Annotated in this window: 116 protein-coding genes (1 of these 116 running past the window's edge); 60 read left to right on the forward strand and 56 right to left on the reverse strand. The window is 68.8% G+C overall.

Annotation, left to right across the window (positions count from 1 at the left end; all coding sequences use genetic code 11):
* Nucleotides 1-519, reverse strand: a 519-nt coding sequence (locus tag VRZ77_RS07515) for a hypothetical protein (RefSeq protein WP_414592045.1), incomplete at its 3' end; no start/stop codon positions are given.
* A 77-nt stretch (nt 520-596) separates the two neighbouring features.
* On the opposite strand from VRZ77_RS07515, the gene VRZ77_RS07520 reads away from it, so the two are divergent.
* The 5 genes from VRZ77_RS07520 to edd all read left to right on the forward strand — a co-directional run bounded on the left by VRZ77_RS07520 (nt 597) and on the right by edd (nt 5922).
* Nucleotides 597-869, forward strand: coding sequence for a hypothetical protein (locus tag VRZ77_RS07520; RefSeq protein WP_414592046.1), 273 nt, complete (start codon nt 597-599; stop codon nt 867-869).
* 143 nt (nt 870-1012) lie between these two features.
* Nucleotides 1013-1585, forward strand: coding sequence for a hypothetical protein (locus tag VRZ77_RS07525; protein ID WP_414592047.1), 573 nt, complete (start codon nt 1013-1015; stop codon nt 1583-1585).
* A 279-nt stretch (nt 1586-1864) separates the two neighbouring features.
* A complete protein-coding gene (zwf, locus tag VRZ77_RS07530) occupies nt 1865-3340 on the forward strand; it encodes a glucose-6-phosphate dehydrogenase (RefSeq protein ID WP_414592048.1) in 1476 nt (491 codons plus the stop codon).
* The gene (gene pgl / locus VRZ77_RS07535; RefSeq protein WP_414592049.1) at nt 3337-4035 is read left to right on the forward strand and encodes a 6-phosphogluconolactonase; all 699 of its coding nucleotides are present in this window, start codon (nt 3337-3339) and stop codon (nt 4033-4035) included. The genes zwf and pgl overlap by 4 nt, the downstream gene beginning before the upstream one ends.
* Nucleotides 4036-4077: 42 nt before the next feature.
* Nucleotides 4078-5922, forward strand: coding sequence for a phosphogluconate dehydratase (gene edd / locus VRZ77_RS07540; protein WP_414592050.1), 1845 nt, complete (start codon nt 4078-4080; stop codon nt 5920-5922).
* Nucleotides 5923-5938: 16 nt separating this feature from the next.
* On the opposite strand, the gene VRZ77_RS07545 is transcribed toward edd, so the two are convergent.
* Nucleotides 5939-7057 (reverse strand): DUF2125 domain-containing protein, encoded by a 1119-nt coding sequence (locus VRZ77_RS07545; protein WP_414592051.1) that lies wholly within the window; start codon nt 7055-7057, stop codon nt 5939-5941.
* Nucleotides 7058-7313: 256 nt separating this feature from the next.
* Here VRZ77_RS07545 and VRZ77_RS07550 point away from each other — a divergent pair, with 256 nt between their 5' ends.
* The gene (locus VRZ77_RS07550; protein ID WP_414592052.1) at nt 7314-7859 is read left to right on the forward strand and encodes a gamma-glutamylcyclotransferase; all 546 of its coding nucleotides are present in this window, start codon (nt 7314-7316) and stop codon (nt 7857-7859) included.
* A 3-nt stretch (nt 7860-7862) separates the two neighbouring features.
* Here the strand turns inward: VRZ77_RS07550 and VRZ77_RS07555 are convergent, their stop codons facing one another.
* The gene (locus VRZ77_RS07555) at nt 7863-8567 is read right to left on the reverse strand and encodes a glutathione S-transferase N-terminal domain-containing protein (RefSeq protein WP_414592053.1); all 705 of its coding nucleotides are present in this window, start codon (nt 8565-8567) and stop codon (nt 7863-7865) included.
* A 50-nt stretch (nt 8568-8617) separates the two neighbouring features.
* Nucleotides 8618-8857, reverse strand: coding sequence for a Trm112 family protein (locus tag VRZ77_RS07560; RefSeq protein WP_414592054.1), 240 nt, complete (start codon nt 8855-8857; stop codon nt 8618-8620).
* Nucleotides 8858-9039: 182 nt separating this feature from the next.
* On the opposite strand from VRZ77_RS07560, the gene VRZ77_RS07565 reads away from it, so the two are divergent.
* Nucleotides 9040-9714, forward strand: a complete 675-nt coding sequence (locus tag VRZ77_RS07565; protein WP_414592055.1) for a GntR family transcriptional regulator — start codon at nt 9040-9042, stop codon at nt 9712-9714.
* A gap of 19 nt (nt 9715-9733) precedes the next feature.
* Here VRZ77_RS07565 and VRZ77_RS07570 read toward each other — a convergent pair whose 3' ends face one another.
* Nucleotides 9734-10537: a gamma-glutamyl-gamma-aminobutyrate hydrolase family protein gene (locus tag VRZ77_RS07570; RefSeq protein WP_414592056.1), complete on the reverse strand. Its 804-nt coding sequence runs from the start codon at nt 10535-10537 to the stop codon at nt 9734-9736.
* 150 nt (nt 10538-10687) lie between these two features.
* Between VRZ77_RS07570 and VRZ77_RS07575 the strand changes: the two genes are divergently transcribed.
* The 3 genes from VRZ77_RS07575 to VRZ77_RS07585 all read left to right on the forward strand — a co-directional run bounded on the left by VRZ77_RS07575 (nt 10688) and on the right by VRZ77_RS07585 (nt 12953).
* Entirely contained in the window at nt 10688-11227 is a 540-nt protein-coding gene (locus VRZ77_RS07575; protein WP_414592057.1) for a prolyl-tRNA synthetase associated domain-containing protein, read from the forward strand.
* Nucleotides 11228-11314: 87 nt separating this feature from the next.
* On the forward strand, nt 11315-12232 hold the full coding sequence (gene trxA / locus VRZ77_RS07580) for a thioredoxin (protein WP_414592058.1): 918 nt from the start codon (nt 11315-11317) through the stop codon (nt 12230-12232).
* A gap of 46 nt (nt 12233-12278) precedes the next feature.
* Nucleotides 12279-12953 (forward strand): LON peptidase substrate-binding domain-containing protein, encoded by a 675-nt coding sequence (locus VRZ77_RS07585; RefSeq protein ID WP_414592059.1) that lies wholly within the window; start codon nt 12279-12281, stop codon nt 12951-12953.
* Between the two features lie 184 nt (nt 12954-13137).
* On the opposite strand, the gene VRZ77_RS07590 is transcribed toward VRZ77_RS07585, so the two are convergent.
* From VRZ77_RS07590 to VRZ77_RS07645, 12 genes are all read right to left on the reverse strand, one after another.
* Nucleotides 13138-16323, reverse strand: coding sequence for an efflux RND transporter permease subunit (locus VRZ77_RS07590; RefSeq protein ID WP_414592060.1), 3186 nt, complete (start codon nt 16321-16323; stop codon nt 13138-13140).
* Nucleotides 16323-17597: an efflux RND transporter periplasmic adaptor subunit gene (locus VRZ77_RS07595; protein WP_414592061.1), complete on the reverse strand. Its 1275-nt coding sequence runs from the start codon at nt 17595-17597 to the stop codon at nt 16323-16325. Before VRZ77_RS07595 ends, VRZ77_RS07590 begins: the two co-directional genes overlap by 1 nt.
* The gene (locus VRZ77_RS07600; RefSeq protein WP_414592062.1) at nt 17594-18217 is read right to left on the reverse strand and encodes a TetR/AcrR family transcriptional regulator; all 624 of its coding nucleotides are present in this window, start codon (nt 18215-18217) and stop codon (nt 17594-17596) included. Before VRZ77_RS07600 ends, VRZ77_RS07595 begins: the two co-directional genes overlap by 4 nt.
* A 138-nt stretch (nt 18218-18355) precedes the next feature.
* Nucleotides 18356-18868, reverse strand: coding sequence for an RNA pyrophosphohydrolase (locus tag VRZ77_RS07605; protein WP_414592063.1), 513 nt, complete (start codon nt 18866-18868; stop codon nt 18356-18358).
* 75 nt (nt 18869-18943) lie between these two features.
* The gene (locus VRZ77_RS07610; RefSeq protein WP_414592064.1) at nt 18944-19339 is read right to left on the reverse strand and encodes a hypothetical protein; all 396 of its coding nucleotides are present in this window, start codon (nt 19337-19339) and stop codon (nt 18944-18946) included.
* A gap of 160 nt (nt 19340-19499) precedes the next feature.
* Nucleotides 19500-20849: a S41 family peptidase gene (locus VRZ77_RS07615; protein WP_414592065.1), complete on the reverse strand. Its 1350-nt coding sequence runs from the start codon at nt 20847-20849 to the stop codon at nt 19500-19502.
* Nucleotides 20846-22198, reverse strand: a complete 1353-nt coding sequence (locus VRZ77_RS07620) for a murein hydrolase activator EnvC family protein (RefSeq protein WP_414592066.1) — start codon at nt 22196-22198, stop codon at nt 20846-20848. The genes VRZ77_RS07615 and VRZ77_RS07620 overlap by 4 nt, the downstream gene beginning before the upstream one ends.
* Nucleotides 22199-22312: 114 nt before the next feature.
* Nucleotides 22313-23011 carry a L,D-transpeptidase gene (locus tag VRZ77_RS07625; protein ID WP_414592067.1) on the reverse strand — a complete coding sequence of 233 codons (699 nt, stop codon included), beginning with the start codon at nt 23009-23011 and terminating at the stop codon, nt 22313-22315.
* Nucleotides 23012-23122: 111 nt separating this feature from the next.
* On the reverse strand, nt 23123-23605 hold the full coding sequence (rlmH, locus tag VRZ77_RS07630) for a 23S rRNA (pseudouridine(1915)-N(3))-methyltransferase RlmH (RefSeq protein WP_414592068.1): 483 nt from the start codon (nt 23603-23605) through the stop codon (nt 23123-23125).
* Nucleotides 23606-23614: 9 nt separating this feature from the next.
* Nucleotides 23615-24028 (reverse strand): ribosome silencing factor, encoded by a 414-nt coding sequence (gene rsfS / locus VRZ77_RS07635; protein WP_414592069.1) that lies wholly within the window; start codon nt 24026-24028, stop codon nt 23615-23617.
* A gap of 73 nt (nt 24029-24101) precedes the next feature.
* Nucleotides 24102-24812, reverse strand: a complete 711-nt coding sequence (locus VRZ77_RS07640) for a nicotinate-nucleotide adenylyltransferase (protein WP_414592070.1) — start codon at nt 24810-24812, stop codon at nt 24102-24104.
* Nucleotides 24809-26107, reverse strand: a complete 1299-nt coding sequence (locus VRZ77_RS07645; RefSeq protein ID WP_414592071.1) for a glutamate-5-semialdehyde dehydrogenase — start codon at nt 26105-26107, stop codon at nt 24809-24811. The genes VRZ77_RS07640 and VRZ77_RS07645 overlap by 4 nt, the downstream gene beginning before the upstream one ends.
* A 254-nt stretch (nt 26108-26361) precedes the next feature.
* Between VRZ77_RS07645 and VRZ77_RS07650 the strand changes: the two genes are divergently transcribed.
* The 10 genes from VRZ77_RS07650 to VRZ77_RS07695 all read left to right on the forward strand — a co-directional run bounded on the left by VRZ77_RS07650 (nt 26362) and on the right by VRZ77_RS07695 (nt 33881).
* Nucleotides 26362-27195: a YihY/virulence factor BrkB family protein gene (locus tag VRZ77_RS07650; protein WP_414592072.1), complete on the forward strand. Its 834-nt coding sequence runs from the start codon at nt 26362-26364 to the stop codon at nt 27193-27195.
* 143 nt (nt 27196-27338) lie between these two features.
* Nucleotides 27339-27797, forward strand: coding sequence for a host attachment protein (locus tag VRZ77_RS07655; RefSeq protein ID WP_414592073.1), 459 nt, complete (start codon nt 27339-27341; stop codon nt 27795-27797).
* Nucleotides 27798-27926: 129 nt separating this feature from the next.
* On the forward strand, nt 27927-28895 hold the full coding sequence (locus VRZ77_RS07660) for a hypothetical protein (protein WP_414592074.1): 969 nt from the start codon (nt 27927-27929) through the stop codon (nt 28893-28895).
* A 55-nt stretch (nt 28896-28950) separates the two neighbouring features.
* Nucleotides 28951-29427, forward strand: a complete 477-nt coding sequence (locus VRZ77_RS07665; protein ID WP_414592075.1) for a TspO/MBR family protein — start codon at nt 28951-28953, stop codon at nt 29425-29427.
* Nucleotides 29428-29488: 61 nt separating this feature from the next.
* Nucleotides 29489-29692: a twin transmembrane helix small protein gene (locus VRZ77_RS07670; RefSeq protein WP_414592076.1), complete on the forward strand. Its 204-nt coding sequence runs from the start codon at nt 29489-29491 to the stop codon at nt 29690-29692.
* A gap of 27 nt (nt 29693-29719) precedes the next feature.
* Nucleotides 29720-30304 carry a cob(I)yrinic acid a,c-diamide adenosyltransferase gene (locus VRZ77_RS07675; protein WP_414592077.1) on the forward strand — a complete coding sequence of 195 codons (585 nt, stop codon included), beginning with the start codon at nt 29720-29722 and terminating at the stop codon, nt 30302-30304.
* A gap of 15 nt (nt 30305-30319) precedes the next feature.
* Nucleotides 30320-31039: a rhomboid family intramembrane serine protease gene (locus VRZ77_RS07680; protein WP_414592078.1), complete on the forward strand. Its 720-nt coding sequence runs from the start codon at nt 30320-30322 to the stop codon at nt 31037-31039.
* Between the two features lie 216 nt (nt 31040-31255).
* Nucleotides 31256-32005 (forward strand): electron transfer flavoprotein subunit beta/FixA family protein, encoded by a 750-nt coding sequence (locus tag VRZ77_RS07685; protein WP_414592079.1) that lies wholly within the window; start codon nt 31256-31258, stop codon nt 32003-32005.
* Nucleotides 32006-32007: 2 nt separating this feature from the next.
* Nucleotides 32008-32952, forward strand: a complete 945-nt coding sequence (locus VRZ77_RS07690; protein ID WP_414592080.1) for an electron transfer flavoprotein subunit alpha/FixB family protein — start codon at nt 32008-32010, stop codon at nt 32950-32952.
* A gap of 47 nt (nt 32953-32999) precedes the next feature.
* The gene (locus VRZ77_RS07695; protein ID WP_414592081.1) at nt 33000-33881 is read left to right on the forward strand and encodes a 3-hydroxybutyryl-CoA dehydrogenase; all 882 of its coding nucleotides are present in this window, start codon (nt 33000-33002) and stop codon (nt 33879-33881) included.
* A 70-nt stretch (nt 33882-33951) separates the two neighbouring features.
* On the opposite strand, the gene VRZ77_RS07700 is transcribed toward VRZ77_RS07695, so the two are convergent.
* Complete coding sequence (locus tag VRZ77_RS07700) at nt 33952-34902, reverse strand: DMT family transporter (protein ID WP_414592082.1); 951 nt, start codon at nt 34900-34902, stop codon at nt 33952-33954.
* Nucleotides 34903-35042: 140 nt separating this feature from the next.
* Nucleotides 35043-35825 carry a thiol:disulfide interchange protein TlpA gene (gene tlpA, locus VRZ77_RS07705; RefSeq protein ID WP_414592083.1) on the reverse strand — a complete coding sequence of 261 codons (783 nt, stop codon included), beginning with the start codon at nt 35823-35825 and terminating at the stop codon, nt 35043-35045.
* A 27-nt stretch (nt 35826-35852) separates the two neighbouring features.
* On the opposite strand from tlpA, the gene argH reads away from it, so the two are divergent.
* On the forward strand, nt 35853-37238 hold the full coding sequence (gene argH / locus VRZ77_RS07710) for an argininosuccinate lyase (protein WP_414592084.1): 1386 nt from the start codon (nt 35853-35855) through the stop codon (nt 37236-37238).
* A 120-nt stretch (nt 37239-37358) separates the two neighbouring features.
* Here the strand turns inward: argH and VRZ77_RS07715 are convergent, their stop codons facing one another.
* The 3 genes from VRZ77_RS07715 to VRZ77_RS07725 all read right to left on the reverse strand — a co-directional run bounded on the left by VRZ77_RS07715 (nt 37359) and on the right by VRZ77_RS07725 (nt 41682).
* The gene (locus VRZ77_RS07715) at nt 37359-37856 is read right to left on the reverse strand and encodes a peptide deformylase (protein WP_414592085.1); all 498 of its coding nucleotides are present in this window, start codon (nt 37854-37856) and stop codon (nt 37359-37361) included.
* Entirely contained in the window at nt 37853-39328 is a 1476-nt protein-coding gene (locus VRZ77_RS07720) for an AMP nucleosidase (RefSeq protein WP_414592086.1), read from the reverse strand. The genes VRZ77_RS07715 and VRZ77_RS07720 overlap by 4 nt, the downstream gene beginning before the upstream one ends.
* Before the next feature lie 65 nt (nt 39329-39393).
* Nucleotides 39394-41682, reverse strand: coding sequence for a heavy metal translocating P-type ATPase (locus tag VRZ77_RS07725; protein ID WP_414592087.1), 2289 nt, complete (start codon nt 41680-41682; stop codon nt 39394-39396).
* Nucleotides 41683-41768: 86 nt separating this feature from the next.
* Between VRZ77_RS07725 and VRZ77_RS07730 the strand changes: the two genes are divergently transcribed.
* Nucleotides 41769-42200 (forward strand): MerR family transcriptional regulator, encoded by a 432-nt coding sequence (locus tag VRZ77_RS07730; protein WP_414592088.1) that lies wholly within the window; start codon nt 41769-41771, stop codon nt 42198-42200.
* A 19-nt stretch (nt 42201-42219) separates the two neighbouring features.
* On the opposite strand, the gene VRZ77_RS07735 is transcribed toward VRZ77_RS07730, so the two are convergent.
* From VRZ77_RS07735 to VRZ77_RS07750, 4 genes are all read right to left on the reverse strand, one after another.
* Complete coding sequence (locus VRZ77_RS07735; protein ID WP_414592089.1) at nt 42220-43257, reverse strand: trans-3-hydroxy-L-proline dehydratase; 1038 nt, start codon at nt 43255-43257, stop codon at nt 42220-42222.
* Nucleotides 43258-43338: 81 nt separating this feature from the next.
* Complete coding sequence (locus VRZ77_RS07740; protein ID WP_414592090.1) at nt 43339-44340, reverse strand: 4-hydroxyproline epimerase; 1002 nt, start codon at nt 44338-44340, stop codon at nt 43339-43341.
* 19 nt (nt 44341-44359) lie between these two features.
* Nucleotides 44360-45598, reverse strand: a complete 1239-nt coding sequence (locus VRZ77_RS07745) for an NAD(P)/FAD-dependent oxidoreductase (RefSeq protein WP_414592091.1) — start codon at nt 45596-45598, stop codon at nt 44360-44362.
* Nucleotides 45599-45688: 90 nt separating this feature from the next.
* Nucleotides 45689-46585, reverse strand: coding sequence for a dihydrodipicolinate synthase family protein (locus tag VRZ77_RS07750; RefSeq protein WP_414592092.1), 897 nt, complete (start codon nt 46583-46585; stop codon nt 45689-45691).
* Nucleotides 46586-46786: 201 nt separating this feature from the next.
* Here VRZ77_RS07750 and VRZ77_RS07755 point away from each other — a divergent pair, with 201 nt between their 5' ends.
* Nucleotides 46787-47476 carry a GntR family transcriptional regulator gene (locus tag VRZ77_RS07755; protein ID WP_414592093.1) on the forward strand — a complete coding sequence of 230 codons (690 nt, stop codon included), beginning with the start codon at nt 46787-46789 and terminating at the stop codon, nt 47474-47476.
* The gene (locus VRZ77_RS07760; protein WP_414592094.1) at nt 47473-48519 is read left to right on the forward strand and encodes an aldose epimerase family protein; all 1047 of its coding nucleotides are present in this window, start codon (nt 47473-47475) and stop codon (nt 48517-48519) included. Before VRZ77_RS07755 ends, VRZ77_RS07760 begins: the two co-directional genes overlap by 4 nt.
* Nucleotides 48520-48528: 9 nt before the next feature.
* Here VRZ77_RS07760 and VRZ77_RS07765 read toward each other — a convergent pair whose 3' ends face one another.
* Nucleotides 48529-49431, reverse strand: a complete 903-nt coding sequence (locus VRZ77_RS07765) for a LysR family transcriptional regulator (RefSeq protein WP_414592095.1) — start codon at nt 49429-49431, stop codon at nt 48529-48531.
* Between the two features lie 125 nt (nt 49432-49556).
* On the opposite strand from VRZ77_RS07765, the gene VRZ77_RS07770 reads away from it, so the two are divergent.
* Complete coding sequence (locus tag VRZ77_RS07770; RefSeq protein WP_414592096.1) at nt 49557-51047, forward strand: CoA-acylating methylmalonate-semialdehyde dehydrogenase; 1491 nt, start codon at nt 49557-49559, stop codon at nt 51045-51047.
* Nucleotides 51048-51294: 247 nt separating this feature from the next.
* On the opposite strand, the gene VRZ77_RS07775 is transcribed toward VRZ77_RS07770, so the two are convergent.
* On the reverse strand, nt 51295-51570 hold the full coding sequence (locus VRZ77_RS07775) for a hypothetical protein (protein WP_414592097.1): 276 nt from the start codon (nt 51568-51570) through the stop codon (nt 51295-51297).
* Nucleotides 51571-51663: 93 nt separating this feature from the next.
* Between VRZ77_RS07775 and VRZ77_RS07780 the strand changes: the two genes are divergently transcribed.
* Together VRZ77_RS07780 and VRZ77_RS07785 are read left to right on the forward strand one after the other, a co-directional pair.
* A complete protein-coding gene (locus VRZ77_RS07780; protein ID WP_414592098.1) occupies nt 51664-52365 on the forward strand; it encodes a helix-turn-helix transcriptional regulator in 702 nt (233 codons plus the stop codon).
* A gap of 70 nt (nt 52366-52435) precedes the next feature.
* Nucleotides 52436-52807: a VOC family protein gene (locus VRZ77_RS07785; RefSeq protein WP_414592099.1), complete on the forward strand. Its 372-nt coding sequence runs from the start codon at nt 52436-52438 to the stop codon at nt 52805-52807.
* A gap of 54 nt (nt 52808-52861) precedes the next feature.
* Here VRZ77_RS07785 and VRZ77_RS07790 read toward each other — a convergent pair whose 3' ends face one another.
* Genes VRZ77_RS07790 through VRZ77_RS07800 form a run of 3 tightly spaced genes read right to left on the reverse strand, consistent with a single transcriptional unit; the run spans nt 52862 to nt 55833 of the window.
* On the reverse strand, nt 52862-53797 hold the full coding sequence (locus VRZ77_RS07790; protein WP_414592100.1) for a prephenate/arogenate dehydrogenase family protein: 936 nt from the start codon (nt 53795-53797) through the stop codon (nt 52862-52864).
* Nucleotides 53787-54908: a histidinol-phosphate transaminase gene (gene hisC, locus VRZ77_RS07795; protein ID WP_414592164.1), complete on the reverse strand. Its 1122-nt coding sequence runs from the start codon at nt 54906-54908 to the stop codon at nt 53787-53789. The genes VRZ77_RS07790 and hisC overlap by 11 nt, the downstream gene beginning before the upstream one ends.
* Before the next feature lie 52 nt (nt 54909-54960).
* Nucleotides 54961-55833: a chorismate mutase gene (locus tag VRZ77_RS07800; protein ID WP_414592101.1), complete on the reverse strand. Its 873-nt coding sequence runs from the start codon at nt 55831-55833 to the stop codon at nt 54961-54963.
* A gap of 175 nt (nt 55834-56008) precedes the next feature.
* Here VRZ77_RS07800 and metX point away from each other — a divergent pair, with 175 nt between their 5' ends.
* Together metX and metW are read left to right on the forward strand one after the other, a co-directional pair.
* Nucleotides 56009-57196 (forward strand): homoserine O-acetyltransferase MetX, encoded by a 1188-nt coding sequence (metX, locus tag VRZ77_RS07805; protein ID WP_414592102.1) that lies wholly within the window; start codon nt 56009-56011, stop codon nt 57194-57196.
* A gap of 35 nt (nt 57197-57231) precedes the next feature.
* Nucleotides 57232-57864, forward strand: coding sequence for a methionine biosynthesis protein MetW (metW, locus tag VRZ77_RS07810; RefSeq protein ID WP_414592165.1), 633 nt, complete (start codon nt 57232-57234; stop codon nt 57862-57864).
* Nucleotides 57865-57873: 9 nt separating this feature from the next.
* Here metW and arfB read toward each other — a convergent pair whose 3' ends face one another.
* The 3 genes from arfB to VRZ77_RS07825 are packed head-to-tail and all read right to left on the reverse strand — an operon-like array spanning nt 57874 to nt 59541.
* The gene (gene arfB, locus VRZ77_RS07815) at nt 57874-58302 is read right to left on the reverse strand and encodes an alternative ribosome rescue aminoacyl-tRNA hydrolase ArfB (RefSeq protein ID WP_414592103.1); all 429 of its coding nucleotides are present in this window, start codon (nt 58300-58302) and stop codon (nt 57874-57876) included.
* Between the two features lie 7 nt (nt 58303-58309).
* A complete protein-coding gene (locus VRZ77_RS07820; RefSeq protein ID WP_414592104.1) occupies nt 58310-58804 on the reverse strand; it encodes a cyclic nucleotide-binding domain-containing protein in 495 nt (164 codons plus the stop codon).
* A 50-nt stretch (nt 58805-58854) separates the two neighbouring features.
* The gene (locus VRZ77_RS07825) at nt 58855-59541 is read right to left on the reverse strand and encodes a response regulator transcription factor (protein WP_414592105.1); all 687 of its coding nucleotides are present in this window, start codon (nt 59539-59541) and stop codon (nt 58855-58857) included.
* A 303-nt stretch (nt 59542-59844) separates the two neighbouring features.
* Between VRZ77_RS07825 and VRZ77_RS07830 the strand changes: the two genes are divergently transcribed.
* Entirely contained in the window at nt 59845-60291 is a 447-nt protein-coding gene (locus tag VRZ77_RS07830; protein ID WP_414592106.1) for a L,D-transpeptidase family protein, read from the forward strand.
* Between the two features lie 61 nt (nt 60292-60352).
* On the opposite strand, the gene VRZ77_RS07835 is transcribed toward VRZ77_RS07830, so the two are convergent.
* Nucleotides 60353-61018 (reverse strand): YggS family pyridoxal phosphate-dependent enzyme, encoded by a 666-nt coding sequence (locus tag VRZ77_RS07835; protein WP_414592107.1) that lies wholly within the window; start codon nt 61016-61018, stop codon nt 60353-60355.
* Nucleotides 61019-61281: 263 nt separating this feature from the next.
* Here VRZ77_RS07835 and VRZ77_RS07840 point away from each other — a divergent pair, with 263 nt between their 5' ends.
* From VRZ77_RS07840 to holA, 4 genes are all read left to right on the forward strand, one after another.
* Entirely contained in the window at nt 61282-62874 is a 1593-nt protein-coding gene (locus VRZ77_RS07840) for a diguanylate cyclase (protein ID WP_414592108.1), read from the forward strand.
* A 170-nt stretch (nt 62875-63044) separates the two neighbouring features.
* Nucleotides 63045-65657: a leucine--tRNA ligase gene (gene leuS, locus VRZ77_RS07845; protein ID WP_414592109.1), complete on the forward strand. Its 2613-nt coding sequence runs from the start codon at nt 63045-63047 to the stop codon at nt 65655-65657.
* Complete coding sequence (locus VRZ77_RS07850) at nt 65644-66231, forward strand: hypothetical protein (protein WP_414592110.1); 588 nt, start codon at nt 65644-65646, stop codon at nt 66229-66231. Before leuS ends, VRZ77_RS07850 begins: the two co-directional genes overlap by 14 nt.
* Nucleotides 66232-66237: 6 nt before the next feature.
* Complete coding sequence (gene holA / locus VRZ77_RS07855) at nt 66238-67263, forward strand: DNA polymerase III subunit delta (protein WP_414592111.1); 1026 nt, start codon at nt 66238-66240, stop codon at nt 67261-67263.
* A 20-nt stretch (nt 67264-67283) separates the two neighbouring features.
* On the opposite strand, the gene VRZ77_RS07860 is transcribed toward holA, so the two are convergent.
* The 5 genes from VRZ77_RS07860 to mnmE form a co-directional block, all read right to left on the reverse strand.
* Complete coding sequence (locus tag VRZ77_RS07860; protein WP_414592112.1) at nt 67284-68195, reverse strand: ParB/RepB/Spo0J family partition protein; 912 nt, start codon at nt 68193-68195, stop codon at nt 67284-67286.
* Between the two features lie 11 nt (nt 68196-68206).
* Entirely contained in the window at nt 68207-69073 is an 867-nt protein-coding gene (locus VRZ77_RS07865; protein ID WP_414592113.1) for a ParA family protein, read from the reverse strand.
* A gap of 48 nt (nt 69074-69121) precedes the next feature.
* Nucleotides 69122-69775 carry a 16S rRNA (guanine(527)-N(7))-methyltransferase RsmG gene (gene rsmG, locus VRZ77_RS07870; RefSeq protein ID WP_414592114.1) on the reverse strand — a complete coding sequence of 218 codons (654 nt, stop codon included), beginning with the start codon at nt 69773-69775 and terminating at the stop codon, nt 69122-69124.
* 33 nt (nt 69776-69808) lie between these two features.
* Complete coding sequence (mnmG, locus tag VRZ77_RS07875) at nt 69809-71659, reverse strand: tRNA uridine-5-carboxymethylaminomethyl(34) synthesis enzyme MnmG (protein WP_414592115.1); 1851 nt, start codon at nt 71657-71659, stop codon at nt 69809-69811.
* A gap of 145 nt (nt 71660-71804) precedes the next feature.
* Nucleotides 71805-73169, reverse strand: coding sequence for a tRNA uridine-5-carboxymethylaminomethyl(34) synthesis GTPase MnmE (gene mnmE, locus VRZ77_RS07880; protein ID WP_414592116.1), 1365 nt, complete (start codon nt 73167-73169; stop codon nt 71805-71807).
* 48 nt (nt 73170-73217) lie between these two features.
* Here mnmE and VRZ77_RS07885 point away from each other — a divergent pair, with 48 nt between their 5' ends.
* Complete coding sequence (locus tag VRZ77_RS07885; protein ID WP_414592117.1) at nt 73218-75239, forward strand: thioredoxin domain-containing protein; 2022 nt, start codon at nt 73218-73220, stop codon at nt 75237-75239.
* A gap of 251 nt (nt 75240-75490) precedes the next feature.
* On the opposite strand, the gene VRZ77_RS07890 is transcribed toward VRZ77_RS07885, so the two are convergent.
* From VRZ77_RS07890 to hemE, 4 genes are all read right to left on the reverse strand, one after another.
* Nucleotides 75491-75853 (reverse strand): hypothetical protein, encoded by a 363-nt coding sequence (locus tag VRZ77_RS07890; RefSeq protein WP_414592118.1) that lies wholly within the window; start codon nt 75851-75853, stop codon nt 75491-75493.
* Nucleotides 75854-75881: 28 nt separating this feature from the next.
* Nucleotides 75882-77147: a transcription termination factor Rho gene (rho, locus tag VRZ77_RS07895; protein WP_414592119.1), complete on the reverse strand. Its 1266-nt coding sequence runs from the start codon at nt 77145-77147 to the stop codon at nt 75882-75884.
* Nucleotides 77148-77382: 235 nt separating this feature from the next.
* Nucleotides 77383-77808, reverse strand: coding sequence for a protoporphyrinogen oxidase HemJ (hemJ, locus tag VRZ77_RS07900; RefSeq protein ID WP_414592166.1), 426 nt, complete (start codon nt 77806-77808; stop codon nt 77383-77385).
* Nucleotides 77809-77825: 17 nt separating this feature from the next.
* Nucleotides 77826-78893 (reverse strand): uroporphyrinogen decarboxylase, encoded by a 1068-nt coding sequence (gene hemE, locus VRZ77_RS07905; RefSeq protein WP_414592120.1) that lies wholly within the window; start codon nt 78891-78893, stop codon nt 77826-77828.
* 302 nt (nt 78894-79195) lie between these two features.
* Between hemE and VRZ77_RS07910 the strand changes: the two genes are divergently transcribed.
* The 5 genes from VRZ77_RS07910 to dnaQ are packed head-to-tail and all read left to right on the forward strand — an operon-like array spanning nt 79196 to nt 82842.
* Nucleotides 79196-80059: a pyruvate, water dikinase regulatory protein gene (locus tag VRZ77_RS07910; RefSeq protein WP_414592121.1), complete on the forward strand. Its 864-nt coding sequence runs from the start codon at nt 79196-79198 to the stop codon at nt 80057-80059.
* Between the two features lie 12 nt (nt 80060-80071).
* Complete coding sequence (locus tag VRZ77_RS07915; RefSeq protein WP_414592122.1) at nt 80072-80689, forward strand: Maf family protein; 618 nt, start codon at nt 80072-80074, stop codon at nt 80687-80689.
* Nucleotides 80686-81540 (forward strand): shikimate dehydrogenase, encoded by an 855-nt coding sequence (locus VRZ77_RS07920; protein ID WP_414592123.1) that lies wholly within the window; start codon nt 80686-80688, stop codon nt 81538-81540. The genes VRZ77_RS07915 and VRZ77_RS07920 overlap by 4 nt, the downstream gene beginning before the upstream one ends.
* Nucleotides 81537-82148, forward strand: a complete 612-nt coding sequence (coaE, locus tag VRZ77_RS07925) for a dephospho-CoA kinase (RefSeq protein WP_414592124.1) — start codon at nt 81537-81539, stop codon at nt 82146-82148. The genes VRZ77_RS07920 and coaE overlap by 4 nt, the downstream gene beginning before the upstream one ends.
* Complete coding sequence (gene dnaQ, locus VRZ77_RS07930; RefSeq protein ID WP_414592125.1) at nt 82141-82842, forward strand: DNA polymerase III subunit epsilon; 702 nt, start codon at nt 82141-82143, stop codon at nt 82840-82842. Before coaE ends, dnaQ begins: the two co-directional genes overlap by 8 nt.
* A gap of 31 nt (nt 82843-82873) precedes the next feature.
* Here dnaQ and secB read toward each other — a convergent pair whose 3' ends face one another.
* Nucleotides 82874-83338 carry a protein-export chaperone SecB gene (secB, locus tag VRZ77_RS07935; RefSeq protein WP_414592126.1) on the reverse strand — a complete coding sequence of 155 codons (465 nt, stop codon included), beginning with the start codon at nt 83336-83338 and terminating at the stop codon, nt 82874-82876.
* Between the two features lie 431 nt (nt 83339-83769).
* Between secB and VRZ77_RS07940 the strand changes: the two genes are divergently transcribed.
* Genes VRZ77_RS07940 through VRZ77_RS07955 form a run of 4 tightly spaced genes read left to right on the forward strand, consistent with a single transcriptional unit; the run spans nt 83770 to nt 86752 of the window.
* Nucleotides 83770-84495: a Tim44/TimA family putative adaptor protein gene (locus VRZ77_RS07940; RefSeq protein WP_414592127.1), complete on the forward strand. Its 726-nt coding sequence runs from the start codon at nt 83770-83772 to the stop codon at nt 84493-84495.
* Between the two features lie 12 nt (nt 84496-84507).
* On the forward strand, nt 84508-85773 hold the full coding sequence (locus tag VRZ77_RS07945) for a murein transglycosylase A (RefSeq protein WP_414592128.1): 1266 nt from the start codon (nt 84508-84510) through the stop codon (nt 85771-85773).
* Complete coding sequence (locus VRZ77_RS07950; protein WP_414592129.1) at nt 85773-86390, forward strand: Smr/MutS family protein; 618 nt, start codon at nt 85773-85775, stop codon at nt 86388-86390. Before VRZ77_RS07945 ends, VRZ77_RS07950 begins: the two co-directional genes overlap by 1 nt.
* On the forward strand, nt 86387-86752 hold the full coding sequence (locus VRZ77_RS07955; protein ID WP_414592130.1) for a helix-turn-helix domain-containing protein: 366 nt from the start codon (nt 86387-86389) through the stop codon (nt 86750-86752). The genes VRZ77_RS07950 and VRZ77_RS07955 overlap by 4 nt, the downstream gene beginning before the upstream one ends.
* A 47-nt stretch (nt 86753-86799) precedes the next feature.
* On the opposite strand, the gene hslU is transcribed toward VRZ77_RS07955, so the two are convergent.
* From hslU to VRZ77_RS07970, 3 genes are read right to left on the reverse strand one after another with little or no spacing between them, the layout of a single operon-like run.
* Complete coding sequence (gene hslU, locus VRZ77_RS07960; RefSeq protein ID WP_414592131.1) at nt 86800-88110, reverse strand: ATP-dependent protease ATPase subunit HslU; 1311 nt, start codon at nt 88108-88110, stop codon at nt 86800-86802.
* Between the two features lie 36 nt (nt 88111-88146).
* Entirely contained in the window at nt 88147-88692 is a 546-nt protein-coding gene (gene hslV / locus VRZ77_RS07965; protein WP_414592132.1) for an ATP-dependent protease subunit HslV, read from the reverse strand.
* Between the two features lie 53 nt (nt 88693-88745).
* Nucleotides 88746-89945 carry an MFS transporter gene (locus VRZ77_RS07970; RefSeq protein WP_414592133.1) on the reverse strand — a complete coding sequence of 400 codons (1200 nt, stop codon included), beginning with the start codon at nt 89943-89945 and terminating at the stop codon, nt 88746-88748.
* A gap of 141 nt (nt 89946-90086) precedes the next feature.
* Between VRZ77_RS07970 and hisB the strand changes: the two genes are divergently transcribed.
* The 9 genes from hisB (at nt 90087) to VRZ77_RS08015 (ending at nt 96456) form a co-directional block, all read left to right on the forward strand.
* On the forward strand, nt 90087-90680 hold the full coding sequence (hisB, locus tag VRZ77_RS07975; RefSeq protein WP_414592134.1) for an imidazoleglycerol-phosphate dehydratase HisB: 594 nt from the start codon (nt 90087-90089) through the stop codon (nt 90678-90680).
* 20 nt (nt 90681-90700) lie between these two features.
* Entirely contained in the window at nt 90701-91168 is a 468-nt protein-coding gene (locus VRZ77_RS07980; RefSeq protein ID WP_414592135.1) for a DUF2628 domain-containing protein, read from the forward strand.
* Entirely contained in the window at nt 91165-91842 is a 678-nt protein-coding gene (gene hisH, locus VRZ77_RS07985) for an imidazole glycerol phosphate synthase subunit HisH (protein WP_414592136.1), read from the forward strand. Before VRZ77_RS07980 ends, hisH begins: the two co-directional genes overlap by 4 nt.
* Nucleotides 91839-92588, forward strand: coding sequence for a 1-(5-phosphoribosyl)-5-[(5-phosphoribosylamino)methylideneamino]imidazole-4-carboxamide isomerase (hisA, locus tag VRZ77_RS07990; protein ID WP_414592137.1), 750 nt, complete (start codon nt 91839-91841; stop codon nt 92586-92588). Before hisH ends, hisA begins: the two co-directional genes overlap by 4 nt.
* Nucleotides 92585-93382: an imidazole glycerol phosphate synthase subunit HisF gene (hisF, locus tag VRZ77_RS07995; protein WP_414592138.1), complete on the forward strand. Its 798-nt coding sequence runs from the start codon at nt 92585-92587 to the stop codon at nt 93380-93382. The genes hisA and hisF overlap by 4 nt, the downstream gene beginning before the upstream one ends.
* 3 nt (nt 93383-93385) lie before the next feature.
* Nucleotides 93386-93721 carry a phosphoribosyl-ATP diphosphatase gene (locus tag VRZ77_RS08000; RefSeq protein ID WP_414592139.1) on the forward strand — a complete coding sequence of 112 codons (336 nt, stop codon included), beginning with the start codon at nt 93386-93388 and terminating at the stop codon, nt 93719-93721.
* Nucleotides 93722-93826: 105 nt separating this feature from the next.
* Complete coding sequence (gene coaA / locus VRZ77_RS08005) at nt 93827-94786, forward strand: type I pantothenate kinase (protein WP_414592140.1); 960 nt, start codon at nt 93827-93829, stop codon at nt 94784-94786.
* Between the two features lie 34 nt (nt 94787-94820).
* Nucleotides 94821-95465 (forward strand): alpha-ketoglutarate-dependent dioxygenase AlkB family protein, encoded by a 645-nt coding sequence (locus VRZ77_RS08010; protein WP_414592141.1) that lies wholly within the window; start codon nt 94821-94823, stop codon nt 95463-95465.
* A 46-nt stretch (nt 95466-95511) separates the two neighbouring features.
* Nucleotides 95512-96456 (forward strand): hypothetical protein, encoded by a 945-nt coding sequence (locus tag VRZ77_RS08015; RefSeq protein WP_414592142.1) that lies wholly within the window; start codon nt 95512-95514, stop codon nt 96454-96456.
* 51 nt (nt 96457-96507) lie between these two features.
* On the opposite strand, the gene grpE is transcribed toward VRZ77_RS08015, so the two are convergent.
* Nucleotides 96508-97158: a nucleotide exchange factor GrpE gene (gene grpE, locus VRZ77_RS08020; RefSeq protein ID WP_414592143.1), complete on the reverse strand. Its 651-nt coding sequence runs from the start codon at nt 97156-97158 to the stop codon at nt 96508-96510.
* Nucleotides 97159-97242: 84 nt separating this feature from the next.
* Complete coding sequence (gene hrcA / locus VRZ77_RS08025) at nt 97243-98343, reverse strand: heat-inducible transcriptional repressor HrcA (protein ID WP_414592144.1); 1101 nt, start codon at nt 98341-98343, stop codon at nt 97243-97245.
* Between the two features lie 128 nt (nt 98344-98471).
* Here hrcA and rph point away from each other — a divergent pair, with 128 nt between their 5' ends.
* From rph to hemW, 3 genes are read left to right on the forward strand one after another with little or no spacing between them, the layout of a single operon-like run.
* Nucleotides 98472-99185: a ribonuclease PH gene (gene rph / locus VRZ77_RS08030; protein WP_414592145.1), complete on the forward strand. Its 714-nt coding sequence runs from the start codon at nt 98472-98474 to the stop codon at nt 99183-99185.
* Nucleotides 99186-99199: 14 nt separating this feature from the next.
* On the forward strand, nt 99200-99862 hold the full coding sequence (gene rdgB / locus VRZ77_RS08035) for an RdgB/HAM1 family non-canonical purine NTP pyrophosphatase (RefSeq protein WP_414592146.1): 663 nt from the start codon (nt 99200-99202) through the stop codon (nt 99860-99862).
* Nucleotides 99843-101015 (forward strand): radical SAM family heme chaperone HemW, encoded by a 1173-nt coding sequence (gene hemW / locus VRZ77_RS08040; RefSeq protein WP_414592147.1) that lies wholly within the window; start codon nt 99843-99845, stop codon nt 101013-101015. The genes rdgB and hemW overlap by 20 nt, the downstream gene beginning before the upstream one ends.
* 27 nt (nt 101016-101042) lie before the next feature.
* Here hemW and VRZ77_RS08045 read toward each other — a convergent pair whose 3' ends face one another.
* The gene (locus VRZ77_RS08045) at nt 101043-102299 is read right to left on the reverse strand and encodes a penicillin-binding protein activator (RefSeq protein ID WP_414592148.1); all 1257 of its coding nucleotides are present in this window, start codon (nt 102297-102299) and stop codon (nt 101043-101045) included.
* A gap of 180 nt (nt 102300-102479) precedes the next feature.
* Here VRZ77_RS08045 and rsmI point away from each other — a divergent pair, with 180 nt between their 5' ends.
* The 3 genes from rsmI to gshB all read left to right on the forward strand — a co-directional run bounded on the left by rsmI (nt 102480) and on the right by gshB (nt 104784).
* Nucleotides 102480-103397, forward strand: a complete 918-nt coding sequence (gene rsmI / locus VRZ77_RS08050) for a 16S rRNA (cytidine(1402)-2'-O)-methyltransferase (protein WP_414592149.1) — start codon at nt 102480-102482, stop codon at nt 103395-103397.
* The gene (locus tag VRZ77_RS08055; protein WP_414592150.1) at nt 103375-103761 is read left to right on the forward strand and encodes a YraN family protein; all 387 of its coding nucleotides are present in this window, start codon (nt 103375-103377) and stop codon (nt 103759-103761) included. The genes rsmI and VRZ77_RS08055 overlap by 23 nt, the downstream gene beginning before the upstream one ends.
* Nucleotides 103762-103845: 84 nt before the next feature.
* On the forward strand, nt 103846-104784 hold the full coding sequence (gene gshB, locus VRZ77_RS08060; RefSeq protein ID WP_414592151.1) for a glutathione synthase: 939 nt from the start codon (nt 103846-103848) through the stop codon (nt 104782-104784).
* A gap of 82 nt (nt 104785-104866) precedes the next feature.
* Here the strand turns inward: gshB and VRZ77_RS08065 are convergent, their stop codons facing one another.
* The 5 genes from VRZ77_RS08065 to VRZ77_RS08085 all read right to left on the reverse strand — a co-directional run bounded on the left by VRZ77_RS08065 (nt 104867) and on the right by VRZ77_RS08085 (nt 108856).
* The gene (locus tag VRZ77_RS08065) at nt 104867-105157 is read right to left on the reverse strand and encodes a DUF1150 family protein (RefSeq protein ID WP_414592152.1); all 291 of its coding nucleotides are present in this window, start codon (nt 105155-105157) and stop codon (nt 104867-104869) included.
* A 46-nt stretch (nt 105158-105203) separates the two neighbouring features.
* Nucleotides 105204-105626, reverse strand: a complete 423-nt coding sequence (locus VRZ77_RS08070; RefSeq protein WP_414592153.1) for an Hsp20 family protein — start codon at nt 105624-105626, stop codon at nt 105204-105206.
* Between the two features lie 143 nt (nt 105627-105769).
* Nucleotides 105770-106705: a GNAT family N-acetyltransferase gene (locus tag VRZ77_RS08075; protein ID WP_414592167.1), complete on the reverse strand. Its 936-nt coding sequence runs from the start codon at nt 106703-106705 to the stop codon at nt 105770-105772.
* A 283-nt stretch (nt 106706-106988) separates the two neighbouring features.
* A complete protein-coding gene (locus tag VRZ77_RS08080; RefSeq protein ID WP_414592168.1) occupies nt 106989-107249 on the reverse strand; it encodes a hypothetical protein in 261 nt (86 codons plus the stop codon).
* Nucleotides 107250-107326: 77 nt separating this feature from the next.
* A complete protein-coding gene (locus tag VRZ77_RS08085; RefSeq protein ID WP_414592154.1) occupies nt 107327-108856 on the reverse strand; it encodes a YifB family Mg chelatase-like AAA ATPase in 1530 nt (509 codons plus the stop codon).
* 236 nt (nt 108857-109092) lie between these two features.
* On the opposite strand from VRZ77_RS08085, the gene VRZ77_RS08090 reads away from it, so the two are divergent.
* Nucleotides 109093-109127, forward strand: the beginning of a protein-coding gene (locus tag VRZ77_RS08090) for a formate dehydrogenase subunit gamma (RefSeq protein ID WP_414592155.1). Its footprint extends 439 nt past the window's final position; 35 of the gene's 474 nt are visible here — the first part of the coding sequence; its start codon is at nt 109093-109095; its stop codon lies off the right edge, out of view.

Below are 109127 nucleotides of genomic sequence, written 5' to 3' on the forward strand. Positions count from 1 at the left end.
CGCCCCCAGATCGCCCGCCGCCACCTCGCCTGCCGGCGCGCGGCGCTCGGAGGGGTCGCGCAGCATCAGGAAGGTTTCGCCATTGTCCTCGGTCAGAAAGATGAAGCCGGTCTCCGACGAGGTGATGCTGATGGTTTCGGTGAGCAGGCGGCGGGTGAGCCGGTCGGGGTCGCGCTCGGCGGAGAGGGCGCGGCCGATCTCGATGAAGCGCCGGATCGTGAGGCGCGCATTCTGGATCGCGCGCGACAGCGTATCGATCTCGGTCACCGAGGAGCGGGTATTGCCCGGCAGTTCCTGGAAATTGAAGGTCTGGATGGCGGCCGCTTCTTCGGCGATCGCCATCAGCGGACGGCTCACCGCCGTCGCGGTGTAGCGGATAGCCAGGATCACCACGACGATCAGGCCGAGGCTGATCCAGCCGAGCGTGGTGACGATGCCGGACGCCGGCCATGATCTCGTCCTGCGGCATGGCGACTGCCATGGCGAAGGTCCACTGGCCGGAGCGCAGCGGGGCGACATGCATGGTCCAGGCGCGGCCATGGTCGCTGATGACCGTGGTTCGGTCGCTCCCGTCATGACTGCGCACCGCCGTGAGCATGGTCGGCACCACCGTCGAGGCGACGTTGGCGACCGGCCCGCGCGAGGGTGAATTCTGGTACGCGGTCGGCAGCTCGGCGGCCGGGTTGCTGGCGGCGATCACCGCGCCGTCCGGGTCGGTGATGATGAGCTCCGAGGACGGCGTGCTCTTCATCCGCCGCAAGGCCGCCGACAGGTCGGCGAGGCTGAGGTCGATCCCCATCACGCCCCGGTTGCTGGCGATGCGGCGTGCGATGGTCACGCCGCTCTCGGCGGTGGCGAAGAAGCGGTAGGGATCGGTCAGCACCGCGCCGTCACTGGCGAAGGCGTCATAGTACCAGCGCCGGTTGCGCGGATCGTAGAAGAAGTCCGGCCGGTCCAGCTCGCCCACGGCGTTGAGCGCGGCGTCGAGGAAGACCAACCGCGTTTCGCGACCTTGCGCGGTGTTGCGGATGGTCTGCAACAGGTAGCGGGCAGTGTCCGGTGCGGCGAGGTTGCGCCGCGCCACCGGCGAGGTGAGCTGGCGCAGCAGGATGAACTCGCCATCGTCATAGCCGACATACATCGCGGAGGTGAACGGCTTGGCCTGCATGATCAGGCTGAACTGCCGCACCAGTGCCCGCTCGTTCTCCGGCGAGCGATTCAGCACCTGCGGGTCGGCCGCGAACATCGCGGTCATCAGGTTCAGGTTGGTGAAGCTGTCGTCGATGCTGGCGCGGCTCTGATGCGTCATCTGTGCGAACATCGTCGAGGTCGCGCCCTCAAGAACGGCGGCCGCGCGGTTGTTCACGAAGGAGATGATGCCGACCAGCGCCAGTGTGACGGTGACACCGAACACCAGGGCCAGATGGGTGTCGAGACGTCTTTTCATCATTCGGACGCGGCCTCCGCAGGCGTTAGCTGCGTCATCGTCGCGATGGCATGGTTCGAGATTAGCGGCGAAACCCACGATTTTTCAAGATTTTCCTTCCGCATCGTCAGCTGGCACCCCGTCACGGCGTTCCTCTGATACCAGAATGGCGGTCGGTGGCGGGGAGACCGGTCATCGCACAGCCACGGTGACGGGATTGAATGTCGGCGGCGCGGGGGAGAGAATGCCTGATGCCGTGGCGGCGATTCCCGCCGCTTCCCCGGGCGTCCGCCCACCATCACCCTCACGGTTCAGCCCCCGCGGAATCGTTCTTGCTAGAAATTCCAGACTGGGGATGATGATGTACGTACCTCAGGCGACAGGACCGGAATGCCCGCGCCCGGTTTCCCGGCGCGATTGTCAAGGAGACGCCAGACGATGACCAGCCGCGTAATTCCGGTCGCCCCTTTCGTGCTCACCGTGTTCGGCGCCACCGGCGACCTGTCGCGGCGCAAGCTGATTCCCGCAATGTTCCATCGCGACCTCGACGGGCAGATCCCCCCCGAAGCCACCATCGTCGGCACCTCGCGCCGGGCCATGAGCGACGAGGAGTTCCGCGCCTTCGCCCATAAGGCACTGACCGACCACATCCCCGCCGCCGAACTCGGCGGGCCGGAGGTGGAGCGCTTTCTCGCCCGGCTCTCCTATATCGCGGCCGATGCCGCCGACGAGGCCGGGTGGAACGATCTTGCGGCATGCATGGCCGGGCAGGGCGAGCGCATCCGCGTCTATTATCTCGCCACCGCGCCGGAGCTTTTCGGCCCGATCTGCGAGAAGCTCGGCAAATACGGCATGGCCGAGGGCGCGCGCGTCGTCATCGAGAAGCCGATCGGCAAGAGCCTCGCCTCGGCGCTGGCGCTCAATGACGAGATCGGCCGCATCTTCCCCGAAGACCGCGTCTATCGCATCGATCATTATCTGGGCAAGGAAACCGTCCAGAACCTGATGGCGCTGCGCTTCGCCAACGCGCTGTTCGAGCCGTTGTGGAACAACGCCCATATCGACCATGTGCAGATCACCGTCGCCGAAGCGCTCGGCGTCGAGGAGCGCGCGGGCTATTACGACACCGCCGGCGCCATGCGCGACATGGTGCAGAACCACATGCTCCAGCTGCTCTGTCTGGTGGCGATGGAGCCGCCCTCCTCGCTCGACGCCGACGCGGTGCGCGACGAGAAGCTGAAAGTGCTGCGGGCGCTGAAGCCGATCGACGAGCACAATGTCGGCGCGGTGACGGTGCGCGGGCAGTATCGCGCCGGCGCCTCGGCGGGCGGCGCGGTGCCGGGCTATCTGGAGGAGCTCGGCTCCTCGCGCAGCCAGACCGAGACCTTCGTGGCGCTGAAGGCGGAAGTGGCGAACTGGCGCTGGGCCGGCGTGCCGTTCTACCTGCGCACCGGCAAGCGCCTCGCCTCCCGCGTCTCCGAGATCGTGGTCAATTTCCGCCCGGTGCCGCATTCGGTGTTCGACGAGAATGTCGGGCCGATCGAATCCAACCGGCTCGTCATCCGCCTGCAGCCGGACGAGGGCGTGAAGCTGTGGCTGATGATCAAGGACCCCGGTCCGGGCGGCATCCGCCTCACCCATGTGCCGCTGGACATGAGCTTCGCCAAGGCGTTCAAGGTGCGCAATCCCGACGCCTATGAGCGGCTGATCCTCGACGTGGTGCGCGGCAACCAGACGCTGTTCATGCGCCGCGACGAGGTGCAGGCGGCATGGGAATGGGTCGACCCGATCCTTGAGGCGTGGCGCAATTCCAAGGAGCCGCCGCGCCCCTACACCGCCGGAACCTGGGGCCCCTCCGCCGCCATCGCCCTCATCGAGCGCGACGGCCGCACGTGGCTGGAGGACGGCGCATGAGCGCGCCGCGTCTCCATGAGTTCCCGGACGGCGCGGCGCTGGCCGCGGCGCTGGCCGATTATGTCGGCGAGGCGCTAGTGGCGCGCGTGGCGAAGGATGGCGGGGCGAGCCTTGCCGTCTCCGGCGGGCGCACCCCGGTGCGCTTCTTCGAGGCGCTGGCGGCGAAGGACCTGCCCTGGTCGAAGATCGGCATCACGCTGGTGGACGAGCGCTGGGTGCGCGAGACCTCGGACCGTTCCAACGCCCGGCTGGTGCGCGAGCATCTGTTGAAGGGCCCGGCGGCCGCGGCACGCTTCGTGCCTCTGGCCAATGACGCCGCGACGCCGGAGGACGGGCTGTTCGCCCTCGACGAGGCGCTGGAGATTCTCTACTGGCCGCTCGCCTGCGCGGTGCTGGGCATGGGCGAGGACGGGCACACCGCCTCGTTCTTTCCCGGCGGCGACAATCTGGAGCGCGCGCTCGATCCCGACGGCACGCTCGGCCTCCTGCCGATGCGCGCGGAAGGCGCCGGCGAGCCGCGCGTCACCATGACCTTGCCGCTGCTGCTGGCGGCGGACCGCCTCGCGCTCCATATCGAGGGTGAGGGCAAGCGGCCCGTGCTCGCCGCCGCGCTCAAGGACGGGCCGGAAACCGACATGCCGGTGCGCGCCGTGCTGCGCGCCCCGCGACCGCCCGACATTTTCTGGTGCCCGTGAGCTGACGGGCACCGCCGAACCGAACACATGAAGGAGATCCGCATGGCAGCCTCCGCAACGCCATCCAGCGTGAACGCCCGCCTCGGCGAGGTGACGGAGCGCATCGTCAGGCGCTCCTACGACAACCGCTCGCGCTATCTGGACCGGATCGCGGCCGCCGCCGAGAAGGGGCCGAGCCGCGCCAAGCTCGGCTGCGCCAACCAGGCGCACGGCTTCGCCGCCTGCGGGCCGGGCGACAAGGCGATGCTGCGCGAGGGCGCGGGTGCCAACCTCGCCATCGTCACCGCCTATAACGACATGCTCTCCGCCCACCAGCCCTATGAGCACTATCCCGACCTGATCCGCGCCGCCGCCCGCGCGGCCGGCGGCGTGGCGCAGGTGGCCGGCGGCGTGCCGGCCATGTGCGATGGCGTCACCCAGGGCGAGGCCGGCATGGAGCTGTCGCTGTTCTCGCGCGACGTGATCGCGCTCGCGACCGCGGTCGCGCTCTCGCACCAGACCTTCGACGCCGCCGTGTTCCTCGGCATCTGCGACAAGATCGTGCCGGGGCTCGTCATCGGCGCGCTGTCCTTCGGCCATCTGCCGGCGGTGTTCATTCCCGCCGGGCCGATGACCTCGGGCCTGCCGAACGACGAGAAGGCCAAGATCCGCCAGCTGTTCGCGGAAGGAAAGGTCGGGCGCGACGCGCTGCTGGAGGCTGAATCGCTCTCCTATCACGGGCCGGGCACCTGCACTTTCTACGGCACGGCGAACACCAACCAGATGATGATGGAGATCATGGGCCTGCATCTGCCCGGCGCCTCCTTCGTCAACCCCAACACCCCGCTGCGCGACGCGCTGACCACGGCGGCGGCGGAGCGGGCGATGGCGATCACCGCGCTGGGCAATGGCTATGCCCCGGTCGGGCGCATGCTGGACGAGAAGGCCTTCGTCAACGGCGTGGTCGGGCTGCACGCCACCGGCGGCTCCACCAATCACACGCTGCACGTCGTCGCCATGGCGGCGGCGGCCGGCATCAAGCTGACCTGGGACGATTTCTCCGACCTCGCCGACATCACCCCGCTGCTGTGCCGCGTCTACCCCAACGGCAAGGCCGATGTGAACCATTTCCACGCCGCCGGCGGCATGGGCTTCGTGATCCGCGAACTGCTCGGCGACGGGCTGCTGCATCGCGACGTCGAGACGGTGTGGGGTTCCGGCCTCGACGCCTATACGCAGGAGCCGACGCTGGCGCCGGACGGCAGCCTCGCCTGGCGCGACGGGACGCCGACCAGCGGCGACGAGGCGGTGCTGCGCGGCGCCAAGGCGCCGTTCCAGGCGACGGGCGGGCTCAAGCTGCTCTCGGGTGATCTCGGGCGCGCGGTGATCAAGACCTCCGCCATCGCGCCCGAACGCCACATCATCGAGGCGCCGGCCAAGGTGTTCCATTCGCAGGAGGAATTGCAGAAGGCGTTCAAGGCCGGCGAGCTCAAGGGCGATTTCGTCGCCGTGGTGCGCTACCAGGGCCCCAAGGCCAACGGCATGCCGGAACTGCACAAGCTGATGCCGCCGCTGGGCGTGCTGCAGGATCGCGGCAACAAGGTCGCCCTCGTCACCGATGGCCGGCTCTCGGGCGCCTCCGGCAAGGTGCCGGCGGCGATCCATGTCACGCCGGAAGCCGCCGATGGCGGGGCGATCGCGCTGATCCGGGAGGGCGACATCGTGCGGCTCGACGCCGTGGCCGGCACGCTGACCGTGTTGGTCGACCCGGCCGAATGGGCGGCCCGCAGCCCGGCGCCGGCCGATCTGGAGCCCTCGCACTGGGGTGTCGGGCGCGAATTGTTCGGCGCGTTCCGCGGCGCGGTGGGCACGGCCGATACCGGCGCCACCATCTTCGCGCTGGGCTGACCGGGCTCCCCTCCGGTCAGAACACCGGGCCGATCTTGCCGAGCGGCAGGATGCCGAGCGCCACCCGCCCGTTCCTGAACACGAACGGGAAGGCGCTGGCATTCACGCCGTCGACCTGCGACGGCATGCCGGCGGCACCCAGCATCGGCGCCAGCCCGGCCATGAAATCGGGCATCAGCCCGGCGGTGGCGAGCACCGGCAGCAGCTTGCCGGCCTCGACCACGGAAACCGTGACATTGCCGTCGAGGCGACGCTGCGGGTCGAGCCCCAGCTCGCCGCTGGCGGCCATCATCCCGCCGCCGGCGCTGATCCGCGCCTCTTCGATCTTCACCCGCCCGCCATTGGCCTGCCATCTCGCCAGCCGCGCTTCCAAGGGCAGCACCGTAATCCCCGGCACGCCGGTGACGGTGGCCTGAAGCAGGGCGTCGACCGGGGTTGCTCCTGTCGCCACACCCGTGGCGGCCGCCGGCGCGCCGCCCATCAGCGCCATGCCGGTGGCGTCGTCCACTTCCATCGCGATGTCGAGCGCCGCATTCGTCGCCTCGCCCGGATGCTGGCGCAGATGCAGTTCGAGATGGCGGGCGGACAGGATGGTCGCGCCACCCTCGGCCAGCGTGTAGTCGTTGGCGGCGAGCGAGAACCGGTCCAGCCGCTCCGCCGTGCCCGCTCCGCTGACCTGGAGCAACGACCAGCCGGCGGTGATGGTGCGCCCGCTCGCTGCCTCGCTCAGCGTCGCCGGACCCCGGAACTCGGCGATGATGTGCCGGGGGTTCCACACCTGCGCCACCGCGTGAACGCGGTCGGCCTTCCAGGTCCATTGCGTCGGGCCCTGGATCACCACGCTGGGAGCATCGCAGCTCAGTTCGAAGCGGAACGGATAGCCGCCGATCCGGCGGTTGTCGCAGCTCCAGCTGCGCCCGCGCGCGCCTTCCGCCGCCATCCAGCTGTCGATCTCGCGCTCGGCTCGGCCGGCGGCATAATACCAGGCCGCGGTCCAGCCGAGCCCCGCCACCACCAGAGCCAGAGCCGGCAGCGCGACCCACCAGGCGGGACGGCGCCGGGGCGCGGGCGTCTCAGCTCCCGCATCCGGTTCATCGGCATGGCGGAACTCGGGCGGCATGTCGGAAAGGCTCAAGGCATTGGTCTCCTTAAGGGGGCCGTCGGGCGGCCCCACCGTAGAATGCACGGCCGGGCATGCAAGCCGGCGGCGAGGCGGTCGGTGATGATCGCGGTGCGATACGGCCGGATTATGCCCAAACCGTTGAGGAGAAGGCCCGATCGGCACGAGGGGGCGATTCCGCCCGGTCGCAAAGGCGGCTAATCTCGGCTTTCACCGAGCACCGTCCGCGCCTTCTCTCTTGCCGCCTTTGTCCACCCGCGATGATTCGACCATGACCCTGCGCGATCCCGCCCCGCCCGCCGAAGACCTCTGGGTGTTCGGCTATGGCTCGCTGATGTGGAATCCGGGCTTCGACTATGAGGAGCGCGCGCCGGGCCGGCTGATCGGGGCGCATCGCTCGCTCTGCGTGCTGTCGGTGCACTGGCGCGGCACGCCGGAGCGGCCCGGCCTCGTGCTCGGGCTGGATCGCGGGGGAAGCTGCATCGGCATGGCGTTCCGCGTCGGGCGCGACCGGGCCGCGGCGACGCTCGACTATCTGCGCGAGCGCGAGCAGGTGACGAAGATCTACCGCGAAGCCACCCAGCGGGTGTGGCTGCGGGACGGCAGCGGACGCGCCGTGCCGGCCCTGGTCTTTCTGGTCGATCGCGGCCATGCGCAATATGCCGGCCGCCTCACCCCCGAGGAGCGGCTGCATCTGGTGCGGCAGGGTCATGGCGTGGGCGGGCCCAATGCCGATTACGTCACGGCCACCGACCGCCACCTCTTCGAGCTCGGCATCCACGATCCGCAGATGCGCTGGATCGTGGAGCGGCTGTAGCCCTCACGCCCTCGGCGGAATCTCCAGCCCACGCTGCACCGCCGGGCGGGCAAGGCCGCGCGCCAGCCAGGCCGGCACATGGGTCAGGCTCTTGTAATCCACCAGTTCGGCCGCTTCATAGAAGCCGATCAAGTTGCGCACCCAGCCGATGAGCGCGAGATCGGCGATGGTGTAGTCGTCGCCCATGATCCAGTCGCGGCCCGCGAGCCGCGCCTCCAGCACCCCGAGCAGGCGCTGGGATTCGGCGCGGTAGCGCTCCAGCGGGCGCTTGTCCTCATACTCGCGGCCGGCGAATTTATGGAAGAAGCCGAGCTGGCCGAACATCGGGCCGACCGCCGCCATCTGGAAGAACAGCCATTGCAGCGTCTCGTAGCGCGCCGCCGGATCGGCGGGCAGCAGCTTGCCGGTCTTCTCCGCGAGATAAACGAGGATCGCGCCGGATTCGAACAGGGCGAGCGGCTTGCCACCCGGCCCGTCGGGATCGAGGATCGCCGGGATCTTGCCGTTCGGGTTCAGCGACAGGAACTCCGGCGTCCAGGTCTCGTTGTCGCCGATCTTGATGGTGTGCGCCTCATAGGGCAGGCCGATCTCTTCCAGCATGATCGAGACCTTCACCCCGTTCGGGGTCGGGAAGGAATAGAGCTGCAAGCGGTCGGGATGACGGGCGGGCCAGCGCCGGGTGATCGGGAAGGCGGACAGATCGGCCATGGGACGGCTCCAGGGGACAGATGCGGCGGGGACGTCGCTGCGTGCAGGGCTCAGCGCCCGGCCAGCTCCGCCTCGGTGAGGGGGCGGGCCTCGTCGGCCAGCATGATCGGGATGCCGTCGCGGATCGGGTAGGCGATGCGGGCGGCGCGCGAGATCAGCTCGTGGGCCGCGCGGTCATAGTCCAGCGGGCCCTTGGTGACCGGGCACACGAGTATCTCCAGCAGCTTGGGATCGAGCTCGTGGCCGGCATGGTACGAAGCGGCGGACGGCAGATGCGGTTTCTCGGCCATGGGAACTCCGGGAGAGATGTGGCGCGGCGCAGGATAAGCGGGCGGAGAATGAGCGGTCGGGGGATGAGATATAGACGCGCGATCCGGTTTTGTAGCCGTCGACGCTGACAATCTCGCGTCGCCAGCGCGCAGCGCGTGGCGGAGCTGTTGCGCGGCGGTATCGGGCGCTAAGATCGTTGCCCATGGAACCGACGCCGCTCGACATCGCCGACCCGCCCCGCCTTCACGGCGAAACCGTCCAGCAATGGGTGTTCCGGCGGCTGCGGCGCACCGTGATGGCCGGGCGCTTCCCGCCGGGGCGGGCGGTGACGATACGCGGCCTCGCCGAGGCGATGGGGGTTTCCGCCATGCCGGTGCGCGAGGCGCTGGCGCGGCTGGTGGCCGAGCGGGCGCTGGTTCTGCTGGATAACCGCCGCGTGCGGGTACCGGAGATGACCGCGCGGCGCTTCGACGAGCTGGTCGCGGCGCGCACGCTGCTGGAGAGCGAGGCGGCCGCCCGCGCGCTCGATGGGGCGGACGACGCCTTCATCCGCCGGCTCGCCGTGCTCAACCGCGCCTCGGACGAAGCCGTGGCCGATGCCGACACCGAGGCGATCATCGAGACCAATCTGGCCTTCCACGCCGCGCTTTACGGGGTGCGGGCGGACAGCGTGCTGCTGCCGCTGATCGAATCGGTCTGGCTGCAGATCGGCCCGTTCATGCGCATGGCGCTGGCCGATCTCGACACTCATTACCCGGTCGATCGCCATGCCGAGGCGCTGGCCGCGCTGAAAGCGCGCGACGAGGCCGCCCTGCGCGCCGCCATCGAAGCCGATATACGCGACGGCATCGGCCATCTGCGCGCGCAGCTCGGCTGACGGCGCTACCTCGACGGCACTATTCGGCCGCGTTCAGCCGGCGCCCGCCACGGCGCCGCTCGGCATGAAGCCGCGCCGCCGCGCCGAAGGCGGTGAACACGGCGCTCGACAGCCGGTCGTCCCAGAACCGCCATTCCGGGTGCCACTGGATCGCGAGATTGAAGCCCGGCGCGTCGGCGACACGGAACGCCTCGATGGTGCCGTCCACCGCGCGGGCTTCCACGGTGAGCCCCGGCGCGAGCTGCGCCACGCCCTGCCCGTGCAGCGAGTTCACCCGCCAGGTCGGGGCGCCGGCAAGGCCCTCCAGCATCCCGCCCGGCTCCAGCAGTACCTCATGCACCGGGGCGTATTGCCCGGCCATGTCGAGGCGCGTGTCCTCGCGGTGGTCGAACCGACCGGGCTGCTCGTAGAGCTTCTGGAACAGCGTGCCGCCGAGCGCGACATTCATCTCCTGAAAGCCCCGGCACACGCCGAAGATCGGCACGCCACGCTCGATCGCCGCCTTGATCAGCGGCAGCGAGAGGTCGTCGCGGTGCGGGTCGGAGGGCAGCGGCGGGTCGAAGGCGGCGTCGCCATAATGATGCGGGGCGACATTGGACGGGCTGCCGGGCAGGAAGATCGCGTCGACCAGCTCCAGCACCTCGTCGACCACCAGCCGCTCGGGCGCCATGTCGGCATCGACCGCCGAGACCGTGCCGGGGAGCAGAACAGGGAGCGCCTGCGCGCCCTTGGCGACCGAATAGACATATTTCTCGGTAACGCCATGCACGATCTGACTGCCGCTGGCCTTCACATCGGAGATGATGCCGATCACTGGACGCATGATTGCCGCTCGGTTGCTGGTAACTGACGTCCCGCGATGTGGGATCGGCCGCCGGTTCCTGTCAACCGGATTGATCGCCCGCGCACGCCAGACCCCTTGCCCGTGCATGGCTCGACGGCTTAGAAGCGCGGCAATCCGAGAGGTTCGCCGATGCCCGATGCCGCCCCGCTCTCCCGTGATGCCCTCTTCGCCCGCCTTGAGGCGCTCGGCATCGCCACCCGCACCGTCGAGCACCCGCCGCTGTTCACGGTGGAGGATTCGCAGGCGCTGCGCGGCGACATTCCCGGCGGCCACACCAAGAACCTGTTCCTGAAGGACAAGAAGGGCAGTCTCTTCCTCGTCGTGGTCGAGGAGGAGGCGAAGGTCGATCTGAAGAGCCTGCACCAGCCGCTCGGCGCGGCGAGCCGGCTGTCCTTCGGCAGCGCCGAGCTGCTGGAGGAGGTGCTGGGCGTGAAGCCCGGCGCGGTCACCGCCTTCGGTCCGGTCAACGACCGCCAGGGCCGCGTCACCGTGGTGCTCGACGCCGAACTGATGGCGCACGACGTGATCAACTGTCACCCGCTGGTCAACACCGCGACCACCACCATCGCCAGCGCCGACCTGATCCGCTTTCTGCGCGACACCGGGCACGAGCCGCTGATTCTCGCCGTCCCGCGCCGGCAGGACGCCGAGGCTACGACGGAAGGCTGAGCGCGGAGCTTCCGCACGGTTGCATTTGCGGCCCGACCGACCATCTTTGAGGCGCGACCAGCGCGAGCGAGCATTGCAGGAGACGTCATGCTGCTGAACCAGCCTGCGGACACCCCCGCCCCCGGCGCGGCGGGCGGCGACGATATCGTCATCGACACCACCACCAAGACCTTCATGAAGGACGTGGTGGAAGAATCGCGCACCCGCCCGGTGCTGGTGGATTTCTGGGCGCCGTGGTGCGGCCCCTGCAAGCAGCTCACCCCGATCATCGAAAAGGTGGTGCGCGCGGCCAAGGGCAAGGTGCGGCTCGCCAAGATGAACACCGACGAGCACCCCGCCGTCGCCCAGCAGCTCGGCATCCAGTCGCTGCCCACCGTCTACGCCTTCGTGAACGGCCAGCCGGTGGACGGATTCATGGGCGCGCAGCCCGAGGGCCAGATCAAGGCGCTGGTCGACCGGCTTACCGCCGGCGCGCCCGACAGCACTGAGGAAATCCTGCTCAGCGCCGATGCCGCCCTGGAAGAGGGCGACCTGGTGGGCGCGAGCGAGCTCTATGCCCATATCCTCACCGAGGAGCCCGAGAACCTGAAGGCGCTCGCCGGCCTCGCCCGCACCCAGCTTGCCGCCGGCTCGCTGGACGCGGCGAAGGCGATCCTCGCCAAGGTGCCGGAAAAGGGCGCGAACGACGCCGCCATCGCCGCCGTGCGTGCCGCGATCGAGCTGGAAGAGGCCGCCGCCGCGCTGGGCGACGTCAAGGACCTCGAAGCGAAGGTCGCCGCCGATCCGCTCGACCATCAGGCCCGCTTCGACCTCGCCCTCGCGCTCAATGCGCGCGGCAAGCGCGAGGAGGCGATCGACCAGCTGCTCACCATCGTGCGCCGCGACCGCAACTGGAACGACGACGGCGCGCGCAAGCAGCTCGTGCAGTTCTTCGAAGCCTGGGGGCCGGCCGACGAAATGACGCTGCTCGGCCGGCGCCGCCTGTCCTCCATCCTGTTCGCGTGAGCCGGGCTCCCGCCCGGCCGCGCCGCTCTTGAGGGGAGGAGCCCCCATGCCGATCAACCGGCCCTATGAGGGCCCCTCCGAGCTCCCCGGGATCATCCCGGTATTCCCGCTGGACGGCGTGCTTCTGCTGCCGCGCTGCCAGCTTCCGCTCAACGTCTTCGAGCCGCGCTATGTCGCGATGATCGACGACGGGCTGAAGGGCACGCGGCTGATCGGCATGATCCAGCCGGCGCCCGAGGCGATACGCGGCCTCGGCCGCTCCGGCTTGGCGTCCGTCGGCTGCGTCGGGCGCATCACCGAGATCGCGGAAAGCGGCGACGGGCGCTACCTGTTGAACCTCTCCGGCATCTCGCGCTTCCGGGTTGTCGAGGAGCTCGACGTCGACACCGCTTACCGGCAAGCGCGGGTGGACTACGCCCCGTTCGCCAGCGATTTCACCCCGGATTTCGGCGCCGACAAGGTGGATCGCAGCACGCTTCTGCGCACGCTCGCCGACTATCTCGACGCCAACCGGCTGGAGGCGGACTGGGAGAGCATCAAGGACGCGCCGAACGAGGCGCTGGTCAATGCGCTCGCCATGATGTCGCCCTTCGGGCCGCGCGAGAAGCAGGCGCTGCTGGAGGCGGCAGATCTCGGCGCCCGCGCGGACATGCTGATCGCGGTGACGCAGATGTCGCTGGCGCGCACCGGCGGCGACGGCGACGACACGCCCCTGCAATAAGGCGGGCTTCCGCAGGCTCTCCGGATGGGGAGAGGTGGCCCGCCTAACTTCTCGGTGAGGCCGGGTGGGGAGCGTCGAGCCCCCTCACCCCAACCCTCTCCCCGCGGGGAGAGGGAGCCGGGCGTTCTACTCCCCCGCCATCGGCGCGGGGTTGCTCATTCCGCCGCCATGGGCGCGATGGCCGCTACTCCGCCGCCATCGGCGGCGGGGGCATGCGGTGGACCGTGGGCAGCACCGAGGTCGGCGGCGCGGCGTCTTCGTCCTCCGCCTCGTCGCGCGCGCCGACGAAGCGGCCGAAGATCCGCCCGAACAGGCGACCGAGATCGTCCATCAGCGTGAACACCGCCGGCACGAACACCAGCGACAGCAGGGTCGAGGCCAGCAGGCCGCCGATCACCGCGATCGCCATCGGCGCGCGGAAGGCGGCACCCTCGCCGAGCCCGATGGCGGACGGCACCATGCCCGCCGCCATCGCGATGGTGGTCATCACGATCGGCTGCGCGCGCTTGCGGCCGGCCTCGATCAGCGCGGTGGTGCGGTCATGGCCCGCCGCCACCGATTCGAGGGCGAAATCGACCAGCAGGATCGCGTTCTTGGTCACGATACCCATGAGCATCAGGAAGCCGATCACCACCGGCAGCGTCATCGCATTATTGGTGAGCAGCAGCGCGATGAAGGCGCCACCCACCGACAGCGGCAGCGCCACCAGAATGGTGATGGGCTGCAGCACATTGGCGAACAGCAGCACCAGCACCGCCAGCACCATCATCACGCCCGCGCTCATGGCGGTGGCGAAGCCGCCGAACACCTCGGCCATGATCTCGGCGTCGCCGCTTTCCTTCAGCGTCACCCCGGCCGGCAGGTTCTTGGCGGCGGGCAGCGCATAGACCTCGGCGAGCGCCTCGCCAAGCTGGGTGGTGCCGGCCAGATCCGCCTCGATGGCGACGCGGCGCGCGCGGTCGTAGCGGTCGAGGCTTGAGGGGCCGGAGCCGAAGACGAGGTCCGCCACCGAGGACAGCGGCACCGCCGCGCCGGAGGCGGTGCGCACCTTCAGCGTCTCGAAGGTGGCGATGGCCGACCGCGCCTCTTCGTCGAGCTGGACCCGGATCGGCACCTGACGGTCGCCGGCCGAGAACTTGGCGAGGTTCTGCGAGACGTCGCCAATGGTGGCGATGCGCACCGTGTCGGCGATGTCGGCCACCGAGACGCCGAGCTCGGCAGCTTCCGCCAGCTTGGGAACCACGCGGATTTCCGGGCGCTCCAGCGCCGCCGAGGTGACGACATTGGTCAGCCCCTTCACGCTTGTGCGGATTTCGCGCTCCAGCTCCAGCGCGCTTGCCTCGACTTGCGCGCCATCGGAGCCCGACAGGATGATGGTGAATTCGCGCCCGCCCGGCCCGGCGCCGCCCGAGGCGCCGAAGTTGAACCGCAGATCGGGAATGCGCGCAATCTCCTCCTGCATCCGCATCTCGAACTGCTTCTGGGTATCGTTACGCTCGGCGCGCGGCACCAGATTGATGATCATGGTCGCCTTGCGCACCTCGCCGGCCGCGCTCACCGGCCCGGCGGACGCCCCACCGCCGGCGGTCGCGAACACGCTGGCGACCTCCGGCTGCTGGCGCAGCTCGTCGGAAATCTCGTCCACCACCTTCTGCGTGCTGGCGAGCGTCGAGCCCGGCGGCAGCTCCAGCACCAGCACCGAGCGCGACACGTCGGCATTGGGAATGAAGCCCGAGGGCAGCAGGGTGGAAAGCCACATCGAGCCGATGAACAGCAGGATGCCGCCGGCCGTGGTGATGAAGCGGTGCTTCACCGACGCTTTCAGCAGCCGGACATAGAACCGCATCACAAGGCCGTCCGGCGTCTCCCGGTGGCCGGAATCGCGCATGAAATACGCAGCGAGCATCGGGGTCAGCAGCCGGGCGACGGCCAGCGAGAACAGCACCGCCACCGCGACCGTGATGCCGAACTGGCGGAAATACTGCCCGGCAATGCCGCCCATGAAGCTCACCGGCATGAACACCGCCACGATGGTCAGCGTGGTCGCGACCACGGCGAGGCCGATCTCGTCGGCGGCGTCGATGGCGGCGCGGTAGGCGCTCTTGCCCATGCGCATATGGCGCACGATGTTCTCGATCTCGACGATGGCGTCGTCGACCAGAATGCCGGTCACCAGCGTCACCGCCAGCAGGCTCACCCCGTTCAGCGAGAAGCCGAGCATGTCCATCACCCAGAAGGTGGGCAGGATGGACAGCGGGATCGCCAGCGCCGAGATGATGGTGGCGCGCCAGTCGCGCAGGAACAGCAGCACCACGATCACCGCGAGGATCGCGCCCTCGACCAGCGTGTGCATAGCCGATTCATAGTCGGCCTGGGTGTATTTCACCGTGGAGTCGATCAGGGTGATGTCGACCTCCGGGTGCGCCTTCTCCAGCGCGGCCAGCGCCTCGGCCACCCGGTCGGCGACCACGACGTCGGAGAAACCCTTGGCGCGGTAGATGCCGAAGGCCACCACCGGCTTGCCGTCGAGCCGGGCGAAGATGCGCGGCTCGGCCGCGCCGTCGGTCACGGTGCCGAGATCGGCGAGCCGCACCTGGCGCGCCGAAGAGGTGGCGGTGGCCGGCAAAGCGATATGGGTCTGCGCCAGTTCGTCCACGGTCAGCGCGCCGCCGAGCGTGCGCACCGACTGCTCCTGCGAGCCGATTTCGCCGCGCCCGCCGGCAAGGTCGACATTGGTGGCGGCGAGCTGGCGGTTGACGTCCGCCGCCGTCACGCCGAGCGCGGCGAGCCGGTCGGGATTGAGCGAGATGCGGATCTCGCGGTCGACGCCGCCCTCGCGCTTGACCTGCGCCACGCCGCGCACGCCCTGCAGCGCGCGGATGACGGTATCGTCCACGAACCACGACAATTCGTCCGGCGTCATGGCCGGGGCCGAGGCGGCATAAGTGACGATCGACATGCCCTCGACATCGATGCGCTGGATCAGCGGCTCCTCGATGCTCTGCGGCAGCTCGGAGCGGATGCCGGTCACCGCGTCGCGCACGTCGTTCACGGCGCGGTCGACCTGGGTCTCAAGCTGGAACTCGACCGTGGTGACCGAGGCGCCCTCGGTGATGGAGGAGGTGATGTGCTTCACCCCCTGCACGCCGGCAATGGCGGTTTCCACGCGCTTGGTGACCTGGGTCTCAAGCTCGCTCGGCGCCGCGCCGGGCTGGGCGACGGTGACGGCGACGATCGGCACGTCGATGTTCGGCATGCGGGTGATCGGCAGCCGGTCGAAGGTGTAGAGGCCGAGCGCGGTCAGCACCACGAACAGCACGATGGAGGGAACCGGCTTTCGGATCGACCAGGCGGAGATATTGAGGGCCATCAGGCACCACCCTTCGCGGACGCGGATAGCGAGGCCGGATCGACCGGCACCGGAGTCACGTGGTCGCCGTCGCGCAGGAAGCCGCCGGCGCGCGCCACCACGCTCTCGCCCTCCTTCAGCCCCTCGACGATCTCGACATAGCCCTCGCCCTTGAGGCCGGTTTTCACCGCGCGCTGCTCGACGCGCTCATTGGCGACCACCAGCACGAAGGTGCCCTGCGGGCTGAACTGGACCGCCGATTGCGGCAGGGCCACGCCCTCGCGGCGCGCAACATCGATGGTGCCGCGGGCATAGGCGCCGGGGCGCAGGCGCTCGTCGGCCGGCATCGCCACCGCGACGCGGGCGAGGCGGGTGGCCGGGTCGACCTTGGCGCCAACGAGGCGGATTTCCGCCATGACCGGCGCGTCGAAGCCGGCGGGCACCACCGCGACCTTCATACCGGCGGCGATGCGCGGCAGCATGGATTCCGGCACTTCGGCGTCGAGGTCGATCGCGCCGTCCTTCACGATGCGGAACAGCGGTTCGGCATTGGCCGAGAGCACGATGGCGCCGAGCCGGGCGGCGCGGGCGGACACGATGCCGGCTTCCGGCGCCTTGATGTCGGTGCGGGCGAGGCGGACCTCCAGCTCGTCGCGCATCGCCTTGATCTGGTCGGCCTCGGCCTCGGCGGCCGTGACCATCTCCTGCGCGGCGGTGACCTGCGCGGCCGCCACCTTCACGGCGCGCTCGCGCTGGTCCAGCACTTCCTGCGAGGTGGCGCCGGTCTTGATCAAGGTGCGCGCGCGCTCGACGGCGGCCTCGGCCTCGATGCGCTGGGCAATGGCCTGTTCGAGCGAGGCCTTCTGCTGGGCGATGGCGGCCTGCGCCTTGGCGGCGTTCGCCGCGTTCTGCGCCAGCAGCGTGTCGAGCATGTCGCGCGACAGCCGGGCCAGAACCTGGCCCTTCTCGACGCGATCGCCCTCGTCGACCAGAATATCGACGATGCGGAAGCCGTCGATCTCCGGTCCGACCATGATTTCCTCGCGCGGGACCAGCGTGCCGGTCACCGGCAGCCGCTCGGCCACCTCGCGCCGCGCGGCGGGCACCACCGAAATCGCGATGCCGCGCACCTGCGCGGGCTCGGGCACGCTCGGCGTCGCCTGCGCGGTATCGGACAGGCCGAGCCCGTCCGCCACCCGGTCGCCGAAGGCGAGATAGCCGAACCCGACCACGACAGCGGTCAGGCCGACGGCGAGCACGACGCGCCCGCGAACGGAGGGAGACTTCACACTCATGACCGGGCGTCCGTGGCAGTGGTGGTGCGGGGGGCCAGCATGCGGCGGATCAGATCGCCCAGAACGGGCATCATCTCGCCGAGCGGCAATTCGGGGGACAGGCGGTTGCGCAGCATGAGGCCGTCGCCGATGGCGTTGATCATCACCATCACCGCATCGGGATCGAGCCCGGCATCGACCTCGCCGCGCGCCTGAGCCGCCAGCAGCGCGCGCCGCATCGACTGGTCCATCTCGGCCTCGACCTCGTCGAACATCACCTTCAGCGCAGGATTACGCATCGCCTCGGCGGCGATCTCCGGGCCAAGCTCGGCGCAGACCATCTCCATCTCGCCGGTGAACAGCTGCGTGCCCATGGCGGTCAGCGCCCCGACGAAATCCGGCGCGCTCTCCAGATGCTCCATCAGCCGCGCGCGCAGCGTCCGCTCCTCCTCGACGATCGCAATGATGATCGCGTCCTTGGAGGGGAAATAGCGGTAGAGCGCACCGGGGCTCATGCTCGCCTCGGCGCAGATCTCATGCATGCTGGTGCCGTGAAAGCCGTTCCGCGTGAAACAGGCGATCGCCGCGTCGAGCACGCGGCGGCGCGGATCAGCTTTCGGGGCAGTGGCGAGGGCGACCATCAATGGCTCCGGGCTCGATAGAGAGCGAACGTTCGTTCGCATCTATGGCGGAAGCAAGACCTGAGTCAAGAACGAACGTTCGTTCGCACGATTTGCGGCGATCACGGTTAATCGATCCGCGTGCCGAAAGTTGGGAAATCAGGCCGCCGGCACCGCCAGCGTGGCAAAGTCGCCCGCCACCCGGTCATAGACCGCGCGCTTGAACGGAATGATCAGCGCCGGGGTGCGCTCCAGCTGCTCCCAGCGCCATTCCACGAACTCCGGCTTGTGGGCACCGCCGCCGGGATGGAGCACATCGATCTCGCTGTCCGGGCCAGTAAAGCGCAGCGCGACCCATTTCTGGGTCTGGCCGCGAAAGCGCCCCTTCCAGGCCTCGCGCGCGATCGGCTCTGGCAGGTCGTAGGCCAGCCAGTGGGGCGCCTCGCCGAGCGGCTCGACCGAGCGCACATTGGTCTCCTCATAGAGCTCGCGCCGCGCCGCCTCCGCCGGGCTCTCGCCGGCGTCGATCCCGCCCTGCGGCATCTGCCAGCTATGGGTGGCGTCGACATGCTCGGAGCCGCCGCTGCGGCGCCCGATGAACACGAGGCCCGCGCGATTGACCAGGAGGACACCGACGCAGGGGCGATAGGGCAGGTTCTCGAAAGGGGTCATGGCGGGCGCGTGACTGGCGGGGTTCATGGCTGAGGCGGCATCATGATAGGCGATGACGACGCCAATGCGTAGCGTTCAGCGCGTCACCGGCTGCCCGGCTGGCAGCGCGAGAGGCGCCACGGTCAGCAGCGCGGAACGGGCGGTTGCCAGATTGGGCGCGGGATCGGAGATCACCGCGTCACCGGCCGCGCTGCTATCGAAGCCGGGGCGCAGCATCGGCGCATCCGCCGGCACCGGCGCGCCGCCGGGCAGCATCAGCGCGGGATGATCGGTCCAGGCCGGCTCGGAGCCGCGCGTGGAGAGCCAACCGAACAGCACCCCGACCACCGCGAGCCCGGCCACGCCGAAGATCGCGACCGCCGCCCGGTTGTGAGCGCTGTCGCGCCCGTCATCGCGGCCGAGCGGGTCGCCGGCCACCCGGTCGTCGTCGACAAGGATCGGCAGGCGCGGCGCGGCGGTGTTGCGAAGCATGTCCATGCCGCCTTATCGCGCCGGACCAAGGCAGGATCGCGGCAGGAAGGCGCGGAATCGTTGCGCACACGCAACAGCTTGGCGCAAAGAAAAACCCCGCCCGGTCGCGGGCGGGGTCGTGTTGCTCTGGCCGGAGGGTCGCGCCTTGGCGCGGTGGGCCTCAGTTCGGGACGGCGGCCTTGGGATCGGCCGGATAGGCCGCATTCTTCTGCACGCCATGCATCAGGTCGATGGCGAGCTGGAGCTGGGTGTCGTCCTTGGGATCCGGCGGCACATAGGCGGGCGAGCCCGTCTTCTCGTCCTCGCCGTTCTTCAGGTGGCCCTTGAGCGAAGCTTCGCCGCGCGTGGTCTCGATGCCGGCAGCCTCGGCCTTCTCCTTCACGTCCTTGGGGACGTCCTGGATCAGCTCGATGTCGGGCTGGATGCCCTTGGCCTGGATCGAGCGGCCCGACGGCGTGTAGTAGCGCGCCGTGGTCAGCTTGATCGCGGCATTGCCGGAGACCGGGATCACCGACTGCACCGAGGCCTTGCCGAAGGAGAGCGAGCCGAGAATGGTCGCGCGCTTGTGGTCCTGCAGCGCGCCGGCGACGATTTCCGACGCCGAGGCCGAGCCGCCATTGACCAGCACGATCACCGGCTTGCCCTTGGCGAGGTCGCCGGGGCGGGCATTGTAGCGCTCGGTCGAGTTCGGGTCGCGGCCGCGGGTCGAGACGATCTCGCCGCGGTCGAGGAACACGTCGGAGACCTCGATCGCCTGCGGCAGCACGCCACCGGGATTGTTGCGCAGGTCGATGATGAAGCCCTTGAGCTTGTCCTCGCCGATCTTGGCGGTGAGGTCGGCGATGGCCTTCTTCAGCCCGTCCGAGGTCGGATCGGCGAACTGCGAGATGCGGATATAGCCGATATCCTCGCCCTCGACGCGGGAGCGCACGGTGTTGAGGCTGATGAGGTCGCGCACCAGCGTGAATTCGAGCGGCTTGTCCTCGCCCTTGCGGATGACGGTCAGCTTGATGGGGGTCGCCACCGCGCCGCGCATCTTCTCGACCGCCTGGCTGAGCGTCATGCCCTTGACGTCCTCGTCGTCCAGCTTGGCGATCAGGTCGCCGGCCTGGATGCCGGCCTTGGCGGCGGGTGTCTCGTCCATCGGGGCGACGACCTTGACGAGGCCGTCCTCCATCGTGACCTCGATGCCCAGCCCGCCGAACTGGCCGCGGGTGTTCACCTGCATGTCACGGTATTCTTTGAGGTCGAGATAGGCGGAATGCGGATCGAGCGAGGAGAGCATGCCGTTGATGGCCGCCTCGATCAGCTTGGAATCCTCCGGCTTCTCGATGTAGTCGGCGCGCACGCGCTCGAACACGTCGCCGAACAGGTTGAGCTGCCGATAGGTGTCGGAGGCGGCCGCGACCGCCTTGCCCGGCTCCAGCAGCAGACGAGGCTGCGAAACGCCGACCGCGACGATGGCACCGGCCGCCACACCCATGAGAAATACTGACGTCCTACGCATCATCCGCGAACCTTCTCGCTCTCGCTCGTCGCCCACCAGGGCGTGGGATCGATCGAATTTCCGTCCTTACGGAACTCGACGTAAAGAATAGGTTGGGCGGTTCCAAGGCCGACCGACGAAACCAGCTGCGGGCCATTGCCCATCACCGCCACCGGCTCCCCGGCCAGAACGAACTGTCCCAGACCGACCGTTATCTTATCCATCCCCGCCAGCAATATATGGTATCCGCCGCCCGCGTTGATGATCAATAGCTGTCCGTAGGAGCGGAACGGGCCGGCATAGACCACCCAGCCGTCGCTCGGTGCCGATACCTGGGCCTGCGCGCGGGTGCCGAAGGAAATGCCCTTCTCCGCCCCGCCATAGGCATCGGGCATGCCGAACTGCTTGAGCACATTGCCGCCCGCCGGCTGGTGCAGAAGCCCCTTGGCCTCCTCGAACGCAATGCCCGGCGTCAGGCGCCCCGGATTGGAGAGCGCGGCCAGCTTGTCCTCAGGCCCTTGATTTTCCTTGGCGATCGCCGCGCGCGCCGCCTCGGCGGCCTCCCGCGCGGCCTTGATCTCGGTCTCCATCCGCGTCATCAGCTCGCGGACATTCCCCGCTTCCGCCGCCAGCGCCTCGGCCCGCGCCTTCTCCCCGGCGAGCGCGGCTTCGCCCGCCGCCAGCGAGGCCTGGCGCTCCTCGATCAGGGCGCTGGTGCGGCGGCGCTCCTCGGCAAGCGAGAGTTTCAATTCTGCGAGAGCGTCGCGCTCGCTCACCGTCTCGCGGCGCACCCGCTCCTGCGCGGCGAGCTCGACGGCGAGCAGATCGGTCTCGGCGCGCAGCTCCGGCAGCACCGCGCCCAGCAGCATGGCCGAGCGCACCGAATCCAGTGCGTCGTCGGGGCGCACCAGCAGCGCGGGCGGTGGCAGGCGGCCAAGCCGGACCAGCCCGCCCAGCACTTCGGCAAGGGTCGAGCGGCGCGCGTCGAGCGAGTCGCGGATGTCCTGCGCCTCGCGGCCGAGAATCACCAGGCGCTGCTCGCTGGCGTCGAGCTTTTCCTCGACCTCGCGCACCCGCACCGCGGTATCGATCAGCGCGCTGGTGAGCTTGGCGCGGTCCCCGCGCAGGGCGGCGATCTCCTGCTGCAGCCGCGCCTGCTCGGCAGCGCTGCCCTTCATGTCGGCGTCGAGCTTCTCGATGCGCTCCCTCTGGGCGCGAGCGGCATCGGTCTCGCCGGACGGCGCGGATGACTGCGCCGCCAGGGGCCCCGACCACGCGAGCACGGCGAGAAGCGCGAGCGCGGCCCCGCCTCCGGCACGCAGGCGCGCGGAGCTGGGCGGCGGGAAGCGCAGGCGGACGGGCGGAATGAGCATCGGATCAGGAGAGGCTGCGTCGGTTAATGCCCACTTAACAGGAAAACGCCAACCGCCGGGAGGGCCGGCGTTATCCCGCATCCGTGCAGCTGACGGCGCCGGCGCGGGACAGGATCAGGCCGGCAGGACCACGACCTTGGTCTTGACCGGGGTCTTGTCATAGAGGTCGATCATGTCCTGGCTGAGCAGGCCGACACAGCCGCTGGTGATCCCCGAGCCGATGGTCTCCGGAGCGCTGGTCGCGTAGATCGTGTACAGCGTGTAGACGCCGTTCTGATAGAGGTGGAGCGTGCGGGCGCCGAGCGGGTTGTCGAGGCCGCCGGGCATGCCGCCGGCATATTTGGCCGCCTCGGGCTGGCGCTTGATCATTTCCTTCGGCGGCGTCCAGGTCGCCCATTCGCTCTTGCGCCCGACATAGGCGTCGCCGCTCCAGCGGAACCCGTCGCGGCCGACATTGGCGCCGTAGCGGGTCGCTTTGCCGTCTCCTTCGACACGGTAGACGTAGTAATTGGCGGGATCGACGATGATGGTGCCCGGTTCTTCCTCGGAGGCATAGGCCACGGTCCGGCGGAAATATTTCCGGTCCACCTTGGAGAGATCGACGCCGGGGATCGGAAATTTCTCCTCCGGCAGCGGCCCGTAGACCTTCTGCGCCTCGGCAAGGCTCATGCCGTCCACCGACGCGCAGCCCCCGAGCCCCAGCGCACCCAGCCCGAGGGCGGAGCCGGCCAGGAACGAGCGGCGGCTCAACAGGCCGGCGCGGCCGGGTTCATCCATGCGGCCGGCAGCCGCCTTGCTGGGGTTCTTCATCATGATCGGGTGGTCTCGTATCCTGCTGCGCGGACATTGCCGGCAGGCGGTTCGGGTGGCAAGTCGTGTCTCAGCGCCGTGACGCAGCGCCGTGACGCGGTATGTGAATCCGGCTCACGCCTTGTGATAGGGATGGCCGGCAAGGATCGTCGTCACGCGATAGATCTGCTCGGCGAGCATCACACGCACCAATTGGTGCGGAAACGTGGCGCGGCCGAAGGCGACCAGCCGGTCGGCCCGCTCGTGCACCTCCGGGCTCAGCCCGTCCGCCCCGCCGATCAGGAAGGACAGCGCGCGCACGCCCCGGTCACGCAGCGCCGCGACGTCGGCGGCAAGCTGTTCGCTGGAGAGTTCCGTGCCGCGCGGGTCGAGGGCGAGCACCGCGGTTTCCTCGGGAAGCGCGGCGAGGAGGGCCGTGCCTTCCTCGCTCATGCGGTCATCGGCGCGGCGCGCCATGCTTTCGGAAATCTCGGCGATGTCCGGCCCGCTGAGGCCGAGCGCCCGGCCGCCCTTGCGGGTGCGCTCGATATAACGCGCGCACAATTCCCGTTCGGGTCCGGCTTTGAGCCGGCCCACGGCACAGACCAGTAGCCGCACCCTTCGGGCTCAGCCGCGCGGCATTTTGGAAGACGCGTCGGCATGGGCGCCGGACCACATCTTCTCGATATTGTAGAAGCTCCGCACTTCCGGCTGGAAGATGTGGACGATGACATCGTCGGCATCGATCAGCACCCAGTCGCAGGCCGGGAAGCCCTCGACGCGGATGTTCTTCACGCCGCGTTCCTTGAGCGCCTCGACGAGGTGCTCGGCAAGGGCGCCGACGTGACGCTGCGCACGGCCAGACGCCACGACCATGTAGTCGGCGATCGTGGTCTTGCCGCGCAGTTCGATGGAAATGATGTCCTCGGCCTTGTCTTCGTCGAGACGGGTGAGCACAAGAGCCAGGATCTCCTCCGCGTCATAACGCGGCTCGGAGACAGGGGCAGTCGCCGGGCTGGAGGCGGCCGCTGAGAGCGCCATGGTGGACAGGGGTCCGAATCCTCTCGTCAACATGCATAGCGGGCAGCGGATGCTCCGCGCCGTTCATGCCCCTTTAAGATAATGCCGAAACGGCATGTTTTTCAACCGTCGTGGCGCATTTAGGGGCATTCGCTCCCGATGGAGCGTCGCTGCGCCCGGCCGCCTCGCGCAGCAGGGTCGAGGAAAGCGGCGATTTCAGCCCGTGGAGGAACAGCCAGGCCGGCGCCTTGAGCCCGGCGAGCCGGGGCGCTTCCCGCTCGTCGAGCCGCCACGGCGCCAGAGCGCTCGCCGCCGGCGAGGCCATGGCGCGGAAGGTGGAGCCCGGCCGGTCGATCACCGCGATCGGCACCAGGTCGGCCAGCGCCCGCCAGCGCTGCCAGCGATGGAACGAGGCGAGGTTGTCCGCGCCCATCAGCCAGACGAAATCTACCTGCGGAAAGCGCCGCACCAGCGCGGCCACCGTGTCGTAGCTGTAGCGCGTGCCCAGCAGCGCCTCGCAGCCGGTCGGCACCAGCGCGGGGTGGTGGGCGACCGCGCGGGCCTGCTCGATGCGCCCGGCGAGCGGGGGCAGGCCGCTATTGTCCTTCAGCGGATTGCCGGGCGTCACCAGCCACCACACCTTGTCGAGCCTGAGCCGCTTCAGCGCCAGCAGGCTCGCGGCGCGATGGGCGGCATGGGCGGGGTTGAAGGTGCCGCCATAGAGCCCGATCCGCATGCGCGGCGCGACGGGAGGAAGACGCAGCGCCTCCGGCGGCGCGGCGCCCGCCGCGAGGCGTCCGGTCATGGGCGGATCTGGCCGGTGCCGCGCACCCGGTACTTGAACGAGGTGAGTTGCTCGGCGCCCACCGGCCCACGCGCGTGCATGCGCCCCGTGGCGATGCCGATCTCGCCGCCGAAGCCGAACTCGCCGCCATCGGCGAACTGGGTCGAAGCGTTATGCACCACGATGGCGGAATCCACCTCGGCGAGGAAGCGCGCCGCCGCCTGCTCATCCTCGGTGAGGATGGCGTCTGTGTGGTGCGAGCCATAGGTCTCGATATGCTCGATGGCGGCGTCCAGCCCGTCCACCAGCTTCACCGCGATCACCGCGTCGAGATATTCGGTGCGCCAGTCCTCCTCGGTCGCCGGGGTGACGCGCGGATCGACCGCCTGTGCCGCCTCGTCGCCGCGCACCGCGCAGCCCTCGTCGAGCAGCATGGTCACCAGCGGCTTCAACAGCATGCCGGCGGCCTCGCGGTCGACCAGCAGCGTCTCGGCGGCCCCGCATACGCCGGTGCGGCGCATCTTGGCGTTCTTCACCACCGCGAGCGCCTTGGCGAGCTCGGCGGCCTTGTCGACATAGATGTGCACCAGCCCTTCGAGATGGGCGAACACCGGCACCCGCGCCTCGCTCTGCACGCGGGCGACCAGGCTCTTGCCGCCGCGCGGCACGATCACGTCGATATTGCCGTCGAGCCCGGCGAGCATCGCGCCCACCGCCGCGCGGTCGCGGGTCGGCACCAGCTGGATGGCGTCGGCCGGCAACCCGGCCTCGACCAGGCCGTCGACCATGGCGGCATGGATCGCCCGGCTGGAATGGAAACTGTCCGAGCCGCCGCGCAGGATCACCGCATTGCCGGCCTTGAGGCACAGGCTGCCGGCATCGGCGGTGACGTTGGGCCGGCTCTCATAGATCACGCCGACCACGCCGAGCGGGGTGCGCACGCGCTCCATCACCAGACCGTTCGGCCGCTGCCAGCTCTCGGTGACCTTGCCAACCGGATCGGGCAGCTCGGCGATCTCGGCGACGCCGGCGGCGGTGGCCTCCAGCCGCGCGGCGTTCAGCGTCAGCCGGTCGAGCATGGAGCCGCTGATGCCGGCGGCCTTCGCGCTCGCGACGTCCTCCGCATTGGCCGCGAGGATCGCCGGGGCATTGCGGCGGATCGCCTCGGCCGCCGCCAGCAGCGCCTGACGCTTCACCTCCGGCGGGGCGAGCGCGAGCCGGCGGGCGCTGGCACGGGCGCGGCGCCCGATGTCGGCCATCACGGCACTCACATCGTCGGGAGAGGCGGCTACGGTACGAAGCAGGGTGGCGGACATCGGCTCGTCTCGAAGGCTGCGGTCATAAGGCTGGGCGCCGGCTTTTCCGGGCACCGGAAGGCGCCCTGTCTAACACAATGGGCGCGCCCCGTGCCAAATTCAAATAAAGCCGGCCAGCGGGCGGCCCATGCCGGACGGCGGGACGCGAAATTCACCCGAGGCTTTACCACGCCGCCCGAACGGGCTTGCCATTTGCCGCGCGACATCCGATGTCACGTCGGACGGAACGGTCAATACCCGGGAGATGGTCGCGCGTGCTGCGTGTCTGGGACATCGCATGGGATGCATTCTGGCGCTTCGTCGAGGATGACGGCTGGGCGATCTCCAGCCACATCGCGCTCTCGGCGCTGATGTCGATGTTCCCGTTCCTGATCTTCGTCACCTCGCTCGCCGCGTTCTTCGACTTCAAGAACCTCGCCGACGAGACGGTGGAGCTGATGCTCGAAGCCTGGCCGGCCCAGGTGGCCGCGCCGATCGGCGGCGAGATCAAGAACGTGCTGACCCAGGTACGCACCGACGTGCTGACGCTCGGCGTGTTCTTCGCGATCTACTTCTCCTCCAACGGCATCGAGAGCCTGCGCATCGGGCTCAACCGCGCCTATGGGGTGAAGGAGATGCGCGCCTGGTACTGGCTGCGCCTTGAATCGATCGGCTATGTGCTGGTCGGTGCGGCCGGGCTACTGGCGCTGTCCTTCCTCGTCGTGCTCGGCCCGGTACTGTGGCTGACGGCGGTGCGCTGGATGCCGGCACTGGAGCCGTTCGGCTGGATCATCACCTTCCTGCGCTATGGCGCGACCTCGGTGATCCTGATCGTCGCGCTGGTGGTCGCGCATATGTGGCTGCCCTCCGGCCGCCGGAAGCTGGCGGACGTGCTGCCTGGCATCCTGGTCACGCTCGGCCTGTGGCTGGCGGCAGGCGCGGCGTTCGGGCGCTATCTCGCGGAATTCGCCGGCAATTACGTCACCATGTATGCCGGCCTTGCCTCGGTGATGATCGCGCTGATCTTCCTCTACACCACCGCCTCGATCTTCGTGTATGGCGGCGAACTGAACGCCGCGATCCGCCGCTACCGCCACGGCCATTACTGAGCCGCAGCCTCCTCTCATCGTCAGCTTGTGACCCCGTCCGGGCGGAACCCGCCGGGCCTCCTGCGTCTTGATCTTCTTCAAGGCGCGCCGTCTGGAATCGGCGCGCAATGGGCAGACCAACAAAGCTGCAAGAGGAGGCACGCATGAGCACCGGCTATGACAAGATGAAGATCGCCGCGGGAAGCTGGGTCGTGGTGTGCGACGGCCGCAAGGCGCTGATCCTGTGCAACAAGGGCGACGCCACTTTCCCCAATCTGCGCACCCATGAGGTGCACGAGCAGGCAAACCCGCCGGCGAGTGAACAGGGCACCGATGCGCCGGGCCGCGTCCATCAGTCGGTCGGCACCGCGCGGTCCTCGGTCGAGACCACGGACTGGCACGACGAGGCCGAACGCGAATTCCTGCGCGGCATCGCCGGCCGGCTCGATGCCGCCATTGCGGGCGGCGAGACCTCGGCGCTCATCGTCGTCGCCTCGCCGCGCGCGCTGGGCATGCTGCGTCCGCTCTACAGCGAGGCCATGAAACAGGCGATCACCGCCGAGATCGACCGCGACATGGTGAAGCTGCCGGTCTACGAGATCGAGAAGCTGCTGGCGGCGTGACGGCGGCGCCAGTCCTTCGGGCGGCTTGCTGACAGGGCGCAGACAGGAGCTTGCCGGCAGGGACTTGCCTGCCGCGCACGGGGCGGCGACGATGCGAGGGCACCCTCGCCGCCCGGAGCGCGAACCGCCATGTGGGACTTCTCGTTTCGGACCAGTCTCGGGCTGGTGGCGCGCACCTTCCCCTTCGTCCTGCTGCGTCTCGCGGTCTATCTCGGCATCGCGTTCTTTTATGTCCTCGCCACTGGGCTCGGCATCGGCGCCGGCTGGGGTATCGGCTCGGCCTTCGACGACGGCGCGCTGACCGGAGCCGCGCTCGGTGGCTTCGTCGGGTTCTTCACGGTCGCCGGCGTGCTGTGGTGGGTGCGCGCCTATATCCTCTATCTGGTGAAGGCCGGCCATGTCGCGGCGCTCGACGCGCGGCTGCGCGGGCTGGAGCTGCCGGCCGGGCAGGGCCAGATCGGCTACGCCACCGGCATGGTGAAGGCGCGCTTTGTTGAGGTGAACCTGTTGTTCGGCCTCGACGTGCTGCTGCGCGGCGCGATCGCTGCCCTGGTGGGACTCGCCGGCATGCTGCTGTTCTGGGTGCCCGACGGCGGCCAGCTCGCGCGCTTCTTCCACGCCGTGCTTCGCATCAGCCTCGGCCTCGTCGATGAGGTGATCCTTGCCTACATCATCCGCCATGGCGAGGCCGCGCCGGGGGAGAGCGCCCGCGACGGGCTGGTGCTCTACGCCCAGAACGCGGGAATGCTGCTCAAGAACGGCATCTGGATCGCGCTGATGGAATATGCGCTGGCGATTCTCATCTTCCTCCTGCTGCTCAGCCCGGCGATCGGGCTGGCCTATGCGATGCCCGGCGGCCTCACCGGCTTCGGCGTGGCGTTCGCGGCCGTGCTCGCCTGGAGCCTCAAGCGCGCGCTGATCGAGCCGGTCTCCATCGCCTGCCTGCTTCAGGCCTATGACCGGGCTATCGCCGGACAGGTGCCGGACCCGCAATGGACGGCCCGGCTCGATGGCGCCTCCGCCGCGTTCCGCGAGATGGCAGGCCGGGGCGACGCCCGGCGCGGGGCTCCGTGGCAGAGTGGCGCGGCGACGGGATGATCGCCCACGCGGTTTCGGTCATACTGACAGGCAACGTCACCTTCCTGGAGCACCGATGAAGACGCTCTCCTTTTTCCGCCTCGTGCTGGCGGTCGGCCTGTGCCTCGGCGTCGGGGCGCTGGGATCGATGGTCACCACGCCGAAGATCCCGACCTGGTACGCGACGCTCGCCAAGCCGGACTGGACGCCGCCGGACTGGGTGTTTCCCCTCGCCTGGACCACGCTGTACGTCCTGATGGCCGTGGCGCTGTGGCGGCTGTGGCAGCTCCACGCGCCCTCGCCGCAGCGGCGGCAGGCATTGACGCTGTTCTTCCTCCAGCTCGCGCTTAACGCGCTGTGGTCGCCGGTTTTCTTCGGGCTGGAGGCGATCGGCGCTGCGCTGGTGGTGATCCTCGCGCTGTGGACGGCGATTCTCGCCACCATGCTGGCCTGCATGCGTATCGACCGCACGGCGGCGGCGCTGCTGTCGCCCTATCTGCTATGGGTCTCCTATGCGACGGCGCTGAATGCTGCCATTCTCGGGCTGAACTGAGCCGGCAGATCAATTGCGGTCGTGCCCGGCTGCCGCCGTTTTCTGAAGGTAGTGTTTTCCGATGGACATGCTCACCATCGCCAAGTTCGCCGTGCTGCCGCTCGCCATGGGCTCTGTGGCGGTCGTGCTGGTGCTCGGCCTCGCCAACATGGCACGGGGCGGCTCGCCGCTGCGCTCGCAGAAGCTGATGCAGTGGCGCGTGCTGCTGCAGGCCGTGGCGCTGTGCGTGGCGCTGCTGGTCATCGTGCTGATGCGCATGGCCTAAAGCACAGGGCTGGGCATCGGGGCCGCCATGGTCGTTCTCAACCGCATCTACACCCGCACCGGCGACGACGGCACTACCGCGCTGAGCACCGGCGCGCGCCGGATGAAGCACGATCTGCGCGTGAACGCCTATGGCACGGTCGACGAGACCAATGCCGCGATCGGCGTCGCCCGGCTGCATACCGGCGCGCTGGCGGCGATCGACGCCCCGCTGGCCCGTATCCAGAACGATTTGTTCGACCTCGGCGCCGACCTCGCCACGCCGGAGACCGGCGAGCCCCTCCCCTATGAGCCGCTGCGCATCGTTCCCGCGCAGGTCGAGCTGATCGAGCGCGACATCGACCGGCTCAATGCCGGGCTGAAGCCGCTGCGCTCCTTCGTGCTGCCCGCCGGCACGCCCGCTGCCGCGCATCTGCATGTCGCGCGCACCGTGTGCCGGCGCGCCGAGCGCCTCGTGGTGGAGCTGGCGGGGCAGCCCGGCGAGAGCGTCTCGCCCGACGCGGTGAAATATCTCAACCGGCTCTCCGACCTCTTGTTCGTCATGAGCCGGGCCGCCAATGCAGCGGGCGACGGCGACGTGCTGTGGGTGCCGGCCGCCGGTCGCGAAGGCTAGGGATCGGGGGCCGCCATGCTGCTGCCGATCAACGACGACAACCCGCTGGAAGGCATCACCCACGCCTATGTGACGTGGGGCCTGATCGCGCTGAACGTCCTCATCTTCGTGCTGGTGCAGCAGGGCTGGCGGCCGGAGATCGACATCGCCACCGCCTTCGGCTACGGCGCGATCCCGGCGGTCGTGACCCACGCCGCGGTGCTGCCGGCCGAATATGTGAAGCTGCCGCCGGAGTTGACGCTGGTCTCCTACATGTTCCTGCATGGCGGCTGGCTGCATCTCATCGGCAACATGGCCTTCCTCTGGGTGTTCGGCGACAATGTGGAGGACGCGCTCGGCCATGCCCGCTTCCTCGCCTTCTATCTTCTGTGCGGCATCGCCGGCGGGCTCGCCCATTCGCTGGCCATGCCGGAATCCGCCTCGCCGCTGGTGGGCGCCTCGGCCGGCATATCGGGCCTGGTCGGGGCCTATCTCATGCTGCACCCCAATGTGCGGATCTGGGTGCTGATGTTCCTGCGCGTGCCGCTGCGGATTCCCGCGATCTGGCCGCTCGGCGCCTGGATCGGGTTCCAGCTCTGGAATCTCGCCACCACCACCGATCCCGAAACCGCCTGGTGGGCACATATTGGCGGGCTCGTCACCGGCGCGGTGCTGGTGGTATTCATGCGCCGGCGCGGGGTTCCGCTTTGGGTGATGACCCGCAACGGCTCGCCGAGCGGCACGCCGCCGGTGTAGCCAGCAACACACCGCGCAGCGACGATGTCACCCGCCGGGAACGACCAACGGCCACGTTGACACGACTGGGGCCTGTCCATAGGTTCCCCGGCGTTTTCCGACGGTCGATGCTTCGCGCGGACTTCCCTTCTCGCTGGTGCGCACGCGGCGGCATCGCCAGGCTCAGACACTGCGACTGCCCACCCCGGCCTCGCCCGGAGGGCGGGGGATGTAACGATGAAGATCCTTGTGCCCGTGAAGCGGGTGGTCGACTACAACGTCAAGATTCGCGTCAAGGCGGACGGCTCGGGCGTCGAGCTCGCCAATATCAAGATGTCGATGAACCCGTTCGACGAGATCGCCGTTGAGGAAGCGCTGCGGCTCAAGGAAGCCGGCACCGCCACCGAGGTGATCGCCGTCTCGGTCGGCCCGGCCAAGACCGATGAGACCATTCGGACCGCCCTCGCCATGGGCGCCGATCGCGGCATCTGGGTGAAGACCGAGGACGCCGGCGTCGAGCCGCTCGCCGTCGCCAAGTTGCTCAAGAAGATCGTCGAGCAGGAAGGCCCCGCCCTCGTCATTCTCGGCAAGCAGGCGATCGACGACGACTGCAACCAGACCGGCCAGATGCTCGCCGCGCTGCTCTCCTGGCCGCAGGGCACCTTCGCCTCCAAGGTCGCGCCCGCTGACGGCTCGGTCGAGGTCACCCGTGAGATCGATGGCGGCCTGCAGACGGTCAGCCTCAATTTGCCGGCGATCGTCACCACCGACCTGCGCCTCAACGAGCCGCGCTATGCCAGCCTGCCGAACATCATGAAGGCGAAGAAGAAGCCGATCGCCGAGACCACCCCGGCCGAGCTCGGCGTCGACGTCGCGCCGCGGCTCGCCGTGCTCAACACCGCCGAGCCGGGCGGCCGCAGCGCCGGCATCAAGGTGGCCTCCGCCACCGAGCTGGTCGACAACCTCAAGAAGGCGGGAGTGCTCTGAACATGGCCACCTTGCTGCTTGCCGAGCATGACGATGCCGCGCTCAATCCCGTCACCGCCCGCGCGCTGACCGCTGCGGTCGCGCTCGGCGCCCCGGTGCATGTGCTGGTGGTCGGCGAGAATGCCGGCGCCGCCGCGCAGGCCGCTGCAAAGCTCGACGGCGTGGCCGAGGTGCTGCTCGCCGACGCCCCGCTCTATGCCCACCGCCTCGCCGAGCCGGTGGCGGCGCTCATCGTGTCGCTCGCCGGCGACTATGACGCGATTCTCGCGCCCTCCACCGCAGTCGGCAAGAACGTGCTGCCGCGCGTCGCGGCGCTGCTCGACGTGATGCAGGTCTCCGACATCATCAAGGTGGTGTCGCCCGACACATTCGAGCGGCCGATCTATGCCGGCAATGCCATCCAGACCGTGCGCTCGGGTGAAGCCAAGAAGGTCATCACCGTGCGCACCGCCTCCTTCGCGCCGGCCGGCGAGGGCGGTTCCGCCCCGGTCCGTGCCGTGGCCGAGGCCGCCGATCCCGCGCTGTCGCGCTTCAAGGGCGAGGAAATCGCCCAGAGCGACCGGCCGGAACTCGCCAGCGCCCGGCTCATCGTCTCCGGCGGGCGCGCGCTCGGCTCCTCCGAGAATTTCCACGCCGTGATCGAGCCGCTGGCCGATGCGCTCGGCGCGGCGGTCGGTGCCTCGCGCGCGGCGGTCGATGCCGGCTATGCCCCGAACGACTGGCAGGTCGGCCAGACCGGCAAGGTGGTGGCGCCCGACCTCTATGTCGCGGTCGGCATTTCCGGTGCCATCCAGCACCTCGCCGGCATGAAGGATTCCAAGGTCATCGTCGCCATCAACAAGGACGAGGAAGCCCCGATCTTCCAGGTCGCCGATTTCGGCCTGGTGGGCGACCTGTTCCAGATCGTGCCGGAACTGACGGCGGAAATAGCTAAGGCAAAAGCCTGAGGCCGCTCTATAGTGGTGGCATCAGCAGGGGGCAGGACCGCCGGACCATGAGTTTCGAGATCAAGAGCATCGGCATCATCGGTGCCGGCCAGATGGGCAACGGCATCGCGCATGTGTGCGCCCTCGCCGGCTATGACGTCGTTCTGAACGATCTCGAAGCCGACCGCATCAAGTCCGGCCTCGCCACCATCAATGGCAACATGGTGCGTCAGGTCGCCAAGGGCCTGTACAGCGACGAGGAACGCCAGGCGGCGCTGGCCCGCATCAGCGGTTCCGACCAGCCGAACGTCCTCAACGATGTCGATCTGGTGATCGAGGCAGCGGTGGAGAAGGAGGAGATCAAGCGCAAGATCTTCGCCTCGATCTGCCCCTATCTGAAGCCCGAGGCGATCCTCGCCACCAATACCTCCTCGATCTCGATCACGCGGCTGGCCGCGACCACCGACCGGCCGGAGCGCTTCATCGGCATCCACTTCATGAACCCGGTGCCGATCATGCAGCTCGTCGAGCTGGTGCGCGGCATCGCCACCGAGGACGAGACCTTCGAGCTCTCCAAGGGCTTCGTGACCCGGCTCGGCAAGACCTATGCGGTGGCCGAGGATTTCCCGGCCTTCATGGTCAACCGCATTTTACTGCCGATGATCAACGAGGCCATCTACACGCTCTATGAGGGCGTGGGCTCGGTCGACGCCATCGACACCGCGATGCGGCTGGGCGCCAATCACCCGATGGGCCCGCTCCAGCTCGCCGATTTCATCGGCCTCGACACCTGCCTGTCGATCATGCAGGTGCTGCATGAAGGGCTGGCGGATTCGAAGTACCGTCCCTGCCCGCTGCTGGTGAAATATGTCGAGGCCGGCTGGCTCGGCCGCAAGACCCAGCGCGGCTTCTACGACTATCGCGGCGAAAAGCCGGTGCCGACGCGGTAGGGGCGGGGCACGCCTTGATCGTCAAAAGGCCCGGCATCGTCCGGGCTTTTTCACGTCACGCATCTTAGGATCACGCGCGCCTGAACCTCGCGGCCATCATCCGCGCCGGCCGGCCGTCGATCGCGGCCAGCCCCAGCGCGATCAGGCCGAAGCCGGCGAATTCGCGCGGCTCCAGCGCCTCGCCGAGCACCAGCGCGCCCAGCAGGATGGCGCTGACCGGGACGAGGAACGTCACCAGCGAGATGTTGGTCGCCCCGTTCCGCGCGAGGATGCGGAAATACAGGATATAGGCGATGCCGGTGGAGAGCACGCCGAGGCCGAGAAACGCTCCGATGACGGGAGCGGAGGGCACCGGCAGCGTCCACGGCCGGTCCAGCGCCAGGATAAAGGGCAGCATGATCAGGCTCGACGCCGTGAGCTGCGCCATCGCCACCGCCACCGCGGGCAGCGCCCGGAAGCGCCGGCCATAGACCGCCGCGAAGCCGTAGGAAATCGTCGCCGCCAGCGCCGCGAGCTGCGCCGGCAGATTGTGACCACCGAGCTGGCCGAGCAGCGCCGGCCCCATCATCACCGCCACCCCGATGAAGCCGAGCACCACGCCGACCAGCTTGCCGGTGGTGAATTTCTCGTCGCGGGTGAAGCCCTGCGCCACCAGCACGGTGAACAGCGGCGTCGCGGCGTTGAGGATCGAGGACAGCCCGCTCGGCAGATGCTGCTGGCTCCAGGCGATGCTGGCGAAGGGAATGATGTTGGCGATGACCGCCATGAGAGCGAACTCGGCCGCCAGCCGCGGCGTGAGCTGGAACCCGATGCCCCGCGCCCGCGCGATGACGAACAGCGCCAGCGCACCGATCGCGACCCGGCCGAACGCCATGGTGAAGGGCGGGATTTCCGCCACCGCCACCTTGCCGAAAAAGAAGGACGCGCCCCAGATCAGCGAGAGCAGTCCCAGTGCGGCCCAGTCCATCGGCCCCATCGGCTGAAGCCCTGCGGGGATGGACCGGGCGTTGGCGGCGGACATGATAACGGCTCCTCACGCGGGAAGACGCCATCTACGGCCTCGCGCCTGCCGGTGCCACCCGATCCGGCCATGAAAAATCGGCATGGGATCGATCGATTGTGCTGATGCTTATCCCGCCACCGTGTAACCGGCCGGACGGATCAGGGCGCGGCGCCCTCCGGCGCCAGCGCCGCGCGGATCAGCTTGACCGCATCCGGGCTCGCCCATTCCGCCGGGCCGGCGATGTGGCCGATCTCGCAGCCATTGCCATCGATCAGCATGGTGGTCGGCAGGCCGAAGCCGCGCCCCACCGTGCGCAGCTCCTGGAAGGCGGCGGCCTTGGGATCGGTGTAGAGCGCGAGATGCTTGATGCCGGTCTCGGCCATGAATTTCCTGGGCTTTTCAGGATCGCGCGTGTCGATATTGATCGCCACCACGCTGAAATCCTTGCCGCCGAGCGTACCCTCCAGCTCGTCCAGCGCCGGCATCTCGGTGCGGCACGGCACGCACCAGGTCGCCCAGATATTGACGAGGCGCAGCCCCTTGCCATCGCCCTTGCCGCCGGTGTCGGCAAGGCGAAGCGGCTTGCCCTCGGGATCGAGGAAGGCAAGATCGGGAATGCGGGTCGGCGTCAGGGTTGGGGCGAAAGCCGCAAGTTCCCCGGTCGCCAGCGCCGAGATACGGCGCGCGGTCTCGCTGGCAGCCTTGCACTGGGCTGCGTCCGGCGCCGTCGCGACCGGCGCCGGTGCATCGGCCACATCGGACGCGCCGGCATCGGCGTTGCGCGGCGCCCCGTTGATCCCGTATACGCCTGCAAGCCCGGCGGCGGCGCCGAGGACGAGGGCGCCCGCCACTAGAAGGACGAGGCGCCCGCGCCTTGCCCGCCCTGCCCCGTCACGGGGTCCGGGGCGATCCTCGGGGTTGTCCTGGGATCGTTCGGTCATGGCCGTCCTCGCGGAGAATAGCTGAGCATGAGCAACAAGATGTGGGGCGGCCGGTTCGAGACCGGCCCGGATGCCATCATGGAGGAGATCAACGCCTCCATCGGCTTCGACCAGCGCCTGTACGCGCAGGACATCGCCGGTTCCAAGGCACATGCGGCAATGCTGGCGGCACAGGGCATCATCGACGCCTCTGATGCCGAAAAGATCGTCGCGGGTCTAGACACGATCCTGTCAGAAATCGAGGCCGGCGATTTCACCTTCCAGCGCGCGCTGGAAGACATCCATATGAACGTCGAATCGCGCCTCGCCGCCCTGCTCGGCCCCGCCGCCGGGCGCCTGCACACCGCGCGCTCGCGCAACGATCAGGTGGCGACCGATTTCCGGCTCTATGTCCGCGACACGCTCGACACGCTGGATCGCCAGCTTGCCGAGCTGCAGCGCGCGCTGGCCGAGAAGGCGCTGGAATATTCCGCCACGGTGATGCCCGGCTTCACCCATCTCCAGACCGCCCAGCCCGTGACCTTCGGCCACCATCTGCTGGCCTATGTCGAGATGATCGCGCGCGATCGCGGCCGCTTCGCCGATGCCCGCAAGCGGCTCAACGAATGCCCGCTCGGCGCCGCCGCGCTGGCCGGCACCTCGTTCCCGATCGACCGCTTCGCCACCGCCAGCACGCTCGGCTTCGACCGGCCGACCGCGAATTCGCTGGATTCGGTTTCGGATCGCGACTTCGTGCTGGAGGCGCTGTCCAGTGCCGCGATCTGCGCGATGCACCTCTCGCGCTTTGCCGAGGAGATCGTGATCTGGACCTCGCCGCTCACCGGCCTGCTCAAGCTCTCCGACCGCTTCACCACCGGCTCCTCGATCATGCCGCAGAAGCGCAACCCGGACGCCGCCGAGCTGGTGCGCGCCAAGATCGGCCGCATCGCCGGCGCCTTCACCGGGCTGCTCATGGTGATGAAGGGCCTCGCGCTCGCCTATGCCAAGGACATGCAGGAGGACAAGGAAGGCGCGTTCGACGCGTTCTCCTCGCTCTCGCTGATGATCGCGGCGACCTCCGGCATGGTGCGCGACATGGTGCCGGACCAGAAGAAGATGAAGGACGCCGCCGGCGCCGGCTATTCGACCGCAACCGACCTCGCCGACTGGCTGGTGCGCGTGCTCGGCCTGCCGTTCCGCGAGGCGCACCACGTCACCGGCCGCATCGTGGCGCTGGCGAGCGCGGATGGCCTGCCGCTGCACAAGGTGGCGCTGGCGCGCATGCAGGAGGTGGAGCCGCGCATTACCGACGAGGTGTTCGGCGTGCTCTCGGTGACGAAATCGGTGGCAAGCCGCGTCTCCTATGGCGGCACCGCGCCCAAGAACGTGCGCGCGCAGGCCAAGGGCTGGCTGAAGAAGCTGGCGAAGGGGTGAGGCTTCACATCCCGGCGTCATCCCGGCCGGAGCATAGCGACGAGCCGGGATGACGCCGAATAATCTGCACGCGGCCCCGGATCGGCCCATGGCCGTCCGGGACGACGCACGAGGAGCAGGCTACCCCCGCCCCAGCTTCTCGAAGCGCTTGATCACCCGCTCGCGTTTCAGGCGCGAGAGACGGTGCAGCCAGAAAATGCCGTCGAGCTGGTCGATCTCATGCTGGTGGCATACGGCCAGCAGACCGTCGGCCTCTTCCACCCGCGCCGCGCCGTCGAGGTCCTGATAGGCGATGCGCACCTTTGCCGGGCGCTCGACTTCCTCGGTGACGCCGGGCATGGAAACGCTGCCTTCCGGGTGGCGCGCCAGTTCAGCCGAGGCCCAGTCGACCACCGGGTTCACATAGACCCGCACCCCGCTCGCCTCGGAAAGCTCCAGCACCACCACGCGGACCATCTCGCCGATATGCGGGCCGGTGATGCCGATACCGGGCGCGGCGCGCATGGTGTCGAGCAGGTCGTCGGCGAGCGCCCGCAGGCCGGCGTCGAACGCCGTGACCGGCGCCGCTTTGAGGCGCAGCTTGGGATCGGGCCAGCGCAGGATCGGGCGCACGCTCATCGGAACGGGGGCTCGTCGAAGGAGCGCAGCTTGCGCGAATGGATGATCGCACCGGCGGCCTTGAGCTTTTCCAGCGCCGCGAGCCCGATCTTGAGATGCTCGCTCACCGCGCGCTCATAGAAGGCGTTGGCGGCGCCGGGCAGCTTGATCTCGCCATGCAGCGGCTTGTCGGAGACGCAGAGCAGCGTGCCGTAGGGCACGCGCAGCCGGTAGCCCTGCGCGGCGATGGTGCCGGATTCCATGTCGACCGCGATGGCGCGGGACAGGTTGATGCGGCGGCGCTCCTGGGTCCAGCGCAGTTCCCAGTTGCGGTCGTCCTGCGTCACCACCGTGCCGGTGCGCAGGCGCCGCTTGAGCCGGTCGCCTTCCTCCCCCGTCACCTCGCCCGCCGCCTGCTGCAGCGCGACCTGCACCTCGGCCAGCGCGGGGATCGGGATATCGGGCGGCACCAGCTCGTCGAGAATGCTGTCCTGCCGCAGATAGGCATGGGCCAGCACATAATCGCCGATGGTCTGGGTGAGCCGCAGGCCCCCGCAATGGCCGACCATCAGCCAGCAATGCGGGCGCAGCACCGCGAGGTGATCGGTGATGGTCTTGGCGTTGGAGGGGCCGACGCCGATATTGACCAGCGTCACCCCGGCACCGCCCGCGCGCACCAGATGATAGGCCGGCATCTGGTAGCGGTGCCACGGGGCGGTCATCACCCGCTCCACCGCGCCGGTGTCGAGACTGTCGCGGTCGATCCGCACGCCACCGGGCGCCACCAGCGCCTGTGCCGTACCCGCCGCTACCTCCTCCAGCCCGAGCCGGACGAACTGGTCGACATAGCGGTGGTAATTGGTCAGCAGGATCCAGGGCTGGAACGCCCGCCAGTCGGTGCCGGTATAGTGCACCAGTCGGCGCAGCGAGAAATCGGTGCGCACCGCATCGAACAGCGCGAGCGGACGCGGCTCACCCTCCACCAGATCAAACGTGCCGTCGGCGATCTCGTCGCCGACCAGCGACAGCAAAGGCGTCGGGAAATGCCGGGCGAGTTCGGTGGCCGTCACCGCGCCACGGCCCAGCTCGTCGCCGCCGTCGAGGGCATAGGGGTAGGGGATTTCCTGTTCGCTGATGCCGGTCTCGATCCGCGCGCCATAGTCCTCAACCAGCGGGGTGAGCTGGTCCAGCAGATAGGCGCGGAACGCGCCGGGCTGGGTCACCGTGGTCTGGTGCAGGCCGGGCACGGCGAATTTGGCATAGCCGCGCTGGGCGCCGAGCGGGCGGGCGCCGAGCGGCTCATAAATCACGCGCAGCAGCGGGTAGCGGTAGCGCGCGCGCTCGGCCGGTGTCGGGGCGCGGCCGGTGTCGAAGAAGCGCTGCAGATCGGCACGCAGCGCCTCGCGGGCCTCATGATAGAGCGCCTCCAGCCGGTCGATCGCCGCCGCCGGGGTCGCTGCCGTCTCGAACATCGTCGCATTCCTGGCTGTCATGCTCCGCTGCTAGCGCGGTTTGGCCGCCGCGTGAAGGGCGGGACACCAAGGGACGCGGCCGCGCCTCACGCCTTGCCGCGCCCGAGCAGGCGCAGCGCGTTCATCGTCACCAGCACCGTCGCGCCGGTATCGGCGAGGATCGCCGGCCACAGACCGGTGATGCCGAGCAGCGTGGTGACCAGGAACACCGCCTTGAGCCCGAGCGCGATGGCGATGTTCTGGTGGATATTGGCCATGGCGCGCCGCGACAGCGCCACCATGGCGCCGAGATCGGCGATGCGCCCGTGCAGGATCGCGGCATCCGCCGTCTCCAGCGCGACATCGGTGCCGCCGCCCATGGCGATGCCGACATTTGCGGCCGCGAGCGCGGGCGCGTCGTTGATGCCGTCGCCGACCTTGGCGACCTTCAGCCCTTGCGCCTGCAACTCGCCGACGATGCGCTGCTTGTCGGCCGGCATCAGCCCGGCGCGGACCTCGATGCCGAGATCGCGGCCGATGGCCTGGGCGGTGCGCGGATTGTCGCCGGTGAGCATGACCGTGCGCAGGCCGAGCGTGCTCAGCGCGCGCAGGCCGGCGGCGGCGTCCGCGCGCGGCTCGTCGCGCATGGCGATGACGCCGGCCGGCACGCCGTCGGCCAGCAGCACCGACACGCTCTTGCCCTCGCCAGTGGCGGCATCGATCGCCGCCTGCTGGGCGGGCGAGAGCCCGGCGCGGGCCTGCACGGCTTTAGCCGAACCGAGGAACAAGGCGCGGCCCTCGACATTGCCGCTCACTCCCTCGCCGCCCGCCGCGCCGGCCTGCTGCACCGCCGGCAAAGCGAGGCCGCGCGCGCCGGCCTCAGACAGGATGGCGGCGGCCAGCGGATGGGTCGAGCCGGTCTCCAGCGCACCGGCGAGCCGCAGCACGCCGTCCGCGTCGAAGCCGTCAAAGGCGACGACGTCGGTCACCTTCGGCTTGCCCTCGGTCAGGGTGCCGGTCTTGTCGAGGGCGACGACGTTGACGGAGCACAGATTCTCCAGCACCGCCCCGCCCTTGATCAGCAGGCCGCGCTTTGCCCCCGCCGCCAGTGCCGCCGCGATCGCCGCCGGGGTGGAGATGACCAGCGCGCAGGGGCAGCCGATGAGCAGGATCGCAAGGCCCTTGTAGATCCATTCGTCCCATGCCGCGCCGAAGGCGAGCGGAGGGATGAGCGCGACCAGCGCCGCCAGCACCACCACGAACGGCGTGTACCAGCGGGAGAAGCGGTCGATGAAGCGTTCGGTCGGCGCCTTGCTTTCCTGCGCCTCCTCCACGAGGCGCACCACCCGGGCGATGGTGTTGTCGGAGGGCGCGGTGGTGGAGCGGATGGTCAGTGCCGCCTCGCCGTTCACCGTGCCGGCGAAGACGGTATCGCCCGCCTGCTTGGCGACGGGCACGCTCTCGCCGGTGACCGGGGCCTCGTTCACCGAGCCGGCGCCCTCCAGCACCTCGCCATCGGCGGGAATGCGCTCGCCGGGGCGCACCAGCAGCGTCGAGCCGACGGCAAGGCTCTCGGCCGGAACCTCACGGGTCTGGCCGTTCTCGATCAGCCGCGCGGTCTTCGGCACCAAAGAGGTCAAGGCGCGGATCGAGGAACGCGCCCGCCCGGCGGCGACGCCTTCCAGCAATTCGCCGACGAGAAAGAGGAACACCACCATCGCCGCCTCCTCCCCCGCGCCGATGAACACGGCGCCGATGGCGGCGATGGTCATCAGCATCTCGATGGAGAACGGCGTGCCATTGAGTGCGGCCATGATGGCGCGGCGGGCGATCGGGACCAGCCCGACCAGCATCGCGGCGGTGAACACCCACAAATCGAGGCCGGGGAACAGGTGGCCGACGCCATAGGCCACCACCAGCGCGGCGCCGCAACCGATGGTCAGCCAGCCCTTGGCAGTGCGCCACCAGCCGCCGTCCATCGGCTCCATATGGGCGTGGTCATGGCCCTGCGTCGCCGCCGGCGGCGCGGCGGGGGCGGGAACGCGCGCATGGGCATGATCGTGGGCGTCGCCGTGAGCGTGATCATGGTCGTGGTGCTGGTCGCCGTGATCGTGATCGCAGCACGGGCCGTGCTCATGGTGATGGTCGTTCGCGGGCGCCGCCGGAGCGGGGGCGGGCGCGCCGCTCAAAGCGAAGATGCCGTAGCCAAGACTGGAGACCCGCTTTTCCACCAGAGCGAGGTCCGCACCTTCGTGCTCCACGGTCATGGTGCCGGCGGTCACCGAGACCGCGACCTCCTCCACACCCGATACGCGCCGCACCGCCGTGTCGATCTTGGCGGCGCAGGATGCGCAGTCCATGCCCTCGATGCGGTAGCGGCTCTTCAGCGTCGACATGGCGGACCTCTCGCTCAGTTTCGCCCTCTTGCGCGATTTCGGGGCGGAGCCTACTTCCTCTAGCGACTAGAGGAGCAAGAGCGAAAATGCCGGACGCGCAATTCACCATCGGCGACGCCGCCAAGGCGAGCGGCGTGAAGGTGCCGACCATCCGCTATTACGAGGAGATCGGCCTGCTGCCGCCTCCGCCGCGCACCGAGGGCGGGCGGCGCTCCTATGGCCGGGCCGATCTCGACCGGCTCAGTTTCATCCGCCATGCCCGCGAGCTCGGCTTCGAGGTCGACTCGATCCGCACCCTGCTGGCATTGCAGGAAACGCCGGACCAGTCCTGCGCCGCCGCCGACGCCATCGCCCGCGAGCGGCTGGTCGAGGTGGAGCGGCGTATCGCCAGCCTCACCGCGCTGCGCGCCGAGCTGGAGCGCATGGTGGAAGGCTGCTCGCATGGCCATGTCTGCGACTGCCGGGTGATCGAAATCCTCGCCGACCACGGCAAGTGCGCGCATCACGGCACGGCGTGACGCGCCATCGGCATCGCCGTCAGCCTTCCCGCCACACCGGCCAGGTGTCCGACAGCTTGTACCCCTCCGGCCAGGGATCGGCGGGGTCGAGCAGGAGCTGGCGGGTGTCGGTGATCCAGGCGCGGCCCTCGATCGAGGGAATAATAGCCGGCTTATCACTGAGCCGGGTCTCACCCTCGATCCGGCAATGGAACTGCGAGCCGATGATCGAGCGGCCGATATAGGCATCGCCGGTCTTCAGCACGCCGCGCGCATGAAGCACCGCCATGCGCGCGGAACAGCCGGTTCCCGTCGGCGAGCGGTCGATCTTGCCGGGGCGGATCGCCACCGCATTGGCACCGACCGCCACGCCGTCCTCGAAGGTGAGCGGCGCGGCGAACTGGCAGAACGAGATGTGGTCCCAGTCGGCATTGACCGGGTGGCGGAAGCCGAGCTGCTGGTTGGCCGCCTTCACGATCCGCATGCCGGTCTCGGCGAGGTCCCTCGCCTCGTCGGGACGAATCGAGAAGCCGAGCGCCTGCGCGTCGACGATGACGAAACTGTCGCCGCCATAGGCGATGTCGACGGTCAGCGTGCCGAGCCCCTCCACCTCCAGCGCCGCGTCCAGCCGGTCGACGAAGGAGGCGTGGTTCACCACGCGGATGCACTCGGCCTTGCCGTCGCGGCACTGCGCCACGACCTCCACCAGCCCGCCCGGTGCCTCCAGCGTCAGCCGGGTTTCCGGCTCGGTCATCGGCACGAGGCCGCTGTCGAGCAGCACGGTGGCGACGCAGATCGAGTTGGAGCCGGACATGGGCGGGGTGTCCTCCGGCTCCATGATGATGAAGGCGGCGTCCGCGCGCGGGTCCTTAGGCGGCACCAGCAGGTTCACATGGCGGAACACGCCGCCCCGCGGCTCCTGAAGCACGAAATCGCGCAGCCGCCGGTCGCGGGCGATGAAGCGCGACTGCGCCCACAAGGTCTCGCCGGGCGGAGGCGCGACGCCGCCGACGATGACATCGCCGACCTCGCCCTCGGCATGGCAGCCGACGATGTGGATGAGTTTCGTGGAGCGCATGGAAACCTCGCTCGTGGGCGCCGTGGCGCTCATCATCCCGTCATTAATGAGCCGGCTATCGATCGCCGCCGACGTCCGTCCTCACACGACGACGAAGCCATGCGCGAACGGATCACGGTCATCGATGAAGATGGTGTTGTAGCCGGTCATGCGCGCCCAGCCGCCGATGGAAGGGATGATGGCGTCGCGATCCCCCACCTTCGCGGCCGCCTCGACCCGGCCCTTGAACAGCGAGCCGATGATGCTCTCATGGATGAAGTCGTCGCCGACCTTGAGCTTGCCCAAGGCCGCGAGCTGCGCCATGCGCGAGGAGGTTCCGGTGCCGCAGGGCGAGCGGTCGATCGCCTTGTCGCCATAGAACACCGCGTTGCGGGCATGGGCCTCCGGATGCTTCGGCGCGCCGGTCCAGAGGATGTGCGAGAGGCCGCGGATGTCCGGCTTTTCTGGGTGGATGAACTCGTATTTCTCGTTCAGCGCCCGGCGCAGCGCGCCGCTCATGCCGATCAGCTCGCCGGCGGTGAAATCCGCCATGTCGGCGAAGGCGGGCTGCGGCTCGACGATGGCGTAGAAATTCCCGCCATAAGCGACGTCCACCGTGACCTCGCCGAGGCCGGGACATTCGGCGGTCAGGCCCTGCGCATAGAGGAAGCCGGGCACATTGGTGATGCGCACCTCCTCCACATATTGCCCCTCCTGCCGGTATTCCGCCTTCACCACGCCGGCCGGCGTGTCGAGCATCAACACGCCCGGCGTCTTCGGCGTGACGAGGCCGTGCTCGATCGCCATGGTCACCGTGCCGATGGTGCCGTGGCCGCACATGGGCAGGCAGCCCGAGGTCTCGATGAACAGAATGGCGACGTCGCAATCGGGCCGGGTCGGCGGGTAGAGGATCGAGCCGGACATCATGTCGTGGCCGCGCGGCTCGAACATGAGGCCGGTGCGGATCCAGTCGAACTCTTTCAGGAAATGCGCGCGCTTCTCGATCATGTCGGCGCCCTGGAGCACCGGGCCGCCGCCGGCCACCAGCCGCACGGGGTTGCCGCAGGTGTGGCCGTCTATGCAGAAGAAGCTGTGTCGCGCCATGGTGAGTGCTCGTATGGGGCTAGAAGCGGTTGGCCCGCAGCGGGGAGAGGTCGAAAGGCGGCGTGCGCCCGGCGATGATATCGGCGATCAGCCGCCCCGTCCCGGCGCTCTGGGTGAGACCGAGATGGCCGTGGCCGAACGCATAGAGAACCCGGCTCGACGCGCGCGACGGACCGATGACCGGGAGCGAATCCGGCAGCGAGGGCCGGAAGCCCATCCATTGCCGCCCGCCCTCGGTCTTCAGCCCCGGCAGGAACGCGGCCGCCTTGGTCAGCATGGCGGCGGAGCGCTTGTAGTTCGGCGCGAGCTTCAGCCCCCCCAGCTCCACCGCGCCGCCGACGCGGATGCCGGTGGAGAGCGGCGTCACCACGAAGCCGTGGCCGCCGAAGGTGAGCTGGCGCTTGAGGTCGAAGGCGCCGGGCGGCAGGGTGGTGTTGTAGCCGCGCTCGGTCTCCAGCGGGACGGTATCGCCCAGCTGCTGCGCCAGCGGGCGCGACCAGGCGCCGGCCGCGATCACCGCGCGCGCAGCAACGACGCTGGTGCCTCCGGAAAGATGCAGCCGCACCGACGAGCCCGAGGGCTCGATGCGCACCACCTCGCCGGGCTCGATGGCGGCGCCGCGCGCCATCACCTGATCGAACAGCGCGAGGGCGAAATGATAGGGGTCGTCGACCGTCTTCCAGTGCGGGGTGAAGGTGCCGGCAACGAAGCGCGGCGACAGGCCGGGCTGCAGCTCGGCGAGCCGCACGCCGCGCACATGCTGGAACGGAATGCCCTCGGCCGCGCGCATCTCCCAGCCGGGCTGGGCGGCGGCGAGCTCGGCCTCGCTCTCATAGAGCTGGAGATTGCCGTCGGTGCGCACCTGCGCCGACAGGCTGGCATCGCGCACCATCACTTCCATGGCCTGCGAGGCGACGCGCATCAGCGCGCTCTGGACGGCGATGGACTGGCGGAAACGATCCACCTGGCCGGCGCGCCAGAACCGGACCAGCCACGGCAGGATGCGCGGCAGGTAGCTCGGCGGAATCGCCAGCGGGCCGAGCGGATCGATGAGCCATTTCGGCGCCTGCCGCAGGATGCCGGGCGAGGCCAGCGGCAGGATGTCGGAAAAGGCGAAGGCGCCGGCATTGCCGAAGCTCGCGCCTTCCGCGACGCCGCCACGCTCGATCAGCCGCACCCGCCGCCCCTCATTCTGCAGATGATGGGCAACCGCGAGGCCGACAATGCCGGCCCCGACAATGGCGACGTCCTCGTTCATGCGGCCTGTCTCCTTCGCCCAGCATCCCGCGAGACGCAGGATTCGGGCGATTGACCCGATTCGAGCTCCTAGGGGAAGAGGGAGATACCGTCAGGCGGCCTTGGCGAGCTGCGGGCGGGTCGCCAGCGCCTCGCGAACGATCTTCTCCACCTTTGCGCGCTGCTCGCCTTCCAGCGGCAGGCGGGGGGCGCGCACGCGCTCATTGGTGCCGATCACCATGGCTTCGACCAGCTTGAGGTTCTGCACCAGATAGGTGGAGACATCGAGGTCGAGCAGCGGGCGGAACCAGCGATAGATCGCCAGCGCCTCGTCATAGCGCTTGGCCTGCATCAGCCGGTAGATCGCGACCGTTTCCTCCGGGAAGGCGATGACCAGACCGGCGACCCAGCCCACCGCGCCGAGCGCCAGCGCCTCGAAGGCGAGATTGTCGACGCCGGTGAACACGTCGAAGCGGTCGCCGAAATGGTTCTGGATCTCCACCGTGCGGCGGATGTCGTCGGAGGATTCCTTTACTGCGACGAAGCGCTCGTCACGGGCGAGCTGCTCCATGATCTCCAGCGTCACGTCGACCCGGTAGGCGATTCGGTTGGAATAGATCATCACCGGCAGATCGGCGCTGGCGGCGACAGTGGAGAGCGTCGCCACCGTCTCCTTCGGATTGGTGTGGTAGACAAGGCTCGGCACCACCATCAGCCCCGAGGCGCCGGCCTTGGCGGCACGGCCGGCGAGGCTGGCGCAGTCGCGGGTGGAGGCATCGGCGATGGTCATCAGCACCGGCCGGCCGCCAGCCACGCCCTGCGCGACATGCAGCACGTCGAGCCGCTCGTCATGGGACAGCATCGGCCCCTCGCCGAGCGAGCCGTTGACGATCAGCCCGTCGACGCCGGCCGCGATCTGCTTGGCGAAGCAGCGCTCCATTTCCTTGAAATCGAGCCGGCCATCCTCGGTGAACTTGGCGGTGACGGCGGGAAGGACACCAGACCACATGGCTTGAGCTCCTGTCGGGTTGATCGGCCGGCCTGCGTCATGGATCAGGACAGGGCGTGCCGTGTTGACGGGGAGCATCTGTTTTTTGGATCCAATTTGCAATATACTTTTTTCAATCCGTTGCGGATTCTGTCGCGAGCGGGCAAGAATCCTCGGGCGCCGCGTCCTGTTGCAGGGCAGGCCGGGCGGGAAGGGGCACGCATGAAGCTCAAGGCAACCGATATCGGCCAGATGGCCTCGGCCTCCGAGGTGATCTTCGAGGCGCTGCGCGAGGCCATCGCCCAGGGCGACGTGAAGGAGGGCGAGGCGCTGCGCCAGGACCACATCGCCCGCATGTTCAACGTCAGCCGCATACCTGTGCGGGAAGCGCTCACACGTCTTGAAGAACAGGGGCTGGTCTCGACCCAGCGCTATCGCGGCGCCGTGGTCGCCAGCCTTTCCATCGACGAAATCCGCGAGCTGTTCGAATTCCGCGCGCTGCTGGAGCCGGAAATCCTGCGCTATTCGGTGGCCCGCATGACCGATGAGGCGCTGGCCAAGGCGAGGCGCTTCGCCCATGCCTTCGCCACCGAAGCCGACGGCGCGCGCTGGGGCGAACTCAACCGCAGCTTCCACTACGCGCTCTATGAAGAGGCCGGGCGGCCCTATTATCTCCAGACCATCTCCACCGCGCTCGACCGCGTGGACCGCTACCTGCGCGCCCAGCTGGTGCTGACCTCGGGCATGGAGCGGGCGCGGCGCGAGCATGAGGGCATTCTCGACGCCTGTATCGCGCGCAACGCCACGCTGGCGGCGAAGCTCACCCGCGACCATATTCTGGGCGCCTGCGATTCGCTGCTCGACTTCCTCGACCGGCAACGCGCGGGCGAGACCGGGAACGCTGCGCGATGAACGACACCCTCTCCCTGGCGGCCGCCGCTCCCCTGCCCGGCGAATCGCGCGTGGTCGGCGAAGCGGACGGCGTGCCGATCCACGACATCGCGCTGGCGAGCGCGTCCGGCGCGCGGGCACGGGTGCTGAGCTTCGGCGCGGTGCTGCGCGACCTCGAAGTGCCGGATGCCGCGGGCACGCTGCGCCGGGTCGTGCTCGGCTATGACGACCTCGATTCCTACCTCGCCAACCTGTCCTCGGTCGGCGCCACCTGCGGGCGTGTGGCCAACCGGATTCGCGACGGGCGTTTCACGCTGGATGGGCACGACTACCAGCTCGGGCTTAACGAGCGCGGCGTCACCCATCTGCACGGCGGCTGGCGCGGCTTCTCGCGCCGGGCCTGGGAGCTCGGCGCCCTCGACGCGTCGAGCGTCACCCTCACCTATCGCTCCGGCGACGGCGAGGAAGGCTATCCCGGCACGCTGGCCGTGCGCTGCACCTATGCGCTGCTCGATCCCGGCACGCTGCGCGTGACGCTGGAGGCGACCACCGACGCGCCGACGCCGGTCAATCTCGCCCATCATTCCTACTTCACGCTTGATCCCGGCACTTCGGTGCGCGAGCTGGAGGTGGAAATCGCCGCCGCGAACCACACACCGGTCGACGCGCTGAAGATTCCGACCGGCGAGATCGCCCCGGTGGCGGGCACCGCTTACGACTTCCGCCGCCCGCGCCGGCTCGACGCCGACCCGGCCGATTACGACATGAACTTCGTGCTGGACGGCGCGGGGGGCGCCGAGCCGCGGTTTGCTGCCCGCGCACGCAGCACAGCCTCCGGGCTCGCCCTGGAGGTTTGGACCACCGAGCCGGGGCTCCAGATGTATGATGGGCAATATCTGGTCCCGACCGAACACGGCATTGGGGGGCTCACCCACGGCCCGCATGCCGGCATCTGCTTCGAGGCGCAGAACTTTCCCGATGCGGTGAACCAGCCGGGCTTCCCATCGCCCTGGCTGCGGCCGGGCGAGACCTACCGGCAGGTGACCGAGTATCGGTTCGGATAGGACGGCGGCTCAGGTTCCGCCGGCGTCCGCGCTCACGAAAAGCCCGCGCGCGGCGCGCACGGCCTCCACGATAAAGGTCTCGACCTCGCGGATGCGCCGCAGATCGTGAATATCGGCGTGGGTCACCAGCCAGTAGGCGCGGCGGAAGCTCAGTTCCGGCAGCAGCCGCACCAGCTCGTCATGCCCCCGCGCCGCATAGTCGTGCAGGATGCCGACGCCGGCCCCCGCGCGCACCGCCTCCATCTGCCCGACCACGCTGGCGCATTCCAGCCGGCGTGCCTCGACCTCGCGGAACGCCTCGAAATAATCCAGCGCCGGCGAATAGACGAGATCGGAGACATAGGTCACCAGCAGGCGGTCCCGCAGCGCGGCGACGCTGTCGACCGGGCCGGTGCGCGCCAGATAATCGCGGCTCGCATAGACCCCGAGGCTGTAGTCGGTGAGCTTTCGCGCGATCAGCCGGCCCTCGGAGGGGCGCTGCAAGGTCACCGCGATATCGACCTCGCGCTTGGGCAGCGAGAAGCTGCGCGGCAGCGGGGCGAGCTGGATGGTGAGGCCGCCATGCGCCTCCGCCAGCGCGCCGAGGCGGGGCGCGAGGAAATAGCTGCCGAACCCGTCCGGCGCGCCGACCCGCACCGTGCCGGCCAGCGCCAGATCGACATTGCCGAGCGCGGACTGCGCCTGCAGCATCTCGGTCTCCACCCTCTCGGCATGGACCAGCAGCCGCTCGCCGGCCGGGGTGAGCACGCTCCCCGTTGTGCGCCGCTCGATCAGCCGGGTCGCGAGCCCGTCCTCCAGCGCGGCGAGCCGGCGGCCGACGGTGGCATGGTCCAGCCCGAGCTGGCGCGCCGCCGCCAGCATCTGCCCGGCCCGCGCCACGGCGAGGAAGATGCGCAGATGATCCCAATCCATCGGCAGCCGATACCAGTTGCTGCATTCGCGCACAACGGATGGGTGAAACTGGCCGTTGAAGTGGGAAGTTTCACAACGCACAACAGCGTCGGACAATCACGCCTTCGGACAAGCGGGAGCAGCGCATGGCGGTCATCGGGCATTATATCGACGGCAAGATCGTTACCACCGCCGGGCGCTCGGCGCCGGTGTTCGATCCTTCCACCGGCGCGCAGTCCGGCGAGGTGCTGCTGGCCACCGAAGCGACGGTGGACGAGGCGGTGGCTGCCGCGGCGAAGGCGTTCCCCGCCTGGGCCGACACGCCGACGCTCACCCGCGCCCGCATCATGTTCAAGTTCAAGAGCCTGCTGGAGCGCGACATCGAAGCGCTGGCGACCGCCATCACCAAGGAACACGGCAAGACCTTCGAGGATGCCAAGGGCGAGGTGATGCGCGGCATCGAGGTGGTGGAGTTCGCCTGCGGCATTCCCCATCTGCTGCGCGGCGATTTCACCGAGCAGGTGGCGCGCGGCGTCGATGTGTTCTCCGCCCGCCACCCGCTCGGCGTGGTCGCCGGCATCACGCCGTTCAACTTCCCGGTCATGGTGCCGATGTGGATGTTCCCGGTGGCGCTGGCCTGCGGCAATGCCTTCGTGCTCAAGCCCTCCGAGAAGGACCCGACCCCTTCGCTGATGCTCGCCGAGCTGCTGGCCGAGGCCGGCCTGCCCGCGGGCGTGTTCAACGTGGTGCAGGGCGACAAGGTGGCGGTCGACGCGCTGCTCACGCATAAGGACGTCGCGGCGGTGAGCTTCGTCGGCTCCACGGCCATCGGCGAATATGTCTACAAGACCGCTTGCGCGCACGGAAAGCGCGCCCAGGCGCTGTGCGGCGCCAAGAACCACCTCGTGGTGATGCCGGACGCCGATCTCGACAAGACCGTCGATGCGCTGATGGGCGCGGGCTACGGCTCGGCCGGCGAGCGCTGCATGGCGGTGTCGGTCGCGGTCGCGGTGGGCGGCGTCGGCGATGCGCTGATGGAGAAGCTCGTCCCCAAGGTCCGCTCGCTCAAGGTCGGCCCCGGGCTCGACAAGGACAGCGAGATGGGCCCGCTGGTGACCAAGGAACACCTTGCCAAGGTCTCGGCCTATGTCGATGACGGCGTGGCGGCGGGCGCCGAGCTGGTCGTCGACGGGCGCGGCCTCAAGCTGCAGGGCTACGAGAACGGCTATTTCCTCGGCGGCTGCCTGTTCGACAACGTCACCCCGGACATGAAGATCTACAAGGAAGAGATCTTCGGCCCGGTGCTCTCGGTGGTGCGCGTCGACCGCTATGACGACGCGCTCAAGCTGGTCAACGACCATGAATACGGCAATGGCGCCGCCATCTTCACCCGCGACGGCGACGCCGCCCGCGCCTTCGACCGCGACGCCAAGGCCGGCATGATCGGCATCAATGTGCCGATCCCGGTGCCGGTGGCGTTCCATTCCTTCGGCGGCTGGAAGCGCTCGGTGTTCGGCGACCGCAACGTCTACGGCATGGAGGGCGTGGGCTTCTACACCAAGATGAAGACCACCACCGCCCGCTGGCCGACCGGCATCCGCGAGGGCGCCCAGTTCGTGATGCCAACCACGGGGTGACATCCTGCTGGGCTTAAAGCGTCATCCCGGACGGCCGAGGCGGTCGCGCCGGGATGACGACGTTCGGCATCTCAGCATCATGCCAAGGCGCCGGCCGGCCTCGACGCCCGCCGGCGCCGCGCTCAGCGCTTCATCTCCGGGCACAGATAGGGTGCGGTGGTGGCGACATAGCGCTGCTCCAGCGTGTCCCGCCCGGCCTTCACCTTCAGCACCAGCCGGTCCTTTGCCGGCATGGTAACGGTCGCGGTCAGCCGGGCGCCGTCCTCGTCCCAAGCGAGGCTGTCCGGCCCGGTGCGCTGCCATTGCGCAGCGTGTAGGTCTCCCAGCACGAATCCATGACCAGCGTGCCGTCGGCAAGAAAGATGCGCATGACGCCCGGCAGGCCGTTGCCCGGCTTCTGCTCGACCCAGACCCGCCCGACCAGCGCCTGCGTCGCCTCGGTTTTCGCCTCGGCCGGCACCGCGAGCGCGGCACTGAGGACAAGCGGCAGGGCGAGGGTGGCAGAACGGGCGGAAAAGCTCATGGCGTGTCTCCTGCGGCGGGAACGGTCGCTATCGCACCCGAACATGGCTTTTCCGCTGCCACTTTCTGGCAGCCTGTCTGCTAGTCTCGGGCCATGTCGCGCTCCGAACGCCTTTTCGACCTGTTGCAGATCCTGCGCCGCCATCGCCGGCCGGTGAGCGGGCGGGTGCTCGCGGCCGAAATCGGGGTGAGGTTGCGCACGCTCTACCGCGACATTGCCAGCCTGCAGGCGCAGGGCGCGACCATCGAGGGCGAGGCCGGCATCGGCTATGTGCTGCGCCCCGGCTTCCTGCTGCCGCCGCTGATGTTCACGCCGGAGGAGATCGAGGCGCTGGTGCTGGGCTCGCGCTGGGTCGCCGGGCGCGGCGACGGACCGCTGGCGGACGCCGCCCGCTCGGCGCTGGCGCGCATCGGCGCGGTGCTGCCGGCAGACCTGCGCGAAGAGATGGAGGCGAATTCGCTGTTCATCGTCCCTGGCCCCGACATCGCGGCCGACACCATCGACGCCGCGCTGCTGCGCAAGGCGATCCGCACCGAGCACAAGCTCGCCCTCGCCTATAGCGACGCCGCCGGGACGCCGAGCGCGCGCGTGGTCTGGCCATTCGCCCTCGCCTTCTTCGATCAGGTCCGGCTGCTGATCGGCTGGTGCGAATTGCGCGGCGCGTTCCGCAGCTTCCGCACCGACCGCATCGCCCGCGCCGAGATGCTGGCGGCGCGCTACCCGACGCGCCGGCCCGAACTGATCCGGCAATGGAAGGCGGTGAAGTACCAGATGCCCCATCACGGGGAGGAGTGAGACACCATCGCTGCTGACGGTTTCTGGCAGCAGGGCGCGCTATGTTCCCTCGCTTCAAGGGGACATCATCATGCAGCACGCCAGCAAGATTCTGCTTTACGTGAACGATACCCGTGCCAGCGCCCGGTTCTACGGCAATGTGCTGGAGCGCGAGCCGACCGAAGCCGGCCCCGATTTCGCGTCCTTTCCGCTCGCGCCTGGCCTTCAGCTCGGCCTGTGGCGGCGCGACGGGGTGAAGCCGACGCCGCATCTGCGCGCCGGCGGCAACGAGATCGGCTTCGCGGTCGAGGACCGGGCGGCGGTCGATGCCGCCTATGAGCGCTGGGCCGCCAAGGGCGTGCCGATCGCCCTGCCGCCGACCGACCTCGATTTCGGCCGTTCCTTCGTCGCGCTCGATCCCGACGGCCACCGGCTGCGGGTCTATGCGGCGAATGGGGCGTGAGTCGGCCTTTTCCCTCTCGCCGCGCGGGGAGAGGCAGCTACCGATGCTTTCGCATCACTCCTGCCCGCGCCCGAAATTCGGCGCTGCGGTCTCCTGGCCGATCTCGATGATCGAGCGGCGGATGGCGCGGGTGCGGGTGAACAGGTCGAACAGCGTGTCGCCCTCGTTCCAGCGGATCGCCCGCTGCAAGGCGATCAGGTCCTCGGTGAAACGGCCGAGCACCTCGATCACCGCCTCGCGGTTGTTGAGGAAGACGTCGCGCCACATGGTCGGGTCGGAGGCCGCGATGCGGGTGAAATCGCGGAAGCCGCCGGCCGAGTATTTGATCACCTCGGACTGGGTGACCTGTTCGAGGTCTGCCGCCGTGCCGACGATGTTGTAGGCGATCAGATGCGGCACATGGGAGGTGATGGCGAGCACCAGGTCGTGATGCTCCGCGCCCATGGTCTCGACATTGGCGCCCATGGCCTGCCAGAACGCCGCCACCGCCGCCACCGCGCCCTCATCCGCGCCGTCCGGCGGGGTGACGATACTCCAGCGGTTCTTGAACAGCGTGGCGAAGCCGGCATCGGGGCCGGAATATTCGGTGCCCGCCACCGGATGCGCCGGCACGATGTGCACGCTTTCCGGCAGATGGGCGGAGAGTGCCTTCAGCACCGCGCCCTTGACCGAGCCTACATCGGAGACGATCGCGCCCGGTTTCAGATGCGGGGCGATCGCCTGCGCGGCCGCGCCCATGGCGCCGACCGGCACGCAGAGGATAATGAGATCGGCCCCCGCCACCGCCTCGGCGGGAGTGGCGGCCACCTCGTCGGCGATCCTCAACTCGGCGACGCGGGCGCGCACGCTCTCGCTGGCATCATAGGCGACCGCGGTCCCGGCCAGCGCGCGGGTCTGCACTGCGCGCAGGATCGAGGAGCCGATCAGCCCGATGCCGATGACGACCAGCCGGCCGACCAGCGGGCGCGGCAGCGGCGGATCAAGCACCATGGCGGCCACCCAGGAAGTCACGCAGTGCCGCGACCAGCGCGTGATTGGCCTCTTCCGTCCCGATGGTCAGGCGCAGCGCGGTCGGGATGCCATAGGAATCCACCCGGCGCAGGATCAGCCCGCGCTGCATCAGGAAGGCGTCGGCCTCCTTCGAGGTCTTGCCCGGCTCCAGCGGGAAATGCACCAGCAGGAAATTGGCGACGCTCGGCGTCACCTTGAGGCCCAGCGCGGTCAGTTCGGTGGTGAGCCACGCACCCCAGCGCTCATTGTGGGCCACCGCCGCCTCGACATGAGCGGCGTCCTCGATCGCGGCGGTCGCGGCGGCGATGCCGGCGGCGGACACGTTGAAGGCGCCGCGCACGCGGTTCACCGCGTCGATCACCTCCGCCGGGCCGTACATCCAGCCGACGCGCAGCGCGGCGAGCCCATGGATCTTCGAGAAGGTGCGCAGCATGACGACGTTCTGGCAGGTCGCCACCAGCTCGATGCCGGCCTCGTAATCGTTGCGGCGGACATATTCGGCATAGGCCGCGTCCAGCGCCAGCAGCACGTTGGGCGGCAGGCCCTGCTGCAGCCGCTTGATCTCGTCGAACGGCAGATAGGTGCCGGTGGGGTTGTTCGGATTGGCGAGGAACACCACGCGCGTCGCCGGCGTCACCGCCGCCAGCAGGGCGTCGACGTCGCTGTGATAGTCGCGCTCGGGGGCGATGACCGGGGTCGCGCCCGCCGCCAGCGTGGCGATGCGGTAGACCAGGAAGCCGTATTGCGAATACAGCACCTCGTCGCCAGGACCGGCGAAGGCCAGAGCCAGCAGCGTGATCAGTTCGTCCGAACCGGTGCCGCAGACGAGGCGCGCCGGATCGAGGCCATAGGCCCTGCCGATCGCCTCGCGCAGCTTGGTCGCGCTGCCGTCGGGATAGAATTCCAGTGCATCGGCACCGTGGAAGGCCGCGACCGCCTTCGGGCTCGGGCCGAGCGGGTTCTCATTGGCCGAGAGCTTGTAGACCTTGGCCGCGCCGCCGGCATGCGCCTTGCCCGGCACATAAGCCTCGATCGCCAGCACGCCCGGACGCGGGACGGGACGGGACGGGACGGATGCGGCGGAGGACATGGCGGAGGACATCAAACGGCTCCAGATGGGAGAAGGGCAGGCGCGGCGGGGGTCAACCCTGCGGCGAATGGGTATAGCGGCTGGCATGGCTGCCGACGAGGGCCGCCGAGCGCACCGAGGCGCCAGACGCGCGCAGGGCGCCGAGCACGGCTTCCAGACCGCCGGGCGGCTGAAGCGGGATCGACACCAGCAGCGCCGCGCCGTCGAGCCCGCGATCGGGCACCGCGATCGCTTCCGCCAGCGGGGCGATGGCGCGCGCGGCCTGCGCGTTCCAGCCGGCGACGCGCACGCTCCAGGTCTCGACCTCGGCCGCCGCGCCTTCCGTCACCGGATGGGCGATGCAGAACACCGGCAGGCCGGCGGGATGATCGGCGCGCTCGACGAAGGGGAGGCGGGCGATGATCTTGGGCGCGCTCTCGCCTTCGAGCGCGGTCCACCAGGCATGGCCGCCCGGCGGGGCGAAGGCCGGCACCAGGCCGAGATCGCCCTTGGAGCTCGCCACCGCCGCCACCACGCCCGCCGCGCCCATATGGGCGGCCAGAGGCACGGTGAAGCCGAAATGGAAGCGCGTCGTGTCGCGCATCGGCGCCTCGCCGGAGGAGAGGTCGGCATGCACCGCATAGGGCGCCTGCACATAGGTGAAGGTCGAGATGATGACCCGCCAGATGCCTTCGACGGTATCGACCGGGAGGATGCCGCGATGGCGGTCGACGATCATCCGCATCATCGAGGCCTCGCGGGCCGGCCGGAACGCCGATCCGCCTTCCGCTCCCCGCGAGCGCTTGACCTCGACCAGCCGGTCAATGATCTCGCCGCGCTCGATCAAAAGCGCGTGCATGTGCGCGTCGATGCGATCGATCTCGGCGCGCAGCACGCTCAGCGATTCGACGGGGGAGGCCGCCGGGATATCGTCCGTCTTCTCCATGGGCGGTTGTCCTAGACCCGTGCGCGCCTCTCGCAAAATGAAATCTGCGCCCCCATTATAAAGCGCCGGATATTGACAAGTCGGCGCCGTGGGATCATCGCATCGTCCGTTATATCGAACTATTCGTCCGTTAGGACGATTGGCACGGCAGACAGGCCCAACGGCGAACAGGCTCATGAGCATTTCGGTTTCCGAGCTTCCCGATTCCGCGATCACCCTGGCGCGCGCCGAGGCGGACCATCCCCATTCCGCCATCGTGACCTTTGGCCCGGACCGGCCGCTGAAGCTCGACGCCGGCACCGAGCTCAGCCCGTTCCAGATCGCCTACCAGACCTATGGCACGCTGAACGCCGCGCGCTCCAACGCGGTGCTGCTGTGCCACGCGCTCACCGGCGACCAGCACGCGGCCAATATCAACCCGGTCACCGGCAAGCCGGGCTGGTGGGAGACCATGGTCGGGCCGGGCAAGCCGATCGACACCGAGCGCTTCTTCATCATCGCCTCCAACGTGCTGGGCGGCTGCATGGGCACCACCGGCCCGTCCTCGCTGAACCCGGCGACCGGCCAGCCCTATGGGCTCGACCTGCCGGTGGTGACGATCCGCGACATGGTGCGCGCGCAGTCCATGCTGATCGACCATCTCGGCATCGAGCGCCTGCTCGCCGTGGTCGGCGGCTCCATGGGCGGCATGCAGGTGCTGCAATGGGCGGCGAGCTATCCCGAGCGCGTGTTCGCGGCAATGCCGATCGCCACCGGCGCGCGTCATTCCGCGCAGAACATCGCCTATCACGAGGTCGGCCGGCAGGCGATCATGGCCGACCCCGACTGGCGCGGCGGGCGCTACCTCGCGGAGGGCACCAGCCCGCGACGGGGTCTCTCGGTCGCGCGCATGGCCGCGCACATCACCTATATGTCGGATTCCTCGCTGCACCGGAAATTCGGGCGCCGGCTGCAGGACCGCGACGGCCATACCTTCTCGTTCGACGCCGATTTCCAGGTGGAGAGCTATCTGCGCTACCAGGGCGAGGCATTCGTCGGGCGCTTCGACGCCAATTCCTATCTCTACGTGACCCGCGCCATGGATTATTTCGACCTCGCCGCCGATTATGGCGGCGTGCTGGCCAATGCCTTCAAGGGGACGAAGACGCGGTTCTGCCTCGTCTCCTTCACCTCGGACTGGCTGTTCCCGACCGCGGATTCGCGCGCGGTGGTGCACGCGCTCAACGCCGCCGGCGCGCCGGTCTCCTTCGCCGAGGTCGAGACCGACAAGGGCCACGACGCCTTCCTGCTGGAGGAGCCGGAACTGTTCGCCATCACCCGCGGCTTCCTGGATTCCGCCGCGCGCGCCACGGGTGTCGCATGATGACGCCGCGCGAGAAGCTCGCCCACGACCTCACCATGCGCGAGGCCGCCCGCGCCGCCTCGGGCACCCGCGTCGACCTGCTGCTGATCGCGCAGATGGTGACGCCGGGCTCGCGCGTGCTCGATGTCGGCTCCGGCGACGGCGAATTGCTGGAACTGCTCGCCACCACGCGCGGCTGCGACGCGCGCGGCATCGAATTGTCGCGCGAGGGCGTGAATGCCGGCGTGGCGCGCGGCCTCGCCATCATCCAGGGCGACGCCGACATCGATCTCGCCGACTACCCGGATGATTCGTTCGACTACGTGATCCTGTCGCAGACCATACAGGCGACGCGGCGGCCGAAATGGGTGCTGGAGCAGATGCTGCGCGTGGGCAAGCGCGCCATCGTCTCGTTCCCGAATTTCGGCTTCTGGCGCATGCGCATGGACCTGCTGCTGAACGGGCGCATGCCGTCGACCGAGAACCTGCCCTATAGCTGGCACGACACGCCGAACATCCATTTCTGCACCATCCGCGATTTCGTGGCGCTGGTGGACGAGGTGGGCGCACGGATCGAGAGCGCGGCGGCGCTGGACGCTTCCGGCCATCCGGTGCGCGTCAAGATGCCGTGGTGGGTGTGGAACCTGCTCGGCGAGCAGGCGGTGTTCCTGCTGACCCGCAAGGAGTGAGCGACGGCGTCAGTCCTCGTCGCGCACCGGCTTTCCCTGCCGCCCGGCCTTGATGCCGGAACGTCGCGCCTTGGTCTCCAGCCGGCGCTTCTGCGAGCCGAGCGTCGGACGGGTCGGGCGGCGCGTGACCTCGACCACGGAGGCCTGCCGCACCAGCTCGACCAGCCGGGCGAGCGCGTCCTCGCGGTTGCGCTCCTGGGTGCGGTAGCGCTGGGCGACGATAACGATCACGCCGTCATTGGTCAGCCGCCGGCCGGCGAGGCGCTCCAGCTTCTCCTTCACCCAGTCCGGCAATGTCTTCGAGCCGCGCACGTCGAAGCGCAGCTGCACCGCCGTCGACACCTTGTTGACGTTCTGGCCGCCGGGCCCGGAGGCGCGCACGAAGGTCTCGACGATCTCGTCCTCGTCGAGGAACACCCGTGGGGCGATGGGGATCATGGCGGGGTCAGCGTCGCGCCGAAGGGCGCGCCGGCGGCTCGATCGATTCCAGGTGCTGGCGCACCATATCGAGCTCACCGAGCATGTTCGCGACCTGATCGCGCAGCGCATCCGCGAGCCGGGCGGCGGCGTCGGGATAGCTCTCCACCGTGCGCATGAAGATCACGCGGGAAATACGCAGAACGGTGGAGGTCTCCAGCGCGATGGCGGTGGCGCCGCGCTTGGTTTCGGTGATCAGCGCGATGTCGCCGAGCAGCACGCCCGGCCCCGCTATCTGCGCCGCGCCGCGCAGGTCCTTGCGCGCCTCGTCGCGGCTGACCGCGAAGGAGCCGGCGGTGACCACGAAGGCCGATTCGGCGAACTGCCCTTCGCGGAACAGCACCTCGCCCTCGGCGAGGCTGCGGCTGTCGGCACTGATCGCGATCGCCCGCAGCCCCTCGCGCCCGAGAAGCTGCAGCATCGGCACGCGCCCCAGCAGCGCTATGTCGTCGTCGATCGGCATCAGGCGAGCCAACACTCCGGCAGGCGGCGCGCCGAATCACCCCGGCGCGTTCATGGCAGCAATTTGTACCCGCCCGCCTCCGTGGCAAGAAGGTTCGGATGCGACGGGTCCTTCTCGATCTTCTGGCGCAGCCGATAGATGTGCGTCTCCAGCGTGTGCGTCGTCACGCCGGAATTGTAGCCCCACACCTCCTGAAGCAGGATTTCGCGGGCCACCGGCTTCTTTCCGGCACGGTAAAGGTATCGCAGTATCGCGGTTTCCTTTTCGGTCAGCCGGATCTTCGAGTTGCGCTCCGTCACCAACATTTTCGCGCCGGGGCGGAATGTGTATGGCCCGATGGTGAACACCGCGTCCTCGCTCGCCTCGTGCGAGCGCATCTGGGCGCGGATGCGCGCCAGCAGCACGGCGAAGCGGAACGGCTTCGACACGTAATCGTTGGCGCCGGCCTCCAGACCCATGATGGCATCGCTGTCGGTGTCGTGGCCGGTGAGCATGATCACCGGGGCCTTGAAACCGTTCTGGCGCATCTGGCGCACCGCCTCGCGCCCGTCGCGGTCGGGCAGGCCGACATCCATCAGCACCAGATCGACGCGGCTGGTCTCGACCTCGCTGATCGCCGCCTGCGCGGTATCGGCCGAAACCACCTCGAACTCGTCATACAGCGCGAGCTGCTCGACCAGCGCCTCGCGCAGTTCGTTGTCGTCGTCGACCACTAAAACCCGTTGAGCATTCGCCATCTACGCTTCCCAGTACGCTGTACGACCCTTGTCCCCGCTGGCCCGCCGCGCCTCGGCATGAGGACAGGTGACAGGGGATCGATTTCCGTCTTGTCTTCGGAAGTAGGGCAGTCGGCGCATCGAGGGCAAGCGGCGCCTGGCCGGCACCGGGTCGCCCCTGACGTGATCGTGAACGGAAATGGCGTGAAGAAGAAGGTCTTTCGTGAAGAAAAAGCAACAAAAGCGCCCCGGCGGGCCAGGCTCGCACGTGTCGCGGCCCGTCCGGGATCGCCCACACGCGGGTTTTTCCTGCTGGACGGACGGATGATTCCCGTCGCACTCGGCCGCTCCGGCATTCGCCACGACAAGCGCGAGGGCGATGGCGCTACCCCGGCCGGACGCTGGCATCCACTGGAGCTACGCTGGCGCGCCGACAGGGGGCCCCGCCCCGCGACCGGCCTCCCGGCGCGGCGCACCCGGCGCGAGGACGGCTGGTGCGACGACCCCGCGAGCCCGGCCTATAATCGCCCTGCCCGGCTGCCGATCCGCGCCTCCCATGAGGAGATGTGGCGCGCGGACGGGCTGTATGACCTCGTGGTAGTGCTCGATCACAACACGCGACCGCGCAAGGCGCGCGGCGGTTCGGCGGTGTTCCTGCATCTGGCGCGGCCGGGATTCGAGCCCACCGCCGGCTGCATCGCGTTCCGGCGCTCCGATTTCCGCCGGGTGCTGGCCCGGCTTTCCCCGCGCAGCGTGATCCGCGTCGGCTGAGCGCTGGAGCCGGAGCGCACTTTCTTGTCGATCAGGCGATTCCGCCCGATCGGAAAGGGCTCTACCGATGCCCGAAAATCGCGCTGCCGACCCGCACATGGGTGGCGCCGAGCGCGATCGCGGTCTCGTAATCCCCACTCATCCCCATGGAGAGCACCTTCAGCCCGTGGCGCGCGGCGATCTTGGCCAGCAGCGCGAAATGCGGCGCCGCCGGTTCGTCGGCGGGCGGGATGCACATCAGCCCCTCGATGGCGAGCCCGTGCTCCTCGCGGCAGGCGCGCAGGAAATCGTCGGCCTCCAGCGGCGCGATGCCGGCCTTCTGCGGCTCCTCGCCGGTGTTGATCTGCACCAGGAGGCGCGGCGCCGGCTGATCCGGCACGCGGGCGATCTCCTTGGCCAGCGCACTCGCCAGCGAGGGCCGGTCGAGCGTGTGGATCACGTCGAACAGCGCCAGCGCCTCGCGCACCTTGTTGGTCTGCAGCGGACCGATGAGATGAAGCTCGACGCCGGCGAAGCGCTCGCGCAGGCCCGGCCATTTCGCCTTGGCCTCCTGGACGCGGTTTTCGCCGAACAGGCGCTGCCCGGCCTCCAGCGCCGGCACGATATGCTCGGGTTCGAAGGTCTTGGACACCGCGACCAGATTCACCGAGGACGGCGCGCGCTCCGCATCGCGGCACGCCTGGGCAATTCGCGCGCGCACTTCCTCAAGACGATCCGCAACGCCCATCTGTCCGCTCCCTCGTTCCGGCCGATGGCGCACGCTTGGGAACCGGCGCCCGGCTTGTCAATAGCCGGCGACACATCCGGGGCGAACTGTCCTTGCGGCAGTCGCCCGGCGTTGTTAACTTTGGCCGGGGCAATTACCTGTGCTGCGGGCGATAAGACGACGTGACCGACGATAGGGGCGCTGGCGGAGCGTCCCCCTCCAAGCCGGAACAGCGACACGGCCACCGATTCGCCTTCGAACGGGGGCGTTCCCCCAGGCGCGTGGTGAGCCTTCGCACCCGTCTGGTGGCCCTGGCCATTCTGGCGATGACCCTGCTGATCGGCGAGCGTGTGATCGGCATCATCAGCCTCCACGCCACCACTCTCGAGATCAAGGAACGCGAGGTCCTGGACCTCACGGAGCAGGGCGCCGGCCATTTCGAGAAGGTGCTCACCGGGGTGCGCTCCATCCTGCTGACGCTGGCCGCCGAAGGCCCGCTCCTGAACGATCCCGCGAAGTGCGGCACTCTTCGCCAGGTGGTCGAAGCCTCGTCGCTGGTCGAATCGCTGTCTGTTCTCGATCGCGACGGAATAATCACCTGCTCCTCGGCGCCGGCCGGCATCGGGCTTGATCTGTCGGCGCGTGAATATTTCCTCCTCGGGATCAAGGGTCTTCCTGCGCTCACGACCGTCGCCCGCAGCTATGCCACCGCGGCTCCCACGATCTTCGCGTCTCAGCCGGTGGTCGGCGAGGGCGGAGCCGTTACCGCCATCCTGCTCGCCCGCGTGTCGCTGAACGACATGTTCCCGCGCTCGGCGATCGGGCGCTTGAATCCCAGCGCTGAGATCATCATGGTCGACGCCGAGGGCGTGGTGATCCAGGCGCAACCGGACATGCCCAACCTTATCGGCAAGAACCTGCGCTCGACCGAATTCGTCGCCCGCGCGCTGAGCCGCTCGCGCGGCACGATCATCGCGGATGGCGTGGATGGCGTGAGCCGGATCTACGGCTTCGTCCGCCTGCCTTCCAGCAACATGCATCTCCTGGTCGGGCTCGACAGGGCCGCCATGACCGCTCAGGTCGAGAGCGCCACCTGGCGCGCCGCGACCACGCTGCTGGCGGCAAGCTTCATCATCTTCCTCGGCCTGTGGATCGCCGGCGAGCGTCTCATCGTCGCCCCGGTGCTGACACTCGCCGCCCGGCTCGCCCGCTTCGGTCGCGGCGAGGACGACCAGCGCGAACAGGATGGCCCGCTGATCACCGAGTTGCAGCCGCTCGTGGTCGCCTTCGAGGCAATGGCGGACGAACTGACCCGCCGCGAATCCGCACTGCGCAGCGCCAATCGCCGGCTCAACTCGCTCGCCAGCCTCGACCCACTGACCGGCATTGCCAATCGCCGCAGCTTCGATTCGGTGCTAGCGCTGCAATGGAGCACGGTGCCGAACCTCGCCATGCTGATGATCGACATCGATCGCTTCAAGCTGTTCAACGACCGCTACGGCCACGGCAAGGGCGACGACTGCATCCGCCGCGTGGCGCAGGCCATGATGGCGACGGTTCGCGGCACCGACGTCATCGCCCGCATCGGCGGCGAGGAATTCGCGGTGATCATGCCCGGCGCCGATATCGGCCCGGCGCAGGAAGTGGCGCAGCGCCTGCGCCAGGCGGTGGAGCAGCTCGCCATTCCCCATAGCGGCAGCCAGGACGGCGTCGTCACCATCTCGGTCGGGTGCGCCGCGGGGCGGCCGGGACCCGATTTCAGCAGCAGCGATCTGCAACAGGCCGCCGACAAGGCGCTCTACGCCGCCAAGGAAGCCGGCCGCAACACGGTACGCTCGGCGCCGCCCTTCGAGGTCCGCACCTCGAACCTGTCCTGAGCCGGCGGGGCTCCGGACCGGCGCGAAGGTTGACCCGGCGCGTGACTTCGTGTCCTAGTCCCGGCCCATCGGCTCGACGCCGGCGCTGGCCTGTCCAGCCGGGCGGACGGGCCCTTCCGCGCCTATATTTGTCCTTGAAGTCCCTCTCCTTAAGCCCAAGATCACGTCCGATGAGCACCGAGCGTTACAATGCCCGCGAGGCCGAGCCCCGCTGGCAGAAAATCTGGGACGAGCGCGGTATCTTCCGCACCCGGAACGACGACCCCCGTCCCAAATACTACGTGCTGGAGATGTTCCCCTATCCGTCCGGGCGCATCCATATCGGCCACGGGCGCAACTACGTCATGGGCGACGTGGTGGCGCGCTTCAAGCGCATGAAGGGCTTCAACGTCCTGCACCCAATGGGCTGGGACGCGTTCGGCCTGCCGGCAGAGAACGCCGCCATCGAGCGCAACACCCATCCCGGCAAGTGGACCTACGAGAACATCGACACGATGCGCGCGCAGCTCAAGCTGCTCGGCCTGTCGCTGGACTGGTCGCGCGAGATCGCGACCTGCGACCCGTCCTATTATGGCGAGCAGCAGCGCATCTTCCTCGAATTCCTGAAGGCCGGCTTCGTCTACCGCCGCGAGAGCGAGGTGAACTGGGACCCGGTCGACAACACCGTGCTCGCCAATGAGCAGGTGATCGACGGGCGCGGCTGGCGCTCGGGCGCGCTGGTGGAGCGCCGTAAGCTGGCGCAGTGGTTCTTCCGCATCTCCGCCGCCTCCGAGGAACTGCTGGCCGGGCTCGACACGCTGGAGCGCTGGCCCGACAAGGTGCGCCTGATGCAGCGCAACTGGATCGGCCGCTCCGAGGGCCTGCATGTCCGCTTCGTGCTGGAGAACGCGCCCTACCGCGCCGCGCAGGAGATCAAGGTCTACACCACGCGGCCGGACACGCTGTTCGGCGCCTCCTTCCTCGCGCTCTCGCCTGGCCATCCGCTCACCGAGACGCTGGCCGCGGACAATCCCGCGCTGGCCGCCTTCGTCGAGGAATGCCGGCGCGGCGGCACTTCGACCGCCGAGATCGAGACCCAGGAAAAGATGGGCTTCGACACCGGGCTGAAGGTGCGCCACCCGCTGGGCGGGCCGCATTTGCCGGTCTATGTGGCGAATTTCGTGCTGATGGAATACGGCACCGGCGCCATTTTCGGCTGCCCCGCCCATGACCAGCGAGATTTCGACTTCGCCAGCAAATACGGCCTGCCGATCACGCCCGTCGTGCTGCCGCCCGGCGCCGACGAGGCGGGCTTCGGCATGGAGAGCCTGCCCTATGACGGCGACGGCACGCTGATGCATTCCGGCTTCCTCGACGGGCTGTCGATCCCGGACGCCAAGGAAGCGGTGGCCGCGCGGCTCGAAAAGGAGATGCTCGGCGGCGAGCCGGTGGGCGAGCGCGCGGTGAACTACCGGCTGCGCGACTGGGGCATTTCGCGCCAGCGCTACTGGGGCTGCCCGATCCCGATCGTGCATTGCGAGAGCTGCGGACCGGTTCCGGTGCCCGAGGCCGAGCTGCCGGTGCGCCTGCCGGAGGATGTCAGCTTCGACGCGCCGGGCAATCCGCTCGACCGCCACCCGACCTGGAAGCACGTGAACTGCCCGAGCTGTGGCCGGCCGGCGCGGCGCGAAACCGACACCATGGACACCTTCGTGGATTCGTCCTGGTATTTCGCGCGCTTCGCCTCCGAGCCCGGCACGGCGCCGCTGCAGAAGGGCGCCGCCGATCACTGGCTCGCGGTCGACCAGTATATTGGCGGCATCGAGCACGCGATCCTGCACCTGCTCTATTCGCGCTTCTTCACCCGCACGCTGAAGAAGATCGGCCGGGTCACGGTGGACGAGCCGTTCGCCGGCCTGTTCACGCAAGGGATGATCGTCCACGAGACCTACAAGGATTCAGCCGGCAAATGGCTGTTCCCCGAGGAGGTCGAGAAGCGGCCGGACGGCAGCTCGGTCAAGGTCGGGACCGACGAGCCGGTCACGGTCGGCCCGCCGGAGAAGATGTCGAAGTCCAAGAAGAACGTGGTGCCGCCGGAGATCGTCGCCGACACCTATGGCGTCGACGCCGCGCGCTGGTTCATGCTCTCCGACACCCCGCCCGAGCGCGACAGCGAATGGACCGATCGCGGCATCGAGGGCGCCTGGCGCTTCATGCAGCGCATCTGGCGCCTCGTTGGCGACACGGTGGCTCTCGCCCCGGAGGCGCTCGTCGTGCCCTCGACCATAGGGCCGGAAGCGACCGCGCTGCGGCGCGCCGCGCACAAGCTCGCCGCCCAGACCGCCGACGATGTGGAGCGCCTGCGCTTCAACGTGGCGGTGGCGCGGGTCCACGCCTTCGCCAATGTGTTCGGCGATGCGCTGACAGCCGCCCGCAAGGCGGCCGCGCCCGCGCCCGACCTTGCATTCGCCCTGCGCGAGGCCGCCCTGTTCCTGGTGAGCGCGGTCGCGCCGATGGTGCCGCATCTGGCGGAAGAATGCTGGGTGGTTCTGGGCGGCAAGGGTCTCGCCGTCGAGGCCGGCTGGCCGGAGACCGACCCCGCGCTGCTGGTCGACGACACCGTTACGCTGCCGATTCAAATCAACGGCAAGCGCCGCGCCGATGTTACCGTGCCGGCCGAGGCCTCGCCTGCGGAGGTCGAGCAGGCTGTGCTCGCGCTCGATGCCGTGAGACAGGTACTCGACGGACGCGCGCCGAAGCGTATCATCGTGGTTCCTCAGAGGATCGTGAATGTCGTTGTTTGACCCGATGACCATCGCCCGCCCCACCATGCGTCGCCTCAACGCCCGCCGCCTGCTCGGCCTGGCCGTGGTCGGGTTGCTCGCGGCCTCGACCGCCGGCTGTTTCCAGCCGATGTACGCCCAGACCGTGCCCGGCACCGATGGCGGCACGCTCGCGCAGGCCTTCGACGATGTGGAGGTCGTGTTCGTCCAGGGCCGCGTCGGCAATGAGGTCCGCAACGACCTGATCTTCGGCCTCACCGGCGGGGCGGGCAATCCGGTCGGCGTGCCCTACAAGCTGGTGCTAAGCGTGAAGGAAACCACCACCACCTCCGCCGTGGTGAACTCGGTGACCGGCCTGCCGGAGGTCGAGATCGTGCGCGTCGATGTCGGCTGGCAGCTGTTCGACAATGCCGATCCCAAGGTTCCGCTGAAATCGGGCAGGGGCTTCGGCACCGCCTCGCTGGACAGCGGCTATCAGCGCTTCGCCCGCTCGCGCGCCATTCGCGACGCGCAGAACCGCTCGGCGACCATGGCGGCCGAGATGATTCGCGGCCAGCTCGCCTCCTATTTCCTGACCCGCACCCCCAAGAGCTGAGGCTTCATGGTTGCGGTCAGGCCCGGCGACGTCGAGGCGACGCTCTCCCGGCTCGATCCGCTGCGCCCGGTCGTGCTGCTGTTCGGGCCGGACAGCGGGCTGGTGCGCGAGCGCGCCCGGGGCTATCTCGCCAAGGCCGGCGAGGGCTCGACCGACCCGTTCGGACTGGTGCGGCTCGATGGCGACGAGATCGCCGGCGATCCGGGCCGGCTTGTCGATGAGGCCGGCACCATTGCGCTGTTCGGCGGGCGGCGCGTCATCTCGGTGCGTGCCGGCTCGAAGAATATCGGCCCCGCCGTCGAGGCGCTGCTGGCCGCCCCGCCCGCCGACGCCGTGGTGGTGATCGAGGCCGGCGACCTCAAGCGCGGCATGGGCCTGCGGGCTTTGTGCGAGGCCTCGCCCCGTGCGCTCGCCATCGCCTGCTATGCTGATTCCGATCGCGACCTGTCCCGGCTGATCGACACCATGACCATGGAGGCCGGCATCGCCATCGAGCGCGACGCGAAGGCCGAGCTGATGGGGCTGCTAGGCGGCGATCGTGCCGCCTCGCGCGGGGAGATCGCCAAGCTGCTGCTCTATGCCGCCGGCGAACGTTCCATCACCGGCGCGCATGTCCGCGCCATCGTCGGCGACGCGTCGAGCCTCGCTCTGGACGAGATCGCCGATTCCGCCCTGGCCGGGCAGTCGGCCGAGATGGCCACCGCCTTCGCCAAGGCGACGGGGGAGGGCATGCGGCCGGACATCGTGCTTGGTGCGGTCGGGCGGGCGATGCAGTCGCTGCACGCGATGCGGCTTGGCATCGAAGCCGGCGGCAGCGTGGAGCGGGCGATCGAGGGCGCGCGGCCGGCGATCCATTTCCGGCGCAAGCCCTTGATTGAACAGGCACTTCGCGGCTGGAGCGCCGCGCGGCTGGAAAAGGCTCTGCTTACCCTGGACGACGCCTTGCTGGCGGCGCGGCGGAATGCCGGGCTCGGCCCGGCCATTGCCGAGCGCGCGCTGTTCCAGCTCGCCGCCGGCGCCCGCCGCGGCTAAGCGTCGGGGATTGACGACGCTCAGGCGCCGGCCAGCAGCCGGCACACCTCGTCGAGCTGGTCGAGTGAGGCGTAGCGGATGCGGATTTCGCCCGCCTCGCCTTCATGGCGCACCGAGACGTTGAGCCCCAGCGCATCGGACAGCCGGCGCTCCAGCGCGCGTGTGTCGGCATCGACTTCCGGCGCGACGCGCGGCTTGCGGGCCGGCTTGCCCGCCGCTTCCGCCTTCGCGTTGTTGAGCTCCTGCGCCAACGCCTCAATGGCGCGCACATTCATGCCCTGCTCGACGATGACCCGAGCGAGGCCCTCGGGATCGTCCTGAGTCAGCAGCGCACGGGCATGGCCGGCGGAAAGCAAGCCCTCGGCAAGATAGGTCTTCACCGTGTCCGGCAGCTTCAGCAGGCGCAGCGTGTTGGCGACATGGCTGCGGCTCTTGCCGATGACGCGGGCGACGTCGTTCTGCGAATAGCCGAACTGGTCGGCGAGGGCCTGGTAGCCGGTCGCCTCTTCCAGCGGGTTGAGGTCGGCGCGCTGCACGTTCTCGATTATGGCGATTTCGAGCGCACCGCGGTCGTCGACCTCGACCACCACGATCGGCACCTCGTGGATACCGGCGCGCTGCGAGGCGCGCCAGCGGCGCTCGCCGGCGACGATCTCGAACGCGTCGCGCTCGCCCGGAACCTGGCGCACCACGATCGGCTGGATCACGCCGCGCTCGCGGATCGAGGCGGCGAGGTCTTCCAGATCCTCCTCGCCAAAGCTGCGGCGGGGGTTCTTCGGATTGGCGCGCAGGAAGGCGAGCGGCACCTTGCGCTGGCCGACAACGGCGCGCGGACGATCGGTGCCGATCTCCGAAATCTCGCCCATGTCGCCGATCAGGGCGGCGAGGCCACGACCCAGACGCGAACGCCCGCCATCTTCCGCCATTGCCATCAAACCCTCCCTCAGGCCGCCTGAGCGCGCAGATTGCGCTCGCGTTGAATTATTTCGGATGCGAGACGAAGATAGGCCTGCGACCCGACGCATTTCAGATCATACAGCAGCACCGGCTTGCCATAGGACGGCGCCTCGGACACCCGGACATTGCGGGGGATGATGGTCTCATAGACCTTCTCGCCCATGAACTGCCGCACGTCTTCCACCACCTGGGTGGAGAGATTGTTTCGGGCATCAAACATCGTCAGCACGATGCCGTGAATGGTGAGGCCCGGGTTCAGGGTGCTCCGCACCTGCTCGACGGTGCTGAGGAGCTGGGACAGCCCTTCCAGCGCGAAGAACTCGCACTGCAGCGGCACCAGAATGGCATTGGCCGCCGCCATGGCGTTGACCGTGATGAGGTTCAGCGAGGGCGGGCAGTCGATCAGCACATAGCTATAGGCCGGCTGATCGTTTCGTTCCTGAATCGAGTTCAGCGACCGAATGGCATCCCGCAGCCGGAACGCCCGATCACGCGCGGAGGCAAGCTCCAGTTCCAGCCCGGAAAGGTCCATGGTCGACGGCGCAATATGAAGCCGCGGCACCGCCGTGTGCAGCACCGCCTCGCGCAGGCTGACATCCTGGGTCAGCACATCATAGGTCGAGACCCGGCGGCTGCGGCGGTCGATGCCGAGGCCGGTGGAGGCATTGCCCTGCGGATCGAGATCGATCACCAGCACGGTCTCGCCGATCGCGGCGAGCGCGGTTCCGAGATTGATCGCGGTCGTGGTCTTGCCGACACCGCCCTTCTGGTTGGCGAGGGCGAGCACGCGCGGCTGGCTGACCGGGCGCGGCGTGGTGAGAGCGTCAAGTGTCGTGTCGCGACTTTCCGTCATGGCTTCGACCCCGAAAGGCCCGGTCAAGGGCGCTGGCACTATGTTCGATCACGTCGCGGATCTGAGCGGCTCGGCTCCGGTAACGATCAAAACCCGGCCGCCCGGATCGGTCAGGCTCTGCTCAACCGAGGCCTCGATTCTCCAAGATTTAGAGGCTTCGGTCAATTCGTTATCAACATCTTGTCCCTTGAGGAACAGCCCTTTCGCTCCCTGTGCAAGGAACGGATAGGCCAGCTCCAGAAGCTTCGGCAGCGGTGCAAGCGCGCGGGCGGAAACCACCTCCACGCCCTGTGCGATCTTGGGTGCGATCTGCTCGATCCGCGCCGGCAGTACGGTGGCCGGCAGCTCCGCAATGCGCGCGGCCTCGCGCAGGAAGGCGGCCTTGCGGCTGTCGCTCTCCACCAGCGTGATGTCGGTTTCGGTGAATTCGGCAAGCGCCGCCGCGACCGGCAGGCCGGGAAAGCCGCCGCCCGAGCCGAGATCGACCCAGCGCGAGACATTGCCCGCCAGCGGCACGAGCTGCAGCGAATCCGCGACGTGGCGGGTCCAGACGTGGGGCAGGCTGGAAGGCGCGACCAGATTGATGGTGCGCTGCCATTTTTCCAGTAGTGCAACGATAGCAACGAGCCGATCCTCTGTTTCACGTGAAACAGGGGTCAGCTTGAGGGCGCGGGCGCGGTCGGTCGAATCAGCATCGGTCATGGCACAGTGTACCATGTCACCAGGCACGCAGGCTCAGCGCGCGCGGCGGGCGTGAGCGGCGAGCAGCGCCAGCGCGGTCGGCGTCATGCCGTCGATCCGGCTGGCCTGACCAATGGTACGGGGCCGAATCGATTCCAGCTTGGCTTTGATCTCGTTGGAGATACCGGCCAACGCGCGATAATCCACTTCCGGCAGCGGCGCCGATTCCTCGCGGCGGAAACTCGCAATGTCCGCCTCTTGCCGATGGAGATACACCGCGTACTTGGCGTCGATCTCGACCTGTTCGCCGATCGCTGCCGGCTCAGTGCCGGCCTCCGGCCAGATCCGGCAGATCGTCGCCCAGTCGACATGGGGATAGGACAGCAGGTCGAAGGCGGTGCGGCGCTGGCCGTCGCGGTTCAGCGTCAGGCCATGGCGCTCGCCCTCGCCAGGAGTCAGCGAGACCGAGCGGCTCCAGTCGCGCACCCGCGCCAGCGCTTCCTGCTTTGCGGCGAACAGGCGCGCCCGTTCCGCGCCGACGCAGCCGATCTCGATGCCCACCGGCGTCAGCCGCTGGTCGGCATTGTCGGCGCGCAGCGACAGGCGATATTCGGCGCGCGAGGTGAACATGCGGTAGGGCTCGCTCACGCCGCGCGTCACCAGATCGTCGATCATCACCCCGATATAGGCCTGCGAGCGGTCGAAGGTCACGCCGTCCGTTCCGCTGGCGCGGCGGGCGGCGTTGAGCCCGGCCACCAGCCCTTGCGCGGCAGCCTCCTCATAGCCGGTGGTGCCGTTGATCTGCCCGGCGAGGAACAGGCCGCGCGCGGCACGCGTCTCAAGCGTCGGCTCCAGCTCGCGGGGATCGACGTGGTCATACTCGATCGCGTAGCCCGGCCGCAGCATCACCGTCTTCTCAAGCCCGGGGATGGAGGCGATGATCGCCGCCTGCACATCCTCCGGCAGGGACGTGGAGATGCCATTCGGGTAGACCGTCGGATCGTCGAGCCCCTCCGGTTCCAGGAAGATCTGGTGCCCCTCGCGCTCGCCGAAGCGCACGATCTTGTCCTCGATCGAGGGGCAATAGCGCGGACCGACGCTCTGGATATTCCCGGAATACATCGCGGAGCGCGCGATATTGGCGCGGATCACGGCGTGGGTTTCCGGGGTGGTGCGGGTGATGGCGCAGGCGACCTGCGGGTTGGTGATCGCTGCGGTGAGCATCGAGAACGGCTCCGGCGTCTCGTCGCCCTCCTGCTTCTCAAGGCTGGCCCAGTCGATGGTGCGCCCGTCGAGCCGCGGCGGCGTCCCGGTCTTCAACCGACCAAGACGCAGGCCGAGACGGGCCAACGAGGCCGAGAGCCCGATGGCCGGCTGCTCGCCCATCCGCCCCGCGGGGATCTGCCGGTCGCCAATATGGATCAGCCCATTGAGGAAAGTGCCGGTGGTGATGACCACGGCGCCGCAGCTCACCTGCCGGCCATCCTTCAGCATCAGGCCGGTGACGCGGCCGTCCTTGACCAAAAGCTCGCCGGCCTCCCCTTCGACCACCGATAGGATCGGCTGCGAATCGATTGCCGCGCGCATCGCCGCGCCATAGAGCTTGCGATCAGCCTGCGCGCGCGGGCCGCGCACCGCCGGACCCTTGCGCCGGTTGAGGACCCGAAACTGGATGCCGCCCTGGTCGGCGACGCGTCCCATCAACCCATCCAGCGCATCGACCTCGCGCACCAGATGGCCCTTGCCGAGACCGCCAATGGCGGGGTTGCACGACATGGTGCCGATGGTGGCATGGGCGTGGGTGACGAGAGCGGTGCGCGCGCCGAGACGGGCGGCGGCGGCCGCCGCCTCCGTGCCCGCATGGCCGCCGCCCACCACCACGACATCGAAGCTGAGGTCGGACATGATTTCACTCATTCGGATTGAGCCCGTTTGAAACGCGCTTCAGCCCGCGCCGTCAAGGGTAGGGGTGATTCACGTGAAACAGTTCCGGTTCCGATTCGGTGCACGCAGCTAGCGTCAGGCGGTGTTTCACGTGAAACGGGGCGTATCATTTTCCGATACAGAACTCGCGGAACACCACGTCCAGCAGGTCTTCCACGCCGATGCGCCCGGTGATCGAGGCCAGAGCCCGGCCGGCGAGGCGGAGCTCCTCCGCAAGCAATTCCTCGCTCAGCCCGTCCCAACCGTCCAGCGCTGCCTTAAGATGCGAGATGGCGAGCGTCGCTGCCTCACGCTGGCGTGCGCGGATAAGGGCGGGGTGCTCGCCACCCTGCTGCGCCCGCGCCGCGACGAACGTCTCCAGTGCGGCGGTTAGCTCATCGAGACCTGCGCCGGTTGCGACCGATAGCTCGAAGCGTCGGCTCACGCGAGGATCATTGAGGACCGGCGTGCCGGCGGTGAGGTCCGCCTTGTTTCCCAGCAGCCAGAATTCCGCTTCCGAATCGATCGCGATCTCTGGTGCCTCCGGCCCGCTCAAGTCATGGACCCAGAGCACGAGATCGGCCTTGCTAATGCGCTGCTGTGCGCGGCGTATGCCCTCGGCCTCGACCTTGCCCTCGGCTTCCCGCAGGCCAGCGGTGTCGATCAGCGTCGCCTTGTAGCCGCCAAGGTCCAGCGCGACTTCCAGCACATCGCGCGTGGTGCCGGGCTCGTCGGAGACGATGGCAACCTCGCGCAGGGCGAGCGCGTTCATCAGCGACGACTTGCCGGCATTAGGCCGGCCGGCAATGGCGATGCTTGCGCCCTCGCGCACCATGGCACCGCGCCGGTCGGCGAGGGCAGCCTCCAGCTCGGCGAGCAGCATCACCACTTCCGGCCGGGCGAGGGCGCGCGCTTCCGAGGGCACGTCGTCCTCGTCGGCGAAATCGATGCCCGCCTCGACCAGCGCCATCGCCCGGATCAGCCACCCGCGCCAGACTTCGACCTGCCGGCCGAGATGGCCGAAGGCGTGGGCGAGCGCCTGCCGGCGCTGCGCCTCCGTCTCCGCCGCGATCAGGTCCGCGAGGCCCTCCGCCTCGGTCAGGTCCATCTTGCCGTTCAGCCAGGCGCGACGGGTGAAGTCGCCGCGCTCCGCCGGGACGATGCCGGGCACCGCGAACAGGGCATCGAGCACGGCGGCGACGACCGCGCGCCCGCCATGGACCTGGAACTCGGCCATGTCCTCGCCGGTGGCGCTGGCCGGGCCGGGGAACCACAGCACGAGGCCCTCATCGAGCCGCTCGCCGCTGACGGGATGGCGCAGTCGGGCCAACAGAGCCCGGCGCGGCTCCGGCAGCCGGCCGGCGAGCGCGCGCACGGCCGCGCCGGCCTGGGAGCCGGAAACGCGGATCACCGCGATCGCCGCCGCCATGGTGCCGGACGACACGGCCGCGATCGTATCGCGCGCGATTATGCTTTTATCCTGCCCGTCCAAACGCTACGCCCTATCTAGAGAAGAGTTCGAGAACACCGGAGACGCACCTTGCCGAACCGCCTCAAGGATTCCGCCAGCCCGTACCTGCTCCAGCACAAGGACAACCCGGTCGACTGGTGGCAATGGGAGCCAGCGGCGTTTGAGGAAGCCCGGCGCAGCGGACGGCCGGTGCTGCTCTCCATCGGCTACGCCGCCTGCCACTGGTGCCACGTCATGGCCCATGAGAGCTTCGAGGACGACGCCACCGCGGCGGTGATGAACGAGCTTTTCGTGAACATCAAGGTCGATCGCGAGGAACGGCCCGAGGTCGACCAGATCTACATGTCGGCGCTGCAGCAGCTCGGCGTGCAGGGCGGCTGGCCGATGACCATGTTTCTCGACGCCGAGGCCGCGCCGTTCTGGGGCGGCACCTATTTCCCGAAGGAAGCCCGCTACGGCCAGCCGGCCTTCACCGATGTGCTGAAGACCATGGCCAATGCCTATGCCTCGGGCGATCCGCGCATCGGCAATAACCGTGTCGCGATTCTGGAGCGCTTGCGCCAGAAGGCGCGGCCGGCGGGGCGGGTGACCATCGGTGTGAACGAGCTCGACGATGTGGCGGGCCGCGTGCTCGGCATCATGGACCCCGAGCATGGCGGCCTTCAGGGCTCGCCCAAATTCCCGAACACGCCATTCCTGGAGCTGCTGTGGCGCGCCTATGAACGCACCGGGCGCGAGAGCTTCCGCAATGCCGCGCTCCATGCGCTGGACGGCATGAGCGAGGGCGGCATCTACGACCATATCGGTGGCGGCTATTCGCGCTATTCGGTCGACGAGCGCTGGCTGGTGCCGCATTTCGAAAAGATGCTCTACGACAATGCCCAGCTGCTGCCGCTTCTGGCGCTCGCCTTCAACGAGACTCACGAGCCGCTGTTCCGCACCCGCGCCGAGGAGACGGTGGCGTGGTTGGAGCGCGAGATGATCGTCGAGGGCGGTGCCTTCGCCGCCAGCCTCGACGCGGATTCGGAGGGCCATGAGGGCCGCTATTATGTCTGGACGCTGAAGCAGGTGCTTGAGGCGCTGGGCGCGGAGGACGCCGAGTTCTTCGCCCGGCATTACGACATCGCCCCGTTCGGCAATTGGGAAGGCGTGTCGATCCCCAATCGGCTGAAGGAGGTCGAGCGCTCGGGCGCCGAGGAACTCCGCCTCGCCATGCTGCGCGACAAGCTGCTGGAGGTGCGCTCAAAGCGCGTGCCGCCGGGCCGCGACGACAAGGTGCTGGCCGACTGGAACGGGCTGATGATTGGCGCGCTGGCCGAAGCCGGAACGCGGCTCGACCGGCCGGAATGGGTGGAGCTGGGGGCGCGCGCCTTCCGTTTCATTGCCGAATCGATGGTGAAGGACGGGCGCCTCGGTCATAGCTGGCGCGAGGGCCGGCTGGTGTTTCCGGGTCTGTCGAGCGACTACGCCGCGATGATCGCGGCGGCGCTGGCGCTCTATCAGGCGACCGGGGAGGGCGACTATCTCGCCCGCGCGCGCGAATGGTCGGACGCGCTGGAGCGTCACCACGCTTCGGAAGACGGCGGCTACTATCTCACCGCCGACGATGCCGAGGGGCTGATCCTGCGCCCCCACGCCACCGCGGACGACGCGGTGACCAACCCCAATGCGCTGATCGCCCGAAATCTGATCCGCCTCGCTACCTTCACCGGAGAGGATGCCTATCGCGAGCGCGCGGACCGGCTGTTCGACGGCCTGCTGCCGCGCGCGCAGCCGAGCCTCTACAGCCATGCCGGTCTGCTCAACGCGCTCGATACGAGGTTACGCGGGCCGGAGATCGTGATCGTCGGCGAAGAGGGCCTGGCCGCCTCTTCACTGCTGGAGGCCGCGCGGCAACTTCCGAGGCTCGATGTCGCGATCCAGCGGGTCGGCGATCTTGCCACGCTGCCGGACGACCATCCGGCGAGGGCCAAGGTGCAGAGCCATGCTGGCGTGGTGGCGTTCGTCTGCGCGGGCGGGGTGTGCTCGCTTCCCGTCACGGAAGCGAATCGACTGGCCGAGGCCGTCGCCGTCATAAACGGGCGCGGCTGAAGGTTTGGATGGGCTGGTGGAGACAGGCTGTGGGCAAGCCTGTGGATAATTTCAGCGCTTTCAGCCCGACAGCCCCTGGAATCGCCAGAAATGGCCGCTGGCGGCGGTCGATTCATTTGCGATCGATGGATCGGACCGCGGATCGAATGGCCGCCTGTGGGCAATTGTGGACGGTGTATTTTCGGCACCGAAACGATACCGGAGGATGCATAATCGAGGAACACGCCCTAAGCGCGCAGTCCTGCCAAGGCTCACTTCTGCCGGCTGAAACGCTGGTTGGCGAACATCAGCGGCGCGACCAGCATCAGCGCGCCGGCGAGGTCGATCTGGAAGATATAGAGACTGCCCAGCTCCTCGCGCACCGCCGGTCCGATCACCGGATCGGCGAAATCGGCGATCAAGGTGGATACGAACAGCGCGGCCGGCACCCAGATCGCCAGAGGCAGCCACCAGCGGCGATAGGTCATCACCCAGCTCAGCATGGCGATGCCGATCATGATCAGCCACACCGAGATGGCGGGCGGCTCGCGTTCGGCCATTCCGGTCGCGCCGGCCGGCAGGGTCAGCGCGAAAAGAGCGGCGGCGACGAGACGACCATCGAAATAGCGCTTCATCCCCCCGCCCTCCCGCAGGCACCTTGTCTCAGGTGTTCATGGAATCGAAGAAGTCACTGTTGGTCTTGGTCTGGCGCAATTTGTCGAGCAGGAACTCGATCGCGTCAACCGTGCCCATTGGATTGAGGATGCGACGCAGCACGTACATCTTCTTGAGCACGTCGGCCGGAACCAGGAGCTCTTCCTTGCGGGTGCCCGAGCGGGTGATGTCGATCGCCGGGAACACGCGCTTGTCGGAGACCTTGCGGTCGAGGATGACTTCGGAGTTACCCGTGCCCTTGAATTCCTCGAAGATCACCTCGTCCATGCGCGAGCCGGTATCGACCAGCGCCGTGGCGATGATGGTCAGCGAGCCGCCTTCCTCGATGTTGCGCGCCGCGCCGAAGAAGCGCTTGGGGCGCTGCAGGGCGTTGGCGTCGACGCCGCCGGTGAGCACCTTGCCCGAGGACGGCACCACCGTGTTGTAGGCGCGGCCGAGGCGGGTGATCGAATCCAGGAGGATCACCACGTCGCGCTTGTGCTCGACCAGGCGCTTGGCCTTCTCGATCACCATCTCCGCGACCTGGACGTGGCGGGCGGCCGGCTCGTCGAAGGTGGAGGACACCACCTCGCCCTTCACCGAACGCTGCATGTCGGTGACTTCCTCCGGCCGCTCGTCAATCAGCAGCACGATGAGGTAGCACTCGGGATGATTGGTGGTGATCGACTGCGCGATGTTCTGCAGGAGAACGGTTTTACCCGTACGCGGCGGGGCGACGATCAGCGCGCGCTGGCCCTTGCCGATCGGCGAGACCACATCGATGATCCGCGCCGAGAAATCCTTGCGGGTCGGGTCTTCGATTTCGAGCTTGAAGCGCTCATCCGGGTAGAGCGGCGTCAGATTGTCGAAATTGATCTTGTGGCGAATCTTCTCGGGGTCTTCGAAATTGATCGTGTTGACCTTGAGAAGCGCGAAATAGCGCTCGCCCTCTTTCGGGGAGCGGATCTGGCCCTCGACCGTGTCGCCGGTCCGCAGCCCGAAGCGGCGGATCTGGCTGGGCGACACATAGATGTCGTCGGGGCCGGGCAGATAATTGGCGTCCGGCGAACGCAGGAAGCCGAAACCGTCGGAGAGAATCTCGACGACGCCTTCACCGATGATGTCGGTCTCGCGGGCAGCGAGCTGCTTGAGAATGGCGAACATCAGCTCCTGCTTGCGCAGCGTGCTGGCGTTCTCGACCTCAAGTTCCTCGGCGAACACGAGAAGTTCGGCCGGAGTCTTGGACTTGAGGTCCTGGAGCTTCATTTCCCCCATGGGAAAAGGCCTCGGAAGTTGGATTACCCCGGTCAAGTGGACACTCAAACCAGGCAATAAGGATCAAGGGAAGCGCTGGTCTGTGGACCGGGCGGGTCAGTTTTCTGCCGCCTTGTCCGACGCTCCGGCCGGCAAACGGGGAGGATGCCGGCACGAAAAGGGCGTCAGCCAGCTTCGTGGAAGTGAGCGCACCATAGGCAAGGCCGTGATTCCACGCAAGCCTGCCGATCCATCATTAAAAAGGTTTAACGATCACCAGCACCACGATGCCGATCATCAACAGCGTCGGCACTTCGTTGGCGATGCGGTAGAACCGTGCCGGGCGGGTGTTGCGGTCGGCCGCGAAGTCCTTGACCCAGCGCGACAAAGCGCCGTGAAACCCGCTCATCGCCAGCACCAGCGCGAACTTCGCATGGAACCAGGGCGCGGTGTACCAGCCGGCCTCCCACACCATCCACAGCCCGGCGAGCCAGGTGACGATCATCGCCGGATTCATGATCGCCTTCAAAAGCCGCCTTTCCATCACCTTGAAGGTTTCGGACTGCACCGAGCCGGCTTCGGCGGCGCAATGATAGACCATCAGCCGCGGCAGATAGAGCATCCCCGCCATCCAGGAGATGACGGCGATGACGTGCAGCGCCTTGATCCAGTCATAGAGCATCAATCAGACCTGTCCGCTCAGCCCCGCACCCGCTTCAGCATGTGCTCGACATGGGCGATCGGGGTTTCCGGCCGGATGCCATGGCCGAGATTGAATATATGCGCCGCGCCGTGGAACTCCTCCATCAGCGCGTCGATCTCCTCATCGAGCGCCCGCCCGCCGGCGATAAGCGCCAGCGGATCCAGATTGCCCTGAAGCGCGACCTTGCCACCCACGGCGAGCCGCGTGGCCTTGCGGTCGGCGCTCCAGTCCAGCCCGATGCCATTCACGCCGGTCGCCGCCACCAGCTCGGTGATGCCGGGCAAGCTCGCGCCCTTGGGGAAGGCGATGATGCGCGCGCCCGGCACCTGCGCCCGCACCTTCTCGACGATGCGCCGCACCGGCTCGATGCTCCAGCGCCGGAACGCGGCGGGATCGAGCACACCCGACCAGCTGTCGAAAATCTGCACCGCGTCGGCGCCGGCGCGCAGCTGGCCGATGAGATATCCCGCCGAGGTCTCGACCAGACGGTCGATCAGCGCGGTGAAGAACGCCGGATCGCGGAAGGCGGCGAGCCGTGCGGGAGCCTGATCCGGCGTGCCGCGCCCGGCGACCATGTAAGTCGCGACCGTCCAGGGGGCGCCACAGAAGCCGAGCAGCGCGGTCTCGCGCGGCAGGGCGGCCCGAATGCCGGCGACCGCCTCAAACACCCGGTCGATCTTCGCGGGATCCAGATCGGTCCTCAGCGCGTTGAGCCCGGCAAGGTCGGTAATCGGGCCAAGCCTCGGCCCTTCGCCGGTCTCGAAGGCCAGCGAGCAGCCGAGCGCATGGGGAACCACCAGGATGTCGGAGAACAGGATCGCCGCATCGAAGCCGAAGCGACGGATGGGCTGGAGCGTGACCTCGACCGCGTAGTCCGGCGTGTAGCAGAGGGTGAGGAAATCGCCGGCCTTGGCGCGCAGCTCGCGATATTCCGGCAGATAGCGCCCGGCCTGGCGCATCATCCAGATCGGGGTGCGCGAGGGCACACGGCCATCAAGGGCTGAAAGCACCCCGTTCAACAGCACCCCGCCCGGGTGCGAACGCTCATCCACCGGCTCTTTCATACTTAATTAATCTCTTCTGAAGGAGAGTCGTAGTTGTTTAGATAGGGGCATTAGCCCCGTTCCGCGCTGCCCACAACCGGCCCCCAGCCATCAAGGACTGGAGGCGGGCCTTCTTGCGTGCGAAACCCTTGTCTATCAAGACGCTGGCTGCCCGCATCGGGTTATCCTCGTAGTTCGCGACACCCTTCTGCCATATTTCCCACAGCGGGTGGCCTGTGGAGGGAATTTCGGCTTCTCCCCAGCCAAGGCTTGCCAGCGGCGTCCAGCCATGGCTTTTACCTGTTCCATGCACAGGCCTGTGGATGGAAAGCGTGACGGACGGCAGTCGGCCCACGGAAAGCTATTACCACCTTCATCTTGTGTCGGATTCCACCGGCGAGACGCTGATCAGCGTCGGCCGGGCGGCGGCGGCGCAATATAGCGGCGTCAAGCCGATTGAGCACATCTACCCGCTGGTACGCAGCCACAAGCTGCTCGACAAGGTGATCAGCGACATCGAGGCTTATCCCGGCATTGTGCTCTACACGCTGACCGATCCCGAGCTGCGCAACCGGCTGAAAAATTACTGCACCGACAATTCGGTTCCGGTGCTTTCGGTACTCGCTCCCGTGGTGCGGCTGTTCCAGGCCTATCTCGGCGGCGTGCCGACGCCGCGCGTGGGCGGCCAGCACCAGCTCGACGGCGAGTATTTCCGCCGCATCGACGCCATGAACTACACCGTGATGCACGATGACGGCCAGCACACCGAGGGGCTTGAGGCCGCCGACGTGGTGCTGCTCGGCATTTCGCGCTCCTCGAAGACGCCGACGGCGATCTATCTCGCCAATCGCGGCATCAAGACCGGCAATATCCCGCTGGTGCCGAACCTGCCGATCCCCCCGGGCCTGTCGGAGCTGAAGCATCCGCTGGTGGTCGGCTTGGTGGCCAGCCCCGAGCGGGTGGTGGAAATCCGCCGCAACCGCCTGCTAGGGCTCAATGCCGCCCAGCCCAACGACGCCTATATCGACCGCGATTCGGTGGCGGAAGAGATCGCGTTTTCCCGCCGGCTCTGCGCCAAGCATGACTGGCCGGTGATCGATGTCACCCGCCGCTCCATCGAGGAAACCGCGGCGGCGATCATCGGGCTGCTGCAGGAACACCGCCGCAGGCGTTCCGAGGCGTCCTAGGTGAGCGCAGACGTGTCAGGGTCGCTGTGGCGGGCGGAAAAGCCGCTGGTGCTGGCGTCGAAGAGCGCCACGCGGCGCGCGCTCCTTGCCTCGGCCGGGATTCCGCTGGAGATCGTCGACGCTCCGGTCGACGAGCGTCAGCTCGAAGCGGATGCGGTCGCGCAGGGCGTCAGCCCCGCCGGCGTGGCGTCGCAGCTCGCGGCGGCGAAAGCCCTGGCGGGGAGTGCCGCCCGGCCGGGTCGGCTGGTGCTCGGCGCCGACCAGACGCTGGCACTCGGCACCGAGGCCTTCCACAAGCCGGCCGACCGAGCCGCCGCCGCCGCGCAGATCGCCCGGCTGGCCGGCAAGACCCATGAGCTGCATGCTGCGGTTGCCCTCGCCCGCGACGGCGAGGTGCTGTTCGAGATGGTCGATACCGCCCGGCTCGCCATGCGCCCGCTCGATGCCGAGGCGATCGCGGCCTATCTCAATGCGGCTGGAGACACGGTGCTGTCGAGCGTCGGCGCCTACCAGCTCGAAGGGCTGGGCATCCATTTGTTCGAGCGCGTCGAGGGCGCCCATTCCACCATTCTGGGCCTGCCGCTGCTGCCGCTGCTGGCCTTTCTGCGCCGGCATGGAGATGTGCTGTGAGTGAGACCACCCGCCGCGCCGCGATCATCGGCCATCCGGTCGCGCATTCGCGCTCGCCGCTGATCCATGGCTACTGGCTGGAAAAGCACGGCATCGACGGCGCCTATGGCCGGCTCGACGTGGCGCCCGAGGCCATTGACGCCTTTCTCAGCGATTTCAAAGCCAGCGGCCTCGTCGGCGCCAACGTCACTGTCCCGCACAAGGAAGCCGCCTTCCGCGCCGCAGTGGAGCTCGATCCGGTCGCGGCGGCGCTGGGCGCGGTGAACACGCTGTGGCTGGAGGAGGGCCGCCTGCACGGCGCCAATACCGATGTCCATGGCTTCCTCGCCAATCTCGACGCCGCCGAACCCGACTGGGCGCGCTCGCTGGGCGAGGCGGTGGTCCTGGGCGCGGGCGGCGCCTCGCGCGCCATCATCCACGGCCTGTTGGAGCGCGGGGTCGGGCGGGTGGCGGTGGTCAACCGCACGCTGGGCCGCGCCGAGGCGCTGCGCGACCAATTTGGCTCGCGGGTCCATCCCGTGGCGTGGCGCGACCTGCCGGGCCGGCTCGCCGGCTGCCGGCTGCTGGTCAACACCACCTCGCTCGGCATGAAGGGCCAGCCGCCGCTCGATATCGACCTGTCGCCGCTCTCCCCGGACGCGCTGGTGAGCGATGCGGTCTATGTGCCGCTGCAAACCCCGCTGCTGCGTGCCGCCAAGGCGCAGGGCCTCGCCACCGTTGACGGGCTCGGCATGCTGCTGCACCAGGCGGTGCCGGGCTTCGAGCGCTGGTTCGGCGTGCGGCCGGAGGTGACGCCGGAGCTGCGCGCGCTCGCCATTGCCGACCTCGCGGCGAAGGGTCAGCTCACATGAGCGTTCGCGCCCCGTTCCGGCTCGGCCTCACCGGCTCGATCGGCATGGGCAAGTCCACCACCGCCGCGCTGTTCCGCGAACTTGGCGTGCCGGTGCATGATGCCGACGCGGCCGTCCATGCGATCTACGAGCAGGAAGGCGTCGCGCCGGTCGAGGCGGCGTTTCCCGGCGTCGCGGTCGGCGGGCGGATCGACCGCGCGCGGCTCGGCCCGAAAGTGCTGGGCGACGATGCGGCGATGAAGCGGCTGGAGGCCATCGTCCACCCGCTGGTGCGCGCGCGCGAGCTCGCCTTTCTCGCCGCCGTGCGGGAAAACGGCGAGCCCCTCGCAGTCCTGGACATCCCGCTGCTGTTCGAGAATGGCACGCAGGACCGAGTAGACGCGGTGGTCGTGGTCTCGGCGCCGGAATCTGTGCAGCGCGCGCGGGTTCTCGCCCGTCCCGGCATGACGGACGAGAAATTCGCGGCGATCCTGTCGCGCCAGATGCCTGATTCGGAAAAGCGCGCCCGCGCCGATTTCATCATCGAGACGGGCCACGGGCTCGACGACGCCCGCCAGCAGGTGGCGGCGCTGATACACAAGCTGCGCGCGGGAGACGGCGATGCGTGAGATCGTGCTCGATACCGAGACCACCGGGCTCGACCCGCTGCGCGGCGACCGGCTGGTGGAGCTTGGCTGTGTCGAGATCCTCAACCGGATCCCGACCGGACAGTCCTTCCACGTCTACATCAATCCCGAGCGCGACATGCCGGTCGAGGCGTTCAACGTCCACGGCCTGTCCGCCGAATTCCTCGCCGACAAGCCGCTGTTCTCGGCGGTGGTGGACGATTTCCTCGCCTTCATCGGCGACGATCCGCTGGTGATCCACAACGCGGCCTTCGATATCGGATTCCTGAATGCGGAGCTGGCGCGGCTCGGTAAGCCGGCGCTGACCTTCGACCGGGTGGTGGACACGCTGAGCCTGGCGCGCCGCCGCCATCCCGGCCAGTCAAACCGGCTGGACGACCTGATGTCGCGCTATGGCATCGATTCCTCGCGCCGCACCAAGCATGGCGCGCTGCTGGATTCGGAACTGCTGGCGGAGGTTTATGCCGAACTGTGCGGCGGGCGGCAGACCGCGCTCGGCCTGATGGTGACCGAGACCCGCGCGGAGATCGCCGAGCGGCGGGAAGCGGGACCGCGCCAGCGCCCGGCGCCGCTGCCCTCGCGGCTCAGCGCCGAGGAATTGGCGGCGCATCAGGCGTTCATCGCGACGCTGGGCGAGGCCGCGCTCTGGAAGGAATACGCGGCCGGCGAGGCGTAATCCGCACCGCCAGCCGCGAGACGTTTGGGCCTCAGGAAGCGAGCACGTTGCTCGGCTGGGTCTTGGCCATGCGCTGGCGATACAGCGTCACGAAATCCACCGGATCGATCATCAGCGGCGGGAAGCCGCCATTGCGCACCGTGTCGGCCACGATCTGGCGGGCGAACGGGAACAGCATGCGCGGGCACTCGATCATGATGAACGGGTGCACGGTTTCCTGGGCCACGTTCTGGGCGCGGAAGATGCCGGCATAGGAGAGTTCCAGCGCGAACAGGGTCTTGCCGGCGAGCTCGGCCTTGGCCTCGATCTTCAGCTCGACCTCGAATTCGGATTCGCGCACCGGCTTGGCGCCGACATTGATCTGGATGCCGATCTGAGGCTGACCGCCGCCGGCGAGCGATTCCGGCGCGCCGGGATTCTCGAAGGACAGGTCCTTGATGTACTGGGTCAGGACCTGCAGCGTGGGCATCGCAGTGGTGTTTTCGGTCTCGGCCATCTCAAATCTCCGTGGAGCGCCTTGGTCGGCGCGGGCGCGCCGGCGCATGTGCCGCCGGGTCGGTCAACTCCGCCGCGGTCGGTCTTTTCAAGCAAAGGGCGCGTGTCGCTAACACGGTTGCCGACCGCTCACAAGGCGGCAGGCGGTCTCGACGCCGCGCCCGTGGCGGCACGTCCCGTTGCCGCGGGGTGCCCGCTTGCACTAGTGTCACAATGAACGGCCGCCCAAAGGCCACCGCCAAGGACACTGGCAAGGTCACTCTTGCGTGCTTGGATGTGACCTAGCGGCACGGCAGCACTGGCCAAATCGGCTAAACGTCGTACATAGGCATTCATGGCCCGCGTTTTCGTCCGCGCCGGACGAAGGGCGGCCCCACCAGACACCGAGCATTCCCGGCGCCCCCGGGGGTGACGAGCAGCGGCAAGAACAACGTGTTCGATATTTATACGATCATCTTCCTGGCCTTGGCCGTGTTCATCTTCATACGGCTGCGCAGCGTGCTCGGACAGCGCACCGGGCGCGAGCGGCCGCCTTACGACCCCTATTCGCGCCGCGACGCCGCCAATGCCCCGGCCGGCGCGCCCGACAAGGTGGTGAACTTCCCCGGAAAGGCTGAGACGGCGAATGTGCCCGAGCTGGTGGAACCCGTCGAGGCGGGCGAGCCGGCGCCGGCGCGCTGGGCTGGCATCGCCGAGGTTGGCTCGGCGGTGGCCAATGGGCTCGACGCCATCGCCGCGCAGGAGCGCGGCTTCGATGCCAAGCACTTCCTGGAAGGCGCGCGCGGCGCCTATGAGATGATCGTCGTCGCCTTCGCCGAGGGCGACCGCGCCACGCTGAAGAACCTGCTGGCCAAGGATGTCTATGACGGCTTCAACGCCGCCATCGCCGAGCGCGAATCGCGCGGCGAGAAGATGGAGACGCGGTTTGTCGGCATCCAGAAGGCGGACATCATCGAGGCGCTGGTGCGCGGGCGCACCGCGCAGATCACGCTGCGCTTCGTCTCGCAGCTGATCTCGGTGACGCGCGACAAGGCCGGCGCGGTGATCGACGGCGATGCCGAGCAGGTGGTCGACGTCACCGATGTGTGGACGTTTGCCCGCGACATCGGCGCCCGCGATCCGAACTGGAAGCTGGTCGCCACCGAAGCTGCTTCGTGAGAACATGACGAGGTGCGCGCTCATCTCGTCACCCTTCTTGCGTCCGGCCTTCTAGCGGGACTGATCGCGGCGCCCGGGGCCTTCGCCACCGGGCATCGTCCGCTGCGCGCGCTGCCCGCCCCGCTGTTTTCCCAGGCCGTGCTGGAGCCGACCAGCTTTGCCGCGCTCGACGGCTGGAGCGCGGACGATCCGCGCCCCGCGCTCGCCGCCTTCCGCCGGAGCTGCCGGGTCCTGCAACGCGGCGCCGACACGGCCAACCCGCCGCGCCCGATGTTCGCCGCGCTGCGCGGCGTGTGCGCGCAGGCGGCATCCCTGCCACGCCATCCCTCACAATCGCGGGCGCGGGCGTTTTTCGAACGGCATTTCCGCCCCTTCTTCATTTCGGCGATCGGCGAGCCGGAGGGGTTTCTCACCGGCTATTACGAGCCGGAAGTCGACGGCTCGCGCACCCGCTCCGACATCTACGCCACCCCGCTCTACGCCCGGCCGAAGGACCTGGTGCTGCGCGCCCCGCCGCCCGACGGCCCGCCCGCCAACAAGGGCGAGGCATTTCGGCGCGAGGGCGATGCGCTGGTGCCCTATTACGACCGTGCTGCGATCGAGGACGGCGCGCTGAAGGAAAAGGGGCTGGAGATCGCCTGGATCCGCGATCCGGCGGACGCGTTCTTCGCCCATATTCAGGGCTCGCTCAGGGTCCGCCTGCCCGATGGCGGCGTGTTGCGGCTGAACTATGATGGCCATAACGGCCAGCGCTACACCCCGATCGGCCGGCTGCTGGTCGAGCGCGGGCTGGTGCCGCGCGAGAAGATGTCGATGGACGCGATCCGCGCCTATATCGCCGAGCACCCTGAGGAGGGGCGCGAGCTGATGCGGCAGAACCGCTCCTACATCTTCTTCCGCGAGGTCCGTAACCTTGGGCCCGATGACGGCGCGGTGGGCGCGCAGGGCCTGCCGCTGACGGCGGGACGGTCCATCGCCGTCGACCGGTTGCTGCATGTCTACGGCACGCCGTTCTATCTCGATGCCGAGTTGCCGACCGGCGCGGACGGGGCGATCGAGCCGTTCCGGCGGCTCACCGTCGCGCAGGATACCGGCTCGGCGATCATCGGGCCGGCGCGGGCCGACATCTTCTTTGGTGCCGGCGATGAGGCCGGCTCGATTGCCGGGCGCATCCGCCATCCCGGCCGCTTCGCGATCCTGCTGCCCAAGGCGCTGGACTTCACGCGCCACCGCGCGCCGCTTCCTATGCCGCGTCCGAATATTCCGGGAGCGGAATGATGTCGGAGGGCGACGAGAAACCAGCCGGCTCGCGCCGTCGCCGCCCATTGCGGGCGGATGAGAAGCTGCTCTGGGAGCATGTGACCCGCTCGGTGCGCGAGATGCGCCCTGCTCCCAAGCGTCGCCCGGCCGCCCCGGTGATTGAAGAGGCCGCGGCTCCGGAAGTGGCTGCGCCGGAAAAGCGCGCCAAACCCGCGAAGGTGGCGCCGGTGAAGCCCGCTCCGCCGCCTAAGGCGCCGTCGCCCCCTCCGCTGGCACCGCTGGAGCCGAAGACCCGGCGCCGCCTGTCGCGCGGGGCGGAGGTCGATGCCCGGCTCGATCTCCACGGGCTGACCCAGGCCTCGGCCCATGCCCGGCTCAACGCCTTCCTGCGCGGGGCGCAGGGCGCGGGGCATTCGCTGGTGCTGGTGATCACCGGAAAGGGCTCGTCCGGCGCGGAGGGCGGCATGCTGTTCCATGGCGAAGGCCGCGGCGTGCTGCGACGTCTGGTGCCGCAATGGCTGTCGGCGCCGGAGATGCGCGGGATCGTGATCGGCTTCGAGACCGCTGCGCGCGGCCATGGCGGCGAGGGTGCGCTTTACGTCCGGGTGCGCCGGATAAGGGGGGACGGGCGATGACCCCGTTCGGCCGCCGCATGCGCGAGATGCGCGCCGAGCGCGGGGTGACGCTCTCGCAGATGGCCGAGCAGATCGGCGTCTCGGCCGCCTATCTCTCGGCGCTGGAGCACGGCAAGCGCGGCCAGCCGACCTGGCTGATGCTCCAGCGTATCATGGCCTATTTCAACGTGATCTGGGACGAGGCGGAGGCGCTGCGCCTGCTGGCGGAGATGTCCGACCCGCGCGTGGTGGTGGACACCGCCGGCCTGTCGCCGGAAGCCACCGAACTCGCCAATCTGCTGGCCCGCGAGATCGCAAGCCTCCCGCCCGAGGCGGTGGCGGAGCTGTTGGGCCGGCTGAAGATCCTCAGCCGGCCGGGATGACAGCAACCGGTTTCACGTGAAACCGGGCCCGTCGTTCCGTAGCCGAATCAAAGGATGAAGCGGCTCAGATCGGTGTTGCTGGCGAGGTCCTTCACCCGGTCGCGCACATAGGCGCCGTCGATCGTCACGATCTCGCCAGCGCGGTCGGTGGCGGTGAAGGACAGGTCATCGAGCACGCGCTCGATCACCGTCTGCAGCCGCCGCGCCCCGATGTTCTCCACCGTGGCATTGACCTGCACCGCGATGTCCGCGATCGCCTCAACCGCGTCCTCGGTGACATCCAGCGTCACGCCCTCCGTGCCCATCAGCGCCACCGACTGCTTGACCAGGCTCGCCTCGGTCTCGGTGAGGATACGCTTGAAATCCTCGCGGGTCAGCGCTTCCAGCTCGACGCGGATCGGCAGGCGGCCCTGAAGTTCCGGCAGCAGGTCCGACGGCTTGGAGACATGGAACGCGCCCGAGGCGATGAACAGGATGTGGTCGGTCTTCACCGGGCCGTGCTTGGTGGAGACGGTGGTGCCCTCGATCAGCGGCAGCAGGTCGCGCTGCACGCCCTCGCGTGACACATCGGCGCCGCCGCGGCGCTCGGAACCGGCGATCTTGTCGATCTCGTCGAGGAACACGATGCCGTGCTCCTCGACCGCGCGGATCGCCTCCTGAACGGTGGCTTCCTGGTCGATCAGCTTGTCGGCCTCTTCCGACAGCAAAAGCGGATGGGCTTCCTTGACGGTGACGCGGCGCGGGCGTGAGCGGCCGCCAAACGCCTTGCCGAGCATGTCGCCAATGTTCACCGCGCCCATATGCGCGCCCGGCATGCCGGGAATCTCGAACATCGGCATGCCCTGACCACCGCCGGACGAAATCTCGACCTCGACCTCCTTGTCGTCGAGCAGCCCGTCGCGGAGCTTCTTGCGGAAGCTCTCGCGGGTGCCGGGCGAGGCGGTGGCGCCGACCAGCGCATCGAGCACGCGCTCCTCGGCGGCGAGATGCGCCTTGGCCTCGACATCCTTGCGGCGGACTTCCCGCACCAGCCCGATGCCGATCTCCACGAGGTCGCGCACGATCTGCTCGACGTCGCGGCCGACATAGCCGACCTCGGTGAACTTGGTGGCCTCGACCTTGAGGAAGGGCGCGCCCGCCAGCTTGGCGAGGCGGCGGGAAATCTCGGTCTTGCCGACGCCGGTGGGGCCGATCATCAGGATGTTCTTGGGCAGAACCTCCTCGCGCAGATGGCCTTCGAGCTGCTGGCGCCGCCAGCGGTTGCGCAGGGCGATCGCCACCGCGCGCTTGGCCTTGTGCTGGCCGACGATGTAGCGGTCGAGTTCGGAGACGATTTCACGGGGCGAGAAATTGGTCATGCGGGTTCTTTCACGCGGGGAGGCGACCGGGCGGGATCAGCCGATCGATTCCACGACCACGTTCTGGTTGGTGTAGATGCAGATGTCGGCGGCGATGGCGAGGCTCTTGCGCACGATCTCTTCCGGGCTCTTGCCGGAATCCGCCAGCGCGCGGGCGGCGGCGAGCGCATAGGAGCCGCCCGAGCCGATGGCCGCGATGCCGTTCTCCGGCTCCAGCACGTCGCCGGTGCCGGTGAGGACGAGCGTGATATTGGCGTCGGCGACGATCATCATCGCCTCCAGCCGGCGCAGATAGCGATCGGTGCGCCAGTCCTTGGCGAGCTCGACCGCGGCGCGCTGGAGCTGGCCGGGATACTGCTCCAGCTTGGCTTCCAGCCGCTCGAACAGGGTGAAGGCGTCGGCGGTGGCGCCGGCGAAGCCACCAATGACGTCGCCGCGTCCGAGACGGCGCACCTTGCGGGCATTGGACTTCATCACCGTGGCGCCGAGCGTCACCTGGCCGTCGCCGCCAATGGTGACGCGGCCACCCTCGCGCACGGAGACGATGGTGGTGCCGTAAATGGTGTCGGGGGAATGGTTCATGAGGGACTCCGGTACAGAGCCCATACTTAGGAAGCCGTTGCCCCGATGCAACATCACGGCATCGGGCGCCACAACAACGTCGGCACAAGGGCGCCCAGCACCAGCACGCCACCCAGGATCAGGAACACGTCGGCGGGCACCGCCACCAGCAGGCCCGTGAGCAGGCCGGCGGCGAAGACGGACAGCGCGACACCGGCATTGGCGATGCCGAGCGCCCAGCCGCGCTCGCTCTCGTCCACCGCCGAGGAGATCGCCGCAAGCAAGGTGATGAAAGCGAGAATGTTGGTCATGGTCGAGAGCAGCGCCAGCGTCACCTGCCCCCAGCCCGGCAGGGGTAGGCCGCTGGCGACCAGCACCAGACCGCAGCCCGCCAGTCCGATCAGCGTCACCGGCTTGTCGCTGGCAAAGCACGTCCGCACCAGCCGGTAACCGACCGCGGATGAGAGGGCGCAGCCAATGCCCATCACCATGGAGAACAGGCCGAGATCGGCCGTGCTGTAGCCATAGGAACGCTGCATCTCGATGAGGATGAAGGTGTAGTAGATCAGGAAGCCGAGCTGGAACAGGAAGAACGCGGCGCCCGGCTTCCACACCGCGGGCCGCTCCGCAAGGCGCGCGAGCAGCCGAAAGGGCTGTTTCCAGTCGAGCCGGATCTGGCGGCGCGCCGTGTCGCCGGCGAACTGCGCCTGCGACAGCGCCACCAGCGTGACGACGCACAGGGCCATCGCGACGATCAGCGGCAGCCGGAAGCTCCAATGACCGAGCACCCCGCCAATCGCCGGGCCGGCCACCATGCCGAGCGTGTTGACCAGCACCACCTGCGCCATGGCGGCGCTTCGCTGGTCCGCCGGGGCGGCATCGACCACGCAGGCCTGCGCGATCGGCGCGGTACCGGCCATCAAACCGCAACCCAGCCGGCCGGCGAAGAACAGCCAGAGATGGCCGATCTCCAGCGCGCCCCACATCAGCGCATAGCCCGAGGCAAGGCCGGCCATGCAGATCATCAGCGTCCGCCGCCGTCCCAACCCGTCGGACAGGTCGCCGAGCAGCGACGAGCCGAAGAACATGCCGATGGGAAACAGCGCAAAGGCGAGCGATAGCAGCAGGTCGCGGGTTGCCGGCCCGTAGGCCGTGACGATCCAGGGGCTCGCGAACAGGGCGACGATAAGCGGATACATCAGTCCGAAGGACAGGATGTCGATGAACACCGCCAGAAACAGCGGAAAGCGGGCGCGAAGCGTGGCGAGGTCCATCGGCACTCCGTCGTGAGGTGGCAATCAGCCTTGTCGGCTAAGCGGGCGTCGCGAGCTTATCCCCGATATGGCATCTGCGTCACAATGCTGCTAAGACGCCGGCTCTTTCCGGGAGCCCTATCCGCCCAGGATTCATAAGCCATGCGCACGGCCAGCATCACCCGCGCCACCAAGGAAACCGATATCCGCCTTTCCGTGAACCTCGACGGCACGGGCAAGGGGACCATCGCGACCGGCGTCGGCTTCTTCGACCATATGCTCGACCTGCTGGCGCGCCATTCGCGCATCGACATGGACATCACCGCGAAGGGCGACACCCATATCGACTTCCACCACACGGTGGAGGATGTCGGCATCGCGCTCGGCCAGGCGGTGAAGACCGCGCTCGGCGACATGCGCGGCGTCACCCGCTATGCCAGCCTCCATTTGCCGATGGACGAGACGCTGACCCGCGTCGCGCTCGACATTTCCGGCCGGCCGTTCCTGGTGTTCCGCACCGAGTTCGCGGTCGCGAAGATCGGCGAGTTCGACACCGAGCTGGTGCGCGAGTTCTTTCAGGCCTTCGCCATCAATGCCGGGCTCACCTTGCACGTCGAGACGCTGTACGGCGCCAATGCGCACCATATAGCGGAGAGCTGCTTCAAGGGCCTCGCCCGCGCGCTGCGGGCGGCGGTGGCGATCGATCCGGCGGCGGCGGGGGAAATCCCTTCCACCAAGGGCAGCCTCGGCGGCTGAGCCTGAAGGACGTGTGAACCATGGCGGTGTGGACCGTTTTCGTGCCCGACGAGGGCGACGGCGCGCTTGCCGGCTCGCAATGGGCCGAGCGGGTGGTGCTGGTGCGTGAGAAATTCTCCTGGAGCGCGCTGCTGTTCGCGCCGCTGGTGCTGCTGCGCCACCGGCTGTGGCTGGCGCTGCTGTTCTATGCGGCGTTTCAGGGCGCGCTGGCTTTCGCGATCCATCAGCTCGATCTCGGCGATGCCGGCGACGTGCTCTATACCTTTGCGCATCTGGTGGTGGCGTTCGAGCTGCCGGCGCTGCGCCGTGCCAAGCTGGTAGCGCGCGGCTATGAGGAACTCGGCGCGCTGATCGCCCCGACGCTGGACGCCGCCGAGCAGCGCTTCTTCGACGGAGAGGCCGGCGGCGTTCCCGCGTCCTCCTCCTCGATGCTGCGCGCGCCCTCCCGCGCGGTGCTCGGCCTGTTTCCGGAGGCGATGGGCCGATGAGCCGTAACAATGCGAGCCGCGATAACTCGGTCGTCCTGATCGATTATGGCTCGGGCAATCTGCACTCGGCCGGCAAGGCGCTGGAGCGCGCCGCGCGCGAAGGTGGCACCAACCGTCCGGTCGTCGTCACCGCCGACCCGGATGCCGTGCGCCGCGCCGACCGCATCGTGCTGCCGGGCGTCGGCGCCTATGCCGATTGCCGGCGCGGGCTCGACACGGTGCCCGGCATGGTCGAGGCACTGACCGAGGCGGTGATCGGCGAGGGGCGGCCGTTTCTCGGCATCTGCGTCGGTCTCCAGCTCATGGCCTCGCGCGGGCTGGAGCATGGCGTCACCACGGGCCTCGGCTGGATCGAGGGCGATGTGGTGAAGCTGGAGCCGGACGAGGCCGGGCTCAAGATTCCCCATATGGGATGGAATTCGCTCGAGGCGCATCGCGCCCACCCGCTGCTCGACGGAATTCCCACCGGCGCGGGCGGGCTCGATGCCTATTTCGTCCATTCCTATCATCTGGCCGCGCGGCGGTCGCAGGACGTGGTGGCCACCGCCGATTACGGCGGCAAGGTCACGGCCATGGTGGCGCGCGACAATCTCGCCGGCACGCAGTTCCATCCCGAGAAGAGCCAGCGCCTCGGCCTCGCCCTTCTCGCCAATTTCCTGAAGTGGGCGCCGTGATCCTCTTTCCCGCGATCGATCTCAAGGAAGGCATGTGCGTGCGCCTGAAGCAGGGCGACATGGCGCAGGCCACCGTGTTCAACCACGACCCCGCCCAGCAGGCCGGTGAGTTCCAGCGGCAGGGCTTCCGCTACCTGCACATCGTCGATCTCGACGGTGCCTTCGCCGGCCGCCCGGTGAACGCGCAGGCGGTGGAGCGTATCCTGGAAACCGTGTCGATGCCGGTGCAGCTCGGCGGCGGCATACGCGACCTGTCGGGCGTGGAAGGCTGGCTGGAGAAGGGCATCACCCGCGTGATCCTCGGCACGGCGGCGGTGCGCGATCCGGCCTTCGTGAAGGAAGCGGCGCGCCGCTTCCCCGGCCGCGTCGCGGTCGGGCTCGACGCCAAGGACGGGCGCGTCGCGGTGGAAGGCTGGGCGGAGACCTCGGACCTCACCGCGCTGGAGCTGGCGCGGCGCTTCGAGGATGCCGGCGTGAGCGCCATCATCTACACCGACATCGCGCGTGACGGGCTGCTCAAGGGCCTCAATCTCGAGGCCACCATCGCGCTGGCCGAGGCGATTTCGATCCCGGTTGTCGCCTCGGGCGGGCTTGCCTCGATCGAGGACGTGAAGGCCCTGCTGGAGCCGCGCGCGAACAAGCTGGAAGGCGCCATCACCGGCCGCGCGCTCTATGACGGCCGGCTCGACCCCCATGCCGCGCTGGCGCTGGTGGCGGGGATGGAGCGAAAGGCGTCCGCCTCATGAGCGCCTCGCACCTCAAGGTCCGTGTCATCCCGTGCCTCGACGTGAAGGACGGGCGCGTCGTCAAGGGCGTGAAATTCGTCGATCTGCGCGATGCCGGCGATCCGGTGGAGGCCGCCAAGGCCTATGACGCGGCCGGTGCGGATGAATTGTGCTTCCTCGACATCGCCGCCACCCACGAGAATCGCGGCACCATGATCGACGTGGTGTCGCGCACCGCCGAGCAGTGCTTCATGCCGCTGACCGTCGGTGGGGGCGTGCGCACGGTGGAGGACATCCGCGCGCTGCTGAACGCCGGCGCCGACAAGGTGTCGATCAACTCCGCCGCGGTGGCGCGCCGCGAATTCGTGCGCGAGGCGGCGGATAAGTTCGGCGAGCAGTGCATCGTGGTCGCCATCGACGCCAAGAAGGTGTCCGTCGAGGGCGAGCCGGACCGCTGGGAGATCTTCACCCATGGCGGGCGCAGGCGCACCGGCCTCGACGCGGTGGCATTCGCCCGCGAGGTGGTGGCGCTGGGCGCGGGCGAACTGCTTTTGACCTCGATGGACCGCGACGGCACCGGCGAGGGCTTCGACCTCGCGCTGACCCGCGCCATTTCCGACGCCGTGCCGGTGCCGGTGATCGCCTCGGGCGGTGTCGGCATTCTCGACCATCTGGTCGACGGCATCGCCCGGGGCGGCGCCTCGGCGGTGCTGGCGGCCTCGATCTTCCATTTCGGCACCTTCACCATCGGCGAGGCCAAAAGGCGGCTCGCCGAGGCCGGGCTGCCGGTGCGCGCCGCCGGAATGGAGGGCTGACCCATGAGCGAGAGCAAACCCCGCGTCGATTTCGACGCGCTGGCGGCCATCGTGGCGCAGCGCGCCGGGGCCGATGCCGGCGCCTCCTATACCCGTAGCCTCATCGAGAAGGGCGTCGCCAAATGCGCGCAGAAGCTCGGCGAGGAGGCGGTGGAGACCGCGCTCGCCGCCGTCGCCGCTGATACCAAAGCGGTCGTTTCCGAGGCGGCCGATCTTCTCTACCATCTCGCCGTGCTGCTGCAGGTGCGCGGCGTGCCGCTGGAAGACATATATGCGGAACTTGGCCGGCGGACGGCCCAGAGCGGCCTTGAGGAAAAGGCGTCGCGACCCAAGGGCTGACACCCCCGTCGCGCGATCTGGTTCCTTGCCGGCTCATCATTTGGTATATGGTCGACCAATGCCCGGCGGCCTAAATGTCCGGGCGAGCGATCTGGGGAAGCGCCGATGGACCTGAAGCTCGACAGCATGGGGCTCTCGCCCTTCCGCAATTTCACGCGCGGGGAATGGGCGAAGCTGCGCGCCGACACGCCCCAGCCCTTGCAGCCGGCCGAGGTCGCGCGGCTTCAGGGCTTGAACGATCGGCTCTCCATCGCCGAGATCGAGGATATCTACCTGCCGCTGTCGCGGTTGCTGTCGATGTATGTCGGCTCGGCGCAGAAGCTGTACCGCGCCATGCAGAAATTCCTCGGCCCCGAGGAAGGCGGCAAGATGCCCTTCATCATCGGCGTCGCCGGCTCGGTGGCGGTGGGTAAGTCCACCACCTCGCGCGTGCTGCAGGCGCTGCTGGCGCGCTGGCCCAACACACCGAAGGTCGCCCTCGTCACCACCGACGGTTTCCTGCTGCCCAATGCGGTGCTGGAAAGCGAAGGGCTGATGCAGCGCAAGGGCTTCCCGGAAAGCTACGACCTGCCGGCGCTGCTGCATTTCCTCTCCGACATCAAGGCCGGGCGCCGGCCGGCGCGCGCGCCGGTCTACAGCCACTTCAACTACGACGTGACGCCCAACGAGATGGTCGAGGTCGACCAGCCCGATATTCTGATCGTCGAGGGGCTGAACGTGCTCCAGACCTCGCGCCCGCCCAAGGATGGCAAGGGCATTCCCTTCGTCTCCGATTTCTTCGACTTCAAGATCTACATCGACGCCGACGAGGCGATACTGGAGCGCTGGTATGTCGAGCGCTTCATGCGGCTGCGCGCCACCGCCTTCCGCGACCCGGCGGCCTATTTCCATCGCTATTCCGGCATCACCGACAATGAGGCCGACGCCACGGCGCGCGGCATATGGCGCACCATCAACCTGGTGAACCTGCGCGAGAACATCCTGCCGACCCGCCAGCGCGCCGACCTGATCCTGCGCAAGGGCGGCGATCACGAGGTCGAGGCGGTGGCGCTGAGGAAGCTCTGAACCGGCGCGGCGCCGGCGGAAACGGGAAAGCGCCATGACCAGCCCGATCGAACTCGCCCCCGGCTGCCTGTGGTGGCAGGGCTGGCTGTCGCGGGACCAGCAGCAGGCGCTGGCCGATGACTTGCGCGCGCTGCTCGCAGAGGCGCCGCTGTTCACCCCGCGCATGCCGCGCACCGGCAAGCCGTTCACGGTGCGCATGTCCAATTGCGGGCCGCTGGGCTGGGTGTCGGATGAGGCGGGTTATCGCTACCAGCCGCTCCATCCCGAGACCGGCCAGCCGTGGCCGCCCTTCCCGCGCGTGCTGCTGCGCGCCTGGGACGAGCTCGCCGCCTGCCCCGCCCCGCCGGAAGCCTGCCTGATCAACTGGTATGGCGAGGGCGCGCGCATGGGGCTGCACCAGGACCGCGACGAGGAGGAGTTCGGCGCGCCGGTGCTCTCGCTTTCGCTGGGCGACACTGCGGTGTTCCGCATCGGCGGCACCAAGCGCAACGACCCCACCCGCTCGATCCGCCTCGCCTCGGGTGACGCGCTGCTGCTGTCCGGCGCCAGCCGGCTGGCGTTTCACGGCATCGACCGCATCCTGCCGGGCTCCTCGACGCTGCTGAAACAGCCGGGGCGGATCAATCTGACGTTACGTCGCGTGCATCGCACTGATGACGCGGCGGCGGGCGCGTTATAAGGCAGGAGAGCCGCTACCGCGGTCGCAGAGCCTCAAGGAGACTGGATTGCGCCGTTTCGCCAAGGCCCTTTTGGGCATCTTCCTGCTGCTGGGCCTGAGCTTTCCAGCGGCGGCACAGGCCGTGTTCCCCAATCAGGGCTCGATCGGCCTCGTGCCTCCCGCCGGCATGACCGAGATTCCCGGCGTCGGCGGTTTCGAGGACCGCGCCGCCAAGGCGTCGATCCTGATCGTCGAACTGCCGCCCGGCGCCTATGACACCATCCTCCAGACCTTCGAGCCGCAGGCGCTGCAGGCCAAGGGCGTGACGGTCGAGGACCGGCGCGACATCGAGCTGGCAGACGGGCACAAGGCGGTGCTGCTCACCGGCTACCAGAGCGTGGGCGCCATCGCGCTCAAGAAATGGATCATGCTCGCCGAGGGCAAGGGCCAGACCGCGATGATCACGGTGCAGTTCCCCGAGGAGTCCGCCGCCCGCTATTCCGACGAGGCGATCGAGACGGCGCTGAAAAGCCTCGCCTTCCGCGCGCCGCCGACCCAGGAGGAAATGCTGGCGCGGCTCCCCTTCACCATTTCCGATCTCGGCGGCTTCCGGGTGCTGCGCGTGCTCGGCGGCTCGGCGGTGCTGCTGACCGGGGCCGGCCCCGATGCCAAGGGTGGCGACGTGCTGCCCTATTTCATCGTCGGCGTGGCGCGCGGCGAGATTCGCGAGGACGAGCGCGAAAGCCTCGCCAAGCGGGCGCTGGCCAGCATTCCCGGCGTCAAGGACATCCGCCCCGAGCGCGGCGGCCCGCTCAGGATCGCCGGCCAGCCCGGCGTCGAGATCATCGCCAAGGGCACCGAGGTGCAGACCGGCAAGCCGGTGAAGGTGGCGCAATGGCTGAGCTTCGGCCGCGGCAGCTATCTGCGCATGGTCGGGGTGATGCCGGAGGAAGGCTTCGAGGAGAACTTTACCCGCCTGCGCTCCCTGCGCGACGCGGTGCAGATGCGCTAACGCCTCATCGACAGAGCCGGCAGCGAGGCGTCTCGCCGCCGGCCCGCTGACTTACTTGCTCTCGGCGGTGCCGGGCTCGGACGGCGCGGCCGCCTTCGGCCCGCCCTTCGACACGCCGACCAGCGCGGGACGCAGCACGCGCCCGCCGATCGTGTAGCCGGGCTGGATCACCTGCACCACCGTGCCCGAGGGTACTTCGGGATTGGGCACCTCGAACATCGCCTGGTGCAGGTTCGGATCGAACTTGGCGCCTTCCGCCTCGATCCGCGCCACGCCATGCTTGCTCAGGGTCTGCGTCAGCGCGCGGGCGGTGAGGTCGATGCCCTCCAGCAGCGTCTTCAGCGTGCCTTCGGCCTTCTCGCGCGCCTCGGCGTCGATGGTGGAGAGCGCGCGCTCGAAATCGTCGGCCACGGTCACCACGTCGCGGGCGAAGCCGGTGATGCCGTACACCTTGGCGTCCGCCACTTCGCGCTCGGCACGGCGGCGCACATTGTCGGCTTCGGCGAAGGCGCGCAGGAACTTGTCCTTCAACGCGGCGACCTCGGCCTCAAGCCGCTCCTTCTCCGCCGCGAACTGCGCGGCGACCGTGTCGGCGGCCTCGGTGGCCGCTTCCTGCGCGGGATCGACGGCGATGCCTTCCTGGAGGGAGGCTTCCGCCGCAGCGTCAGGGTCTTCCGCCGGGTTGCGGGTATCGTCGCTCATGGAAAACCTCGTCGGGAACGTCAGATTTCGTCGCGCGTGCGTATGCCGCGCAACGCCTGCCATATCGGGTGCGGGGCTCAAAAATCAAGCTGCGTCTATGCCGGAGCCCGACAGGACGCGGCTCACCACCCGCGCGGTGAAGTCCACCATGGGCACGATGCGCGCATAGTTCAGCCGGGTCGGGCCGATCACGCCGAGCACGCCCACCACGCGGCCCTGCCCGTCGCGATAGGGCGCGACGATGGTGGAGGAGCCCGAGAGCGAGAACAGCTTGTTCTCCGAGCCGATGAAGATGCGCAGCCCCTGCGCGTCCTCCGCCCGGCCCAGAAGGTCGACCACCTCCTGCTTGGCTTCGAGGTCGTCGAACAGCAGTCGCACCCGCTCCAGGTCCTCGATGGCCTTGAGGTCCTGCAGCAGCCGGGTCTGGCCGCGCACGATGAGGCGCCGCTCCGCCTTGTCGCCGCCGGACCAGCTCGCCAGCCCGGTCTCGACCACGCGGGCGGTGATCTCGTCGAGCTCGGCACGGCGGGCGGTGAGCACGCGCTCCACCTCGGCGCGCAGCTCGGCCAGCGTGCGACCGCGGGTGCGGGCATTGAGGAAATTGGTGGCCTCGACCAGCGCGGAGGCCGGAAGCCCGGTCGGCAGCGGCACCAGCCGGTTTTCGACCTCGCCATCCTCGGAGACCAGGATCAGCAGCGCGCGGGTCGGGTCGAGCGCCACGAATTCGATGTGCTTGAGCCGTGTGTCGCTCTTGGTGGTGGTCACGACGCCGGCGCCGCGCGACAGGCCGGACAGCAGGGTCGAGGCTTCCGAAAGCACGCCTTCCACGGTCTGGGCGCGGGCGGCGGCGCGCACCTGCGCCTCGATCGAATTGCGCTCGTCCTCGGAGACGTCGCCGATTTCCAGCAGCGCGTCGACGAAGAAGCGCAGGCCGCGCTCGGTGGGCAGCCGGCCGGCGCTGGTGTGGGGCGCGAAGATCAGCCCAGCGGCTTCGAGGTCCGCCATGACGTTGCGCACCGAGGCCGGCGACAGCGTCATGGGAATGAGGCGCGAGATGTTGCGCGAGCCCGCCGGCTCGCCGGTCGCCAGATAGGTCTCGACGATCTGCCGGAAGATCTCGCGCGAGCGCTCGTCCAGCCGGGCGAGCGAAGGGGCGGTGGAAGCCAGCAGCGGATCGAGAGCCATGGGCGACATATTCCTCAGGAACGGCGAATCCCAATAATCGGCATTCGCCGGCCCGCGTTCAAGGCCGCGCATTGCGTGCCTGCCCGCCGGCCCTTAAAAGGGCGCTCCAAACCGTTCAGGAGAGTTCCATGCGCCCGTCCCGCCGCACACCCGACGAGATGCGAGCCGTCAGCTTCGAGCGCGGCGTGCTGCGCCACGCGGAAGGCTCGTGCCTCGTGAAGTTCGGCGAGACCCATGTTCTGGTGGCCGCGACGCTGGAAGAGCGCCTGCCGCCGTGGCTCAAGGGGCAGGGCCGTGGCTGGGTCACCGCCGAATACGGCATGCTGCCGCGCGCCACCCATGAGCGCACCCGCCGCGAGGTGACCACCGGCAAGCCTTCCGGCCGCACCCAGGAAATCCAGCGCCTGATCGGGCGCTCGCTGCGCGCGGTGGTCGATCTGGAAAAGCTCGGCGAGCGCCAGATCACCGTCGATTGCGACGTGATCCAGGCCGATGGCGGCACCCGCACCGCCTCGATCACCGGCGCGTGGATCGCGCTGCATGACTGCCTGAGCTGGATGAAGACCCGCGGCATGATCTCCACCGTGCCGCTGCGCGACCATATCGCCGCCGTCTCCTGCGGCATCGTCAAGGGCGAGCCCCGGCTCGATCTCGATTATGTCGAGGATTCCGACGCCGACACCGACGTGAACTTCGTCATGACCGGCGCCGGCGGCTTCGTCGAGGTGCAGGGCACGGCGGAGAAGACCCCCTTCACCGAAGAGGAGTTCAACGCCATGCTCGGCCTCGCCCGCAAGGGCATCGGCAAGCTGGTCGACCTCCAGAAGCTCGCGGTTGCGTGAGGGAAGGCCCCAAAATGGCTGAGAGCAGGCGCCTCGAAGGCCGGGTGGTGATCGCCACCCACAATGCCGGCAAGCTCGAAGAGATGCGCGGCCTCCTGGCGCCCTATGGCGTCGAGGCGGTGTCGGCCGGCGATCTCGGCCTGCCCGAGCCCGAGGAGACCGGGCTGACCTTCGGCGAGAACGCCCGCATCAAGGCGTTCTCGGCGGCCAAGCTCACCGGCCTGCCGGCCTTCGCCGATGATTCCGGCCTGTGCGTGGAAGCGCTCGGCGGCGCGCCGGGGCTCTATACCGCGCGCTGGGCCGGCCCGGAGAAGGACTTCATGGCGGCGATGACCCGCGTGGAGGAGGAACTGCGCGACGCCGACGCCAATCTCCCCGGCCAGCGCCGCGCCTATTTCATCTCCGCGCTCTGCGTCGCCTGGCCGGACGGCCATGCCGAGGATTTCGAGGGCGTGGTGTGGGGCACGCTGGTGTGGCCCCCGCGCGGGCCGGCCGGCTTCGGCTACGACCCGATGTTCCAGCCCGACGGCCATGAGCGCACCTTCGGCGAGATGACCGGCGCCGAGAAGCACGGCCTGTCGCCGCTCGGCCGCGGCCTGTCGCACCGCGCCCGCGCCTTCATTTCGCTGGCGCAGGCCTGTTTCGGGGCCCGCTTCGATGATGTCCGCCTCGGCTGAACCGCCGGCGGACCCCGGCTTCGGCGTTTATGTGCATTGGCCGTTCTGCAAGGCCAAATGCCCGTATTGCGACTTCAATTCCCATGTCCGGCACGCCCCGCCGGACCAGGCGCGCTTCGTCGCGGCGTTCCGCGCCGAGATCGCCCATACCCGCGCGCGCAACGGCCAGCGCCGGACCCAGAGCGTGTTCTTCGGCGGTGGCACGCCCTCACTGATGGAGCCGGCGACCGTCGGCGCGATCCTGGACGCCATCCATGAGGCGTGGCCGATCGACGCCCGCGCGGAAATCACGCTGGAGGCGAACCCGACCAGCGTGGAGGCCACCCGCTTCGCCGGCTATCGGGCCGCCGGCGTCAATCGCGTGTCGCTCGGTGTGCAGGCATTGGACGACGCCTCGCTTAAAAGCCTCGGGCGCATGCACACGGCGGACGAGGCCTTGGCGGCGGTGGCGGTGGCGCGCGCGGCGTTCGAGCGGGTGTCGTTCGATCTGATCTATGCCCGCCCCGACCAGACGCCGGAAGCCTGGCGGGCCGAGCTGCTGCGGGCGATCGCCGAGGGCGGCGACCATCTCTCGCTCTACCAGCTCACCATCGAGGACGGCACGCCGTTTGCGGCCCTTCACCGCGCCGGCAAGCTGAAGACGCCCGATGGCGAGCTCGCCCGCGCGCTGTGGGACGCGACGCAGGAGACCACGGCGACGGCCGGGCTGCCGGCCTATGAGATTTCCAACCACGCCCGGCCGGGGCAGGAGAGCCGGCACAATCTGCTGTACTGGCGCTACGGCGAATATGCCGGCGTCGGCCCCGGCGCCCATGGAAGGCTCGACACGCCGGAGGGGCGCTTCGCCACCTCGACCGAGCGCGGGCCGGAGGATTGGGCCGGTCGCGTCGAGCGCGAGGGTCACGGCACGGTTTCCGACGAGCGGCTGACCCGCTCCGAGCAGGGCGACGAGTACCTGCTGATGGGGCTGCGCCTCAATGAGGGCATCGACCGCCACCGCTTCGCCCGCCTCGCCGGCCGCGATATCGACCCCGCGCGGATCGCGGCGCTGGCGCTGGAGGGCATGGTGGAGCAACTGCCGGGCGGGCGCCTGCGCGTCACCCCCGCCGGCTTCCCCGTGCTCGACGCCATCGTCGCGGATCTCGCGGCGTGAGGCGTCAGGCCGGGGCTACATCCCGGGCTACATCCCCTGCGCGAAGCTGCGCGGGGCGGGGTTGATGATCTCGGCGCGGCCGTTGGCGATCTGCATGATGGCGAGGCCGCGCTGGTTGGTGCCGTCGTCGCGGAAGCGGAAAATGCCGTCAATGCCGCTGAAGCCCGACGGATTCTGTATCGCGGTGTCGTTGAGCCCGGCCTCGCCGCCGGCATTCACCAGCGCCGCCATCAGCGACACCGCGTCATGGGCGAGCGTCGCCGTGCGCACCGGATCGCGGTTGAAGCGCGCGCGGTAGCGCTCGGCGAAGGCGCGGAAGCCGGCGGGGTCGGGCGCGGCGAAGATGCCGCCCGCGACCGAGGGCGCCTGGAACAGCTTGGTATCGTCCCATAGACCGGTGCCGATCAGCTGCTTGCCCGCCGGGTTCACCCCCGCCGCCGCCAGTGCCTGCACGAGCTGGGGCACCATATCGGCGGCGTCCGGCAGGAAGATCGCATCGGCCTGCATCGCGGAAGGGGCGAGGCGCCGGGCGGCCTCGGCATAGGCGTTGCCGCCGGTGGCGTAGCGCTCGATGGCAAGGATGCGCCCGCCGGCCTGCGGCACGGTCTCGCGGAAGGCCGCTTCCACCACCGAGCCATAGGCATTGTCCGGCAGCAGCGCGACGAAGCCGCGCTTGCCGGTGGAGGCGGCGTAGCGCACCGCGCGCTCGACATCGGTCTGCGGCAGGAAGCTCAGCAGATAGACGCCGCGCCGCGCGACATTGGTGTCGGTGGAGAAGCCGACCAGCGGCACCCCGCGCGCCAGCGCGACCTGGCCGGCGCCGGCCACCGAATGGGCGAAGACCGGGCCGATGATCGCCCGCGCGCCCTCGTCGATCGCCTGCGTCGCCGCCGACTGTGCGCCCGGCGCGGTGCCGCCGTCATCCTTCACGAGGAGCTGAATATTGGCGCCGGTGAATTCGGCGATCGCCATTTCGGCGGCATTGCGCAGCGATTGCGCGGCAAGGCCGGCATTGCCGCTGGCCCCAAGCGGCAGGATCAGCCCGATCCGCACCGTGCCGGTGCCGAGCACATTGGCCGGCTGCGGTGGCGCTTCCGGCTCGGAAGGCGGCAGCGCGGCCTGCGGCGGGGCCGACTCCGGGAGCGAGCTGCAGGCGGTGAGCGCGGTGCTGCCGGCGAGCACCAGAAAGCGGCGACGGCTGAGGCGGCAGGTCTGGCGAGCCTCGCGGGAAGTGCGCGGGGCGCTGCCGGGCTCGGCCGGTGCCGGCTCGTCTGGTTCGCTCATCGGCCTGCGCACCTGCTCCTGTCACCGCTCCGAAACGGCTCGTTAACCCTTTATTAAGCCGCGCCCGCGCGTGCTGTCACGCTTGCCGGCGGTGCGCATGGCGGAATAGCGCGACATATCCACCCGTTCCGGCGCCGCGCGGCATGACGGCGGGCGCCCGCCGCACTATGGTGCGGGCCCATGAACCCGCCGCCCGCCGCCCCTCGCTCGTTCCGCCTCGCCGGCCATGTGCTGCCGGCCCCCCGGGCGATGGCCGGGCTGCACGTTGTCGCCACCCCGATCGGGAACCTCGGCGACGTGACGATCCGCGCGCTGGAGACGCTGGCGGGCGCGGACCTCATCGCCTGCGAGGACACGCGGGTGACCCGCCGCCTGCTGGACCGCTACGGCATCGAGACCCCGCTGGTCGCCTATCACGACCACAACGCCGCGAGCATGCGCCCGCGCCTCGTCGCCCGGCTGGAGGAAGGCGCGGCGCTGGCGCTGGTCTCGGATGCCGGCACGCCGCTGGTCTCCGATCCCGGCTACAAGCTGGTGGAGGCGGCGATCGAGGGCGGCTTCCGCGTGATCCCGGTGCCCGGCGCCTCGGCGAGCCTTGCCGCGCTGGTGAGCGCCGGCCTGCCGACCGACCGCTTCTTCTTCGAGGGCTTCCTGCCGCCGAAGACCGGGGCGCGGCGTACCCGCATTTCCGAAATGAAGGGCCTGCCGGCGACGCTGGTGCTCTACGAGACCGGCCCGCGCCTGCCCGAGAGCCTCGCCGACCTCGCCGCGGTGCTTGGCCCGCGTCCCGCCGCGGTGTGCCGGGAACTCACCAAGACCTTCGAGGAGGTGCGCCGCGCCCCGCTCGATGAACTTGCCGCCCATTATGCGCAGGCCGGCTCGCCCAAGGGCGAGATCGTGCTGGTGATCGGCCCGCCGCGTGTCGAGGAGGCCGGCGAGGCCGATATCGATGCCGCGCTACGCGCCGCGCTCGCCACACTCTCGGTGAAGGACGCGGCGGCGGCGGTGGCCACCGCGACCGGTCATCCGCGCCGCGCGGTCTATGCGCGGGCGCTGGCGCTACAGGCGGAACGCGATGGCGAAGGCCCCGAAGACTGAGCCGAGCCCGGCCCGCCGCGCCGCCTTCGCGCGCGGGCTCGACGCCGAGGCGGCGGCCGGCGCGCTGCTGGCGGCGCAAGGCTTTGCCGTGCTGGCGACGCGGGTGCGCACGCCGCGCGGCGAGATCGACCTGATCGCGCGCCGCGGCGATCTGCTGGTCTTCGTCGAGGTGAAGGCCCGCGCCCGGCTGGATGCGGCGGCGGAAGCGGTCTCGCCGCGCCAGCGCCGGCGGATCGCCGCCGCCGCCGAAATCTATCTCGCCGGCCATCCCGAATTTGCCGGGCTCGACATGCGGCTCGACGCGATCCTGATCGCGCCGGGCGTGCCGGCTCTGCATCTGCCGGGGGCCTTCGAGGCCGAATGAGCGCGTGACGCCTGAGGTCGCGAGGGTCTAAACAGGACGCCGAAAGCCGGCAGCCCGGCACCCTTTCATGAGAACCGTGTCTCGATGAGCCTCAACGTTGCCATACAGACCGACCCGATCGACCGCCTCAACATCGCCGGGGATTCCGGCTTCGCGCTGATGCTGGAAGCGCAGGCGCGCGGCCATCGCCTCAGCTACTACACCACCGACCGCCTCGCCATGCGAGACGGCGAGGTGTTCGCCACCGTCGAGCCCATCGAGGTGCGCGACGTCAAGGGCGATCATTTCACGCTTCAGCCCCGCGAGCGGGTGCGGCTCGACAGCTTCGACGTGATCCTGATGCGCCAGGACCCGCCCTTCGACCTGAACTACATCACCGCGACCCATATGCTGGAGCGCGTGCACCCGAAGACGCTGGTGGTGAACGACCCTGCGCAGGTGCGCAACGCGCCGGAGAAGATCTTCGTCACGGAATTCCCCGACCTGATGCCGCCGACGCTGATCACGCGCGACCTCGACGAGATCAAGGCGTTCCGCGACGAGCACGGCGACATCGTCGCCAAGCCGCTCTACGGCCATGGCGGTGCCTCGGTGTTCCGCCTGACGCGTGACGACCTGAATTTCGGCTCGCTCTACGACCTGTTCGCCACCGTGTTCCGCGAGCCCTGGGTGATCCAGCGCTTCCTGCCCGCCGTCAGCGAGGGCGACAAGCGCATCATTCTGGTCGACGGCCAGTTCGCCGGCGCGGTGAACCGGGTGCCGAGCGCGGGCGATTTGCGCTCCAACATGGTGCGCGGCGGCGCGGCCAAGGAGACCGACCTTTCGGCGCGCGAACGCGAGATTTGCGAGCGGCTCGGCCCCTCGCTGCGCGAGAAAGGGCTGCTGCTGACCGGTATCGACGTGATCGGCGGCTATCTCACCGAAATCAACGTCACCGCCCCGACCGGCATCCGCGCCATTCGCCGGCTCGGCGGGCCCGACATTGCGGTCAAGGTCTGGGACGCGATCGAGGCCAAGCGCTGAAGCCGTGCGGCTCATCGCGACAAATAAAAAGGCGCCGTCCCGGCCGGAACGGCGCCTTTCGACGAATCAGGAACCCGAAAGCTCAGTGCACGCTGAGCGGGGCGAGCTCGTTCTGCATGGCCGAGGCGATGCAGGCCTCGCGGCTGTCGGTCAGCATGATCGGCGTGCCGTCGGCGGCGTGCAGGGTGAACAGCTTCAGGCCCGGCGCCAGCTGCGCCTGCGGGAAGAGTTCCGCCGCGTCTTCCGAGCGGATGGGGCGCACATAGGCGATGTGCCCGCCGCCGAGATTGGCGAAGGCTTCCGGCGACAGGACGGCCGGATGGCCGGCGCCAGCGGAAGTGGCCGTGTTGCTGTAGGCGAATTCGTTGGTCATGGTCCGCGACTCCTTTACTAGCTGCCGAGACCGGCTTCGGGATCCCTCAATCGTCCGTCGCAATGGTTATACGCCGGACGACGCGTTCCGGTTCCGGCCGGAGCAGATCGACCGAGAGCAAACCGTTCTTCAGATCGGCGCCGACCACGCGCATGCCATCGGCCAGCACGAAGGTGCGCTGGAACTGGCGTGCGGCGATGCCCCGGTGAAGAAAGACCCGCTCGGTATCGTCGATCTGGCGGCCCCGGATGACGAGCTCGTTCTCTTCCACGCTCACATCGAGCTGGTCGCGGGTGAAACCGGCGACGGCCAATGTGATGCGCAGCCTTTCCGGCTGGCCGGCGAGGGCGATCCGCTCGACATTATAGGGCGGGTAGCCTTCGGAGCCTTTCATGACCCGGTCGAGCGCTCGCTCGACCTCGTCAAAGCCGAGCAGGAAGGGGCTCGACAGCGAGGGTATGCGCGACATTCCCAAAGTCCTTGTCTTTAAGCGACTTTGCGTTGATGGGACCCCGTCATGGGCATCCCGTTGCCGGCAGATATGGGGAGGCCGGCGGCCTGCGCAAGATGTGCGGCCGCGAATCGGTCGCGCGCGATGGGACGCGCGGCGCCTCAGGCGGCGTGGCGCTCGCCGTTCATGCCGAAATGGCCGAGATAGCGCGGATTGATAGCCTCGACCGGCAGCACGATCAGCACGTCGGTGGTGCCGAACTGGCGGTCCACCACCGCGCCTCGGCCGATCTGCGCGCCGAGGCGCAGATAGCCCTTGATGAGCGGGGGCAGTTCGCCCAGCGCCGCCTTGGCGTCGACCGCCTCACGAGGCAGCATGTCCATGGACAGTGCGTGCCGGGGCAGTGCCGCGGCCTGCCACTCCGGCGTGACCGGCACGAAATGGTGCAGGAAGGCCAGCGGGCGGGCCAGCGCCTGCGGATCGGTGCCTTCAAGGCTGGCGCAGCCGAACATCACGTCGATGCCGTGGCGGCGGACATAGGTCCAGATGCCGTGCCAGAGCAGCTCCACCGTGCGCTTGTTGCGGTAGGAGGGCAGCACGCAGGAGCGGCCAAGCTCCAGGAAGCGGCGATGCGGGTGGCGGGCGATCAGCGGGGCGATGTCGAATTCGCTTTGGGTGTAGAACCCGCCATGGCGCGCCGCCACCTCCTGCCGCAGCAGGCGATAGGTGCCGACCACCTTGGGCCGCTTCTTGCCGCGCGCCGTGGTGCGGATTTCGTCATGATCGACCACCAGGAGATGGTCGCAAAAGCCGTCGAACGCGTCGAAATCGCGCCGGGCGAGGCGGGCGGCGGCGGCGGGAATCGCCGACATCTCCTCATAGAACACCTCGTAGCGCAGCCGCTGGGCGCGGCGCACATCCTTGGCGGTGACGGCGAGGCGCACTTCCAGCGAGCCGATGCGGCCGAGGCTTTCCGGCGCGCGGCCGGCGCCCGGATCGCGGTGGCGCAGGCCGGAATAGGAGCGCAGCGCCGGCATGAAGCGGGAGGGCATGAAATGAGCGGGCATGAAACGCGACGGATCGAGCGCGGCGGACATGAAGCCCTGCGGCGGCACGGCGATCTCGCCCGCGCGCGGCATCTTCAGCGCGGACTTGAAGAACTGGGCCAGCGGGGAAACGGCGGCGGTCTTTTCCCTGTCGCCCTCGGCAAGCACATCCGTCATCAACCTGCCTCCACCCTGCCGGCACTATAGCCCGCCCGCCGATAGGAATCACATTTCCCCGACTGATATGTGACAATCGGTGCCAGGGCGACGCGGGAGGCTGGCGCGACGCGGGGTTGCGGTGGCGGAACTGGCGGAAGCGCGCAGGGCGTCGGCCTCACGCCGTTTCGGAGGCGCCGTCTTCCAGCGGCGGCTGCCCTGCCCGCGACGACGGTTTCCTGCATCCGTCCGCCAGATGCGCGCGGCCGACCGATTCGGCTCCCGTGAGGTTGGCCAGCGTGCGCGCCACCCGCAGCACGCGGTGATAGCCGCGCGCGGACAGCCGCATGATCCGCGCCGCATTCGCCCGCAGCGCGGTTCCGGCGGCATCGGGCGCGGCGCAGAAGAACTTCAGGCCGCCGCCGCCCGGTCGGCGCAGAAGAACTTCAGGCCGCCGCCGCCCGGTCGGCGCAGAAGAACTTCAGGCCGCCGCCGCCCGGTCGGCGCAGAAGAACTTCAGGCCGCCGCCGCCCGGTCGGCGGCGGAGCGGTAGGCGAGGGCTTCGGCCAGATGCGCGCGGCCGACCGATTCGGCGCCCGCGAGATCGGCCAGCGTGCGCGCCACCCGCAGCACGCGGTGATAGCCGCGCGCGGACAGCCGCATGATCCGCGCCGCATCCGCCAGCAGCGCGTTACCGGCCGCATCGGGCGCCGCGATCTCCTCCAGCAGCGGGCCGCTGGCCTCGGCATTGGTCGACAGGTCCGGCCGGCCGAGCGCGACAAAGCGCTCGCGTTGGGCGTTGCGCGCCTGCGCGACCCGCGCGGCGACGCTGGCGCTGGATTCGGCCGGCCCGGGGCGCACCAGATCGAGCGCGGACACGGCGGGCACGTCGAGATGGATGTCGATGCGATCAAGAAATGGGCCGGAGAGGCGCGCCTGATAATCGGCCGCGCAGCGCGGCCCGCGTCGGCAGCTATGGCCTGGCTCGCCCGCGCGCCCGCAGCGGCACGGATTCATCGCCGCGACGAGCTGGAAGCGCGCGGGATAGGTCACGCGGTGATTGGCCCGCGCGATCACTGCCTCCCCGCTCTCCAGCGGCTGGCGCAGTGAATCCAGCACGGCCGGCGAGAACTCCGGCAGTTCGTCGAGGAACAGCACGCCATTATGCGCCATCGAAACTTCGCCGGGCCGCGCGCGGGCCCCGCCCCCGACCATGGCGGCCATGCTGGCGGAATGGTGCGGCGCGCGGAACGGGCGCCGATTGGTCAGCGCCCCACCCTGCAGCGCGCCGGCGACCGACGAAATCATCGAGACTTCCAGAAGCTCCGCCGGCGCGAGCGGCGGCAGCAGCGAGGGCAGGCGCATGGCGAGCATCGACTTGCCCGCCCCGGGAGGGCCGGTGAACAAAAGATTGTGACGGCCGGCGGCGGCGATCTCCAAGGCGCGCTTGGCGCTCTCCTGCCCCTTCACATCGGCAAGGTCCGCCAGCGCGCCGCTCGCTCCCTCAAGCCGCGGTCGCGGACGCTCCAGAAGCTGGCGTCCGGCGAAGTGATTGACGAGCTGAATGAGCGACGAGGGCGCGAGCACCGGCATGTCCGGGCTCGCCCAGGCAGCTTCCGCGCCGCATTCCTCCGGGCAGATCAGGCCATGGCCGCGCGCATTGGCGCCGATGGCGGCCGGCAGCACGCCGGCAACCGGGGCGAGCCGCCCGTCCAGCGCCAATTCCCCAACGACGGTAAAGCCTTCGAGGCTGTCGGAACCGATGGCGCCGATCGCCGCCATCAGCCCCAGAGCGATCGGCAGGTCGTAATGGCTGCCCTCCTTGGGCAGGTCGGCAGGGGCGAGATTGACGGTGATACGCTTGGGCGGCAGGGCGAGGCCGGAGGCGATCAGCGCGGAGCGCACCCGCTCCTTGGCCTCGGTCACCGCCTTGTCGGCCAGCCCGACCAGATTGAACGCCGGCAGGCCCGGGCTCATCTGCACCTGCACGTCGACCGGGCGGGTCTCCACCCCCTCGAACGCCACCGTCGCCACGCGCTGGACCATGCCGCGCTCCCGCCCGCCGATCTCCTCTGGATACCGGCAGTCTAGGGGCGCGCGCTCCAGCGTCAAGAACATTATGAGAACATTCGGGCTCGCGATGTCGAATCCGACCCCGATGCACCGAGCGGAGTCGAACGATAGAATTCTTCTATCAAGAGACGAAACACCTGAATTGATTTTGCTTTCAAGCGGGCCCATCCTTCCTTTTGGAAAACTTCAAAAAGAAGGTCCGGGAGAAAATGCCCCATTACGAACCCTGGAGCGAAGAGCGGGC

Source organism: Ancylobacter sp. G4_0304 (assembly GCF_047501495.1).
Lineage (GTDB): Bacteria > Pseudomonadota > Alphaproteobacteria > Rhizobiales > Xanthobacteraceae > Ancylobacter.

Excerpts from the sequence above, each read along its gene's own strand:
- VRZ77_RS07695 (WP_414592081.1), top strand. The coding sequence starts at position 33,000 with ATGAGTTTCGAGATCAAGAGCATCGGCATCATCGGTGCCGGCCAGATG.
- VRZ77_RS07670 (WP_414592076.1), top strand. The coding sequence starts at position 29,489 with ATGGACATGCTCACCATCGCCAAGTTCGCCGTGCTGCCGCTCGCCATG.
- VRZ77_RS07800 (WP_414592101.1), bottom strand. The coding sequence starts at position 55,833 with ATGGAGAAGACGGACGATATCCCGGCGGCCTCCCCCGTCGAATCGCTG.
- VRZ77_RS07520 (WP_414592046.1), top strand. The coding sequence starts at position 597 with ATGGTCGGCACCACCGTCGAGGCGACGTTGGCGACCGGCCCGCGCGAG.
- VRZ77_RS07910 (WP_414592121.1), top strand. The coding sequence starts at position 79,196 with ATGGAAAGCGTGACGGACGGCAGTCGGCCCACGGAAAGCTATTACCAC.
- hemJ (WP_414592166.1), bottom strand. The coding sequence starts at position 77,808 with ATGCTCTATGACTGGATCAAGGCGCTGCACGTCATCGCCGTCATCTCC.
- VRZ77_RS07640 (WP_414592070.1), bottom strand. The coding sequence starts at position 24,812 with ATGACCGGACGCCTCGCGGCGGGCGCCGCGCCGCCGGAGGCGCTGCGT.
- VRZ77_RS07745 (WP_414592091.1), bottom strand. The coding sequence starts at position 45,598 with ATGAACGAGGACGTCGCCATTGTCGGGGCCGGCATTGTCGGCCTCGCG.
- dnaQ (WP_414592125.1), top strand. The coding sequence starts at position 82,141 with ATGCGTGAGATCGTGCTCGATACCGAGACCACCGGGCTCGACCCGCTG.
- holA (WP_414592111.1), top strand. The coding sequence starts at position 66,238 with ATGGTTGCGGTCAGGCCCGGCGACGTCGAGGCGACGCTCTCCCGGCTC.
- rdgB (WP_414592146.1), top strand. The coding sequence starts at position 99,200 with ATGGCTGAGAGCAGGCGCCTCGAAGGCCGGGTGGTGATCGCCACCCAC.
- hisH (WP_414592136.1), top strand. The coding sequence starts at position 91,165 with ATGAGCCGTAACAATGCGAGCCGCGATAACTCGGTCGTCCTGATCGAT.
- hslU (WP_414592131.1), bottom strand. The coding sequence starts at position 88,110 with ATGACCAATTTCTCGCCCCGTGAAATCGTCTCCGAACTCGACCGCTAC.
- edd (WP_414592050.1), top strand. The coding sequence starts at position 4,078 with ATGGCAGCCTCCGCAACGCCATCCAGCGTGAACGCCCGCCTCGGCGAG.
- VRZ77_RS07775 (WP_414592097.1), bottom strand. The coding sequence starts at position 51,570 with ATGAGCTTTTCCGCCCGTTCTGCCACCCTCGCCCTGCCGCTTGTCCTC.
- VRZ77_RS08085 (WP_414592154.1), bottom strand. The coding sequence starts at position 108,856 with ATGGTCCAGCGCGTGGCGACGGTGGCGTTCGAGGGGGTGGAGACCCGC.
- gshB (WP_414592151.1), top strand. The coding sequence starts at position 103,846 with ATGAGCCTCAACGTTGCCATACAGACCGACCCGATCGACCGCCTCAAC.
- VRZ77_RS07690 (WP_414592080.1), top strand. The coding sequence starts at position 32,008 with ATGGCCACCTTGCTGCTTGCCGAGCATGACGATGCCGCGCTCAATCCC.
- grpE (WP_414592143.1), bottom strand. The coding sequence starts at position 97,158 with ATGAGCGACGATACCCGCAACCCGGCGGAAGACCCTGACGCTGCGGCG.
- secB (WP_414592126.1), bottom strand. The coding sequence starts at position 83,338 with ATGGCCGAGACCGAAAACACCACTGCGATGCCCACGCTGCAGGTCCTG.
- tlpA (WP_414592083.1), bottom strand. The coding sequence starts at position 35,825 with ATGACCGAACGATCCCAGGACAACCCCGAGGATCGCCCCGGACCCCGT.
- VRZ77_RS07605 (WP_414592063.1), bottom strand. The coding sequence starts at position 18,868 with ATGACCCCTTTCGAGAACCTGCCCTATCGCCCCTGCGTCGGTGTCCTC.
- VRZ77_RS07625 (WP_414592067.1), bottom strand. The coding sequence starts at position 23,011 with ATGATGAAGAACCCCAGCAAGGCGGCTGCCGGCCGCATGGATGAACCC.
- VRZ77_RS07685 (WP_414592079.1), top strand. The coding sequence starts at position 31,256 with ATGAAGATCCTTGTGCCCGTGAAGCGGGTGGTCGACTACAACGTCAAG.
- VRZ77_RS07970 (WP_414592133.1), bottom strand. The coding sequence starts at position 89,945 with ATGGACCTCGCCACGCTTCGCGCCCGCTTTCCGCTGTTTCTGGCGGTG.
- VRZ77_RS07955 (WP_414592130.1), top strand. The coding sequence starts at position 86,387 with ATGACCCCGTTCGGCCGCCGCATGCGCGAGATGCGCGCCGAGCGCGGG.
- VRZ77_RS07865 (WP_414592113.1), bottom strand. The coding sequence starts at position 69,073 with ATGACGGAAAGTCGCGACACGACACTTGACGCTCTCACCACGCCGCGC.
- VRZ77_RS07575 (WP_414592057.1), top strand. The coding sequence starts at position 10,688 with ATGCCCGATGCCGCCCCGCTCTCCCGTGATGCCCTCTTCGCCCGCCTT.
- VRZ77_RS08075 (WP_414592167.1), bottom strand. The coding sequence starts at position 106,705 with ATGTCCGCCGCGCTCGATCCGTCGCGTTTCATGCCCGCTCATTTCATG.
- VRZ77_RS07585 (WP_414592059.1), top strand. The coding sequence starts at position 12,279 with ATGCCGATCAACCGGCCCTATGAGGGCCCCTCCGAGCTCCCCGGGATC.
- zwf (WP_414592048.1), top strand. The coding sequence starts at position 1,865 with ATGACCAGCCGCGTAATTCCGGTCGCCCCTTTCGTGCTCACCGTGTTC.
- hisB (WP_414592134.1), top strand. The coding sequence starts at position 90,087 with ATGCGCACGGCCAGCATCACCCGCGCCACCAAGGAAACCGATATCCGC.
- VRZ77_RS07760 (WP_414592094.1), top strand. The coding sequence starts at position 47,473 with ATGAACGACACCCTCTCCCTGGCGGCCGCCGCTCCCCTGCCCGGCGAA.
- VRZ77_RS07860 (WP_414592112.1), bottom strand. The coding sequence starts at position 68,195 with ATGGCAATGGCGGAAGATGGCGGGCGTTCGCGTCTGGGTCGTGGCCTC.
- VRZ77_RS07700 (WP_414592082.1), bottom strand. The coding sequence starts at position 34,902 with ATGTCCGCCGCCAACGCCCGGTCCATCCCCGCAGGGCTTCAGCCGATG.
- VRZ77_RS07750 (WP_414592092.1), bottom strand. The coding sequence starts at position 46,585 with ATGTGGTCTGGTGTCCTTCCCGCCGTCACCGCCAAGTTCACCGAGGAT.
- VRZ77_RS07550 (WP_414592052.1), top strand. The coding sequence starts at position 7,314 with ATGACCCTGCGCGATCCCGCCCCGCCCGCCGAAGACCTCTGGGTGTTC.
- hisF (WP_414592138.1), top strand. The coding sequence starts at position 92,585 with ATGAGCGCCTCGCACCTCAAGGTCCGTGTCATCCCGTGCCTCGACGTG.
- VRZ77_RS07645 (WP_414592071.1), bottom strand. The coding sequence starts at position 26,107 with ATGTCCGCCACCCTGCTTCGTACCGTAGCCGCCTCTCCCGACGATGTG.
- VRZ77_RS07665 (WP_414592075.1), top strand. The coding sequence starts at position 28,951 with ATGAAGACGCTCTCCTTTTTCCGCCTCGTGCTGGCGGTCGGCCTGTGC.
- hemW (WP_414592147.1), top strand. The coding sequence starts at position 99,843 with ATGATGTCCGCCTCGGCTGAACCGCCGGCGGACCCCGGCTTCGGCGTT.
- VRZ77_RS07820 (WP_414592104.1), bottom strand. The coding sequence starts at position 58,804 with ATGCCGATCGACGACGACATAGCGCTGCTGGGGCGCGTGCCGATGCTG.
- metW (WP_414592165.1), top strand. The coding sequence starts at position 57,232 with ATGCGCGAGGCCGCCCGCGCCGCCTCGGGCACCCGCGTCGACCTGCTG.
- VRZ77_RS07720 (WP_414592086.1), bottom strand. The coding sequence starts at position 39,328 with ATGACAGCCAGGAATGCGACGATGTTCGAGACGGCAGCGACCCCGGCG.
- rph (WP_414592145.1), top strand. The coding sequence starts at position 98,472 with ATGCGCCCGTCCCGCCGCACACCCGACGAGATGCGAGCCGTCAGCTTC.
- VRZ77_RS07850 (WP_414592110.1), top strand. The coding sequence starts at position 65,644 with ATGTCGTTGTTTGACCCGATGACCATCGCCCGCCCCACCATGCGTCGC.
- leuS (WP_414592109.1), top strand. The coding sequence starts at position 63,045 with ATGAGCACCGAGCGTTACAATGCCCGCGAGGCCGAGCCCCGCTGGCAG.
- VRZ77_RS07615 (WP_414592065.1), bottom strand. The coding sequence starts at position 20,849 with ATGATGCGTAGGACGTCAGTATTTCTCATGGGTGTGGCGGCCGGTGCC.
- VRZ77_RS07560 (WP_414592054.1), bottom strand. The coding sequence starts at position 8,857 with ATGGCCGAGAAACCGCATCTGCCGTCCGCCGCTTCGTACCATGCCGGC.
- hemE (WP_414592120.1), bottom strand. The coding sequence starts at position 78,893 with ATGAAAGAGCCGGTGGATGAGCGTTCGCACCCGGGCGGGGTGCTGTTG.
- hrcA (WP_414592144.1), bottom strand. The coding sequence starts at position 98,343 with ATGGCTCTCGATCCGCTGCTGGCTTCCACCGCCCCTTCGCTCGCCCGG.
- trxA (WP_414592058.1), top strand. The coding sequence starts at position 11,315 with ATGCTGCTGAACCAGCCTGCGGACACCCCCGCCCCCGGCGCGGCGGGC.
- VRZ77_RS07595 (WP_414592061.1), bottom strand. The coding sequence starts at position 17,597 with ATGAGTGTGAAGTCTCCCTCCGTTCGCGGGCGCGTCGTGCTCGCCGTC.
- arfB (WP_414592103.1), bottom strand. The coding sequence starts at position 58,302 with ATGATCCCCATCGCCCCACGGGTGTTCCTCGACGAGGACGAGATCGTC.
- VRZ77_RS07740 (WP_414592090.1), bottom strand. The coding sequence starts at position 44,340 with ATGGCGCGACACAGCTTCTTCTGCATAGACGGCCACACCTGCGGCAAC.
- VRZ77_RS07555 (WP_414592053.1), bottom strand. The coding sequence starts at position 8,567 with ATGGCCGATCTGTCCGCCTTCCCGATCACCCGGCGCTGGCCCGCCCGT.
- hslV (WP_414592132.1), bottom strand. The coding sequence starts at position 88,692 with ATGAACCATTCCCCCGACACCATTTACGGCACCACCATCGTCTCCGTG.
- VRZ77_RS07755 (WP_414592093.1), top strand. The coding sequence starts at position 46,787 with ATGAAGCTCAAGGCAACCGATATCGGCCAGATGGCCTCGGCCTCCGAG.
- VRZ77_RS07610 (WP_414592064.1), bottom strand. The coding sequence starts at position 19,339 with ATGCTTCGCAACACCGCCGCGCCGCGCCTGCCGATCCTTGTCGACGAC.
- VRZ77_RS08010 (WP_414592141.1), top strand. The coding sequence starts at position 94,821 with ATGACCAGCCCGATCGAACTCGCCCCCGGCTGCCTGTGGTGGCAGGGC.
- VRZ77_RS07715 (WP_414592085.1), bottom strand. The coding sequence starts at position 37,856 with ATGAGCGTGCGCCCGATCCTGCGCTGGCCCGATCCCAAGCTGCGCCTC.
- coaA (WP_414592140.1), top strand. The coding sequence starts at position 93,827 with ATGGACCTGAAGCTCGACAGCATGGGGCTCTCGCCCTTCCGCAATTTC.
- VRZ77_RS07830 (WP_414592106.1), top strand. The coding sequence starts at position 59,845 with ATGATTCCCGTCGCACTCGGCCGCTCCGGCATTCGCCACGACAAGCGC.
- rsmG (WP_414592114.1), bottom strand. The coding sequence starts at position 69,775 with ATGACCGATGCTGATTCGACCGACCGCGCCCGCGCCCTCAAGCTGACC.
- VRZ77_RS07790 (WP_414592100.1), bottom strand. The coding sequence starts at position 53,797 with ATGGTGCTTGATCCGCCGCTGCCGCGCCCGCTGGTCGGCCGGCTGGTC.
- VRZ77_RS07655 (WP_414592073.1), top strand. The coding sequence starts at position 27,339 with ATGAGCACCGGCTATGACAAGATGAAGATCGCCGCGGGAAGCTGGGTC.
- rsfS (WP_414592069.1), bottom strand. The coding sequence starts at position 24,028 with ATGGCGCTCTCAGCGGCCGCCTCCAGCCCGGCGACTGCCCCTGTCTCC.
- VRZ77_RS08045 (WP_414592148.1), bottom strand. The coding sequence starts at position 102,299 with ATGAGCGAACCAGACGAGCCGGCACCGGCCGAGCCCGGCAGCGCCCCG.
- VRZ77_RS07950 (WP_414592129.1), top strand. The coding sequence starts at position 85,773 with ATGTCGGAGGGCGACGAGAAACCAGCCGGCTCGCGCCGTCGCCGCCCA.
- VRZ77_RS07600 (WP_414592062.1), bottom strand. The coding sequence starts at position 18,217 with ATGGTCGCCCTCGCCACTGCCCCGAAAGCTGATCCGCGCCGCCGCGTG.
- VRZ77_RS07785 (WP_414592099.1), top strand. The coding sequence starts at position 52,436 with ATGCAGCACGCCAGCAAGATTCTGCTTTACGTGAACGATACCCGTGCC.
- hisC (WP_414592164.1), bottom strand. The coding sequence starts at position 54,908 with ATGTCCTCCGCCGCATCCGTCCCGTCCCGTCCCGTCCCGCGTCCGGGC.
- VRZ77_RS08000 (WP_414592139.1), top strand. The coding sequence starts at position 93,386 with ATGAGCGAGAGCAAACCCCGCGTCGATTTCGACGCGCTGGCGGCCATC.
- VRZ77_RS07780 (WP_414592098.1), top strand. The coding sequence starts at position 51,664 with ATGTCGCGCTCCGAACGCCTTTTCGACCTGTTGCAGATCCTGCGCCGC.
- VRZ77_RS07565 (WP_414592055.1), top strand. The coding sequence starts at position 9,040 with ATGGAACCGACGCCGCTCGACATCGCCGACCCGCCCCGCCTTCACGGC.
- VRZ77_RS07620 (WP_414592066.1), bottom strand. The coding sequence starts at position 22,198 with ATGCTCATTCCGCCCGTCCGCCTGCGCTTCCCGCCGCCCAGCTCCGCG.
- mnmG (WP_414592115.1), bottom strand. The coding sequence starts at position 71,659 with ATGTCCGACCTCAGCTTCGATGTCGTGGTGGTGGGCGGCGGCCATGCG.
- pgl (WP_414592049.1), top strand. The coding sequence starts at position 3,337 with ATGAGCGCGCCGCGTCTCCATGAGTTCCCGGACGGCGCGGCGCTGGCC.
- VRZ77_RS08055 (WP_414592150.1), top strand. The coding sequence starts at position 103,375 with ATGGCGAAGGCCCCGAAGACTGAGCCGAGCCCGGCCCGCCGCGCCGCC.
- VRZ77_RS07675 (WP_414592077.1), top strand. The coding sequence starts at position 29,720 with ATGGTCGTTCTCAACCGCATCTACACCCGCACCGGCGACGACGGCACT.
- metX (WP_414592102.1), top strand. The coding sequence starts at position 56,009 with ATGAGCATTTCGGTTTCCGAGCTTCCCGATTCCGCGATCACCCTGGCG.
- VRZ77_RS07660 (WP_414592074.1), top strand. The coding sequence starts at position 27,927 with ATGTGGGACTTCTCGTTTCGGACCAGTCTCGGGCTGGTGGCGCGCACC.
- VRZ77_RS07980 (WP_414592135.1), top strand. The coding sequence starts at position 90,701 with ATGGCGGTGTGGACCGTTTTCGTGCCCGACGAGGGCGACGGCGCGCTT.
- rho (WP_414592119.1), bottom strand. The coding sequence starts at position 77,147 with ATGGGGGAAATGAAGCTCCAGGACCTCAAGTCCAAGACTCCGGCCGAA.
- VRZ77_RS07730 (WP_414592088.1), top strand. The coding sequence starts at position 41,769 with ATGCCGGACGCGCAATTCACCATCGGCGACGCCGCCAAGGCGAGCGGC.
- VRZ77_RS08065 (WP_414592152.1), bottom strand. The coding sequence starts at position 105,157 with ATGACCAACGAATTCGCCTACAGCAACACGGCCACTTCCGCTGGCGCC.
- VRZ77_RS07735 (WP_414592089.1), bottom strand. The coding sequence starts at position 43,257 with ATGCGCTCCACGAAACTCATCCACATCGTCGGCTGCCATGCCGAGGGC.
- VRZ77_RS08070 (WP_414592153.1), bottom strand. The coding sequence starts at position 105,626 with ATGTCGCGCATACCCTCGCTGTCGAGCCCCTTCCTGCTCGGCTTTGAC.
- VRZ77_RS07725 (WP_414592087.1), bottom strand. The coding sequence starts at position 41,682 with ATGTCGACGCTGAAGAGCCGCTACCGCATCGAGGGCATGGACTGCGCA.
- VRZ77_RS07590 (WP_414592060.1), bottom strand. The coding sequence starts at position 16,323 with ATGGCCCTCAATATCTCCGCCTGGTCGATCCGAAAGCCGGTTCCCTCC.
- VRZ77_RS07680 (WP_414592078.1), top strand. The coding sequence starts at position 30,320 with ATGCTGCTGCCGATCAACGACGACAACCCGCTGGAAGGCATCACCCAC.
- rsmI (WP_414592149.1), top strand. The coding sequence starts at position 102,480 with ATGAACCCGCCGCCCGCCGCCCCTCGCTCGTTCCGCCTCGCCGGCCAT.
- VRZ77_RS07825 (WP_414592105.1), bottom strand. The coding sequence starts at position 59,541 with ATGGCGAATGCTCAACGGGTTTTAGTGGTCGACGACGACAACGAACTG.
- VRZ77_RS07770 (WP_414592096.1), top strand. The coding sequence starts at position 49,557 with ATGGCGGTCATCGGGCATTATATCGACGGCAAGATCGTTACCACCGCC.
- VRZ77_RS07570 (WP_414592056.1), bottom strand. The coding sequence starts at position 10,537 with ATGCGTCCAGTGATCGGCATCATCTCCGATGTGAAGGCCAGCGGCAGT.
- VRZ77_RS07890 (WP_414592118.1), bottom strand. The coding sequence starts at position 75,853 with ATGAAGCGCTATTTCGATGGTCGTCTCGTCGCCGCCGCTCTTTTCGCG.
- argH (WP_414592084.1), top strand. The coding sequence starts at position 35,853 with ATGAGCAACAAGATGTGGGGCGGCCGGTTCGAGACCGGCCCGGATGCC.
- coaE (WP_414592124.1), top strand. The coding sequence starts at position 81,537 with ATGAGCGTTCGCGCCCCGTTCCGGCTCGGCCTCACCGGCTCGATCGGC.
- VRZ77_RS07765 (WP_414592095.1), bottom strand. The coding sequence starts at position 49,431 with ATGGATTGGGATCATCTGCGCATCTTCCTCGCCGTGGCGCGGGCCGGG.
- VRZ77_RS07835 (WP_414592107.1), bottom strand. The coding sequence starts at position 61,018 with ATGGGCGTTGCGGATCGTCTTGAGGAAGTGCGCGCGCGAATTGCCCAG.